Raw genomic sequence first — 111,911 nt, 5'->3', positions numbered from 1 at the left:
CTCCCCCGGCCGCCGGGACGGCTCGCACCGCCCGGCACACTGGTACCGGCGGTTCCGGGTCCGGTTCGCGCCCGACAACCGCCGTGGGAGACGCGATGGCGCTACAGATCAGCGCGACCAATCCGGAGCAGCCCGCCGTGCTCCTCGACCTGCCCTGGAACACCCCGCTCGACGAGTGGCCCCCGGAGTGCCTCGTCGCGCTCCCGCGCGGCATCTCGCGCCACGTCGTGCGCTTCGCGTCGGCGGGACCCGACGTGGTGGCGGTCAAGGAGATCACCGAACGGGCGGCGGTACGGGAGTTCGGCCTGCTGCGGGACCTGCACCGGCTCGGCATTCCCGCCGTGGACCCGCTGGCGGTGGTGACCGGGCGCGTGGACGCGGACGGTGAGCCACTGGAGTCGGCGCTGATCACCCGCCACCTCAAGGGATCGCTGCCGTACCGCTCGATGTTCGAGTCGACGATGCGCCCGTCCACCGTGAAGCGGCTCATGGACGCGCTGGCCGTGCTGCTCGTACGGCTGCACCTGGCCGGTTTCGCGTGGGGCGACTGCTCGCTGTCCAACGCGCTGTTCCGGCGGGACGCGGGCGCGTACGCCGCGTATCTGGTGGACGCCGAGACCGGGCAGATCCAGCAGAACCTCAGCCGGGGCCAGCGCGAGTACGACATAGAGCTGGCCCGGATGAACATCGCCGGGGAGCTGATGGACCTGGAGGCGTCGGGGGCGCTGCACCCGTCCGTCGACCCGATCCCGTTCGGCGCGGCGATCGTCCAGCGGTACGAGGACCTCTGGCACGAGCTGACCCGCGAGTCGGTCTACCCGGTGGGCAAGCGGCACTACATCGACCGGCGCATACGGCGGCTCAACGACCTGGGCTTCGACGTGGCCGAGATGCAGATCGAGCGCTCACCCGTGGGGGACACGGTGACGTTCCTGCCGAAGGTCGTGGACGCCGGGCACCACCAGCGGCAGTTGCTGCGGCTGACCGGTCTGGACGCCGAGGAGAACCAGGCGCGGCGGCTGCTCAACGACCTGGAGAGCTGGATGGCCGGGGAGGACGACTACGTACCGGGGGATCCGCTGGGGGCCCGGCCGGAGGTGCTCGCGCACCGCTGGGTCCGTGACGTGTTCCGGCCGACCGTGCGGGCCGTTCCCCTGGAGCTGCGCGGGGAGATGGACGCGGCGCAGATCTATCACGAGGTGCTGGAGCACCGCTGGTACCTGTCGGAGAGCGCCGGGCGGGACGTGGGGCTGGAGGCGACCATCGAGGACTATGTCGCGCAGGTCCTGCCGCACGTGGTGAGCGCGCTGACCGTCCAGGCGGCGGACGAGTCGGCGGGTCTGTCGCCCTGACCGGGGCGCGGGGGCGGGCGTCCTGTCACGCGCGTACGGCCCCCCTCACTGCAACGCCCGCACCGCCGCCGCGAAGACCGACGGCAGGCGGGCCGCCGCCGGGACGATCAGCCGGGCGCCCGCCGGGCGCCCGGCGACCCGTACCAGACCCTCCGTCAGCAGCCGGTGGCGCCGGGAGAGCCTGCGCCACTCGCGCTCGTACCGCTCGGGGTGTCCCGCCCGCAGGCACCGTACGGCCGCCTCCGCCGAGGCGAGCGCGAGCGCGACCCCCTCGCCGGTGAGCGCGTCGACGTAGCCCGCCGCGTCCCCGACGAGCAGCACCCGCCCCGCCGTGCGCCGGCGTACCCGCTGCCGCAGCGGGCCCGCCCCGCGCACGGAGGTCGCGGGCGGCCCGTCGAGCCGGGCGAGCAGATCGGGGAAGCCGGCCAGATGCTCGTCGTAGCCGCGCCGCCGGGTGCTGAGGACCGCGACCCCCACCACGTCCTCGCCGACGGGGGTCACGTACGCCTCCCCCGCCGCCGACCAGTGCACCTCCACGAAGTCCGTCCAGGGCTTCACGTGGTAGTGCCGCCGCAGGCCGTACCGCCGGGGCCTGCGGTCGGGCAGGTCCAGGCCGAGCCCGCGCCGTACCGGTGAGTGCAGCCCGTCCGCCGCCACCAGCCAGCGGGCCCGCAGCCCCGCGGCCGTGACGGAGTCCGCGCTCTGCCCGATCGCGCCGACGCGGTCCGTCACGATCTTGACGCCGGCCTCCTCGGCGCGCCGGGTGAGAGCCGCGTGCAGTTCCGTACGGCGCACCCCGAGGCCCGTCCCGTCGCCGAACGGCGCCTCGGCGTGGTGGGGGCCGCGTACATAACGAATCCCGCGCAGCGGGTGGCCGGGCGGGAGTTCCAGGCCCAGGGCGCGCAACGCCCGTACACCGCTGGGCATCACACCCTCGCCGCAGGCCTTGTCGACCGGGGAGGGGCGCGGTTCGACCACCACCGCCTCCATCCCGGCGAGGGTGGCGTGCACCGCGGTCGCCAGTCCCGCGGGTCCGCCCCCGACGACGAGGAGGTCGATCACGTGGTGACGCCGACGGCAACCGTGTCGAGCGCGCGGTTCTCGCACCTTATGCGGACGGTCAGCAGCCAGGCGTTGAGCACGGTGAACACGAGCGCCGTCGTCAAGGCGGTGTGCACGAGGGGCAGCGCGATCCCTTCGGCCACCACCGCCACGTAGTTGGGGTGGCGGAACCACCGGTACGGTCCGCCCGTCACCAGCGGCAGCCCCGGGACGACCACCACCTTGGTGTTCCAGCGCGGGCCCAGCGTGCGGATGCACCACCAGCGCAGTCCTTGCGCGGCCACCGCGACGGCGAGCATCGACCAGCCGAGGACGGCGTCGAACGGCCGGTCGGCCAGCCACACTTCGGCGAGGCAGCCGAGCAGCAGACCGGTGTGCAGCACCACCATCGGCGGATAGTGCCCCTGCCCCCGCTCGACGCCGCCGCGCTCCAGGCTCCAGCGCGAGTTGCGCTTGGCGACGACCAGTTCGGCGAGGCGCTCGGCGCCGACCGCCAGGATCAGCGCGGTGTACCAGATCATCTCGTCCTTCCCTCTACCAGCGCAGCAGGACCATCTCGGAGCAGAAACCGGGCCCCATGGCGATCAGGAGCCCCGCGCTGCCGGCCGGCGGCCGGCGCTCGGCCAGCGTGTCACGCAGGACGTGCAGCACGGAGGACGACGAGAGATTCCCCGCCGCCGCCAGCGAACGCCACGTCAGATCCAGCGCCCCGTCGGGCAGTTCGAGGACATCCTCCATCGCCTCCAGCACCTTCGGCCCGCCCGGGTGGCACACCCAGGCGGTGATGTCGTCGCGGGTGAGGCCGTGGTCGGCGAGGAAGGAGTCCACCTCCGGCGCCAGGTTCTTCCGCACGAGGTCGGGGACGACCGCGTCCAGCACGATCCGGAAGCCGGAGCCCGTGATGTCCCAGCCCATGACCTCCTGGGTGTCCGGGTACATGTGGCTGCGGGTGTCGACGACGACCGGCCCCGCGCCCCGGCGCCTGGCGCCGGTGGCGACCAGCGCCGAGGCGCCGTCCCCGAAGAGCGCGGAGGCGACCAGGTTGGCGCCCGACATGTCGTCCCGCTGCAAGGTCAGCGAGCACAGCTCGACCGAGAGCAGCACCGCCACGTCGTCGGGGCGTCCCCGCAGGTAGTCGTCGAGCCGCGAGATGCCCGCCGCTCCGGCGACGCACCCGAGTCCGAAGACGGGGACCCTCCTGACGTCGGGCCGCATCCCGAGCAGTCCCACCAGCCGGGCGTCCACCGAAGGGGCCGCGATGCCCGTGACCGAGGTGAACATCAGCAGGTCGACGTCGCGGGGGGACAGTCCCGCCTCGTCCAGCGCCGCGCCGACGACCTCGGCGCCCAGCGGCACGGCCGCGGCGATGAAGGCGTCGTTGCTGGCCCCGAAGTCCTTGAGATCCCCGTACGCCTCCAGGGGCAGTGCCGTGTGGCGGGTGTCCACCCGTGCGCCGCGGTGCACCCGGTCCAGGACCCGGCGGTCGGCTCCCGCCGGCAGACACGTCTTCGCGACCATGTCGGTGAGCTCTTGTTGGCTGTGCTGATGCGGAGCCAGGGCTCCATGGACGGCTGCGATGCGAGTCATCTGCGGTCCGAGGCTGGGGGATGTGGGACGTGCCATTCCTGCCCCCGCTCCGCGCCGCCACACCCGAAGTCGCCTGTACGGCCCCGCGAAAGCCCCTGGGCGGCCGTCTGCGGGGCCGGGACACCCGTCACCCGTACAGCCCTCCGGTGACGCACCTCCAACCCGCCTGCGGGCGGCCTACGATGAGGATGTGGACGCCATCGAGCGAGCAGAGGCACAGGTCGGGGCCGCGACGGGGGCAGGGGCGCGCGGGCCGCTCGGCGAGGTGCCCGGCGACGCGCCCGGCCGGTCGTCGCGCGGCGCGGTGGCCGGGCTGCTGAGGGCCTGTCACCCCGTCCCCACCGTGGCGGTCACCCTCCTCGTCACCGGGCTCGCGGTGGCCGCGGGGCAGGACGCCGCCGGCAGCGCGCTGGCAGCCGCCGCCGTGCTGGCCGGGCAGTTGTCGGTCGGCTGGAGCAACGACGCGGTCGACGCGGCACGCGACACCGCGGCACACCGCGGCGACAAGCCGGTGGCGGACGGGACGGTCGGCGCGCGGACCGTAGGGGCCGCGGCCTGTGCCGCCCTGATCCTGTGCGTCCCGCTGTCCCTGGCGTACGGGCTGCTCGCCGGGGCGGTCCATCTGGCCGGAGTGGGCGCGGCCTGGGCGTACAACCTCCGCCTCAAGCGGACCGTCCTCTCGTGGCTGCCGTACGCGGTCGGGTTCGCGTCCCTGCCCGCCTTCGTGACACTGGGCCTGCCGGGCACCCCGGCGCCCGCCTGGTGGGTCGTGACCGCGTCCGCGCTGGTGGGGGTCGGCGCGCACCTGGCCAACGTCCTGCCGGACATCGACGACGACCTGGCCACGGGTGTACGGGGCTGGCCGCAGCGGCTGGGTCCCTCGGGGGTACGGCTCCTGCTGCCCGCCCCGCTGGTGGCGGCCACGGTCCTGCTGGCGGCCGGCCGGCCGGGACCGGTCGGGATCGCCGCCGTCGCCGGGGCGCTCGTGGCCGCGACGGGCGGGTCGGTGCTGGGGCGCCGGTGGCCCAAAGTGCCGTTCCTGGCGGCGATCCTGGTCGCGGGGGTCGACGTGGCGCTGCTGCTGTGGCAGGGCGCCGGCCCGTCCTGACCGGCTCTCCTGACGCCACGTCAGGTTTTGGTACACGCCGGAGGAGTGAACCGCCCGGCCGGGGGCACCCGGGTGCCACGGCACGACCACGGCGTTCCGCCGCGGCCGGCCTTCGGAACACCGGGAGAACACAGATGCTCGGCTTCATAGCGGCGGCGCTCTTCGCGATCGCCTTCATCATCAACGGCACCGAGACCTCGGTGGATCACGCCATCTTCACCCCGACGAGCCTGTCGCTCCTCGGCCTGACGCTGCTCGCGCTGCATGTCGCGGGACTCGGTACGGGCTGGGCGCCGCGCCGCCGTCGCCGCTGAGCCGGACGGCGTCGAGCCGAGCCGGCCGCCGTCGACCCGACTCCACGCGCCCCGGACCCCGCACCCCGCGAAGATCCTGAAAAATTCCACCTGGTTTTCTGTTGTCCGGCACCGCGCCGCGCCGTCTCCTGAATGACGGACGAGAACAAGGTGGAGCGTCGTGTACCGAAGTGACCGCAATGGACCCGATCGTGCCACGGTGCTCGCCGCCCGTGGAGGTGATCCGCAGGCGCTGGACGCCCTGGTGGCGGCCGGCATGCCGCTGATCTACAACATCGTGGGGCGGGCGCTCGACGGCCACAGCGATGTGGACGACGTGGTCCAGGAGACGCTGGTCAGGATCGTGCGGGGGCTGCCGGGGCTGCGCGACCCCGACGCGTTCCGCTCCTGGGCGGTGGCCATCGCGGTACGGCAGGTGCGCGACCGTGAGCAGCACCGCGCGGCGGCCCGGGACCGTACCGCGTCCTTGGAGGCGGCCGACCAGGTCGCCGACCCGTCCTCGGACTTCGCCTCCGTCACCATCCTGCGCCTGGGCCTCACCGACCAGCGGCGGGAGGTCGCGGAGGCGACGCGCTGGCTGGACGAGGACGACCGCACCCTGCTGTCCCTGTGGTGGCTGGAGACGACCGGCGAGGTCAGCCGTACCGAACTGGCCGAGGCTCTCGGGCTGTCAGGACGGCACGCGGCCGTACGGGTGCAGCGCCTCCGGGAGCAGATAGAGGTGTGCCGGGGCATCGTGCGCGCGCTGGCCGCCGACGCGGGCAAGGAGCGGTGCCACGGTCTGGACTCCCTGACCGAGCGCTGGCCCGGCGAGCCGGGTCCGCTGTGGCGCAAGCGGTTCGCCCGGCACCTGCGCGCGTGTGCGGTCTGCGGCGCGGGGGACGACCAGCGGGTGCCGTTGGAGCGGCTGTTGGGCGGGCTTCCCCTGCTGCCCCTGCCCGCCGACGCGGTCTCCTGGAGCGCCTCCGCCTCCGCCGGCCTGGACACGGACGCGGCGTCGGCACACGACATCACGGTCGTCGGGAGCGAGGGCAGGGGAACCGGCCCCGGCGGTACGGGCGGGCGCGCCGGGCGCCGCCGCGCCGCCCGCAGGACCGTACAGCGTAAGCGCGGTCTGACCGTGGGCCTCGCGGCGGGGGCGGTGGCCGCGGCGGCCCTGCTCGTCGTCGCGTTCCTGCCCGGCGAGTCACCGGCCAAGGACACCGCCGTGACCACCGCGGACGCGCCCGCCGCCGCTCCCGCCGCGTCGTCGGCGTCCCCCCGGCGGTCGTCCTCGCCCTCGCCCTCGGCGTCCCACTCCCCCAAGGCCAAGCCCAAGGCGAAGCCGAAGGCCAAGGCGTCCGCGAAGCCCACCCGGCGCGCGGCCGCGCCGCCGCCCCGGACCGCACCGGTCGCGTCGGCCCGCAAGGGAGTGGGGGTGTGGAACTGGAACGGCGGTGCGACCAAGGCGCTGAGTGATTCGGGGGCCGGGTGGTACTACACCTGGGGCACCGACCACTCCTTCGTCGGCTCCGGTTCCGCCGAGTACGTCCCGATGATCTGGGGCAAGGACTCCGTCGACGCGGCGAATCTGGCGCGGGCGCGTGCGGCGGGACCGTACCTCCTCGGCTTCAACGAGCCGGACATGGGCGCCCAGTCGAACATGACGGTCGATCAGGCACTCGCGCTGTGGCCCAAGTTGCAGGACAACGGCAAGATCCTCGGCAGCCCCGCGGTCGCCTTCGGCGGGGACACCGCCGGGGGATGGCTGGACCGTTTCATGAGCGGCGCCACGTCCCGTGGCTACCGGGTCGACTTCATCACCCTGCACTGGTACGGGGGTGACTTCCGTACGGACGCGGCCGTCGGCCAGCTGCGCTCGTACATCGAGGCGGTCCACGCGCGCTACGGGAAGCCCATCTGGCTGACCGAGTTCGCGCTCACCGACTTCTCGCAGGCGACGCCGCGCTTCCCCACGGAGGACCAGCAGGCGGCGTTCCTCGCCTCGGCGGCCAAGATGCTTGCGGGCCTGCCGTACGTCGAGCGCTGGGCGTGGTTCGGCCTGCCCGCGTCCGACACCGGTCCCAGTACCGGCCTGTACCGCAGCGGGCCGGCCATCACCCCTGCGGGGCGGGCGTTTCGCGACGCCCGGTGACGGCCGGCCCGCTGCTCCGGCGGTGACCTCGCGGGCCGCTCCCGCGAGGTCGGAACACCGGGGTCGGAACACCGTCGTCAGACCGCCGGATTGAGCCGGTCGCGCAGGAAGTCGAGCGTGCGCGTCCAGGCCAGTTCGGCGGCCTCGGCGTGGTACGCCTCGGGGCGGCCGTCGTTGAAGAAGGCGTGGCCGGCCCCGGCGTAGACGTGGAACGTCGGGACGATGGCGGACCCTTCCTCGATGGCCGCCTCGACCGCTCCGAGGGAGGACGGCGGGACACCCTGGTCCAACTCCCCGTAGTGGCCCAGGATCTCCGCCTTGAGGTGCGAGAAGTCCGGGACGCCGTCGCGGTTGAGACCGTAGAACGGGACAGCGGCGGAGACCCGTCGGTCCGCGGCGGCGAGGCTGAGGACAAATCCGCCGCCCATGCAGAAGCCGACGGCCCCGACCGTGTCGCCCTCCGTCTCCTCCAGGGAGAGCAGGTGGCCGACCGCGCCTTCGAGCAGCTCGACGCCCCTGGCCGTGGGCAGTTCGTTCATCAGGCGCAGCGCCTCGGCGGAGTCGTGGGCCACCGTCCGTCCGTAGAGGTCCGGCGCCAGCGCGACGAAGCCCTCGCGCGCGAAGCGGTCGGCGATGTCCTTGATGTGGTCGGTCAGGCCCCACCACTCCTGGATGACGATGATCCCCGGGCCGTGTCCGGCGGGCGGCAGGGCGAGATAGCCGTAGGCCGTGCCGCCGGCGCTCGGGAACTCGACGTGGTGCGGGGCGGGATCTGTGGGCATGGAAGGCTCCAGGTGCAGGGGATGACAGTGCTCACGAAGGCCGGTTGCCCGCCTCCGCCAGGAAAGTATGGATGTCGTTCAGTTCGCCTTCGCCGATGGCGTGGCCGAGGGCCGGGTAGACCCGTTCCGCCAGGTCGGCGCCGGACTTCTCGCGCAGCCACTCCCCCGTACGGGCCACCAGGTCCGCCGGGATCACGGTGTCGGCGTCGTCGCGCCCCCACAGGATCCGTACCCCGGCCAGCCGGCCGGGCTCGGTGGGCAGTCCGGCGTCCCAGGGCAGGGTGCCGGAGAGCAGCACGGCGGAGGAGAAACGTTCCGGCCGGGCGAGCAGGAGCCCGCCCGCCATCGCCATGCCGCCGGAGAAACCGAGCACGCTCACCGAGGTGTGCCGGGCGGCCACCGTGTCGAGCCAGTCGAGAACCTGTCTGGTGGAGTCGGCGATCGACTGGGCGACGGGCCGTCCGATCCCCCGGTTGGTGAACCACGCGTAGCCACCGCCTTCCGCGATGGGGCCGCGGACGAAGGCGACGGTGAGGTCGTCGGGGAGGTACGGGGCGATCCCGGAGAAGGCCCGCTCGTCGGAGCCCCGGCCGTGCAGCGCCAGGAGCAGCGGCGTATCGTCCCGGTCACCCTCCGCGCGCGACCAGCGGACGACCAGGGGGGACACCGGGGACTGTTCTGCGTGGGACATGGCGGCGGCTCTTCTCGTCCTTGTACGGGGCGGCCCGGCGCGCACGGGCGTGCGCGGGCTCCGGCCGGACGCACGAGGCGGTCCCGCACCCCCCAGCACACTACGCCTCGTCATTGAAGCTTCAAGCAGTGCCCTCCGTCGCACAACGTCACCCGTTCGGCGGGCACGCCCCAGGCACCCCGGACGTTGACCGGACAGGTGTAGACGACACACGAGGAGAGATGGCGCCATGGCTCTGTGGGACCGCTTCAAGGAATCCGCCGCGACGATGCAGACGCAGCTCACGGCGAAGAAGAACGACCTCAAGAGCGGTGCGTTCCGCGATGCCAGCATGGCGATGTGTGCCCTGGTCGCCGCGGCGGACGGCTCCGTCGACCCGTCCGAGCGCCAGCGGGTCGCGTCGCTGATCGCGAGCAACGAGGTGCTTCAGAACTTCCCGGCGGCGGATCTCCAGCGCCGCTTCGACGCCGCCCTGGACAAGCTCGCGGCGGACTTCGCGTTCGGCAAGGTCGGCATTCTCCAGGAGATCGGCAAGGCGAAGAAGAAGCCGGCCGAGGCGCGCGCGGTCATCCAGATCGGCATCGTCATCGGGGGCGCCGACGGGGACTTCGACAAGGACGAGCAGGCGGTCGTGCGTGAGGCCTGCTTCGCGCTGGACCTGGCGCCGCACGAGTTCGACCTCTGAGCCGACCGGCACCGACCTCGGCGGGGCGGCGGCGCGCCGCCCCGCGAGGTGCGTCGGACCGTCGCTCAGCCCTGGGCCGTCGGCCTGATGACCATTTCGCTGACGTCGACGTCGGCGGGCTGGCCGACGGCGTAGGCGATCGCCTCGCCCACGGCCGAGGCGGGGATCGCGATCTCCATCATCCCCTCGACCGCCCCCCGTACGCCGGTGTCGGTGATGCCGTCGGTCAGTTCGCTGCTGATCAGGCCGGGCGTGATCACCGTGACACGCACGTCACGGCTCTCCTGCCGCAGCCCCTCCGAGACCGCCCGGACCGCGAATTTGGTGGCGCTGTAGACGGCCGCGGTGGGATCGACGCGGTGGCCGGAGACCGAGGCGACGTTCACGATGTGCCCCGAGCACTGTTCTCGCATGAGGGGTAGCACGGCCGCGATGCCGTACAGCACCCCGCGCAGATTGACGTCGATCATGCGGTCCCACTCGTCGACCTTCAGCGCCTCCAGCATCGACAGCGGCATCACACCCGCGTTGTTGACGAGGACGTCGACCCGCCCGTACCGCTCCCGTGCCGCCCGTACGAAGGCGCCCATGCTCTCGCGGTCGGTCACGTCCAGAGCGTGGTGGCCCGCGACGCCCCCGGCGGCCTCGATGTCCTTGGCGACGGTGGCGACGAGCCCGGTCCGCCGGGCGCCGAGGAACACCCGGTGGCCCGCGGCGGCCAGCCGCCGGGCCGCGGCCTCGCCGATTCCGCTGCTCGCTCCGGTGATCAGGACGACCTTGCTGGTGGGGGTGGTGGACGCGACAGTCATGAGAACCCGTTCGGTGAGGGTGGGGCGGGGAGGCGGGAGGGGGCGGCGGTGGACCGCCACCACCAGCGTGCGCCGGACCGGGCCGGAAAGGCAGGGCGGGACTTCCTGGGTGTGCCACTCCCTGACTGGGCGGCGGGACCGGGCGGCGAACCGGATCACGGGACCCGGGCGGCGGAACCCCGCCGACGTAGAATTTGTGGATGAGCGGCTATGAGCTGGGCGAGTTCCTGCGGGCACGGCGGGCCCGGCTGACCCCGGAGGACGTGGGCATGGCCCGTTCCGGGTCCCGGCGCGTCGCCGGGCTGCGCCGCGAGGAGGTCGCCGTCCTGGCGGGCGTCAGCGCCGACTACTACGCCCGCCTGGAGCAGGGCCGGGAGAGAAGCCCGTCCGGCCCGGTGATCGACGCCCTCGCCCAGGCCCTGCGCCTCGACACGGACGCACGCTGGCACGCCTACCGGCTCGCGGGCCTCGTACCGAAACCGGAGGCGCCCGGCAGCCCCGACGAGGTGGACCCCGCGCTGCTGGGGCTCATGGACAACTTCCCCACCGCTGTGGCGTACGTCATCGACCGCCGCCTGGACGTCCTCGCCTCGAACGCCCTCGCCGACGCGCTGCTCTCCCCGCTCGCGGACCCCCGCCGCATGGTCCGCTCCCTGTTCCGCGACCCCGCCGCCCGGGAGCTGTTCGCCGACTGGGACACCGTGGCGCGGGACACGGTCGAGGCGCTGCGGCTGGGCGCGGGACACCACAGGAGCGATCCGGGGATCGCCGAGACGGTCGAGGAACTCCTCGCGGGCAGCGAGGAGTTCGCCGCACTGTGGCGCGATCACCGCGTCAGCGCCCTCGGCCGCAAGTCCAAGGTGTTCAACCATCCGGACGTCGGCAGGATCGAGTTGACGTACCAGACCTTCGACGTCCAGGGCGCGCCGGGACAGTACCTCCTGGTCGGCACCGCCGAGCCGGGCACCGCGGACGCCGACTCACTCGCCCTGCTCGGCTCCCTGCACGCCGTCGGCCACGCGCGCGGGCCGGGACCGCGTCACGCCTGACGTACCCGGCACGGCGCGGCTGACGTAGCAGCCGAGCCCGCAGCCCGCGCCCGCCCTCAGGCCTCCACCAGCCGCGCCGCCAGCTCCTCGATCCGGGTCTGCCAGGCCGCCGAGGCCGCGGTCGTGTCGAAGTCCTCCGGGCCCGTCTGGGTGAGCACGAGGCGGGCGCCGTGGCCCGTCCCCTCGGTCAGCTCCCAGTCGACCGTCCCGTCCGCCTGCCAGGTGTACGTGAGCGACCTGGGCGCCCGCACCTCGGTGACCGGTCCCGCCGGGACCTTCTCCGCCGTGAAGCCCTCCGGCACGGGCAGCCCCGCCACCGGCTCGATGCCCGCCGACAGGATCTCCCATACGGTCTCGGCCGGCCGTACCAACTGCCGCTCGAATCGCACCCGCCGGCCGCCCGGCACGGCCTCGGCGACCCCGCGCTCCAGGTCGAACTGACGCACGTACGACTCGTGCAGCTCGCCCGTGTCACGGCCCACCGCGCCCGGCTCACCGTCGAGCAGCCGGCCCAGCGCGGTGACGCACAACTGCCAGCCCGAGGCGAAACTCGCCGCGCCCGCCCGGTCGTCGAAGGTGTGCACCAGCGTCAGCGACGACCCGTCCCCGTCCGGGGTGACGGTCCAGCTCAGGTGTTCGCTCCCCCACGTGTACGCGAAGACGCGGGGCGCGTCGAAGCCGGTGACCTCGCCGGTCATCCGCGGCCCCTCGGCACCGGGACCGGGGCCCGGGAAGCGGAACGTCATCGCACCGCCCAGGCGCGGCTCCACCGAGACCTCGGCGGGGAACCACTGCCCGAGGCTCGCCGGTTCGGTGATCGCCGCCCAGACGCGCTCCGGGGGGTGCGGGAGCCGGCGCTCCATCCGCAGGACGGACCTGCCGTCGTCGGTCGTGGTGAGGGAGTCGGGCCACGGGGTCGTGTTCATGGGGAGGTGTCCTCTGTCGCGTCGAGATGCCGTTCGAGCGCGCCGAGCGCGCCGGACCACAGGTGCCGGTACTGGTGGAGCCAGGAGTCGAGTTCCGCGAGGGGTTCGTACCGGAGTGCGTACCACCGCCGCTGGGCGTCCTGCCTGACCCGGACGAGCCCGGCCTCCCGCAGCACCCGCAGGTGCTTGGAGGTGCCCGGCTGGCTCAGCCCGAGCCGCTCGGTCAACTCGCCCACCAGGTGCGGGCGCTCCAGCAGGAGATCGAGAATCCTCCGGCGGCTCGGGTCCGCGAGAACGTCGAACGGTATGGGCATTCGGCGAACATAGCCCATCGGCTATATAACCCGCGGGCGATCGGCTGAGAATTTCGGCCATCACGTCGGGGAATTCACCCGAACTCTGGCCAGAACAACGTGGTGACTGCACATCAGAAATGAACATAATGGCAAGTTGGGCGACCACGGATCAATGACAGGCTCTCCCGGGAATCGCCCTGCGAGACACCGTACAGCGTCACTGCGAAACACCAACGACCAGGCCTCCGGCCTCCACAGAACGGCGCGAGGAGAGCGGCCGTGCATGACGAATTCCTGTGCCATGTCACCGCATACGGGGTCTGCGGCGGCGAGCGTGTCGGCGTACCCCTAGGCACCTATCGCGCACCCACTCTGACTCTTGCACTGTGGTGGTTGCGGGACCGGGCCACCTGGATCGCCGAGCGGCTCGACCCGAGTCCCGAGAGCGATCATTTCCCCGCCTCCGCGCTCACTCCGGTCGGACCGAGCGTGCCGGACGTACCGCATACACTGCGCGCCTGGCGGGACGATGTGACCCATCAGAATATCGTCGGTGAACATTTGGCCGCGGGGCGGCTCATTCGAGTCGCCACGCACGACGACACCACCGAATACGAACTGCTCGCGGAATCGGTGGACGCCATGAGAATGGACCGCGCGATTCCGGTTCTCATCAACCCGGGGGCAATGCCGGGGCCCGCCCGCCGGGAGGGTGTCGGGAAAAGCGCGGCGGGCGTGTGGTGGAATGCGGGCGAACCCGCCGCGGACACCGTGCGGTTGGGCGGACCGCTCGGCGGAGGTGGTTGAACGGGGGTGCGGGACCACACGATTGACGGTACGAACGGCCGCGCGGCGGCGGGGGCGGGGGCGGCGGGATCAGCCGGCTTCCCCGTCGTCGAGCAGCGCGCGCAGCAGCCGCTCGTCCTCGTCGTTGAGCTGGGAGACGAAGCGGGCGAGGACCGCGCCGCGGTCCTCGTCCTTCGCCAGCTCGGAGTGCATCCTGCGGGCGGTCAGCCCGGGAGCGTCCTCGGTCGGGGCGTACGCGTAGCCACGCCCCGACCGGGTCCTGCCGACGGTGCCCTTCTCATGGAGCCGGGAGAGGATCGTGGTGACCGTGGTGCGGGCCAGCGGTACCCCGAGGGCCTTCCGGACCCCGCCAGGCGTGAGCGGCTCCCCCGCCGCCCACAGGGCGGCCAGCACCTCGGCCTCCAGCTCACCGGCCGGCCGGCGTTCCGCGCTCTCGTCGCCCATGGGGACGCTCCTCCCGGTTCCTCGCCCACCCGCGACAGCAGACGGTCTACGACACTGTAGTCAATCAGTGCGAGCCCATCAGTGCGCCGGACCGGGAGGGACAAGCGCACGCGACCGGTGGACGCCGGCTCCGGCCGGTCAGCCCTGGGGCCCCGGCGCCGCGGCCGCCGCCCGCAGGGGCGCTCCCGCGTCGTGCAGGCTCTTGAGCGCCTGCCGGTAGGAGTTGATCAGCCCGGTCTCCAGATAGCCGATGTTGTGCTCCTGGCAGAAGCGGGCGACGATCGGCTGCGCCTTGCGCAGGTGCGGGCTGGGCATGCTCGGGAACAGGTGGTGCTCGATCTGGTAGTTCAGCCCGCCCAGCACGAGGTCGGTGAACCAGCCGCCGCGCACGTTGCGCGAGGTGAGGACCTGGCGCCGCAGGAAGTCGGGGCGGTCCTCACCGGTCAGCGTGGGCATGCCCTTGTGGTTGGGCGCGAAGATGGAGCCCAGGTAGAGGCCGAACAGGCACTGGTGCACGACGAGGAACAGCACGGCCTTGCCGGGGGGCAGGACGACGAACAGCGCGCCCAGGTAGAGGGCGAAGTGCGCGAAGAGCAGGAAGCCTTCCTTCCTGCGCTGCTTGAGCGTGCGGTCGGCGAGCGCCCGTACCCCCGCGACATGCAGGTTGAAGCCTTCGAGCGTCAGCAGGGGGAAGAACAGGTACGCCTGGAGGCGGCCGATGAACTTGGGCAGCCCGGTCGCCTCGCGCGCCTGCGCCTGGGACCACACGAAGATGTCGGGGTTGACGTCCGGGTCCAGTTCTTCGTGGTTCGGGTTGGCGTGGTGCCGGGAGTGCTTGTCCTGCCACCAGCCGTAGCCCATGCCGATGCCCAGGTTGCCGGCGATCCGGCCGGTGCGCTCGCTCGCCTTGCGCAGCCGGAACACCTGGCGGTGCCCGACGTCGTGGGCGACGAGCGCGACCTGGCCGAAGACGACCGCGAGGAGCGCGGCCACGGCCAGCGTCCACCAGCTGTTCCCGACGACGGCGAAGACGGCCCAGGCCGCGCCGTACGACAGGGCGACGAGCGACATCCTCACCGCGTAGTACCAGGGCCTGCGACGCATCAGGCCGGCCGCCGTGATCGCCTTGGAGAGCCGGGAGAAGTCACTGCCGGCGGTGCCGCTCTCCCCCCGCTGTTGCACGACGGTGGGTTCACCAGTGGTGTGGACGGACATTCAGCCACGCCTTTCGGGTCGTTCACGACCGCCTTGTGCCGACGTGATGACCGCAGGCAGGGTGGCTCGGTGGATGCACGGGGACGTACAGCCGCGGATGTTCCACGGGAGATCGCAGGGACGTGCTTCTGCTGCCGACCGGGAACAGGTGAGCAGCGGGATCACACAGCGCGCTGTCTGCTGGGTGCGGTCCAAGGTCCACTGCGGTGACGCGACGAGTACTGCTGCCCGGGTCCGGGGACAGCGGGAAGCCGGGGTCTGAGGCGTCTTGGGGCCAGTGTAACCGGCCGGCCGGCGGGCAGGCGGGTACAGACCCGATCGGGCGGTCCGGGGTCGCGGCCGGGTGCGGGCCCGCGAATAGCGGGTATTCGGTACAGGAACGACCTTTGCGGCACCACTGGACGAGCGCTGGACGAGAAGGCGGATCACTCGTGTTCGAGGCTGATGACATCCGGGAATGGCGGGGCCACGACGTGGTCGACGCGGACAAGAAGAAGATCGGCACGCTCGAAGCGGTGTACGTCGACACGGCGACCGACGCCCCGTCGTTCGCGACCGTGACCATCGGCATGCCCATGAAGCGCCGGCTGGTCTTCGTGCCGCTGGCCGACGCCACGGTCGGCCCCGGCTATCTGAAGGTCCCCTGGGACAAGAAGCTGGCCAGGGAGACGCCGTGGATCGACGCCGACGGCGAACTGCTGGCCGAGGACGAGCCGCGGGTCTTCTCGCACTACGGGCTGCCGTACAAGACGGGCGCGGGCGGCGAGCGCCGCCTGGGCCGTCGCTGACGGTCCCCGCCGGGGATGATCGCGGTTCATACGGTGATCTGAGTGGCGGCCCCCGGCGAGAGCCAGGTCAGGGACGTACGGACCTCGGGCGGCGCGTGGGAGAACTCCCGCGCCACCGCGATCCTGCCCTGCCGGAAGTGCGACCAGCCCTCGTAGTGCACGGGCACGGTGGTGTGCGGGCGCAGCAGCCCGCACAGTTGTACGGCGTCCGCGGCGGTCATGGAGTGGCGTGCGGGACCGGTCGCGGGGTGCCGGGCACCGCCCAGGTGGAGAAGTGCCGTACCGACGTCGAGGCGCCGCGCGATCTCCCGTACCCCCCGGTAGAGCACGGTGTCGCCGGAGATCCACAGCTCGCCGTGGCGCTGACCGGTCCAGCGCAGGGAGAAGCCGGTCACCTCGCCGGACAGCCGTCCCGACAGCGGGGGGCCGTGGCGGCAGGGCGTGGCGGTGATCTCGATCGGCGGGCGCCCCGGGCCTTCCAGCGTCGTGGTGCCCCAAGGACGCAGTCCGTGCACGGTTCTGCGCAGTCGCCGGGCGCAGGAGCGGGTGGTGACGACCACACCGGCGGACGCGAGCACCCCCCGTCCGGTGGTGTCGAGGTTGTCGGGGTGCTGGTCGTGGCTGAGCAGCACGGCGTCGATGGGCGGCAGGTCGGCGACGCCGATCGACGGCCCGGTCGTCTTGCGCGCCGACATCCCCCGGCCGAAGGGGTACTTGTGGCCGGGGGCGTCGAACGCGGGGTCGGTCAGGAGCCGCCAGCCGTCGAACTCGATCAGCGCCGTGGGACCGCCGACGTGGGTGATGCGTACGTTCGTCATCTCGCGTCGATCCTCTGCACCACTCGTCGGCGGGGCGGGTGAACGGGTATGGGGGCCCGTCGAACGCTCCTCGTCCGCTGTCCTCGCCGGTCCGGGTGCGACCGGCGCGGGCCCCCGGGGGCCTCCGTGGATGCTCGCAGCGGTACACACGTCCGGATCTGCTCAGCGTGCTGACTTCTCGTCCTGGTGTGCACGGTGTCGCGCGCGCCGCACGACCGGGCCCCGGGAGGCGTACTGCCTTCCGGGGCCCGGTGGTTCGGTGGTTCGGTGGTTCCGCTGTGGTGCGGTGTGGGATCAGGCCGGGAGGATGTGGTACGTCTGCCCGGCGGTCGTCTGGACGGAGATCACCCCGTTCGCCGTGGTGAACGGCACCGCGGCGCCGCTCGTGTTGGTCACGGTGAACGTGCCGCTCCCCCACGGGTTCTTCAGCTTGAGCGTGCCGCCGGCCTTGGCCTGCACGTCGACGTAGCCGACGCGGTCGGCCTGCTTCGCGCTCGACACGACAAACGCGCCCTTCTGGCGCAGCTGCCAGAAGCTCGCGTTCTTGCCCGCGGGCCAGACCGGGAAGAGGCTGATGATCCCCTGGTCGCTCTGGACCAGCATGCTGTTGACCGCTTCGGTCGCCCCGGACTTCTCGATGCCGTGGGAGGGGTCGGCGATCCGCAGGTTGGGTGCGATGCGGGAGGTGATGACCTGCTTGAACTTGTCGATGAGCGACTGCGCCGGGTAACCGACCCTGGCCGCCTGGGCGAACACCTTGGGGAAGCTGTTGTCCTGGCCCCAGGAGTTCATCGCGTCGACGGTGTCGACGCCGGTCCGCAGCTTCGCGGGGTCGGAGTTGACGCCGAGCTGGTCGGCGGGCTGGATGAATTCGAGGTTGATCGTGTTGTCGCCGGGGTGGATGTCACGGGTGTCGGACCCCTGCATGGTGCCGGGGCTGACCAGGGAGTACACCGTCTTCCCGTTGAACACCGTGGTCGGCTGCGCCGGGAGGTTGTCGAGGATGGTCTGCCAGGTGGCGCGGCGCCCGGCGTCGACGTTCAGCTTCTGGCTGGCCGCGATCAGGGTGGACAGGGTCTGCTTCAACAGTCCCAGGTCCGCGGAGGAGTTCTGGCCCCACGTGCCCTCGTGCGGTCCGCTCCACAGGGAGTAGCGCCCCGCGGAGTCGCGCTCCAGGTAGCTCTCGAAGAACGACGCGACCTGGCTGAGGAAGGGGTACGCCTTGTTCCTGAGGAAGTCGGTGTCCTGGGTGTACTCGTAGTACGCGACGAACTGCGAGGCGGAGAAGAGGGAGTTGGACACCTGCTGGTGGTACTGGTCGTCGGTGGTCGTACCGTACGGGCCGATGCCCACGGGGAAGAGCACCCCGGCCGGCACGCCGCCGCTGGGGAAGCGACGGCTGATGTAGTCGGGCTTCACCCGGTTCAGGTCCTGCTTGGCCCGGCGCTGCGCCTCGGGCACGTACGCGAGGATCGTCTCGTGGAACGGCAGTGACAGCTCCGGCCGGTTGCTGGAGTAGACGCCGTAGATCGGCCCCTGCGCGTTGTAGTTCAGGTGGTAGTCGCCGTTGAACTGCGGGTTGTCGGTGGTGGTCCAGATCCCGTAGAGGGCGGGGGCCGTTTTCCCGGCCCGGCTGGCGGCCCCGATGAAGTACTGGGCGGCGTAGTAGTACTTCTCCAGGACGGCGTCGCCCAGTTCGACACCGGACTGCATCCAGTAGGTCTTCCACCACTCGGCGCGCTGGGTGTCCAGCGTCGCCAGTGAGGCGGCGGTGTGGGTACGGACCTGTGTCACCGCGTCGTTGTGCGGGGCGGCCGGGTTCTGTCCGCCGCCGCCGATCTGGGTGACCAGCCGGACCGTCGCGCCGGCCGGGAGGGTGAAGACGGTCCTGGCCGTCGCGCCCGAGACGGTCGGGGGCTGGACGGCGCTCGCGCCGAGGACGGTGGTGGCCAGCGCGCCCCGCGAGACCCAGCGGCTGCCGGACGCGGTGGCGCGTTCGGCCCACATGACCTGGCCGTCGACGCCCGCGGAGTTGCTGTAGGCGGAGTTGGGGGTGGTCGCCCCGGCGTAGGTGGACGCCTGGAGCTGCACCGGCTGGGTGCCGGTCGAGGTGACCGAGGTGACCAGGACGTTACGGTCGGCGGCGAGCCAGGTCTTCATCGACACCGGGGTGTTGCCCAGCGACATCGACGTGGTGACCGTGCCGTCCACGATGTTCTGTTCCTCGCGGAACGGCGCGGTGGGCGGAGGTGTGGTGCCGCCCTGCGCGTACAGCTCGATCTGGCCGATCCTGGCGCGCGGGTTCTGTGTCGAGTCGGGTGTGGTGCTCTGGGTGGGCTCGGTGATGTTCAGCCGGACGTAGCGGGTCGAGACGGCGGAGACCGTACGGTCGATCACGTCGGCGGTGTTGTTGGTGACCGTGTCGACGCTGTTCCAGGTGGTGCCGTCGGAACTGGTCTGGAAGGCCACGTTCTTGGTGTTGAAGGCGGCGTTGCCCGGGCGTGCCGCGTTGTCGTTGCGTACGACGTAGCGGGCGACGCTCTTGACGGCGCCGAGGTCGAGAGTGATCCACTGCGGCTTGCCGACCTGGGACACCCAGCCCTCGTAGCCGTTGGTCCACTGGCCGTTGACGGCGCGGTCGGGGGTGAAGGACCCCTCGGTGCTGCTCGCGGTGGCGCGGGCGCCGAGGGCGAGGTTCCCGGTGGGCTGCGCGGCGGTGCCGGTGAGGGTCACGCCGCCGATGGGGGCGGGCCTGGGTGTGGGGTTGGCGTTCCAGAAGTCCCCCTTGGAGACGAGGAACGTTTTGACGCCCGTGCTGCCCGCCGAGGTCACACCGACATCGCCGTTGCCCAACAGGGCCGTGTTCGGCATGGTGTTGGACACGGCGCCCGCGTAGCTCTGGTCGGTCCAGACGCCTTTGATGCCGGTCAGTTTGGCCTTCAGTGTGTCCCACTGCTGTGCGGCCGTGGGCGGTCCCGCCGCCACCGCCGTACCGGGGACGACCAGCGGTGCGGCGACGGCGAGCGCCGCCACCACCGCGTATCCGCGTATCCGTCGCAGTGCGCGGATCGCCCTCCGTGTTGTTCTCTTCTGCCCCATCGCGGCTCTCCTTTGAGTCGGGGGTGCTGGGTGCTGGACAATCGGGGGGTGCTGAACTGCCGGGGGCCCACAACCGGTCCGGGGCTCTGACAACGATGTCATCAGGGGCCGTGCCGAGGCGCGGCCCGTCCGTCCCGGCGGGCTCCCGCTACTGGGCGGCCTTGTCCCAGCTCTCGTCGAACGAGGCGAGCTGCCCCTTGACATCGGAGCTGGTGAAGAGCTTCTGGGACAGGGCGTTGAACTGCTCGACGACACCGGGCGGCAGCGCGTCGTCGTTGTTGACCTGGCCGAACGCGCTGACCTTCGCGTTGTCCTCGGTCACGAGCTTGAAGCCCTCGGTGTAGACGGGGGTCACCTTCGCGCCGAAGTCCTCGAAGGGGACGTTCTTCAGCATGGGGAAGGCGCCGTCGGTCTCGATGAGTGTCTTGAGGTTGGGCTTGGACAGCGACCACGCCTCGGCGAACTTGGTCGCTTCGGCGACATGGGCGGACTTCGCGCTGATCGCCGTCGTCCCGCCGGTGTTGAAGGGGACGATGGTCCTGCCCGTGCTGCTCGGCAGCAGGAACGTACCGAAGTCGGCGGCGTCCGCGGCCGGGATCTGGCCGATGAACCAGCTGCCCATCGGGTACATGGCGCTGCCGCCGTCGAGGAACTGCTTGTTGGCGTCGGCGTAACTGACGCTCAGCGCGCCCTTGTCGAAGGCCCCGGCCTCGACGAGCTGCCGGTACTTGCCGACGGCCCCGGTCATCGCGGGGTCGGTGAACTTCACCTCGCCCTTGTAGCGCTTCTGGATCCACTGCGGGTCGGCGCCGAGCACGTCGGCGCTGATGAGGCCGGCCAGCGGCAGGGCCGCCGACCAGGGCTCGCCGCCCGCCATCTCGACGGGGGTGACACCGGCCTTCTTGAGGGTCTTGACGACGTTCAGGTACGCCTCCCACGTCGTGGGGACGTCGAGGTGGTGCGCGGCGAAGATCTTCTTGTTGTAGAAGACCATCGGGATGATCTGGGAGTTGGTCGGCGGGATGTACGACTTGCCGTCGATCCGGTTGCCGTCGGGGTCCGTGAAGTTGGCGTCCAGCCACTTCTGGTCGAGCGGCTGGAGGAGCCCGGCCGCCGTGAAGTCCTTCGGGTTGACGGACGAGAGGATGTCGGGGAACTGACCCGACGCCTGCAACTGCTTGGCGTACGCGGTCCGGTCCGCGTCCGGCGACACGATCTTCTTGACGCTGACCTCGGGAACGGCCTTCTGCGCCTCCTTGATGGAGGTGTCCCAGAACGTCGCGGTGAGCGCCGGCGTCTCGAACGTCATGAAGGTCAGGCTGCCACCGCCGCCACCTCCGGACGTGCCACTGGTGGAGCAGCCCGTGACCGCCAGGGCGCTCACCAGACCGGTGGCCGCCGCCGTGAGGGCAGTTCTGCGCTTCATGTCGTCCTCCTTGATGCTTCACGTGATACGGCCGGCTCCGGCCGCCGTGCGCCGCCCTGCGGACCCCGGCAGGCCCGCTCCGGTCCGATCCGAGACAACGTTATTTCGTATACTTTTCAGAAGAGTAGCCAGCATCGGAAAACAGTCAATACTCGTACCGACCTTTACCGAAGTGGGACCGTCGCACGGACAGGAACGCACAGGAGCGCACGAAAAAATACAATCGGTGGGCGAGGAACCACCGGCGAGGCACCACAGGCGACACCCAGGAGCAGCACGATGGCAGTCACCCCCACTCCGCGGCGGCAGGCGCTCGCGGAGACCGCCTACGACACGATCCGCCGACGGCTCGTCGACCACGACATCGAGCCGGGGTCGAAGCTCAACATCAACACGCTCGCCCAGGAGCTGGAGATCTCACCGACCCCGCTGCGGGAGGCGCTCGCGCGGCTGGAGGCGGACGGCCTGGTGGTGAAGCGGTCGCTGGCGGGGTACACCGCCGCGGCGCTGCTCAGCGGGCGCGGTCTGCGGGAGCTGTTCGAGGTACGGCTGCTGCTCGAACCGGCGGCGGCCTCCGCCGCGGCCTCCCGGGTGACCCCGGCCGATCTGCTCCACCTCGCGGACCAGCTGGCGGAGATGCGGGGCGCGGCGGGCGATTTCGCGAGCCGGTCGACCCTGCTGCTGTATCTGCACCACGACGCCGTGTTCCACGACCGGATCGCGCGCCTGAGCGGGAACGTGTTCCTCCGCTCGACCCTGGAGCGGTTGCACGCGCACACACATCAGTACCGGCTGTCGTTCCGCGAGGGGTGGGCGGAGGAGACCTGCCGGGAGCACGAGCGGATCCTGGAGGCGATGGGCGAGAACGACGACGAGACGGCCGCCGCGCGCATGCGGACCCATCTGCGCAGGGCGCAGGCGCGGTTGACGGAGGCGGCGCGGCAGTAGCCGTGCATGGGCCCGGTCCGGGCGCCGGGACATCCGGATCTCGGGCCCGATCGTGAAGGGCCCCTCATCGTGAAGGGCCCCTCAGAGCCAGCCGTTGCGCCGGAACTGGCGGTGGACGCCGAAGCAGACGGCGGCGATCACGCCGACGACGAGGGGGTAGCCGTACGTCCACCGCAACTCGGGCATGTGCTCGAAGTTCATGCCGTAGACCCCGCAGACCATGGTCGGTACGGCGATGATCGCGGCCCACGCCGTGATCTTGCGCATGTCCTCGTTCTGGGCGACGGTCACCTGCGCGAGGTGGGCCTGGAGGATGGAGTCGAGCAGACCGTCGAAGGCGGCTATCTGCTCGGTGACCCGCGCCAGGTGGTCCGAGACGTCCCTGAAGTACTTCTGGATCTCCGTACCCACCAGCCGGCCCGGCTCCGTGGCGAGCTTGCGCAGCGGGCGGTCCAGCGGTGCCACCGCGCGCTTCAGCTCCAGCAGTTCCCGCTTGAGCTGGTAGATCCGGCCCGCCTCACCGCGGGCCGCCTGCCCGGAGAAGACGCCGGTCTCGACGGCGTCGATGTCGTCCTGGATGGCGTCCGCGACGCCGAGGTACTCGTCGACCATGTGGTCCGCTATCGCGTGCAGGACGGCGGCGGGGCCCTTGGCGAGCTGCTCGGGGGACGCCTCCAGGTGCTCCCGGAGCGGGCCCAGCGAGCCGTGGCGGCCGTGTCGTACGGTGATCACGAAGTCGGCCCCCGCGAAGACCATCAGCTCACCGGTGTCGACCACCTCGCTGGTGGCCGTCAGCTCCTCGTGCTCGATGTAGCTGACGGTCTTGAAGACCGCGAACAGCGTCTCGTCGTACAGCTCCGCCTTGGGCCGGTGGTGCGCGGTGACCGCGTCCTCGACGGCGAGCCGGTGGAGGCCGAACAGCTCGGCGACGCCGGTGAACTCCTCCCGGTCCGGCTCGTGCAGCCCGATCCAGACGAAGCCGGTACCGGCCCTGCGGACGCGCCGCAGCGCCTCCTCCGCCGCGCAGTGGTCGAGCTGCCGCTCGCCGTCGCGGTAGACCACGCAGTTCACCACCGCGCTGCCGAGCGGGGAGCGGGCCGGGTGGCTCAGGTCCACGGTGCGGCGATAGGCCCTGCGCACGGTTCTGCGGAGGTTGCGGATCATCGACACGGTGGGCTCCTTCGGCGGATCGGCCGTCAGTGTGCCACGAACGGGCGAACGCCCAGGTCCGGGTCCGCCCCCGGGTCCGGATCCGCGTCCGGTCGGGCATGATGCGACGCATGCTCATCGAACATGACGGGGTGTCGCCCACCGTGCATCCGTCCGCGTACGTCGCCCCGAACGCCACGCTGAGCGGGGACGTCCGGGTCGGCGCCGGGTGCCGGATCCTCTTCGGTGCCGTACTGACCGCCGAGGGCGGCCCCGTGGAGCTGGGCGAGGGCTGCGTGGTGATGGAGAACGCGGTCCTGCGGGGCGTCCGCCGCGATCCGCTGCGGCTGGGGCGTGCCGTGCTCGTCGGCCCCACCTCGTACCTGACCGGCTGCGCCGTCGAGGACGAGGTCTTCCTCGCGACGGGCACCCGGGTCTTCAACGGCGCCCGGATCGGGGCGCGTTCCGAGGTGCGGATCAACGGGATCGTGCATCTGCGCACGGTGCTGCCCGCCGGCTCCACGGTCCCGATCGGGTGGGTGGCCGTCGGCGATCCCGCGCGGGTGCTGCCGCCCGGGGAGCACGAGGCGATCTGGGAGGTCCAGAAGGAGCTGGACTTCCCGGGGTACGTCTTCGGCCTGCCGCGCCCCGCGGAGGGCGAGAGCATCCTGCCGGCCCTCTCGGAGCGGTTCGGACGGGCGCTCGGCCGCCATCACGACGACCGGATCCTGTGACCGTACGGTCCACGGATCCTGTGACCGTACGGTCCCCCGGGCCGGTGGCGGTCGTACGGTAGCTGTGGGCGGGGTGGCCGAACCGTGGCCGGTCGTCGGCACCCATCCGGGGGCCCCGGACGCGACACGGCCCGCTCCGGGGTAGTAGACGACATATGACCCGAAAGCGTTTCGGTGTGGAGAGGCACGCGCACCGGCTCCGGGACCTGTACCGCAGGATCATGGACTCTCCTGTCGCGCTCACGGTGAGCCGCAGCAGCGAGACGGAACTGATGCACCGGGCCATGTCCTTCGCCGCGCTCGGTTTCCTCACGCTCGTTCCCCTGCTGATCCTCGTCGCGGCGGCCGACCCGGCCAGCGGTCAGAGCTTCGCCCGCTGGCTCGCGCAGGGCGTCGGCGTCTCCGCGTCGTCACAGGGCGAGATCGAGCAGCTGTTCGGCAAGCCGGGCGAGGCGCTCCAGCGGACGACGGCGTTCGGTCTCGCCGCGCTCGCGGTGTTCGGTCTGACCTTCGGGTCGGCGGTGCAGACGGGGTACGAGAAGGTCTGGGAGCTGTCCACGGCGCGCTGGCACCAGGTGTGGCGGCACGTGGTGTGGCTGGCGGTCCTGGTCGGGTTCCTCGTGGCCTTCGTCAACACGCAGGTCCGCGCCCAGTCCGTGCTCGACACGATCCTGGTGACCTCCGCCGACGTCGTCGTCACGTTCCTGTTCTTCTGGTGGTCCCAGCGGCTGCTCCTCGCGGGGCGGGTCCGCTGGCGTGCGCTGATCCCCGGGTCCGTCGCGACCTCGCTCGGGCTGCTCGGCCTGCGGGGCTTCTCCCGGCTGGTGTTCTCGCCGCTGATCGCGTCGAACGCCGTCACGTACGGCCCGTTCGGCACGGTCCTCGTCCTCCAGTCGTGGCTGGTCGGTGTGGGGTTTGTCGTCTACGGCGGGGCGCTGGTGGGGCGGATCTACCACGAGTACGTCTTCGTGCGGCGGATGGCGCGGGAGCCGGACGGTCTGCGAGAGGAACACGACGGTTCCGGCGGAGGGGACGGACCGGTACGGTGATCGTCCCCGTGTGAGCCGCCGCTGTCTCCGCGCCCCCCGTCCGCTGGAGACCCGCCCCCGTGACCTCGTCGATCGCCGCCCCCGCCCTCGCCCCCCGCAGGGCATGGGCGACCGATCTGCCCGTCCTGCTGATCGCGGTCGTGTGGGGTGCCAGCTACCTGGCGGCCAAGGGCGTCACGACCCCGGCGACCGTCGTCGCGGTCCTGGTCCTGCGTTTCGCGGTGGTCCTGCCCGTCCTGGCGGTCGCCGGGTGGCGGCGGCTGCGGGCGCTGACGGCGGCGCAGTGGCGCGGCGCGGGGCTGCTGGGGCTGGTCCTGAGCGGGATCTTCCTGCTGGAGACGTACGGCGTCGTGCACACCTCGGCGACCAACGCCGGGCTCATCATCAGCCTCACCATGATCTTCACGCCGCTCGCGGAGTCCGTGGTGACCAGGACCCGCCCGCCGGGGTCCTTCGTGGCCGCCGCCGGGCTCTCGGTCGCCGGAGTGGTGCTGCTGACCCAGGGGGGCGGCTTCACGGCGCCCTCGGCGGGCGATCTGCTGATGCTGCTGGCGGCTCTCGCCCGTACCGTCCATGTGCTGGCCATGGCGCGGATCAAGGCGGTGCGTACCGCCGACGCGCTGTCGCTCACCACCGTTCAGCTCGGGGGCGCGGTCGCGGTCTTCGCGGTCCTGGCCTCGGTGCCGGGCACGGGCCCTTCGCCCTGGTCGGTGGCCACCGGTTTTGACGCGGGCGACTGGGCGGCGCTGCTGTTCCTGTCGGTGTTCTGCACCCTTGCCGCGTTCTTCGTGCAGATGTGGGCGGTACGGCGCACCTCGCCGTCGCGGGTGAGCCTGCTGCTCGGTACGGAACCGCTGTGGGCCGCCGCCACCGGGATCGCCCTGGGCGGTGAGCATCTGGGCGCGCTCGGGGTACTGGGCGCCGGGCTGGTCCTGGCGGGCACGACCTGGGGGCGCCGGGCCGCCGATCGCGGATAGGCGCACGCCCCTCTACGTCCCGGTCTGTACGTCCCGGTCTCTACGTCCCGCTGCGGCGCGCCTGGTGGCGGCGGGCCTTGAGGCGGTTGCCGCACGTGGCCATGGAGCACCACCGGGCGGTGTTGGACCGGCTGCGGTCGAGCAGGAAGAGGTCGCACTCGTCGTTGGCGCACGGGCGCAGCCGCCCCGGCATCCGCTCCGACAACCCGGCCCAGGCCAGCACGATCCGGGCGGGGAGCGCGCGCTCCGGGGGCGCGTACAGGTCCCACCGCAGCCCTCCGGCGTCGATCACCGGGCGCCGGCCGACGTCCGCGAGCACCGTGTTGAGGATCTCCGCGGGCTGCTGACCCCGTACCACCGCCTGGAGGTCCCGGCGCACCGCGCGCAGCGCGGCGAGTTCCTCCTCGCCGCCGGTCCCGCCGCCGTGCGCCGCCAGCCACGCGCCCGCCGCGGAGTCCTCCGCGAGCAGGTCCACCGTGCTGCCGTCGACGAGGGGTGTCGTGTTGAGCAGTTCGACTATGACGCTCTCCTCCATACCGCCCCTCTCCTCCTCCCCGGTCTCGCCGGCTCCGCCGACGTCTCGCTAACCACCTTACAAGCTTGACACGGTTAGTATGCCCTGCTTGGCTGAACTAACCAGCTTGAAGCACATAGGAGGTTAGTCATGTCCCCCGTGCATCACCGCACCCTCGACGTCGACGGCCGGACGGTCTTCTACCGCGAGGCGGGCGACCCCACCGCGCCCACCGTCCTGCTCCTGCACGGCTGTCCGGCGAGTTCCTTCATGTACCGCGACCTCATCCCGCTGCTGGCCGACCGCTATCACGTCGTGGCGCCCGACCTGCTGGGCTTCGGCCACAGCGACGCTCCGCCGGTGGAGGAGTTCGACTACACCTTCGACGCCCTGACCGACGCGGTCGAGGGCCTTCTGCGCGCGACCGGCGTCGAGCGGTTCGCGATGTACGTCCAGGACTACGGCGCACCGGTCGGATGGCGGCTCGCGCTGCGCGACCCGTCCCGGATCGCCGGGATCGTCACGCAGAACGGCAACGCCTACGCGGAAGGCTTCGTGGAGCCGTTCTGGAAGCCGCTCTGGGAGTACGCCGCCGACCCCACCGAGGAGAAGGCCGCCCCGCTGCGCGAGGGACTGGCCCTGGAGCGGATCCGGTGGCAGTACACCCACGGCGTACCGGACCTGAGCCTGGTGAACCCCGACGCGTGGGCCCACGACCACGCCATGGTCAACCGCCCCGGCAATCCCGAGGTGCAGCTCAAGCTCTTCCGGGAGTACCCGACCAACGTGGAGCTGTACGAGGACGTGCACGCGTACTTCCGCTCCTCGCAGGTCCCGCTGCTCGCCGTGTGGGGCCGCAACGACGAGATCTTCGGCCCGGACGGGGCACGGGCCTTCGGCCGCGACCTGCCGGACGCGGAGATCCACCTCCTGGACGGCGGCCACTTCCTGCTGGAGAGCGAACTCACCGCCGTCGCCGCGCTGATGACGCCGTTCCTGGAGCGGGCGTTCGGCTGAGAACCGCCGCGTACTCCCCCGGCGGCGGACGGGTGGCGGAGCCGGGCACGAATCTACAACACTGTAGAAGTGTGCCGTCGTACCCCGGGCCGCGCCCCGGTGACCCTGGTTAGGATGCCCCGGCACCAGGTCGCCTGGCGCGGCAGCGTGGGAGGAGGCCAATTTTCGTGGCCGGAAATGTCGGCAGGGCCGTGAACGCCGGGAACACCGGCGGACGGGGGCAGGAGTCCCGCACCCGCAGGCGGGGCCAGGGGCAGCTCGAAGCACAGGTGCTCGCCGTCCTCGGATCCGCGGCCGGCCCGGTGGCGGCCACCTGGGTGCAGGAGCGGCTCGACGGCGACCTCGCGTACACGACCGTGATCACAATCCTCACCCGCCTCCTCGACAAGCAGGCCGTCACCCGCACCCGGTCGGGCAGATCCTTCCTCTGGACCCCGGTCGCCGACGGCGCCGGGCTCACCGCGTTGCGGATGCGAAGGCTCCTCGACGAGCGGGACGACCGGGACGCGGTGCTCTCCCGCTTCGTCTCCGGCCTCTCCCCCCACGACGCGCGGGTGCTGCGCGCCCTCCTCACGGACGGCGCACCGGAATCCGGCGGCACTCCTGTGGACGACACGGAAAGCTGACGGGCGGCTTCTACACGCCTGTAGAGTCGGTCCGTCGCCAGAGGGCGGCGGCCGGCCCGGAGAGCGGACCGGACGGGGAGCGGGGCACGGAGGACCAGGTGGGGACGGAAACCAGGAGACGGCGGCCCGGCGCCGCGAGCAGTGGCCGTCGCAGAGGCGCCCCGGCGGGCCGGACCCGCCTCACCCGGCGCGGCCGTGTGGCGGTCTGGATCTGCGGCGCGCTGGCCGTCGGGGCCCTCGGGGCGGGCGGCGCGGGCACCTGGATCTACCAGCGCCTCGACGGCAACATCCACGGCGCGGACATCGACGGCAAGATCGGCGGCGGCCGGCCGGTCAATTCCAGTCCCGGCTCGCAGAACATCCTGGTCGTGGGCTCCGACTCGCGTACGGGCGCCAACGCGAAGTACGGCAGCGACCTCACCACCATGCAGTCCGACACGCTGATGGTGCTGCACATCGCCGCGAACCGGGACTGGGCCACCGTCGTCTCCCTGCCGCGCGACTCCTGGGTCACCATCCCCGCCTGCGACCGCGGGAACGGCAGCGAGTCCGGCCTCCACCACTTCAAGATCAACGAGGCGTTCGCCATCGGCGGGACGAGCGGTGACGTGGCCGGGGCAGCCGCCTGCACCATCAGGACCGTCGAGCGCAACACCGGGCTGCGCATCGACCACTTCATGTCGGTCGACTTCCAGGGCTTCAAGGGCATGGTCAACGCGCTGGACGGCATCGAGGTCTGTCCGGAGACCGCGATCCACGACAAGAAGGCCCACCTCGACCTGGAGGCCGGCTGCCAGACCGTGCGCGACGAGAAGGCGCTCGGGTACGTCCGTACGCGCTACAGCGTCGGGGACGGCTCCGACCTCGGCCGGATCGGCAGGCAGCAGGAGTTCATGGAGGCCGTGGCCGCCAAGGCGCAGAAGAAGCTGACCAGCCCGAAGGCGCTGTACGGGTTCCTGGACTCGGCCACCAAGTCGCTGACGACCGACGAACCGCTGGCCGGGATCAAGCCGCTGTACGCCCTCGCCTCCGAGATCAAGGGCATCCCCGAGGACCGGCTGGCCTTCCTGACCGTACCGAACTACCCGCGCGAGGCGGACGTGCCGGCCGACCGGGCCAACGTGGTGTGGCAGTACCCGCAGGCGTCCGACCTGTTCACGTCCCTGGCCCGGGACAAGGAGGTCAGCAAGAAGAACCTGGAGGCGGCCGCCAAGGTCCCGGTCTACGCCCACACGGTCCGCGTCCAGGTCCTCAACGGCACGGGCACGGCGGGGCGGGCCGCCGCGGTCGCCGAGACCCTCCGCACGGCCGGCTTCACCGTCGCCTCCATCGGCAACGCGCCGGACACCACGGGCAGGACGTCGGTGGAGTACCCCGGCGGCCTCGGCGCCCAGGCCCGGGTCCTCGCCTCGCGTCTGCCGGACGTCACCGCGCGGGAGTCCGCACAGGCCTCGCCGGGTGTCGTGACCCTCACCGTGGGGACGGATTTCACCGACGTCCGTTAGAGCGCGCCGGTCCGAACGGTCCGTGCCGGACGCCACATTGCATTCTTTTGCGACTCCTTTACTATTGAGCGACGTGGGACGGCGAGGCCGTCCCGCCCCGCGTCGTTGATCAGCGTAAGGAGCTGCGGTCCCCCCATGGGTGAACCTCCCAGTACGAGCCGTGCCCTCCCCGTCCCGCCGCACCAGGGGCCGGAGGTGGCACGGTGACCGAAGTGCTTCTGCTGCTGCTCGCTCTCGCGCTGACGTTCGCCTGCGCGGTGTTCGTCGCCGCCGAGTTCTCCCTCACCACCGTCGAGCGCGGTGAACTGGAGCGCGCCACCGCGGCCGGCGAGCGCGGGGCCGCGAGCGCCCTGGCCGCCGCCAAGCGCCTGACGTTCCAGCTCTCCGGCGCCCAGCTGGGCATCACGGTGACCTCTCTCGTCATCGGCATGCTCGCCGAGCCGTCGCTGGCCGTGCTGCTGCACGGCCCCCTGGAGGCCGTGGGGCTGCCCGGGGGCGCGGTGTCCACCGTGGCGACCCTGCTCGGTGTCGTGGTGTCCACGGTGGTGCTGATGGTGATCGGTGAGCTGGTCCCGAAGAACTGGGCCATCTCCCGTCCGCTGGCCGTCGCGAAGGTCGTGGCGGGACCGCAGCGCGCGTTCACCGCCGCCTTCGGCCCGCTGATCCGCCACCTCAACAACACCGCCAACCGGCTGGTACGGCGCTTCGGCCTGGAGCCCGCCGAGGAACTGGCCTCCGCGCGGACACCCGAGGAACTGGTCGCCCTGGCCCGCCACTCGGCGCGCGAGGGGGCCATCGAGGCGGACTCCGCCGAGCTGTTCGTACGGACCCTGCACCTCGCCGACCTGTCGGCGGAGAACGTGATGACGCCCCGCGTGGACGTCCGGGCGCTGGAGGCGCACGCCACCGCGTCGGACGCGGCCCGGCTCACCCTGGCCACCGGCCTCTCCCGCTTCCCCGTCTACCGGGACAGCCTGGACGAGGTGATCGGCACGGTCCACATCCGTGACGTCCTCGCCCTGGACGAGAGCCTGCGCGACCGCACCCCGGTCACCGCGCTGGCGACGAAGCCGCTGCTCGTCCCCGACTCCCTGCCGGTCGACCGGCTGCTGCGGCGGCTGCGCCAGGCGCGGACGATGGCCGTCGTCATAGACGAGTACGGCGGGACCGCCGGGGTCGCCACCGTCGAGGACATCGTGGAGGAGGTCGTCGGGGAGGTCCGGGACGAACACGACCCGGACGAGACCCCGGGCCTGGTGCCCGTCGCCGCGGGCCCCGGGGGCCGCAGCGTGTGGGAGGCCGACGGCAGCCTCCGGCTCGACCAGCTCGACGAGATCGGCTTCACCGCCCCCGAGGGACCGTACGAGACACTCGCGGGCCTGCTCGCGACCCGGCTGGAGCGGCTGCCCGTAGCGGCCGACCGGCTGGACGTGGACGGCTGGCGGTTCGCCGTCCTGCGGGTCGAGCACCACCGGGCCGACCGGGTACGGATCACCTCCCCGCTGCCCGCCGCGCTGACGGAGGACGCCCGATGACCGGCCTGCAACTGGCCATCGGCGCGCTGACCCTCCTGACGAACGCGTTCTTCGTCGGGGCGGAGTTCGCCCTGATCTCGGTACGGCGCAGCCAGATCGAACCGGCGGCGCTCAAGGGCGGCCGGCGCGCGAAGACGACGCTGTGGGGCTTGCAGCACCTCTCCGCGGCCATGGCCACCGCCCAGCTCGGCATCACGATCTCCTCGCTGGTGCTGGGCGCGGTCGCCGAGCCGGCCATCGCGCACCTGCTGGAGCCGCCGTTCGAGGCGGCCGGGGTGCCCGAGGCGCTGATCCACCCGATCGCGTTCGTGGTCGCGCTGACCCTCGCGACGTATCTGCACATGCTCATCGGCGAGATGGTGCCGAAGAACATCGCGCTGGCGGCGCCCGCGCCGACCGCGCTGCTGCTCGCGCCGCCGCTGATCGCCCTCACCCGGGCGCTGCGGCCGGTGATCTTCGGGATCAACGCGTTCGCGAACCTGCTGCTGCGGCTGCTCAGGGTCGAGGCCAAGGACGAGGTGACGGCCGTCTTCACGGACGACGAACTCGCCCGGCTGGTCAAGGACTCCAGCGAGGCGGGGCTGCTCGACCCGGCGGACGGTGAGCGCCTGCGGGACGCCCTGGAGCTGGGCACCCGGCCCGCCGGCGAGGTGATGGTCCCGCTGGGCAGGACCGTCATGGTGGACCACGGGATCACCCCGCAGCAGCTGGAGCGTACGGCCGCGTCGTCCGGCTTCTCACGGCTGCCGGTGACCGGCCCCGACCGTACCGTCCTCGGCTACCTGCACATCAAGGACGCCCTCGGCGCGGCCGACCGGACGCGGCCCTTCCCGCGCTCCGCCCTGCACACCATGGTCAGGGTCGAGATCGACACCCCGCTCGACGACACGATGACGGCGATGCGCGCCGCGGGCACCCATCTGGCCGCCGTCACCGGCGACCGGGGAACCGTCATCGGCTTTGTCACCATGGAAGATGTCCTGGACGAACTGGTCGGTCCCGCCGCCGGTGTCCAGGCAGCCGCCGGCTGACCGGGAGAACCGGACACGGCGGCAGAGGAGCGACCGGTGCCCCGCCCCGGGCACCGGCCGCTCCTCGTCCGCGTCCGTCATGGGTATCGCATTCGCGCCGGGAAGGGAACACGTCGGCCCGGAGCCGAAGGCGACGACTCGGTAACGGAGCGGAGCCGTCCCGCGCGCCGGACGCGTCGCGCGGGGCCTGTCGCGAACGCCGCGCCCCAGGTCAGGGCTTGCGGGCCACGCCCACGTAGCAGGCGGCTTCCTTGTCGGTGGACCCGTCCTGGCCGTCGCCGGGGTCGGGACGCCACCGGTGGGACGCGACGATCCCCGGGTCCAGCAGCTCCCAGCCGTCGAAGAAGCGGGCTATCTCCTCGCGCGTACGCGCCTGCCCCGGCGTACCGGAGGCGCGGTAGGCCTCCGTGAGGCGCGCGATGCCCTCGGGGTCGAACTCCGTCGTCACATGGGCGATCGCGAGCGTGCTGCCGGAGGGCAGCGCGGCCTTGAGGTGGTCCACCAGGTCGTGGGCGCCGTGGTCGTCGGTCACGAAGTGCAGCAGCGCGTTGAGGCTGAGGGCGACGGGCCGGGTGAGGTCCAGTGTCGTACGGATCTCGTCGGCGGCCAGGAGCGCCTCGGGCTCGGTGACGTCCGCTTCCACGTACGCGGTACGTCCGGCCGGATGGCTGTGCAGGAGTGCGCGGGCGTGCGCCAGCACGATCGGGTCGTTGTCCGTGTAGACGACACGCGCGTGCGGCACCTCCGCCTGCGCCACCTCGTGCAGGTTGGGTGACGTGGGGATACCGGTGCCTATGTCGAGGAACTGGTCCATCCCCGAGCGTGCGAGGAACCGCACGGAACGGTGCATGAAACGCCGGTTGATCCGCGCCGTCGCCAGGATCGAGGGGAAAGCGCTCATCGCGCGCGCCGCCCCCTCCCGATCGGCCGGGAAATTGGTCGTCCCGCCCAGGTAGTAGTCGTACATCCGGGCTGAATGCGCCCTGTCCAGCTCCAGGTCCACCGTGCTGCCGTCGGCCACCGCACGCCCCGCTTCCCACGTCCGCCCACTAGGAGGGACCACGGTACGAGACGCGTCAACTCCCCCTGCGCGGAGGGTGACGCGCAGAAAGTTTTTCGTCGAACCACTCCACCGCCACCACAGACATCCGGTTGACTGACCCCGGGAAGGAAATCCCTTCCTGACGGGGAAGAACCGAAAGGGCGGCACCTGATGGCCCGTGACAGCGACGGGGCCCTGGGCGTGGAGGTACGCGACCCGGCTCGTCCGGATCCGCGCGACCCGGTGGGACCGGATCCGACCGCGCCCGGCGTACGCCGGCACACGGACCGTTCCAGCCGCCGACTGGCCCTGACGTTCGACGCCTTCGCCGCCCACCACCATCGCCTGTGGCTGCGGTACGCCCACACCCAGGTCGGTTCCCGGCCCGTCGCCGAGAGCGTGGTCGAGTCGGCCTGCGCCCGCCTGCTGGAGCACTGGCCGCACGTCCTGCTCCAGGAGTCCGTGTCGCAGTACGCCTGGGCGGTCCTCAAGGAGGAGGTCGCCCGGCGGCAGGACGCGCACGACGGACCGCCGGCCCTCGTCGACACCGCGGCGTTCGACGCGGCCGCCCGCAAGCTCCTCCAGCACGGGACGCCCGATCAGTTCACGGTCCTGGAGAACGAGATCGGTCTGTACGGCGCCATCTCGCGGCTGCCCGAGCGGCAGTACGACGTCGTCGTGCTGCGCTACGTGCTCCGCGTGCCGGACGAGGTGGTCGCCGAGTACCTGGGCATCGAGGTGCCGACCGTCCGCTCGCACGTACGACACGCACGGCGACGGCTGGCCAGGGAGTTGGGACCCGCCAGGTGAGGGGAACGGAAGGCGCCCGGGTCCAGGTGCTGCTGGACGACGCGGAAGTCCTCGCGGGCGCGTACGACACCTACGACACCGACAGCGCCCTGCGGCGCGCCGCCGCGCGGGCCGGGGAGCGGGCCCAGGAGCGGGCGGAGGGGGCCGTGCGGGCCCCCGGCGGCTGTGCCACCGCGCACGAACAGGCGGCCCGTGACCTGGACCTGGCCGTCGCGCTCGTCCTGAACGCCCCCGAGGCGGCCGGCTGCTTGGCCCAGCTGGTCGACCACGACCGGATAGACCCGCAGGGCGCCGTGGTCTTCGCCGCGCTGCTGCATCTGACGGGGCACCGGGACGCGGCCCAGTTCTGGTGGCAGTTCGCGGCGGGCGGCGGCAACCGGACGGCGGCGTTCTGTCTCTTCCTCGCCCACCAGCAGCGTGCCGAGTTCCGGGACGCGGCCCACTGGCGCGCCGAGTCCCGCAGGCTGGCCGGCTCCGGCCGTACCTCTTCGGACACCGTGCCGTCCCCGGTCCCCTCTCTTTCCTCGCTGCTGCCCGAGGCCGTCCGCCACGACCTCATCGGGCAGTGTCACCGGGGCAGGCATCCCACGCTGCCCGCCGCGCTGGAGGCCGTCGTCAACCGGCTGCGCGTCGACAGCGCGGACGAGGACTACGGCGAGGTGCCGCAGCCCGACGAGACGCTGGTCACCTGGCCGGTCACCCGGCCGATCACCCGGCCGGGAACGGAGGGCGCACGGCCGCGCTGACCATGCGCGGTACGGCGAGAACCCCTCGTATGCCGGTCCCGGATGGCGCAATCTCCGCACCAGGGCATTTCATGTAACAAAGCGTGCGCCGTATGTGGCCGCACGGTGACCACCAGGGTGTGTGCCCGCCCGTGGAGTTCGGCAGAGGGAGCCGCGCCATGTCTCTTGACCCCCACCTCGATCACGCCGCCGAGGATCGCGACGGGAGCCGTCCGCGTCCGCCGGACGATGCCGCTCTCGCCGCCCTCACCGGCCTCACCGACACCGGGACCCTGTCCATGGAGCCCGGTCAGGAGCCGATACGGACCCTGCTCTGGACGGCCGCGACCGAACGGCCGCTGGAGGAGGTCGCCGCGCTGGTCAGTCTGCTGCGGCGGACCGGTGAGGTGCCCAGCCCCGGTGACGAGGCGCTGCGCGCCGCCGCGGTGGCCCGTCCCCTGGAGGAGGTCATGCAGCTGGTCGCCCTGCTGCACGAGCCTCCCCACGAGTTCGACGAGGCCGACACGACGCTGCGCGCCGCGGCCGTGGGCAGGCCGATCGAGGACGTGGCCGAGCTGGTGAACATCTTCGGCGGCGACGAGGGCGAGAGCGCCCGGTCCATGGCGCGGCCCGGGGTCACCGCCGACGCCGCGGCGGCGGACGCCGTGGAGACGGACACCACGGAGGCCGGTGACGACAGGGACGGGGATGCCAGGGCGGACGCTCCGGCGCGGGCGATACGCCGGGCGGGGATCGCGGCGGCGTTCAGCCGCCCTGCCCCGGCCTCCGCGTCGGCCCCGGCCCCGGCCCCGGCAGCGGCAGCGGCAGCGGCAGCGGCAGCGGCGGGTGTCCGGCCTCAGCGCCGGGCCGGCAAGACGGCTGTCCCCGCCCCCGCCTCCGCGCTGCGGTCGGTGCTGCGCTGGCCGACCGTGGCGCTGCTGGTCGTGTGCGCGGTGCTCCACCTGCCCACGGACTACACACGTCTGGGGTCCGGCAGCGTCGCCGACGTGCTGTCCCTCGCGCTCACCGTGGTGTGCCTGGTGAGCGCCGTGTGGCTGGCGGTACGGGACTCCGTGCGCCTCTGGGTGGCGGGCGCCTCGGCGGCCCTGGCGGTGGTGGTCGCGCAGGCCGTCTCGGCCGTCGTCGGCATGGACCTGCTGTCGAGCAGTCTGGGCACGTTCCCGGGGGCGTCCGTGGTGGCGGTGGTCTGTGCCGTCGCCGCCGTGGGTCTCGCCGGTACGGCCCTGACGCTCCGCCGGCAGGCGGCCGTGGCCGCACGCGCGTAGCGAGAAGTTCCGCACGGGCCGCGCCCGTCCACGTACCGGATCCCCCGGCCCGTGGGCGGGCGCGGCCGTGGTGGTCCGTACACCTGCGGGGGTGGCCCGTACACCCGGGTCCGCTCGCCCCTACGAGCCCGCCGCCGCGTTCTTCTTCCGGTGCCCCACGATCACGTCGGTCACCGCCACGACGAGGGCCGCCAGCGCGAAGGCCACCGACACGACCAGGCCGTGCTCGTACGCCGACGCCCAGCCGTCCCGGGAGACCTGCGCGAAGAAGACGGAGCCGATGGCGGCGATACCGATCGAGGAGCCCACCCGCTGTCCCGTCTGGAGCGTCCCGCCCGCGCTGCCCGCGCCGGCGACCGGCACCTCGGCGAGGGTGAGGGTCTGGTTCGGCGAGATGACCAGGCCGCTGCCGAGACCGGCGAGCAGCAGGGGCCCGGCCATCGCCCAGCCGGCGTGGTGGCCGGGGACCAGATGGACGGCGAGCACGGTGAGGGCCAGTCCGGCCACCACCATGGTCAGCCCGACGACGATCAGCGGCCGGCCGAAGCGGCCGACCAGCCGTCCGCCGATGCCCGCGGACACCCCGGAGCCCAGGGCGAAGGGGGTGATGGTCAGCCCGGCCAGGAGCGCCGAGTAGTGCAGTCCGCTCTGCAGGAAGAGCGTGGTGATGAAGAAGATCGAGGTGAAGCCGCCGAAGTAGAACAGGATCATCAGACAGCCCAGCCAGAACGAATGGATACGGAAGAGGGCCAGGTTCAGGACCGGTTGGGTGCCACCCTTCCTGCTGTGGGCCTCCCACCGTACGAAGGCCGTCAGCAGCGCGGCGGCGACCACCACCAGCAGCCACTTGGTGTTCCCGTGCCACTCGCGTGACTCCACGAAGGGCAGGAGCAGAGCCACCACTCCCGAACCGAGCAGCAGCACGCCGACCGGGTCGAGGTCGCGGATCCGGACGTGGCCCGCCGCCGGGGTGTCGGGCAGCAGACGGTGGGCCAGCAGGAGGCAGACGGCCCCCAGCGGCAGGTTGACGTAGAACACCCACCGCCAGCCGTCGTGCGCGCCGGCCGCCTGGATGATCAGCCCGCCGAGCAGGGGGCCGACGGCGGTGGAGATCCCGACGACGGTGCCGAACATGCCGAAGGCCCGGCCGCGTTCCCGGCCGGAGAACATCTGCTGGATGAGGGCGGACACCTGCGGGGCGACCACACCGCCCGCCGCTCCCTGGATCAGCCGGGCGGTCACCAGCCACCCGCTGGACTGCGCGGCGCCGCAGGCCGCCGACGCGAGGACGAAGAGGGTGAGGCCCACCATGAACACCGGACGCCTGCCACGGGCGTCGCCGAGGCGGCCTGCGGGGATCAGGAAGAGGCCGTAGACCAGGGCGTATCCGGAGACGACCCACTGCAGGTCGGACTCGGGGGCGCCGAGCCCCTCCCGGATCGACGGCAGCGCGACGTTGACGATGGACACGTCGAGCAGGGTCATGAAGGCCGCGACAAGACAGACGGCGAGCGCCTTCCAGCGCCGGGGGTCGGGGGGCTGCGAGGACACGGAGCCGTCTTCCTCTCTCTGGGCGTCCCCCCACGGGCCGGTGCGCCCATCATGCGGCCGGGCGGCGTCCCGGCACACGGCACCTCGCCGTGGGGGCGCGTGACGAACCCTCACCGCCCCGGCCGCCCGGCCGTCCCGGCGAAAACGGCCGGGCACGGGTCCCTCGCGTCGCGAACGCGAGGGACCCGTGCCCGGGGGTACCGCCTACCGCTGGGTGCTACGCCGGATCAGGCGACGTTGACGGCGCTCCACGCGGCGCCGACGGCCTTGTACTCGGCGCTGGTCGTGCCGTACAGGGCGCCGGCCGCGCTGAGCGTCGCGGTGCGCGCCTTCGCGTAGTTGGTGCTCGACGTCATGTACGTGGTGAGCGCCTTGTACCAGATCTGGATGGCCTTGTCCCGGCCGATGCCGGTGACCGTCGACCCGTTGGACGTGGGGCTGTTGTAGCTCACGCCGTTGATGGTCTTCGCGCCGCTGCCCTCGGACAGCAGGTAGAAGAAGTGGTTGGCGGGGCCCGAGGAGTAGTGGACGTCGAGGTTCTTCAGCGTCGACGACCAGGCGTCCTTGGAGGCGCCGTCCTTGCTCGGCTTGTCCTGGTAGCGCAGCGGCGTGCCGTTGCCGTTGATGTTGATCTTCTCACCGATGAGGTAGTCACCCGGGTCGGTGGAGGTGTTGGAGTAGAACTCGACCGCGGTGCCGAAGATGTCGGAGGTGGCCTCGTTGAGACCGCCGGACTCCGCCGAGTACGTCAGCTTCGCCGTGGCCGCGGTGAGGCCGTGGCTCATCTCGTGGGCGGCGACGTCGATCGACGTCAGCGGGTTGGCGTTGCCCGAGCCGTCGCCGTACGTCATGCAGAAGCAGCTGTCGTCCCAGAACGCGTTCACGTAGCTGTTGCCGTAGTGGGCGCGGGAGTAGGACGCGACACCGTTGTTCTTGATGCCGTTGCGGCCGAGGACGTTCTTGTAGAAGTCCCAGGTCTCGGCCGCGCCGTAGGCGACGTCCACGGCGGCGGTCTGGCGGCCGCCGCTCCAGACGTCGTCGGCGTCGGTGAAGAGGGTGCCGGTGCCCGACGTCTTCTGGTTGAGGTCGTACGTCTTGTGACCGCCGCGCGCGCCGTCGGTCAGGTTGTACGTGGTGCCGCTCTTGGTGGTCGTGAGCGGGACGGTGCCGTTGTACTTGCCGGTGCCGGTGCCGGTCTCGATGGCCTCGTCCCGGAACAGCTCCTTGCCGGTGGCCGCGTCGGTGACGACGTGCAGTTCGCTCGGGGTGCCGTCGGGCTGGAAGCCCTTGACGACGGTCTCCCAGGCGAGGACGGGCTTGCTGCCGGCCGCCCAGACGACCTTGCGGGGCGCGGTGCCCGTCTCGGCCTTGGCGGTCTTCTCCGCCGAAGCGGCCTTGAGCGCGGTCGACTTGGCGCCGGAGGCGGTGACCGCCGCGTCGGTGGTGGCCACGGCTATCTTCGCCGGGGTCGCCTTGGTGACGGTCTGCTTGCCGGCCGGGCTCTCGTGGACGACGAGGTCGCCGCCGAGGACGGGCAGGCCCGCGAAGGTACGCTCGTACCGGGTGTGCACGGTGCCGTCGGCGTCCTTGACGACGTCCCTGACGACCAGCTTCTCCTGCGCGCCGAGACCGAGGGTCTTGGCCTCGCTCGCCGTGTCCGCCTGCGCGGACTGGATGGCGGTCACACGCTGGGCGGCGGTGAACGCCACGGCGACGGCGCCGCTGTCACGGGCGGCGTCGGGCTGGGCGACGGCCGGGCCGCTCTGGAAGGCGACGGCCACCATCGCGGCCGAGGCGACGAGCGCGGCGACGCGGACGGCGTTCTTGCGGGGGGTGGAAGCTACGAGTCTCACTCAGTCTCCAAGAGTGTCGGGCCACCGGTCGGCGGCCCTTGTGGGGGTACGGCGGCGGCCGTGGGGTGGGCCGCCTTCCTGGCGCTGGAGCTACACGTGGGTGCCACGCGGACCCACCGCACGGTCTACGCGCGGTGAGCCGTCCAGAGAGTGACATCGAAGAGCCTCGTTCGGACAGATCCGAAACGAGGATTTGACCTTGTGTTGTCAGTTACATGCCACATACGGCGATCAAACGGACGTCCTGACACGCGAATTGGGCGGCTCCCCGGAGTGGGGAACCGCCCAACAGGTCGTACGGAGATCAGTGGGCGATGCTGTCGATCAGCTCGCGCGCGCCCTGCCGCAGGAGCGCCACCGCCACGGATGTACCGAGAGTGGCCGGATCCAACCGGCCTGCCCACTCATGGGCGTTGAGGACCGTTTTGCCGTCGGGGGTGAACACGCAGGCCCGGAGCGAGAGTTCGCCGCCGCGCCCGGCCTTCGCGTATCCGGCGATCGGGCTGTTGCAGTGCCCCTGGAGGACGTGGAGGAACATCCGCTCGGCGGTGGCCTCCCGGTAGGTGTCCGGGTCGCCGAGGTCGCTGACCGTGTCGATGAGTTCCGCGTCTCCCTCCCGGCACTGGAGGGCGAGAATGCCCGCGCCGATCGGGGGGCACATCGCCTCGGGCGACAGGATCTCGGTGATGACGTCCTCGCGGCCGATACGGCGGAGGCCGGCGGCGGCGAGAAGGAGCGCGTCGGCCTCGCCCGCGGCGAGCTTCTCCAGCCGGCGGTTGGCGTTGCCGCGGAACGGGACGCACTCCAGGTCCGGGTGGGACGCGGCGAGTTGGGCGACACGGCGGACCGAGGACGTACCGATCCTGGTGCCCGCGGGCAGCTCGTCGAGCGTGAGGCCGCCGGGGTGGACGAGCGCGTCACGGATGTCGTCCCGGCGCAGGAACGCGGCGAAGACAGTGCCGGCGGGCAGCGGCCGGTCCGCGGGCACGTCCTTCACGCAGTGCACGGCCAGGTCCGCCTCGCCGTTCAGCAGGGCCGCGTCGACCTCCTTGGTGAACGCCCCCTTGCCCTCCACCTGGGACAGATCGCCCATCCACTTGTCGCCGGTGGTCTTGACCGGGACGACCTCGGTGGCGATACCGGGGTGCAGCAGGCCCAGTTCGGCACGGACTCGCTCCACCTGGGCGAGGGCCATGGGCGAGTCGCGGGAGACGATACGGATCAGCGCGGGAGCGGACATGGGACCACGATAGGCCGTCGGCGACACACTTCGTAACCGAACTTCTGTACCCACCGCCCCAGGCGCCCAAACAACAAGGACCGCCACGGCGGCTCCGCAGGTCACGCGCGTGACGGCGCCCGCGCCGGGTCAGACGACCTTCCTGCGGACCAGATGGCCCAGCACCAGTGCGCCGGGCACCAGGGGCAGCCAGACCGTGATGATGCGGAAGCCGAGCACGGCCGAGGTGGCCACGGCGACCGACGCGCCCGCCGTCACCAGCGCGATGACCAGCGCGGCGTCCACCGAGCCGATGCCGCCCGGCGTCGGTACGGCCGCCGCCGCCACGCTCGCCGCGAGGTAGGCGATGGCCACATGGACCGCCGGTACGGGCACGTGGAGCGCCAGCGCCACCGTGACCAGCCCGGCCGCCTGGAGGGCGGGGAAGGCGAGCGAGCCGCCCCACAGGGCCAGCGCGCGGGCCGGCCTGGTGTGCAGGCCGCGCGCCTCGGTCAGCGCGACGCGCAGGAAGTCGCGGACGAGGCGGCGCAGCGGCCGTACGGCGAAGAGCGCGAGGGCCACCGCGGCGAGCACCGCGCCCGCCGTCAGGGCCAGGGCGGGCCCCGTCCCGTCCGGGACGAGGCCGTCCAGGCGCAGCGCCCGGGGGAAGGCCGTCAGCAGGACGACGAGGAGGACGACACGCCCGACGGACTCGGCCAGCAGGTACAGCGCGAGCGAGGCGGAGGAGCGGGACAGCGGGAGACCGCAGCGGCGCAGGAAGCGCAGGTTGACGGCGCCCGCGCCGAGCCCGGCGGGCAGCAGGTGGTTGGCCGCGCCCGCGGCGAACTGCGTGGCGAGGAGCCGTCCGGCGGGCAGTCTCTCCAGGACCGTCCCCTGCCGGGTGAAGGACACGGCCACCCAGCCGAGCCCGGTCGCCGCCACGGCGGCGAGCAGCCAGGAGCGGTCGGCCGTGAGCAGTTGCCGGCCGCCGGAGACGATCAGCGGCCAGTGGAGGCCGACCCAGACGCCGACCGCCACGACCGGGAGGACCATGAGGATCTGGCGCAGCGGCAGCCGCCGCAGGAGTCCGCCGGGCGGGACGGACGGGTGAAGTAGGGCCATCGGCTCGGTCGTCCCTGGTCCGTGGTGCGCGGGCACCTGCCGGGAAGTGCTCTCGCCGTGACTGTCTCAGGTGAGCGCGACGTCCGGGCGTCCTGGGGCGGGCCAACAGGCGACGGACAGGCGCTGTCCCGGTGCGGGACAGCGCCTGGGCCGCCGGCCGGAGGACCGGCTCAGGAAGTGATCCGGATCAAGGACCGACCCCGGTCAGGGAGTGATCCCGGTCAAGGAGTGATCCTCAGCGCGTCGATCATCCCGACCGCTGTGCTCCTGTTGATGACCTTGAACGTGTGCGTGCCCGAGGAGAGTCCGGACTTCTGCCAGACCACCTGTTGGACCTGCCGCGCTCCCGACACGTTCAGATTCACCGTGGCCTGGAGGACGTTGTCCAGATAGACGTCCACCGTCCCCATGTCCCCGTTGCGTTCGGACAGGTACTGGATGCCGGTCCCGGTGAAGGTGTACTGCGCGACCGCGCCCACCGTGTTGCTGTGGTGGGTGTCGTCGTTGTAGTCGCCGTATCCCCGGGGGCTGGTGAGGTGCCAGTTGCTGTCGTAGGTCAGCGCGGTGTTGTTGACCATGGGGTTCGCCGTGCCGGAGATGCCCAGCGTGGAGGACGTGCCGCTCAGTGCCTTGGAGCCCTGGTTGGCCGTTCCGGTGAGCCGCGTGGTGGTGTAGTTGGACAGCGGCTTGGCGGTCCGCTCGACGACGTAGACCGTGTTGGCGGCCGTCGCGAACGTGATCTCGGCGCTGGTGGCGGTCGTGATGATCGCGTTGTCGGAGACCCGGCGGACCCTGACCTGCTGGGTGCCCCAGGGGTTCACGACGCGGGCGCTGTTGCCGAACTGGCTCTTGACGCCGACGTACTTGACCTCGCCGCCCTCACGCTCGGAGCTGACCGTGAAGCCGCCCTTCGCCTGGAGGCTGAACTTGCCGACGAACGTCGAGTCCGTGGGCACGGCGGGGAAGACCCGGATCTTGTCGTTGTACGACTGGAGGAGGGACTCGTTCATCGCGGTCAGGTGCACCCCGAGGTACTCGAAGACACCGTTGGTGTTGGTCGTCATGCCGTTCGGGTAGTTCTGGTACTGCCGCAGCATGGTCTTCATGCCCTGGTAGGTCTGGTCCCCCAGGCCCAGCCGGGCCGCCTGCACGGCGTCGGGCGCCCAGACGTTCCCGTACGGGAAGGGCCGCGCGTTCCAGGTGTTGATCGCCTTCTGCTGGTCGGGGTAGCCGATGCCCGTGAGGTCGTACGGCCAGATCAGCTCGGAGGCGACGTTCTCGTTGTTGCGGGTCTGGGCGATCGGCGGGGTGTGCGGCAGATAGGTGTTGGCGTCCGCCGGGTACGGGATCAGGTTGTCGAGGATCGACTGCCACTGCGGGCGCAGGGTGGCGTCGAGGCCCAGCTGCGATCCCGTCTGGATGGCGAGCGGGAAGAGCATGCGGACGGCCGCGAGGTCGGTGATGGCGTTGGGCACGTTCCAGTACGTCTCGTGCGAGTTGGACGTCGCCACGTAGTACTGGCCGGTGGTCGCGTTGCGGGAGAGCTTCGCCTGGTAGAACTTGACGACCTCGCGCATGAACGGATACGCCGTGTTCCGCAGGTAGTTGGCGTCGTTGGTGTACTTGTACTGGAGGAACATGTTGTACGCGGCCTCGGCGCCGGTCGACCAGATGTTCTTCGTGTAGTCGCTGTTGACCGTGCCGCGCGCGTTGCCGTCCCAGCCCATCGTCTCCGGGACCCAGATGCCGTCCACGCCGTATCTGGTCTGGGTCGCGGACTTCAGCGCGTTGAAGTTGTCGCTGTACAACCGGTTGAACCCGTTGAGCAGATCACTGTGGTTGGACGCCAGGAACGAGTTGTAGACGTCGCGTTGGTTCCAGTACCAGTACGCGTTGCTCCACTTCGTCGCGTCCCCGGTGGCCCGGAAGACACCGTTGATGAAGTGCAGGGGCTTGGTGCCGTACCCGCCCGCCGCGATCATGTACGTGCTCAGGTAGTAGATGTTCTCCATGTAGTCCGCGTCCTTGGACCCGTTGGAGTACTGGACGAACGACTTCTGCCAGAACGCGTGCCACCAGTTGCGGTAGTTGTTGTACGTGGTGGTGTATCCCGTGCCCTTGACCGAGTTGAGCACGTTCTTGGCCTGGGCGACCGAGTTGTGCGACGGCGCGTTGAGCCGGCTGCTGGCGGTGAACCAGATGGTGTAGCTGGACGACGGGGTGATGGTGAGCCGCACCTTGCGGCCGTCCACGACCTGCGCGGTGTACGGCGCGCCCTCCACGGTCGCCGCGAGGGTGTAGCCGAAGTTCTGCGGGTCGGCCTGGCCCCGGCTCAGCCCGGCGCCGGTGGAGTCCGCGTAGGTCGACACCGTCTTCCAGGTGTCGAGGTTGGGCACGTCGCCGCTGTTGCCCAGCGAGGAGACGTCCCAGAGGCTCAGGTCGAGGGAGATGTTGGAGATCCCGCCCCGGGTGTCCTCGACGTGGACGCCCATGACCTCGGAGTTCGGCGAACCCATCACGGTGACGGTGCGGTTGTTGTCGTACTTGGTGGTGAGCGTCCCGTCGTACAGCGAGAGGCGCTGCTGGTACGTGGAGTAGCCCGAGTCCATCGCGGGGGTGGTCCGCAGGTTGAGCAGGCCGGCCCCGAACGCGGTCTGCTGCGAGGTGTCGACCCCGGAGACCTGCATGGTCAGGCCGTTCTCCTGCCAGGCCATCGCGCCGGTCTTGCCGTTGCCGACCGTCAGGCCCTGCACGGGGCTGGTGTTGGGCCGGTTGTAGACGATGTCGTGCTTGGAGAGATAGCTCGCGTAGTCCACGTCCAGGGCACCGGTCGAGGAGTTGAACGCGGCGTCGGTGGTCGACGCGGAGGCCGGCGCACCGGCGAGGCCGCCGAACAGACAGGCGAGGGCAAGGAGGAAAACGGGTAGTCGGGTGGCTCTCATGGTGTGTCACTCCCACGGGCGGCGAGGGGGAGGTGCGGGGGAACGTGCGGAAAAACGGCGGACGAAGGCGGAACCGGGCGGGGATGGAGGAGCAGCGCGAAGCAGCGACGTGACATGCGCGCAACACGCAGTGAACATCGGAGGTTTCCGGCCGTCAAGAGGTTGCGCACCAGTATTTCCGACCTTCTCGCCCTGGCTGGAGTTCCATTGATCGGACCTCCTCCGACGACTCCCCCGTCGGCGTCACACCCCCGCCCAGGCTGGAAGTTCTCGTACGTGAACTTCCGGCCCGGACGTGAACTCCGTCCGCCCGGCGGAAAACCCGTACTCGCCATGGACACGCAAAGGTCCGGACCTGAAGATGGGGGTCCCCACATATCGAGGAGTCGTTCACATGGATAGACGACACCTGCTCGCCGGCGGCGCCGCGCTCGCGGCGGCCGCGACCGTCCTGCCCGCCCCGGCCGCGTCGGCCGCCCCCGCACCCGCCGCGCCTTCTCCCCAACTGCCGTCCAGGGCCGCCATCATCGGCGTGCTGCGACGGGTCGCCGACCAGTGGATCGGCGCGCACGGCAACTCCGGCGACAACGGCTGGGCCAACGCCACCTTCTTCAGCGGTCTGCTCGCCGTGTACCGGCTGACCGGTGAGGCCCGCTACCTCACGTACGCGCGGCGCTGGGCGGAGAAACACGCCTACGGGCTGAACGGCGGGGTCAACACCCGCCACGCCGACAACCACAACGCGGGACAGGCCTACCTCGACCTGTACGAGATCGAGCCCTCGGCGCAGAAGCTCACGGCCATCGAGGCGTCCCTGCGCCGCATGGTCCACACCGACCAGCCCGCCAAGAACGACGACTGGTGGTGGGACGACGCCCTGCACATGGCGATGCCGCCCTTCGCCCGCCTCGGCAGGCTGCGCGACGACACCCAGTACTGGGAGAAGCTCTACAGCCTCTACGACCACACCAAACGCGTCCAGGGAGGACCTGGTCTGTACGACGCGGCCACCGGCCTCTGGTACCGCGACGACCGGTTCCTCCCCGGCAAGATCGTCTCACCGGGCGGCAAACCGGTGGTGTGGTCGCGGGGCAACGGCTGGGTGGCCGGCGGCCACGTCAAGACGCTCAAGGCCCTGCCCTCCTCGGAACGCCACGTCGCCGAATACCGCACCGCCCTCACGCAGTTGGTCACGGCGGTGGCCAAGGTGCAGCGCACGGACGGCTTCTGGAACGTCAACCTCGCCGACCCCGCGCACCTGCCCGGACCCGAGACCAGCGGTACGTCCTTCTTCGTGTACGGCACCGCGTACGCGGTCGCCGCCGGGCTGGTCGCCCGCGCGTCCTACCTGCCGGTCGCCGCCCGCGCCTGGAACGGGCTGGTGGCCACCGCCGTACACCCGGACGGTTTCCTCGGCTACGTGCAGAAGGTCGGTGACCGGCCGGAGTCGAGCCAGCCGGTGACGTACGACAGCACCGCCGACTTCGGGGTGGGCGCGTTCCTGCTCGCCGGGTCGGAGCTGGCGGGGCTCGCCACCTGACCCTCGCCGTCCGGCAGGACGGTGCGGTCGCGCGGGCCACTGCCGCACCCGCGCGACCGCAGTAGCGTGGAGGACATGACCTTTCACGAGGAGGCGCGCGACGCGTTCCGGCGGGGTGACACCGCCGTCGTGGAGCGGCTGAGCCGGCGCGAACTGGACCGGGCGCGCGAGGCGGGCGACCCCGCGGCCGAGGTGGACGCGCTCTGCATGCTGGCCCGGGTCCAGGTGCGCGGCGGCGATCTCGCCGAGGCCGGGCGGTGGGCCGCGCAGGCCCGCGAGGTGGCGGACGGAAGCGGCGAGAAGCGGCTAGGCTCGGGCCCCGCGCACATCCTCGCCGGAGTGGCCACGATGTCCGGCGACCTGGCATCGGCCCGGGTCCTGATCGGGGAGAGCGTCACCCTCCACGAGGAGATCGGCGACACCCGCATGGTCGCGGTCGAGCACCACAACCTGGGCTACGTGGAGCTGCGCCTGGGCCACCAGGACCGGGCCAGGGACCTGTTCGCCGAGGTGCGCGCGCAGGCGCTGGCGGCGGACTGGCCCGACATGCTGCCGTACGTGACCGCCGACGCGGCCGTCATCGCCGACGCGGACGGGGACCACGCCCGGTCGGCCCGGCTGCTGGGCGCGGCGGTGGGCGCGTACCGGGCGGCCGGGCAGATCCCGGACCCGGACGACGCCGTCGAGCAGGACGCGCTGCGGGAGCGGTTGATCGCCGCGCTCGGCCCGGACGTGTTCGACGTCGAGTACACGGCGGGCGCGGCGCAGGACGCCCGCCGGGCGCTCGCGCTGCTGGCGGTCTGAGAGGGAGCCCCGGGGGCCGGGGTCCTGGGGCCGGGGTCCTGGCGACCCCGCGGCCGGGCCTTGACGGGAACGATCATCGTGCGTTCTCCTCGGGAAGAAGCCGGACCGCGCACGTTCCGGACACCCGTTGTGGAAGGAACGACATGCCGGCTGCGTTCTTCTCGGCCCTGGACCGTCTCGAATGCTCCAGGACCGGAGTGGTGAGCGACCCCGACGTGGTCCAGGGGACCTCGGCGGTGGGCGCCCCGCTCCTGGCGCGCTACGACCTGGAGCGGGTACGGGCCACCGTGACCCGCGAGGAGATCGCGGGCCGCGCCCCCGACCTCTGGCGCTACCACGAGCTGCTGCCCGTCCGCGACGCGCGCCACGTGGTCTCCCTCGGCGAGGGCATGACCCCGATGCTCGATCTGCCGCGCTACGGCGCGAGTGTGGGCGTGCCCGGGCTGCGCATGAAGGACGAGGGGCTCGTCCCGACGGGGAGTTTCAAGGCGCGCGGGGCGGCCGTCGGTGTCTCGCGCGCGGCCGAGCTGGGCGTGACCGGGATCGCGATGCCGACCAACGGGAACGCGGGAGCCGCGTGGTCGGTCTACGCCGCCCGCGCCGGGATGCGCAGTCTGATCGCGATGCCGGTCGACGCCCCGGAGATCACCCGTACCGAATGTGTGGTGTCCGGCGCGGAGCTGTACCTGGTGGACGGCCTGATCGGGGACGCGGGCAAGCTGGTGGCTGCGGCGGTCGCCGAGCGCGAGGGCTTCCAGGAGGTCTCCACGCTCAAGGAGCCGTACCGCCTCGAAGGCAAGAAGACGATGGGGTACGAGATCGCCGAGCAGCTGGGCTGGCGGGCGCCGGACGTGATCCTCTATCCGACCGGCGGCGGGGTCGGCATCATCGGCATCTACAAGGCCCTGCTGGAGATGCGGGAGCTGGGCTGGCTGACCGGGGACCTGCCGCGGCTGGTCGCGGTGCAGGCGACGGGGTGCGCCCCGATCGTGGACGCGTTCGCGCGCGGTGACCGGGAGAGTGTGGCCGCCGTGGACGCCCGTACGGTCGCCTTCGGCATCACCGTGCCCAAGGCGCTGGGTGACTTCCTGGTCCTGGACGCCGTACGGGAGACGGAGGGCACCGCGATCGCGGTGACCGACGAGGAGCTGCTGGCCGCGCAGTCGGCGGTGGCCCGCGCGGAGGGCGCGTTCGTCTGCCCCGAGGGCGCCGCCTGCTTCGCCGCCGTGGAGCAGTTGCGCGCCTCCGGCTGGCTGGGCGGCGACGAGAACGTGGTGGTGCTGAACACCGGCAGCGGGCTCAAGTACCCGGAGACCGTCCCGGTGGACGTGCCGACCCTGCCGGTGCACGGGCGGATCCCGGCGCGGCGGGCGTGAGGCACGGCGCGCGTGACGAGCGGGTGCGTCAGGGTGTGATCGTACGGACGGGCGCGCCGGCCCGGTAGGCGGCGATGTCCTCCACCGCGCCTCCGTAGAAGACGCGGTACGTCTCCTCGGTGACGTACCCGAGGTGCGGGGTCAGCACCGTGCGCGGCGCGCTACGGAGCGGGTCGTCGGCGGGCAGGGGCTCCACGTCGTAGACGTCGAGCCCGGCCCCGGCGATCCGGCCCTCGCGCAGGGCCTCGACGAGGGCGTCCGTGTCGACGAGCGGGCCGCGTGAGGTGTTGACGAAGTAGGCGCCGGGCTTCATGAGCGCCAGCTCGCGGCGGCCGACGAGGCCGGTGCTGCGGGCGCTGAGCTTGTAGTGCAGGGTCACCACGTCGGCCGTCGAGAACAGCGTGTCCTTGCCGACCGGTTCGGCGCCGCACGCGCGGGCGTGCGCGGGATCGAGGTGGGTGCTCCAGGCGATCACCCGCATGCCGAAGGCGTTGCCGACGGCGGCGACCCGCGCGCCCAGCCGTCCCAGGCCGACCACGCCGAGCGTACGTCCGTGCAGGTCACCGCCGAGGGTGTGCTGCCACTCCCCCCGGCGCATCCCGGCGGCCTCCTCGGGGAGGTGCCGTATCAGGGAGAGGATGAGGCCCCAGGTCAGCTCGGGGGTGGCGTACGGCTTGCTCTCCGTGCCGCAGACCGTGACGCCGTGGCGGTGCGCGGCCGCGACGTCGATCGACGCGTTGGCGGCGCCGGTGGTGACGAGCAGCCTCAGGTCGGGCAGGCGGGCGAAGCGCTCTTCCGTGAACGGGGTGCGTTCGCGCATCGCGACGACGACGTCGTGGCCGCGCAGGGCGTCGGCGAGTGTGTCGGTGTCGGCGAGGTGTTCGTGCAGGAAGGTGACCTCGGCGTCGAGGCTGTGCCAGTCACCGAAGCGGTGAGCGGCCTTCTGGTAGTCGTCCAACACGGCGACGCGCACGGTCGTTCCTCCCTGCCTGGCTGCTGACGACCGAAGCCTACGTGGGCGGCTCCGGCGCACCACTCCCGGGCATGACACCGCGCCCGGGGAGTGGTGCTGATCCCCCGGGCGCGGCCGGTGCGCGGTGCTGGTCCTCCCGCCGTGTCCGGCGCCTACTTGAGCAGGTAGGCCTTCACGACGGTCACGTCGTACGTGTAGCCCTTCGTGTCCGTGAGTTTCGCCTTGAAGGAGACCGAGGTGGCCTTCTTCGGGTGGCTGAGCGTCAGGCTCCGCTTCCCGTCCTTCGCGGTGGTGACCGGAGCCTTGGCCCACTTCGTCCCACCGTCGTACGAGACCTGTACGGACAGGGACTTGAAGCCCTTGCCCGCCGCCGTGCCGTCGATCGCCAGCGGGACGGTGAGCTTCTTGCCGGCGGCCGCGGTGCTGGCCAGGTCGAGCTTCGGGAGGAAGCGGACCGTGGACAGCGGGAGCTTCGCGCCTGTGGTCGGCGGCCGCTTCGAGACGAACGACCAGGAGGCGACGAGCCGGGTGGTGACGCCGGCCAGCGCGGTGGAGCGGGTCGCGTCGGTGCTGACGACGTAACGCGCCGACGTGGCGGGCAGGTTCTCGACGATCTGGCAGAGGTCCTCGCGCCGGTCGAGGATCTTGTTGCCGTCGGCGGTGATCACCGTGCGCTGCTTGGTCGCCGAGGACTGGCCCCAGTGCCCGGCCCCGTCGGTGAATTCGTCGACGCAGACGAGCATGGCGTCGCCCTGCCGCTCGCCGCTGTACGGGCCCACCCGGGGGCTGAACACGCCCACGTTGTAGGTCTTCGTGTACGTCTTCTTCGCCTGGTACGTCTTCGCGCCGTCGGAGCCGAGGTACACGCCGTCCTCGTCCCCGCTCTGCTGCTGGCCCACGCCGAACTCCCACGTGAAGCCCTTGGGGGCCGTGACGTAGGTCTTCGCCGTGGCGGGCAGGGCGAACAGCTGGGTCCCGGTGCCTATCCCGTCGTCGTTCACGCTCCAGAACGAACTGACGTAGCCCGTGCGCTTCTTGGCGGAGGCGCCGATCCTGACGTTCACCAGGGCGAGTTCACCGGTCGTCGCCTTGTGGCTGAACCCGGTGTAGGCCGAACCGGCGCGGTTGTAGAGCAGGTGGTAGTTCGTGCTGCCCTGCTGCCAGAGGGAGCCCACCTGGGCGTTGAACTGCCCGGCGGGGAGCGCCGCGCCGATCTGGGCCGTGGAGACGCCCTTGAAGCTGTCCAGGAACCAGGTGGAGCCGAACGTGTGGCCCGTGTCCAGCAGGTAGTTCGTGTAGGCGGTGATCTCCTTCGCCTTGCCCGGTGGTGTGATGCTCACCGGCTTCGCCTTGCGGGCGTCGAACGTGAGTGTGGCGTTCTTCGAGACGTCGTACTTCGGCCGCACCAGCAGCGCGAGGGCCGGAGCCCCGCCGGTCTTCGGGCCCTCCACCGCCACGTCGAAGAGGTACGTGCCCTTGGGGACCCTGACCTTCACGGTCCCGTCGCCGTCCGCGTCGTACGGGGACTCCCATACGCCGTTGTGGTGCCCGACGACCTCCGCCGCGCTGCCCGTGGGCTTGCCCTTGGCGTCGATGAACTTGAGCGTGAGGTCGTACGACTCCTCCTCACGGATGACGCCGAAGGACGTGAGCGCCCGCTGTCCGCCCTCGGTGGCCGTGGCGACGACGGAGCCGGTGTAGGCGCCGTCCGGTCCGGCGACACGGGTGTCCGAGGTGAGGACGGCGTCCGCGGTGCCGCCCGCCGGCACGGTCAGCCGGCCGGTGTCGAGGACGAAGGCGCCGGCCGGGGCCGCTTTGCCGTCGGGACCCGTGGCGGCGATGGAGAGGTCGAGGGTGACCGGGGTGTCGCCGTTGTTGCGGTACGTGACCGTCTGCGATCCGGGCTTGTCGTCCGCGTGCGGCCACTGCTGCACACCGAAGCTCACGGAGGTCTGGTCGCTCACGACCGACTGCGTGACGGCCCGGGCCACGTCCACCCGGCCGGTGCCCTGCTGGTACGCGGAGAGTCCGGCGCCGGGCGCGGTGGAGGCGGTGAGCGCCTGCTTGATCCGCGCGCCGGTCCAGTCCGGGTGCTCCTGGGACAGGATCGCCGCGGCTCCCGCCACGTGCGGGGTGGCCATGGACGTACCGGACAGGGCCACGTATCCGTCGGCCGCCGGGTCGCCGATCTGGCCCTGGGCCGCCTTGGCGGCCACGATGTCCACGCCGGGCGCGGTGAGGTCCGGCTTCAGCGTTCCGTCGGACGCCGGTCCGGTGCTGGAGAACTCGGCGAGCTTGTCGGCGTGGTCGACGGCGCCGACGGTGAGGGCCGCCGCCGCGCTGCCCGGGGAACCGACGGTGCGCGCGCCGGGTCCTTCGTTGCCCGCCGCGACGACGAAGAGGATGCCCTTCTCGGCGGAGAGCTTGTTCACCGCCGCCTCGATCGGGTCCACCTCCGGGGAGTCGTACCCGCCGAGGCTGAGGTTGGCCACCTTGGCGCCCTGGTCGGCGGCCCACTGCATGCCGGCGACGATCCCGGACTCGTCACCCGAGCCGGAGTCGTCCAGGACCTTGCCGTCGAGGATCTTCGCACCGGGCGCGACCCCCTTGTACTTCCCGCCGGACCTGGCCCCGGAGCCCGCCGCGATGGACGCGACGTGGGTGCCGTGGCCCACGTGGTCGACGGTGTTGCCCGCCCCGGAGAAGTCCTTCTGCGCGATCTCGCTGCCCTGGAGATCGGGGTGCGTCTCGTCGACCCCGGTGTCCAGTACGGCGATCTTCACGCCCTCGCCGTCGTACCCGGCCTGCCAGGCGGCCGGCGCGCCGATCTGCGCGACGCTCCGGTCCAGGCTCGCCTCACGTTTGCCGTCGAGCCAGACGCGCCCGATGCCTGCCCCGGCGACCCGCGCCGCACTCCCCCGCGTGTCCGGGGCGGTGAGCGCCTGCCACACCTCCGAGGAGGCCGCCTTCGGCGCGGTCACCGCCTCCGCGGAGAGCACCGGCAGGCTGCGGCGGACCGACACGTCGGCCGCCGCGAAGGCGGACTTCGCCCGCGCCTTCTGCGGGGTGTACGACACGATGAGCGGCAGCGTCGTACGGTGCGCGTCGTCGTACCCGTCCGCGAGCAGTCCGGTGATGTCGAAGAGCCGGCGGTCCAGCTTCCCCTGGGACACCAGTTTCGCCGCGTCGGCCGGCAGGACGTACGTCCGGCCCTCGAAGCGGCGTACCGCCATGGCGATGTGGCCGCGGCCCTCGGCGGGCCGCACCCGGCTGACCCGGCCCTTCGCGTCCGCGTAGACCCGGTCGCCGGTGATCAGGGTGAGGACGGAGGACGCACCGCCGGTCCGCGGCGCCTCCCCCGCCGGAGTCCCGCCGGTATGCGGTGCCGCCGCGGTCACGCCCGTCGTGAGGCCCGCCGTGAGCAGGGCGGCGACCATGGCCGCGCCCGCCCTCGTTCTCTTGCTTCTGAGCAAGTCTCCCCCAACGCTGAAGTGAGTTCGGACCTCAACTGTGCTTATTTGAGTCTCAGTTGAGGTCCACGCGATCAGTTGAGATCACGTTTGAACAGAAGAGGTGATTTCCGCGCGACGGGTTCCTTCGGGGTCGACATTCGCCGGGAAGGCATCGGAAACACGCCAGGAACACGTCCGAGAATCACACCCGGACTTGATGTGGACATGGCATACTTGCCGCCGACGCTGGTCACGTCACTCGCAAGAGATCCGCTCCATCACGTTCCGACACCTCCGAACGAGAGAGATGCGCGCATGCGTCACAGACGAGAGCGACTCCGCTGGGTGACCGGACTCCTGTCGGCACTCGCCCTGCTGGGGCCGGCGGTGACCGCGTCACCGGCCGTGGCGGCCGACACCCAAAAATCCACGCGCGTAGCGCAGGGTCCGGTCACCTGGTCCGCCGACCTGTCGCGGGTCGACGCCGACGACGTCAACGTCAGCTTCGCGCATGGTGCGTTGGGCCTCCGCCGTACGGACACCCGCGTGACCGCCACCACGGCCGGCGAGCGGGGGTACGGCACGCAGGTCCTCGCGCCGAGGACGCTCGACCGTCCCGTCAACCGGGTCAGGGCCGAGCTGTCCGCCCGTACCCCCTCCGGCGCGCGGGTCACCGTCGAGGTCCGGGGACGGTCCGCCGAGGGCACCTGGACCGAGTGGCGCGAGGTGGAAGGCACCACCGCGGTGGCCCTGCCCCGTACGGTCGCCGCCGTCCAGGCCCGCCTCACGCTGTGGGACGAGGACGGGCGCGCACGGGTCGACGGACTGCGGCTGACCGCCGACCGCGGCCCCGGGCCGCGGGCCGCCGGGGCCGCTGCCGCCGCCGTCAGCGCCCGGGTCTTCGCGACCCGCGAGGGGCTCGTCGGCCGGACGACGGCCAACGGCCATGTCATCCAGCCGAACGACCACTTCGTCGCCCTGCCCTCCCGGCGCGGCCTGTCGCCGAACGGCAGCGGCCAGTACTCCGTACGGGTCTGCGGCCCCGCCCGCTGCGAGACCGCGCCGGTCTGGGACGTCGGCCCGTGGAACACCCGGGACGACTACTGGAATCCGTCGTCGGTCCGGGAGAGCTTCAAGGACCTGCCGCAGGGCAGGCCCGAGGCGCAGGCGGCGTACGAGAGCGGGTACAACGGCGGCCGCGACGGCTCGGGCCGGCTGGTGGCGAACCCGGCCGGCATCGATCTCGCGGACGGCACCTTCGCCGACATCGGCCTGGCGGACAACGGCTGGGTGACCGTCACCTACCTCTGGACCGGCGGCTCGGCGGGCACGTCCTTCCCCACCTGGGGCACGGACGTACGGGTCCGGGAGCAGCCGACCACCCGGTCCCGCGAGGTGTCACGGCTGCCGGGGCCCACCCGGGTCACCGTCTCGTGCCAGGTGCACGGCGAGCGGATCACGGTGGAGGGCATCACCAACGACGGCTGGGCCTATCTGCCGGACCACGGCGGCTATGTCTCGAACATCTTCATCGATGTGCCCGAGGCCTGGCTTCCCGGAGTCCCGACATGCTGACCGTCCCCGTCCCTGCCCGGCGAAGGAGCACTCCCGTGCGACACGAGCGCCTCTCCCCGCACCGGCGGCTGTGGTCCGTCCTCGTCACCGTGCTGCTCGCGGCGGTCGGCCTCACGGCCGCTCCCGCCCAGGCGCGTACCCCGGCCGAGGACGGCCCCCGTACCGCCCTGCTGGCACCGAACTTCAAAGCGCCCTTCCCCTGCGGCCAGCGATGGACCCTGAGCCATCATTCGGCCGAGGTGCGCCGCGCCCTGGACTTCGTGCGCGCCGACGGCGGCGCCACCGCGGGCACCCCGGTCCTGGCCTCCGCCGCCGGCACGGCGACCCGGATGTCACAGCCCGGTGGCGCGGGCAACTACATCGTGATCGACCACGGCGGCGGCTGGCAGACCTACTACTTCCACCTGGCCTCCTACTCGGTGGCGAGCGGCGCCTCCGTGGGTCAGGGGCAGCAGATCGGCGTCACCGGCTCCACCGGCAACTCCTCGGGCGCGCACATCCATTACGAGCAGCTGCTCAACGGCTCCGGCCAGAACATCGTCATCAACGGCGGCGCGCTGCCCTACCCGTCCCAGTACAACCAGTCCTACCTGACCAGCGACAACGGCTGCGGGGGCGGGGGCACCAACTTCCGTACGTGGGGCACGGACATCCGGGTCAGGGCCGACGCCTTCCTCACCTCGCCCGTGGTGACGGTCCTGCCGGGTCCGACCGACGTGTTCGTGGTCTGCCAGAAGCAGGGGGACACCGTCAACGCCGAGGGCTACAGCAACCGTTGGTGGAGCAAGCTGCGCGACCAGGGCGGTTTTGTCTCCAACATCTACATCGACCATCCCGCGGCCCAGCTCCCCGGCGTTCCCCTCTGCTGACCGCCCTCACACCGCCTGGCCCACCCCCACCCACCGCCCCGGCGCCGCCTCAGCGCGCCGGGGCGGCCGGGGTCTCCGGCGGGCGCAGCGACGCCCAGAGGAGTGCGGAGGCGTAGGAGCGGTACGGCGACCAGGCGGCGGTGCGCCGTTCGACGTCCCGTGGGGTGGGGAGGGCGTCCAGGCCCCAGCCGCGCTCGACGGCCCGGCGGATCCCGACGTCGCCCACGGGGAGGACGTCGGAGCGCCTGAGCTGGTGCAGGAGGAACATCTCCGCCGTCCACCGGCCCAGTCCGCGGACGGCGGTGAGGGCCGCCACGGCCTCGGCGTCGGTGAGCCCGTCCAGCCCGTCCACGTCGATCAGACCGCCCAGCTGGCTCTCGGCGAGGGCGAGCAGGTACGACGCCTTGGCGTGCGAGAGCCCGCAGGCGCGGAGCCGTTCGGGGCCGAGCGCGACGATGCCCGCTGGATCGGGCAGGGCGCCGGTCGCGGCCCGGATCCGGTCGAAGAGCACGAACGCCACCGCCGTCGAGATCTGCTGGCCGGCGATGTGCAGCACCAGGGCCGCGAACCGGTCGTCCTCCGTCCGCCCGCCGTCGTCCCAGCGGAACGGGTCGGGACGGCCGTACGAGGCGGTCAGGCGCCCCAGGACCGGGTCCAGGCGGGCCAGTTCGCCGTACGGGTCGCCGGTGGCCGCGTCGGGTCCTGTGCTCACGGTGTCTCCTGGCCGGGGGTGTCGGTGAGGGGCGGGTTGCGCGGGTACGGGGCGACCGCTTCGCCGAGCACCGGGACCGTGGTCGTGACGACGTGGCGCGGGGTGAAGCGCACCCGCCGTCCCGTGCCGCCGTCGTCACCGGGGACACCCGGCGCGGTCCAGTCGACGGCCGCCGTGCCGGACAGCTGGAGGGTCGTGCCGGTGGTGAAGTCCAGGAAGAGGAGGGCGGCGGTGCTGTCGGCGGCCAGATTGCCCAGGCTGTTGAACATGTTGTTGCCCGGATAGTCGGGCCACCACAGGCCGTCGCTGTCGGCCCGTACGAAGCCGGGGGTGCCGCCCCGGTGGGAGGCGTCGGCGCCCCGGGTCGGGTGGGCCGTCCCCAGGAAGAAGGTGTCGGCCGCCCGGATCAGCCGGACGTCGTCGGCGTGCAGTGAGCCGCCCGACCGCACCTCGGGGACCCGGGTGCCCGCGCGGCCCGGCGGGCGGTGGAGGTGGCGCCGCTGGATGTACTGGGGGCAGTTTCCGTACGCCTGGTCGACCGCGACCGTGAGCCCGGTCGGGCCGACCCCGGCCAGGAAGCCGTTGATCCGCAGCCGGCGGCGGGTGGCGAAGTCGATGGCGATCATGCCGGCCGGCTGGTCCGTGGCCAGGTCCGCGAGCGGGTCTCCGGGGGCGGGCAGGGCACGGACCTCCAGGGACCGGTCCCGCGCGACGAGGAAGCCGGGGGCGCCCGGCAGGGGTGAGGTCCAGAGCAGGCCGTCGTGGTCACGGGCGGTGAGGACGGCCAGGTCACGGTCGCGGAGGAAGATCGCCGCGCCCCCGCTCAGGTCGGGCGGGGCCAGCATCCCCGCCAGGCGGGCGGCCGGTCCGCCGACCCCGGCGCGCCGCTGCACCGCCAGCTCCCCCTCGTGGAAACCGGTCGGAACACCCATTCCCCTCACCCCTAACGCTTGGCGTGCACCTTAACCATTAGGTACGCGTCAAGACAATCACGTGCGGACCGGCTCGTCAAATGGATGGAACAATCGACAGCCATTAGGGGCCCGGTTAGGCTTGAGGACATGGAGAGCATTGATCCACCGGCCGCCGCTCCGCCGGGCGCCCCGCCGGCACCCCTCGGCGAACCCCTCCCGGTCGAGCTCATGAACACCGTCTGGGCGGACCGGGAGGGCGTGTACGACGCGCTGGTGGACGCGGGTGACCTGGCCAGGTGGCTGCGGGCCGTGGAGACGCGCTTCTCGCCGCGCCTGGAGCTGGACGGACTTGAGGCAGGGGCCGCGTCCGCCTCGGACCGGCCGCCCGTGGAGCGGTTCCGGGAGCTGCGAGACGCGCTGCGGCGGCTGGCCGCCGTGGCGACCGAGGACACCCGTCCGACGGCCGTCTCCCCGGTCGCCGACCTGGGCGTGGCCGTCGCCGCCGTGAACCGCGCCTGCGCGTACGCGCCCACCTGGTCCCAGCTGGCCTGGAACGCGGGCGAGCCGCCGGCACGCGCCGACGGCTCGTCGTACAGCCCGGAGGACCGGGCCCTGTCACGGATCGCCGAGGAGTCCGTACAGCTGTTCACCGGGCCGGACGCGGCCGAGCTGCGCGCCTGCCACGCCCCGGGCTGTGTGCGGTACTTCGTCCGGGCGCACCCGCGCCGGGAGTGGTGCTCGGCGGGCTGCGGCAACCGCGCCCGCGTCGCACGCCACTATCGCCGCCACCACCCGGGCGGGGTGTCCTGACCGGCCGGTCAGGACACCCCGCCCGACCCGGTCGGTCAGGCCGGGCCCGCCGACGTGCGCCGGGCGCACTCCGCGACCATTTCGCGCAAGCTCCCGGTCCGCTCGAACAGTTCGCGTTGTACGCGGGCGCCGTTGCCGGTCTTGAGCAGGTGGGCCACCGCGTCCTGCGCGGCGATCAGGTCCCCGCTGTCGTCCAGCGCGTCACGGACATGGGCGAGCAGCGCCCCCACGACGGACTCCGCGCGGTCCGGCTTCATGGTCTCGGGGTTGATCAGCTCGTCGTCCAGCCCGGACCGGCCGGCCCGCCACGCCGCCAGCCTCAGCAGCCCGACCCCCGGGTCGACCACCGGCTTGCCCGCCCGCCAGTCCCGGGCCGCCGTCTCCACCAACGCCCGGACCAGCGTGGCGATCAGCACCGTGGTGGAGGCGTCCAGGCAGACGTCCGCCACCCGGATCTCCACCGTCGGCCAGGCCGCCGAGAGCCGGGCGTCGAAGTAGATCATCCCGGTGTCGCGCAGGGCGCCGGTGCCGACCATGGCGTCGACCTGGGCGTGGTAGCGCTCGGCGGAGCCGAAGACCTCCACGGGCCCCGCCGACGGCCACCGGCCCCAGACACGGCTGCGGTAACTGCTGTACCGGGTGTCGTTGGTCTGCCAGAAGGGGGAGTTCGCGCTCATCGCGAGCAGGACCGACAGCCACGGCCGGATCCGGTCGAGCACCGCCACACCCTCGTCGTCCGACTCCACGGCCACATGGACGTGGCAGCCGCAGGTGATCTGCTCCTGCGCGGTCAGCCCGAACTGTTCCTTGAGCCAGTCGAAGCGCTCGCCCGGGTTGATGGACGGCCCCACCGTCAGCGGCGAGGTCGCCAGCGCGGCCACCGCGGCCCCGGCGTTCGCCGCGTGATCGGCCGCCTCCGCCCGCCACCTCATGATCTCCCGCGACAGTTCCCCCATGTCCGTCTGCGGATGGGTGGCGAACTCCAGCTGGGAACCGTGCAGTTCCAGCTCGAACACGTCCGCGTCACTGCTGCCCCGGGAGGCGAAGGCCAGGACCGCCGCGGACAGTGCCCGGGGCTCGCCCGTCGAGGCGTCCACGAGCAACAGTTCTTCTTCCACACCCACACTGCGCACAACGACCGCCTTTCTTGGATACGGCACGTTCGCGCCGGGTGCTGCGTGTGCCCCGGTTCCGCGTCACCGAACGTGGCGAAGGCGGTGGGGTTCGCCGTACCGCGCCGGTATCGTGCGCAGCCCGGCGGGTCACCCGTCGTTATCCACGGTAACCCGGGATGATGAACCGATCGTCTGATCGCAGGGACCGATGTGGAGGAGTGGGCACATGCCACACGAACGAGCGGGACAGCCGGCGCGCCCGGAGGAGCTCACCGATGTCGCCCGCCTGGTGACCGCGTACTACGCCCTCCATCCCGACCTGGACGAACCGGGTCAGCGAGTGGCGTTCGGCACCTCGGGACACCGCGGGTCGTCGCTCGACACGGCGTTCAACGAGGACCACATCGCCGCGACCAGCCAGGCGATCTGTGAGTACCGCGCCGGCCAGGGCACCGACGGGCCCCTCTTCCTCGGCATCGACACCCACGCGCTCTCCGAGCCGGCCCGGGTGACCGCCGTCGAGGTGTTCGCCGCCAACGGTGTGACCCTGCTGCTCGACACGGCCGACGGCTACACCCCCACCCCGGCGGTGTCGCACGCGATCGTCACGTACAACCGGGGCCGCGCCTCCCACCTCGCCGACGGTGTGGTGGTCACCCCGTCGCACAATCCCCCCCGGGACGGCGGGTTCAAGTACAACCCGCCCAGCGGCGGTCCCGCCGGGTCGGACGCGACCGGCTGGATCCAGGACCGGGCCAACGCGATCATCGCGGCCGGCCTCAAGGATGTACGGCGCCTGCCGTACACCCGCGCCCTCGCCGCCGAAACGACGGGCCGTTACGATTTCCTCGGCGGTTACGTGGCCGACCTGCCCGCCGTACTGGACCTGGACGCGGTCCGCGCGGCGGGGGTACGGATCGGCGCCGACCCGCTCGGCGGAGCGTCGGTCGGCTACTGGGGCCGGATCGCCGAACAGCACCGGATCGACCTGACCGTGATCAATCCCCTGGCCGACCCCACCTGGCGGTTCATGACGCTGGACTGGGACGGCAGAATCCGGATGGACTGCTCGTCGCCGTACGCGATGGCCTCGCTCATCGAGGGGCGCGACCGGTTCGCGATCACCACCGGCAACGACGCCGACGCCGACCGGCACGGCATCGTCACCCCGGACGCCGGGCTGATGAACCCCAACCACTACCTGGCCGCCGCCATCGGCTATCTGTACGCGCACCGCGACCGGTGGCCGGCCGGCGCGGGCATCGGCAAGACCCTGGTGTCCTCCGGGATGATCGACCGGGTCGCCGCCGATCTCGGCCGCCGGCTGGTGGAAGTCCCGGTCGGGTTCAAGTGGTTCGTGGACGGGCTGTCCGACGGATCGATCGGCTTCGGCGGGGAGGAGTCGGCGGGCGCGTCGTTCCTGCGGCGCGACGGTTCGGTGTGGACCACCGACAAGGACGGCATCATCCTCGCGCTGCTCGCCTCCGAGATCCTCGCGGTCACCGGCAAGACCCCCTCCGAGCACTACGGCGCGCTGACGGCCCGCTTCGGCGAGCCCGCCTACGCGCGCATCGACGCCGCCGCCACCCGCGAGGAGAAGGCGATCCTGGGGCGGCTCTCGCCCGACCAGGTCACGGCCGACACCCTCGCGGGGGAGCCGGTGACGGCCGTGCTCACCGAGGCGCCCGGCAACGGCGCGGCCATCGGCGGCATCAAGGTGACCACGGAGAGCGCGTGGTTCGCCGCGCGCCCGTCGGGCACGGAGGACGTCTACAAGATCTACGCGGAGTCCTTCCAGGGCCCTGACCACCTCGCGCGGGTGCAGGAGGAGGCGAAGGCCGTCGTCGCGGCCGCCCTCGCGGGCTGAGACACCGCACAGGACTGCGCCGGGCCCGCCCCCGACCGGGGCGGCCCGGCGCTGTCCGTCGTGGACCCCTCACGTCCCTCTCCCGGGTGAAAGTTGCCGTGGTCCGCGACCGCCGGACACCGGGGCAACTCGCCGCCCCCGCAAGGCGGGCGGGACATACCGATACGCGATATGCGACGCGCCGGGAACGAGGCGGTGTCACCCGCCCGGTGAATCCGCCGCCATGCTGCTTGCCGAGTCCACCCGCGACCGTCGAGCCGGAGGAGAGCGTCGCAGTGACGACGATGGGCACGGAAGGGTCGGCCGAGGCCGACGAGAGCTATCAGAACAAAAAGCCGGTCGTGCGCAAGCGGCCCGGTTATATCATCGTGGGCTGGCTCACCACCACCGACCATAAGACGATCGGTTCGTTGTATCTCATCACCTCATTCGCCTTTTTCATCATCGGCGGGGTGCTGGCGCTCTTCATGCGCGCCGAACTGGCCCGCCCCGGCATCCAGATCATCTCGCACGAGCAGTTCAACCAGGCGTTCACGCTGCACGGCACGATCATGCTGCTGATGTTCGCGACCCCGCTGTTCGCCGGGTTCACCAACTGGATCATGCCGCTCCAGATCGGCGCGCCCGACGTGGCGTTCCCCCGGCTCAACGGACTCGCCTACTGGCTGTACCTCTTCGGGTCGCTCATCGTCGTCAGCGGTCTCCTGACGCCCAACGGCGCCGCCGACTTCGGCTGGTTCGCCTACTCCCCGCTCACCGACATCGTCCGCTCGCCGGGCATCGGCGGAGACCTGTGGGTCATGGGTCTGGCGCTGTCGGGCTTCGGCACCATTCTCGGTTCCGTCAACTTCATCACCACGATCATCTGCATGCGCGCGCCCGGCATGACGATGTTCCGCATGCCGATCTTCACCTGGAACGTGCTGCTCACAGCCCTGTTGGTGCTGTTCGCCTTCCCCGTCCTGGCGGCGGCGCTGCTCGCCCTGGAGGCGGACCGCAAGTTCGGCGCGCACGTCTTCGACCCGGCCAACGGGGGCGCGCTGTTGTGGCAGCACCTCTTCTGGTTCTTCGGTCATCCCGAGGTGTACATCATCGCCCTGCCCTTCTTCGGGATCGTGACCGAGATCCTGCCCGTCTTCAGCCGCAAGCCGGTCTTCGGCTACATCGGGCTGGTGGCGGCGACCATCTCGATCGCGGGCCTCTCGATCACGGTGTGGGCCCACCACATGTTCGTCACGGGCGGGGTGCTGCTGCCGTTCTTCTCGTTCATGACCTTCCTGATCGCCGTACCGACCGGGGTGAAGTTCTTCAACTGGATCGGCACGATCTGGAAGGGCTCACTGTCGATGGAGACACCGATGCTCTGGTCGGTCGGATTCCTGGTCACGTTCCTCTTCGGCGGACTGACCGGCATCATCCTGGCCTCGCCGCCGCTGGACTTCCACGTCTCCGACTCGTACTTCGTCGTCGCGCACTTCCATTACGTGGTGTTCGGCACCGTGGTGTTCGCGATGTTCGCCGGATTCCATTTCTGGTGGCCCAAGTTCACCGGGAAGATGCTGGACGAACGGCTCGGCAAAATGACCTTCTGGACGCTGTTCTGCGGTTTCCACGGGACGTTCCTGGTGCAGCACTGGCTGGGCGCGGAAGGCATGCCCCGCCGGTACGCGGACTATCTCGCCGCCGACGGGTTCACCGCGCTCAACATGGTCTCCTCGATCAGCGCGTTTGTCCTCGGCCTGTCGATGCTGCCGTTCTTCTACAACGTCTGGAAGACCACCAGGTACGGCAAGAAGGTCGAGGAGGACGACCCGTGGGGCTACGGCCGCTCGCTGGAGTGGGCGACCTCCTGCCCGCCCCCGCGGCACAACTTCCTCACGCTGCCGAAGATCCGCTCCGAGTCCCCCGCCTTCGACCTCCACCATCCGGCCATCCGGGCCCTGGAGGAGGAGAGCAACCGGCCCGTCGACTCCACGACCGTCGCGCCCGGCGACAAGCAGCGATGAAGCCGGAGGAGGACAGCGTCCGGGGGCTGGTCCAGCTGGAGGGCTACCTCCTCTGGAGCGCCGAGATCGAGGAGATCAACCGGCGGGCGGCCCTGTTCACCGCGCAGTTGCCCTGGCTGACCACCGCCCAGCGCGAGGACGTGGAGCGGGTGTACACCGCCGACCGGATCGCGGTGTCCAAGGCGGTGCTCGTACGGATCGCGGAGCGCGCCCACGAGTTGCGCGGCGAGTACACGGAGCGCTACGAGCAGCTCAGGACGCGCTGTGTGGCCACCGCGCTGGTGGCCGTCGGCGCGGCGACGGGCACCTGCGCGGCGTTCACCCTCCTGGTCCGCTGACGCGTCAGCCGGCCGCCGCGCCGAGCAGGGCCACGTCGGCCGGGTCGAGGACGAGGTCGGACGCCGCCATGTTCTGCTCCAGATGGGAGAGCGAGGCGGTGCCGGGGATCTGGACGATGGACGGCGACCGCGCGAGGCCCCAGGCGAGCGCCACCTGGTGCGCGGTCGCGCCGTGGCGCTCGGCGACCGCGCGCAGGTGGTCGTCGGCGAGGGTGCCGTGGCTGCCGCCCAGGGCGAAGAACGGCATGTACGCGATGCCGGCGGCCGCACAGGTGTCGACCAGCGCCACGTCCTCCTGGTCGAGCACACCGAAGCGGTTCTGCACCGCGGCGACCGGTGCGACGGCCCTGGCCTCGGCGAGTTGCCCGGCGGACACGTTGCTGACGCCGAGGTGGCGGATCAGCCCTTCGTCCCGCAGCGCGGCCAGGACGGCGAAGCGCTCGCCGAGCGGCGGGCCGCCCTTCGCGGAGAGCCGGCCCACCCGCAGATACACCAGGTCGAGGACGTCGACGCCGAGTTCCCGCAGGTTCCGCTCCACCTCCGGACGCAGTTGCCCGGCGGTGGCCTCCCCGTACATCTCGCCGTCCGGGTTCCGCAGCGGGCCGACCTTGGTGGCGATCGTCAGATCGGCGGGGTACGGGTACAGCGCCTCGCGCAGCAGGTCGTTCGCGCGCACGTCGCCGGAGAAGTAGAAGGCGGCGGTGTCCAGGTGGCGGGCGCCCAGCTCGACTGCCCGGCGCGCGACCGCCAGCGCGGCGTTCCGGTCGTGGGCGGAGCCGTTCCGCGCGACCGGCAGCTGCATCGCGCCGAAGCCCAGCCGGGGAATCGTGGTGGTACCGCCGAGCGGGAAGTCGCGCCGGGGGGCGGGGCCGGGTGCGGAGGAGGGAGTCATGGGGGAAGCATGCTCACGCGCGCGCCGGATGATCAAGGCCGCCGCCCGCGCTACCGGGAACCACCCCCGGACCGCCCCGGAACCGCCCCGTACCCGCCCCGGGCCCGCCCCGGAAGAACTCGGCGTTTTCTCCCAACAAGCCGTGCTCAGCGGCCTGTTGCTGTGGCAGACTGCCCGGCGGCGCGTCCGCGAAGCTGGGGGGTGGAGTGTGAGCGAGCCACGGTCGGCACCGACGGTCGGTCAGCTCGTCCTCAGCAGGCGGCTGCGCGTACTGCGGGAGAAGGCCGGCCTCACCCGTGAACAGGCCGGTGCGTTGCTCCGGGTCACCGCCGCCACCGTCCGCCGGATGGAGGCGGCCGAGGTCGGGCTCAAGATCCCGTACGTCCAGATGCTGCTGCCCGCGTACGGCGTGCCGGAGCCGGAGATCGCGGTGTTCCTCCAGCTGGCGGACGAGGCGAGCCGGCCGGGCTGGTGGCAGCATTTCCACGACATCCTGCCGGACTGGTTCAGCGGTTACGTCAGCCTCGAAGAGGCCGCCAGGACCATCCGTACGTACGAGCCGCACTTCGTGCCCGGCCTGCTCCAGACCGAGGAGTACGCCCGGGCGATCCTCGCGCCGGGCGCGCTGGGCCTGGCGAGCAGCCCCGCGCGGATCGAGCGCCAGGTCGCGCTGCGGCTGGAGCGCCAGACGCTGCTCACCCGCTCCGACGCCCCGGTCGTCTGGGCCGTGCTGGACGAGACGGTGCTGCGCCGGCCCGTCGGCTCGCCCGCGCTGATGCGGGCGCAGATCGACCGGCTGCTGGAGGCCTCCGAACTGCCCCACGTGACCATCCAGATGGCGGAGTTCGCGTCCGGCCACCACCCGGGGACGTACAGCCCCTTCACCCTCTTCCGCTTCGACCTCCCCGAACTGCCCGACATGGTCTACATCGAGCACCTGACCGGGGCGCTGTACCTCGACGGGCACGCCGAGGTGACGGCGCACATGGAGGCGATGGACCGGATGGTCGCGCACGCGGAGTCCGCGCACCGCACCCGCCGGCTCATCGCCGGAATCCGCGCCGAGCTGTGAGCCCGGCCGTCCACGGAATTCGCGTGGGATATCAGAGCCGGGGCAGTTGGAACTGCCGGTAATACGCGACGGTTCGAAAACCCATGCGCGAATACAGCCGCTCGCCGTCCGTGCTGGCCTGGAGCGTGCCGATCCGCAGGCCCCGTTCACGGCCGGCCCGCAGGGCCACGAGCGTCAGGAACGCGCCGATGCCGCGCCCCCGGTACGCGGGTTCCGTACTCACGACATACACCCCCGCGACGCCGTGCCGGTCGAACAGCGCGGACGTGCCGACGACACGTCCGTCGAGCCGGGCGGCGAACCGGACCAGGCTGCCCGGTGCGTCCGCCCGGTGGGCCTCGTTGGCCTGGTTGCCGGTGACCTGTCCGGGCGTGAGACCGAAGGACGGGGAGTACGAGGCGACCCATGCGGCCAGCTCCCGCCGGCCGTTGACCTCCTCGACGCTCACGCCGGGCGGGGCGGTCGGCGGATCGAGCCGGTCGATCTCCGCGGCCATCAGCGGCAGCACGCCGACCTGCGCGGCGCCCCGGGCGAGGAGGTGGTCCGCGAGCCCGGCGGAGCTGTCCGCCCCGGCCCACCACAGCCACGGGACGGGGTCCAGCTCCGTGTGGGCCCGCGCGATCGCCGCGTCGAGTTCGCCCTCGCCACGGGTGTATCTGAGCACTCCGTTTCGTCGCGGTTTCATGAGATGACTGCGGTAGATCATGAATTCGGGGTCGTCGGAACGCTTTTTATCGCCGTATCCGACGTAGTAGTCCCGTGAATTCGCGAACTGGGGTGCGGAATCGTGGATCGATTCGACAACGCTCATGGGCGGATTGTAACCACGGGATTCCGATGGGCCCGGCAGGTGTGCGGGTGCGTACCGGCGCGGGGCGCGAAGGGCTCGTAAACTGAGAAAAGAGAAGCAGGGCGCCGTATGACCGAGAGGGGCCGCCCATGTCTCGCGCGTCCCGTGCGGCCGACGACGTGGTCGCACGGCACCACGCCTCCGGTCACACCTTCCGGGCCGGCGGGATCCGCGGCTTCACCCTGGACCAGGGCGAGGGCCCGCCGGTGGTGTGCCTGCACGGCGCGCCCACCAGCTCGTTCCTCTACCGCAAGCTCGTGCCGGAGCTGGCGGCGCGGGGGTTCCGTGGCGTCGCCCCCGACTTTCCCGGCGCCGGCCTGGGGGCCCGGCCGCTCGCGTTCGACTACACCTGGAGCGGTCTCGCCCGGTGGACCGACCGGGCGATGGACGCGCTCGGGATCGACCGGTGTCATCTGGTCGTCCACGACACCGGCGGGCCGGTCGGCTTCGAATGGGCGATCACCCGGCCCGAGCGTGTGCTGTCCCTGACTGCGCTCGACACCCTCGTCGACGTCGCCGCGTACCGGCCGCCCCCGTCGATGCGCCCCTTCACCGTGCCCGTCGCGGGCGAGGCCTGGCTCCCCATGCTGCGCCCGCCGGTCTCCCGGCGGCTCTTCCGGCGGGTGGGCCTCGCCGACGGCTCCTCGCTGACCGACGCGGAGGTGGACGCCCACTTCGCGCTGGTCACGCGCCAGGACGCGGGGCGCGCCTTCCTGAAGATCATGCGCGGTTTCGAGCTGACCGGCGCCAAGCAGGCCTTCTACTACGAGGGCCTCGCGTCCCGCCCGTATCCCGCCCAGGTGGTCTGGGCCCGCGACGACCCGATCCTGGGGCTGCCCCGGCTGCGGGCGGTGCTGGACGCGCTCGGGGTCGGTTCCCCGACCGTCCTCGCGGGCCGGCACTACCTCCAGGAGGAGCAGGCCCCGGCCATCGCCGCGGTGGTCGCGGAGCTGGCCGGGGCGTGAGCGGGGGCCGGTGCGCGGGTCCGCGCGCGGGCCCGCCGCGAAACTACTTCAGTGTGACGGCGTCGCCGGTGGAGACGACCTTCATCGTGGTGGTCGTACCGAGGAAGGCCCAGCGCCAACTGCCCGCGGCGTTCGCCTTCACCGTGGCCCGGAGGTGGCCCTTGCTGTCGGTGGTCGCCGTCCTGACGGTGCTGTAGGCGCCGCCGGGCTTCTTGTACTGCAACTTCACCACCTGCTTGGTGAACGCGTGGTACTTCAGGTCCGTCCAGTTGGCCCGCGACAACTTACCGGTGACGGTCAGCGTGCTCCCCTTCTTCACCGGCTCGGGAGTGGCGTCCGTGGTGAGGGTCGCGGCGCGCTTCACCTTGAACAGCGCGATGCGGTCCGAGATCCAGTAATCGCCGTCATTGGCCTTGACCGTGGCGTTGACCTGCCAGGTTCCCGCCACCGCGTTGGCGTCCCAGCCCGCGTTCCCGCTCCCGTAGGAGTCGATCCAGGCCGGGTCCATCTGCATCGTCGCGGTGCATACGGATGTCGTCGTGCCCGTCTTCCTGCACGTCGATCCCAGGTAGTCCACAGGCCCGTGACCATTGGCCGTGTTGAACGCGGACACGTCGGTGACCTTCTTCACCCCCGAGTTGTCCTTGACCGTCATCGAGATCGTGAACCGCTTGATGTCCTTGATCCCGACGATCACACTGTTCCCGCCGTTCACGACGGTCCTGGTGACCCGGATGTCACCGCGTCCTTCCGCGTGCGCGGCCGGCGCCACCACGATCCCGGCGACCACCGCCGCCACCACGGAGGCCACGGCGCTTCTTCTGTGCATGTCCCACCCCTGTTCACCCCGCCTCGTGGCAGGGGGGGAACACAGTAGCGACCGGCGCGGCCGGTCAGGCGATCGGGTGATCACCGGGACGGCGGGGTCCGGTGGTCAGCCGGTGATCTGCATCAGCGACACACCGTCGTCGGCCACGACGAAGGTGAAGTCGGACGGTCCGTTGAAGCCGTCCCCGCCCACCACCGCACTGACCGTGACCCGATCGCCCGATCGGTTGACGCCGGTCACGTCGAGGCGGACGTTCACGCCGATGAACTCCTTGTCGCTCCAGCCGCGGATCGCGTCCCGGCCCCCGAAGACACGGCCCCAGTCGTCGACGGCTCCGTCGAGGGTGAAGGCGTCGAGGAACGCCTCGGTGTCGGCGTTGTTCGCGGCGTCGAGGGCCCGCTGGACCGCTGCGGGAACGGACATGGTGCTCATGCTGGCCTCCAGGGGTGCGGGGGTGGGACGTGGAAGCTGTGCCGCCGGTCGGGCGCCGCGGGGGTCGGTGTCCGGTCCCGCGGTCGACCGGCCTCTGCTCATCCTGGCACGGCGTTCCGGCCCCGGCCGTCCCTGTCCTGGGCGCTCGTGGATCAGCCGAGTGTGCCGTCCGGGCCCAGTTCCCCGTTGAGGAGCGCGATGCCCAGCGGTGTGACATGGTGCCGGACGGATCCGCCCTCCCGGCGGGTGTCCAGCAGTCCCGCCTCCCGCAGCACGGACGTCTGGCGGCTGATGACCGGGAGCGCCACCCCGACCCGGACCGCCAGCTCGGTCGTCGTCCCGCCGGCCGCCGCGGCGTCCAGCACATGGGCGCGGGTCCGGCCGAGCAGGGCGACGACCGGGTCCAGGCCGTCCTGGTCGCCCTCCGCCGCGGCCGGCCGCAGCCAGCCCAGGCGCGGCGAGAGCGGGTACACCAGCACCGGCGGCCGGTCGGGGTCCATCAGGGTGATCGGCTGGATGCGGCAGAAGAAGGACGGGACGAGCACGAGGCCCCGGCCCTCCAGATAGACGTCCTGGTCCGCGTACACCGGGATCTGGAGCACCGGCGCCTCCCACCGGACGCGGGGGTGGAGTTCGGCGAGCAGCCGCTCCACCCCGCCGTTCAGCAGCGCGAGGCCGCGCCGGGCGCGGTCCGCCTCCGCGTGGGCCTGGATCCGTGCCTGGTACGGGGCGAGGGCGACCCGGTGGTACGCGGCCAGGGTGTCGCCCAGGCGGGCCATGACCTGGTGGTCCCCGCCGGCGAGTTCGCGGATCCACGGGGTGGGCCGGCTCTCCTCGGCCAGGATGGCCAGTTCGGCGGAGAGTTGGGTGCGCGGCGTGGACAGGACGTCCTCCAACTGGTGGGCGAAGTCCGCCTCTCCCCGGCCGGGCGTCAGGAAGTCGGGCGAGTAGCCCCAGGGGCGGGCCAGTTCGAGGAGCGGGCGCACGGCCGGCATCCGTAACGCCCGTGTCCTGCGCCGCCATTCGCTGAACGCGAGCGAACGGTCGGGCTCCTGGACCATGTGGAGGCTGAGCAGGACGTCCCACAGAGGATCCGAGCGGGTGGCGACCGTCACCCGGCTCAGGTCCTCGCCGGTGAAGTGAATGCGCAACACGCCGACCACCTTCCGCCGCGGACACGCTCTAGCACCCTAGGCAGCGCCGGCGAACGAGGACAGAGCACAACTCGCCTTATTGTGTCGGCCGTTGACGCATATCGTGCGTTCGCGATCCACTTCGGTCCATCACGCCCGCCGTACGCCGCCCCCGTATTCGACCGAAGTGCCGAATCGCCCGGCACCGCCCGCGTCCGGTGGTCCTCGATAAACTGGACGCCATGGTCGCCGCTCTTCCCCCCGCCCGCTCACCCCTGGGGCGGGGGCTGTTGACCGGCCTCCCGGTCCTGGTCGCGCTCCTCGTGCTGCTCGTGCCCCCCGTGACGGCGGGAGCGGCGCCCGCCCGGATCCCGGCGGCGTACGGCAGTACGACGGTCCCGGACGTCGGCGTGCCGATGAGCGACGGCACCACGCTGGTCGGCGACGTCATGTATCCGGCGGACCGCCTCACCGGGGAGCGTGCCGAGGGGGTGTTCCCCGTCCTGCTCTCGCAGAATCCGTACGCCTGCGACACCACGGCCGGGAACCTGCACGGACTGGGACAGGACGCCCTGGGCGACCCGGCGTATTTCGTGGAGCGCGGATACATCTACGCGTCGGTCTGCGTGCGCGGTACGGGCCGCTCCGGCGGCGCGTTCGACCTGTTCGGGCCCCGGGAGCGCCGTGACGGGGTCGAGCTGGTGGCGTGGGCGGCCGGCCGGCTGGCCGGGTCCGACGGCACGGTCGGCCTGACCGGCTGCTCGTACCTGGGCCTCAACCAGCTCCTCACCGCCTCGCTCCTCCCGCGCGGCTCCGCCGTGAAGGCCATGCTTCCGGCGTGCGCCGGGGCGGAGACGTACCGCGAGTCGATGAACTCCGGCGGAATGCCGACCCAGACCCGCAACTACTTCACCCACCTCGGTACGCAGATGGGCCCGCGCGCCGGCGCGTACGGCAGGGCCCTCGCCGCGAGCGTGCAGCACGGGGGCGACAGGGCGTACGCCGGGGCGTGGGTGACGTCCCGTACCCCCGGGGACCTGGCCGCCGCGATCGTACGGGCGGACATCCCGACGCTCCTGTGGAGCGGGAACCTGGACCTGTACGCGCAGGGCTCGCAGGAGATGTACACGTACCTCCAGAACGCGTACTTCCACCGGCCCGTCCACACGAGTCCGGCACCCGGGCAGCGGACGACCCCCCGCTACCAAGTGGTCGTCGGCCCGTGGGCGCACGGCGAGGGCGTGGACCGCGCCGTGGCGCTCGACTGGTTCGACACGTGGCTCAAGGGCAGGCACACCGGTTTCGGCACCACGACCACTCCGTTGCACCTCTACCGGCAGGGCGCGCGGACCTGGCTCCACACCACGGCCTTCCAGCAGGTCCGCGCCTACACCCCCTACTACCTCGGCCCCGGCGGCACCCTCGGCCCGACCCCGCCGCGCGGCGCGGGCGCGGACCGGATCGCGTACACCGAACCGTCCGCCGCCGGCGGGCGGCTGGCCTACACGACGGAGCCGTTCCGCCGGGGCGCGGTCCTGGCGGGGCCACTCAGCGCGCGTCTGTGGGCCGGTTCGAGCGGTACGAACCTCACCCTCATCGCCCAGCTGGACGACATCGCCCCCGGCGGAGCCGCCACGAAGATCACGTCGGGCTCCCTCGTCGCGAGCCTGCGCGCCCTGGACGCGGACCGGTCGTGGCGCGACTCGAAGGGGGTGGTCGTCCGTCCGTACGGCACGTTCGCCGCGGACCGGTTCCTGCGGCCTGGGCAGGTGTACGAGCTGACGATCGGTCTGTCCCCGCGGGTCGCGCGGCTCGCCCCCGGCCACGCGCTGCGGCTGACCCTCACCACCCGGACCCCGGAGGCGGACTGTTCGGCGCCGGTGGGCGTGGACCCGTGTTTCCCCACCGACCCACAGCTGCGGACCCTTCCGGGCACCTATACGGTCCACCGCTCCCCCACCGCGCTCTCGGCGGTCAACCTGCCGCTGCTCGGAGGGCCCGGTTAGGCTCCTGACATGGCGACACCCGACTTCATCCGTACGATCCGCGCCTCGGCGGGCCACCAGTTGCTCTTCCTGCCGGGGGTGAGCGCGGTGGTCCTGGACGACGACGGCAGGGTCCTGCTGGCCCGCCGCGCCGACACCGGCGGCTGGTCGCTGGTCGGGGGCATCCCCGAGCCGGGCGAGCAGCCCGCGGTGGCGGTCGTGCGCGAGGTGGAGGAGGAGACCGCCGTACGCTGCCGGGCGGAGCGGGTGGTGCTCGTCCAGGGTCTTGAGCCGGTCCAGTACCCCAACGAGGACCGCTGCCAGTTCATGGACATCACGTTCCTCTGCCGTGCGACGGGCGGCGAGGCCCGGGTCAACGACGACGAGTCGCTGGACGTGGGGTGGTTCTCGCTGGACGCGCTGCCCGATCTCTCCGAGTTCTCCCTGATGAGGATCAAGCAGGCGCTCGCCGACGAACCGACGTGGTTCGATCCCGGCACACCGGGCGGCCTCGACACCGGCCGGGGCGGGACCGCCCGGTAGCGGACCCTCACCTCACGGACGGTCGGCGGGCACGGGTCCGAGCGAGGGCCACCGGGCCAGCACGGTCCGGCGGAGGTCCGTGCTGACCGCGTGCAGACCGTGCAGGCCGGGACGGCCGGCCGTCGTCCCCGCGACCACGCCGAGCCGGTGGGCCAGCCGCTGCCGGGCCGTCGCCGTACCCCACGTCCAGTCGCGGTCGGGAATCCTGGCCAGGTGGTCGACCGTCTCGCGGCGGGCCCGCTCGACCAGCGCGTCCCCGCGCAGGAGCCAGCCGGCGCACGCGTCGGTCAGGTCGCCGCCGGGGTCGGTGCCGGTCAGCTCCGTCCAGGTGGTGCGGTAGGCGGTCTCGGCGCGGTCCAGCAGTGCCGTGGGCGCCGAGGTGACGCACCAGCAGGTGGGGAAGCCGACGCGCAGGTACGCCAGTTCCACCAGGCCGTTGCCCAGCGACGCCTGTTCGAAGTCGATGAACTTGACGCCGTCGCCCGTGTGCAGGTCGTTGCCGGGGCACGGATCGCCGTGGAGCAGCGCCTGTCCCCCGGCCCGGCCGAGCCGGTCCACGAGCGCGGTGAGTTCGGCCCGCGCCCCGGGCGGGACGGTGACGCCGAGCGTCTCCGCCAGGTGGACGAAGGAGTCGGCGTCGTCCTGGGTGGGTCCGCTCCAGGCGGGCAGGAGGCCGGCGTCCGCCGGGAGGGCGGTGGCGTGCAGCCGGGCCAGTGCCGTCGCGTACCCGACGATCCAGTCGCGGGGCGGCGGGCGGTGTTCCACGTGCTCCAGGACCAGGACGCGCTCGCCGGGGTCGGTGCCGAGGAGCGCGGGTACGACGGCCGGCTCGGCCCGCGCGGCGATCCGCAGCGCGGCCACCTCGCGGGCGTAGCGCTCCGCGGCCCCGGGGCCGTCGACGAGCTGTTTGACCACCGCCGGCGCACCACCCAGCTCGACGCACCACACCCGGGAGCGCGGGCTGCTCTCCAGCACGCGGGGTCGACTCGGCGCGCCCAGCCGGGCGCGCAGTCCCGCCCCGAACGGCACCCGTGGCCGGATCACCGGCGCCGGGCGCGTACCGCCAGGGTGGTCACCCAGGCCAGGCCGCCGAGGGCGACCGCCGCCAGCAGCCCTTCCGGGAGGGTGCCCAGGCGGGTGGCGGGGGTCAGCGAGGAGCGCAGCGGCACCGTGTCGACCAGGGTGTCCGGGGTGAACATCTTCGTCTGCCGGACGATCGTCCCGTCCGGCCTGATGATCGCGCTGACCCCGCTGGTGACGGGCACCACGACCGTCCTGCTGTGCTCGACGGCGCGCACCCGTGACATCGCCAGCTGCTGGTACGTCATCTGGCTGCGGTCGAAGGTCGCGTTGTTGCTCGGTACGGAGATGAGCTGGGCGCCGTCGGTGACGGTGTCCCGCACCGCCCAGTCGAAGGCCGCCTCGTAGCAGGTGGCGAGGCCGACCTTCGTCCCCGCCATGTCGAAGACCCCCGGCTTTGAACCACGGCCGAAGTCGCGGGCGACCATGTCGGCGTAGCCGGGGCTGATGGTCTTGACCAGGGAGCGCAGGGGGAGGAACTCCCCGAACGGCTGGATCTGGCGTTTGTCATAGGTGGCCGTCGGCCCCTTCGCGGGGTCCCAGAGGATCTGGGTGTTGCGCAGCGGCCCGGTGTCGGGGGTGAGCACGGCGCCCACCGAGATCGGCACCCCGATCGCCTTGGCCGCCTGGTCGATGACCTGGCGGGCGTCCTCGTTGCGGTACGGGTCGATGTCCGAGGAGTTCTCGGGCCACAGCACGAAGTCGGGCCGGGGCACCTTGCCCGCTTTGACGTCGGCGGCGAGCCGGAGGGTCTCGCGGACGTGGTTGTCGAGGACCGCGCGGCGCTGGGCGTTGAACTCCAGGCCGGCCCGGGGCACGTTGCCCTGGACGGCGGCGACGGTCGCGGTGCCGTCCTCGGCCGCGTCGGACACCAGCGGCAGGGCGGCGAGCGCCCCGAGCACCGGGACGAACACGGTGGCCGCCGCGACGGCGGCGGCCCGGCGCGGCAGCCGTCCGGTACGCCGGTACGCGAGGCCCTGGCGGACCGCCTCGTACAGGCCGAAGCCGCACAGGACGACGGCGAAGCCGAGCACCGGGGTGCCGCCGACCGCGGCCAGGGGCAGGAACACACTGTCCGCCTGGCCGAAGGCGATCTTGCCCCAGGGGAACCCGCCGAACGGCACCCGGGCGCGGACGGCCTCGCCGAGGATCCAGACGGCGGCGGCCCACACCGGCCAGGCGGGCAGCCGGGACACGGCCGCGATACCCATGCCCACCAGGGCGACGAAGACCGCTTCGACGGCCGCGAGGGCGAGCCAGGGGCCCGGGCCCACCTCGGCGCCGGTCCAGATCAGCAGCGGGAGCAGGAAGCCCAGTCCCGCGAGGTAGCCGAGGCCGAGGCCCGCGCGCAGGCGGCGGCCGTGCAGGCTCCAGGCCATCAGGGCGAAGCCCGGCAGGGCCAGCCACCACAGGGGGCGGGGCGGGAAGCTCGCGTAGAGCATCAGGCCGGACAGCGCGGCGGCGCCGGGCCTGACCAGTCGCCTCTCGCGCCGGGCGGAGGGGGCGGGCGGCGGGGTCTCGACGGGGGCGATGGTGGTGCTCACCGGGCGGAGTCTACGGTGGGTGTCTGTGTGGAGGGGAGTGCGTCCCCGCGTGCTGTCGGCCAGGGTGACGGTCACGCCGGCGGACGTGGGCCGGGGCGGGTGCGGCAGCGTTCCTTCGCAAGGTGTCCACAAATCCCCCTTCTTGCCGTTAACGTGTGCGCCAGCCTTTGCCACCTGGCCGGATCCGGCTGCTGTGGGACGGGGTTCGCACAGGTCGAAGGGGTCGACGGAATGGTCGACAGGATGGCTGTACCGGCAGAACGGCCCGCCGCCGTACGGGAGCGGGGCAACGCGCCCGACGTCGTGGGCGCCGTGGTGCTCGGCGCCTGTGCGGTGTGGGCGGTGATCAGCGCGGCGGCCGGCGGGGGCCGGCCCGAGGGGATACTGCTCGCCGTGCTCGCCGTCGCCGCGGGGTACGCCTGCGGCCGGATCAGCGGGGGCACGGTGCCGGTGGCCGCCGCCTCGGTGGTGGCGCTGGCCGCGCTCGCCGCGGCGCTCGCCTCGGGCCGGGACACCCCGGCGGGGGCGGTAGCCGTCGCCACCCCCCAGGGTGATTCCGGCGCGGTCGCGGCGCTGTTGGCGCTGGCGGCGGGGGCCGCGTGCTGCGCCGCCACGGCGGCGCGGCGCCCCCGGTGGCGGGTGGCGCTGCGGCTGCTGGCGGTGGGGATCGGCGTCGCCGCCCTGCTGCTGGGCTCCGTCGCGGGGCTGGTGGCGGTGCTCGGGGTGCTGCTCTGCTCCTTGGCGGCGGCCCGGATGCGGCGCAGGTCGGCGGCGCTGGCCGGGCTCGCGCTGGTCGCGGCGCTGGTGGTGGGCGGCTCGTGGGCGGTGGCGGAGGGCGGGCTGCCGGAGGGCCTGTCGGTGTCGCTGGAGGGGCAGCTGACCACGAACCGGGTGCAGCTGTGGCACGAGGCGGTCGACCTGGCGAAGGAGCATCCGCTGCTGGGGGTGGGGCCCGACCGGTTCGGCGACCTCAGCCCGACGGCGCTCCAGTCGCTGGACACGGACGGCAAACCGCACTCGGCGGCGTTGCAGGAGGTGTCCGAACAGGGGGTGGTGGGGCTGCTCCTGCTGGCGGCGGTGTTCGGCTGGCTGCTCTACGGACTGGTCCGCTCGCCCTGCTCCACTCCGGTGGTCCTGACGGCGGGGGCGACCCTGACGGCGCTGGCGACCCTGGCGAGCGTCGGGAACGCGCTGAGCTTCGCGCCGGTGACGGCGGGGGCGGGGCTGCTGGCGGGGCTGGCGACGGCCCGGCCGGCGGGGCGGCTCGTACCGCAGGCGCTTCCGGCGCTGGACCGGGCGCCGGGCTGACCAGGCGGTGCCACGCTGACCAGGTGGTGCCGGGCCTGATCAGGTACCGGCCGCGGCGCTTCCCGGGCGGCCGAGGACCAGACGGTTCCGGATGACCCGTACGGCGGCTTCCGCGTCGTCCACCGTCACAGTGAAGGTCCTGCCGTCGCCCAGGCGCAGGACAAGTCCCTCGCCTCTGCGCACGACCACGCCCGTGCCCATCTCGGGGCGCCAGCGGTAGCCCCAGCCGCCCCACTGGCGCGGGTTGACCTTGGGGGCGAAGTCGGCGTCCACGACGTGGGCGAGCAGGATCCGGCGGCGCGGCAGCCCCATGTGGCCGCAGCGCACCTCCAGGCAGTCGCCGTCGACCCGGACCGCCACATGGACGAAGGCCAGGGTGCCGAAGAGGATGAGCAGCCCGGCGGCGACACAGCCGATGACGGACATCAGGAGGGCGGCGAAGCCGGAGGTCCAGTTCGACTGGACGGCCAGCACGACGCCGAGCGCGATACAGGCGAGTCCCACCGCGGCGAGCAGCCATTGCGCACGGTTGGTGGCACGGCCGGTCCAGATCTCGGGCAGGGGTTCCACGGTGTCGCCCTCCTGCCGGGGGTGCTCCGTCATGCCAAGCAGACTACCCACGTTCCGCGCGTACGGAAGTCCTCCGCCGGATCCGTGACACCGGACACGCGGTCAGCCCGGTTGGGTGACGGCGGCGAGCAGCCGCCCCTCCGCGTAGCCGAGCGCGCGCACGGGAAGATCGCCCTCGCGGCCGCTGAGGAGCACGGTGAGCCGAGGATCGAAGGGGGCTGCCGGGGCTCCCGGGGCGGGTACGTCCCCGAGGCGGCGCAGCGCCTGGGCGGCGACCGCGTCGGCCGAGCCGTGCAGGACCAGCGGGGGCAGGTCCGGCTGCTGGACGGCCGTACGGATGCGTTCCGCGACCAGTTCGTAATGGGTGCAGCCCAGGACGACGGCCCTCACCCCGCGCGGGGTGAGCGCGGCGGCGGCGGCCACCGCGCGGTCGATCGCGTCCTCGTCCGCCGACTCGACGGCCTGCGCGAGTCCGGGGCAGGGCACCTCGGTGACCTCGGCGGAGCCGGCGAAGTCCCGGATCAGCCCGCGCTGGTAGGGGCTGCCGGTGGTCGCCGGGGTGGCCCAGATGGCAAAGGGGCCGCCGCCGGCCGCCGCCGGCTTGATCGCCGGGACGGTGCCGATGACGGGCAGGTCCGGCTCCAGCGCGGCGCGCAGCGCGGGCAGGGAGTGCACGGAGGCGGTGTTGCAGGCGACGATCAGGGCGTCGGGCCGGTGGGCGGCGGCGGCCCGTGCGACGGCGAGCGCCCGTTCGGTCACGTCGTGCGGAGCGCGGGGGCCCCAGGGCATGCCGTCGGGGTCCAGGGACACGACAAGATCGGCGTCGGGCCGCAGCCGGCGTACCGCGGCGGCGGCGGCGAGCAGGCCGATACCGGAATCCATGAGCGCGATCTTCACCCGGTCACCATAGTCGACCGCGCTCGCGGCACCGGAGTTGTGGTGCAGACTGCGGCGGATGAGCGCCATTGCCTGGATCGCGTTGAGTTCGCTGGCCGCGTGGGGCTGGCTGTCGCTGGGTCAGGGTTTCTTCTGGCGGACGGACCAGCGGCTGCCCGTGCCCGCGTCGCCCGGTCCGTCCGTGCTACCCGGTCCGTCCGTGCTGCCCGGTCCGTCCGCGTCGCCGACCGCGGCCGGTACGGCCGGCCCGGCCGGGGGCGACGGGGGCGTCTGGCCGTCCGTCGCCGTCGTCGTGCCCGCCAGGGACGAGGCGGACATGCTGCCGGAGAGCCTGCCGTCGCTGCTGGCGCAGGTCTATCCGGGCGCCGCCGAGATCTACCTGGTCGACGACGGCAGCACGGACGGCACCGGCGAGCTGGCCCGTGACCTCGCCGTCCGGTACGGCGGACTGCCGCTGACCGTGTCCTCACCCGGTGAGCCCGAGCCCGGCTGGACCGGCAAGCTCTGGGCGCTGCGGCACGGCATCGCGCTGGCCCGCGGCGGCCCGAAGGATCCCGAGTACCTGCTGCTGACGGACGCCGACATCGCCCACGAGCCGGACAGCCTGCGGGAACTGGTCGCCGCCGCCCTGGGCCACCGCCTGGACCTGGTCTCCCAGATGGCCCGGCTGCGGGTGGCGAGCGGGTGGGAGAAGCTCGTCGTCCCGGCCTTCGTCTACTTCTTCGCGCAGTTGTACCCGTTCCGCCGGATCAACCGTCCCGGCGCCAGGACGGCCGCCGCGGCGGGCGGTTGTGTCCTCCTCCGTACGGAGGCCGCCGTACACGCGGGGGTGCCGGAGTCGATCCGTCAGGCCGTCATCGACGACGTCTCGCTCGCGAAGGCGGTCCAGGGCAGCGGCGGGCGGATCTGGCTGGGGCTCGCGGAGCGCGTCGACAGCATCCGTCCGTATCCCCGGCTGGCCGACCTCTGGAGCATGGTGGCGCGCAGCGCGTACGCGCAGCTGCGGCACAATCCGCTGGTGCTCCTCGGTACGGTGGCCGGCCTGGCGGTGATCTATCTGGCGCCGCCCGTCGCGCTGTGCGCCGGGCTGTTCGGCGGGGACGTGGCGGCGGGGTGGCTCGGGTTCGCGGCCTGGGCGGTGATGGCGGGGACGTACCTCCCCATGCTGCGGTACTACCGGCAGTCGTCGTGGCTGGCTCCGCTCCTCCCCTTCACCGCGTTCCTGTACCTGTTGATGACCGTCGACTCGGCCGTGCGGCACTACCGGGGCCGGGGCGCGGCCTGGAAGGGGCGTACGTACGCCCGTCCCGAGAGCGAGCCCCGGCCGCAGTAGCCGGCCGGCCGTGCGTAGGTCACTTCCTGCCCGGTGTCCAGTTCATGCCCCAGCCATAGGCGTAATCGATGGTGCGCTGCGGGCTGACTCCGCGATCCGGTACGAGAAAGCGCGCTTCGCGCTGGACGACGAGGTCCGATCCCGTATTGGTGATCAGTGCCAGCGCGCAGACGGTCGAGGGCACGGTGCATTCACCGAGCGAGAAGTCGACGGGGGCGCCGTGCTGCGGCTGGAGAGTGACGGTCGCGTCGAGATCGGCGAAACTGCGGGCGCCTTCGTAGATGGTCACGAAGATGACGACGCGGCGGAGCTGATCCTTGTGGTCGAGGTTGATCGTGAGGTTCTCCCCGCTGGAGAGCGCGCCCGTACGGTCGTCGCCGTCGAGATGGATGTACGGCGGCCGGTCGAGTGAGCCGAAGGCATTGCCGAGTGCCTGGACGACGCCTTTGCGTCCGTCGGTCAGTTCGTAGAGTGCGCACAGGTCGAGATCGAGATCGCTGTGGGCGGCGACGGCGCGGCCGAGTTTGGCTCCCCAGCCCTTGAACTGTTTACGCACCTGCCAGTTGAGGTTGACGCGCATGGTGCCCGACGTGCCGCCCTGTTTGGTGAGCGAGACGGAGGGGGCCTCCTTCGTCAGGGTCACCTTGCTGAGCCGGACGGGGGTGGCGGCCGGGGGCGGTGCGGGCGCCGCCGGGGGCGCGGGCGGCGGGGAGGCGGTACGGAGCGGCGGGGCGGGCGCGGCGGCGGGCGCCGCCGCCCGCTGCGGTTCGTCGACCGAGATGCCGAAGTCGGTGGCCAGTCCGGCGAGTCCGCTGTCGTACCCCTGGCCCACCGCCCGGAATTTCCAGCTCCCCTGACGCCGGTACAGCTCGCCGAGGACAAACGCCGTCTCGACGGTGGCGTCCTGGCTGTCGTACCGGGCGATCTCGGCGCCGGAGGCGGCGTCCAGCACCCGTACGTACAGTCCGGGCACCCGGCCGAAGGTTCCGCCGTCGGACGACGCGGCCAGGACGATCCGTTCGACCTCCGGCTCCACCCGGGCGAGGTCCACCGCCAGGGTGTCCGTGACGGCGTCCCCGGCGGGCCTCTTGCCTTCGTGGCGTACGGCGCCCGAAGCGTGCGCGGGCTGGTTGTAGAAGACGAAGTCCGCGTCGGAGCGCACTTTCCCGGTCACCAGCAGCAACGCCGAGGCATCGACGTCCGGCGTTCCCGCCGCTGAACGCCATCCCAATTCGACGCGGACGGCGGACGCCGCCACCGGAAGATTGGCCCCTTTAAGCATGGACATGCTCGCCCCCATCACGAGTCGGGGTCCCGAAGATTCCCTCCCGTCAAACCTAATCCCCGCAAGGCCGTTCCGACCCCCCGGGACCCGCCGGTACCCACCGGAAACCCGCCGCCAACCTGCCCTTTACACGATCCGTACACAGCTGGGCGACCGTTTTTCCCAAGTTCGCTCGCATTGGGGATCCGAAGTAACCCACAGGTCCCGAAAGAACCATCTTTTCGGACTCCCCAACCGGCACACGGTGGGCTTAACTTTGTTCCATGACCTCCCCCCGCGCCACCTACGGCGGCGGTTACTACACCGCGCCGTCGTTCCCGGACACCCCGATCTACGACTCCTTGGTCGCGGAGCGGGGCACGCCTCAGATCGCCCCGATCCGAGTGCCTTCCGCCTACGACACGGGCAACAGTTACCTGCCGGCTCTGCCCTCCGCCCTGCCGGCCCTCCCCGCGGGTCCCTCCGCGCCTTCCCCGGCGTACGGCGGATATCCGCAGCAGATGCCGATGCAGCAGCCCGTACCGCTCCAGCACGCGCCGGCGCCGTACATCCCGCAGCAGGCGGGCGCGCCCCGCGGCTACCAGAGCGCGCCGCCCCAGCAACAGCAGCAGCGCCCGATGCCCGGCACCGGGTACGAGGCGATGCGTCCCGCGGCCCCGCGCCCCGCGCCTCCGCAGCCCAGTCCGTACGACGACCCGTACAACCGGCCGTACCAGAACCGGGGGTACTGACCGCCCCTGAGCCCCGTACCACGACGTACCAGGGTGGAGGTCCTACCCGTACTTCTCCGTGCCCCCGATTCCCCCTCCCGTTCCGCACCCGGGAGGCGGGGAGCCGGGGGCACACGTCCTCCCGCACGCAGGACCCTTCCGCCGGCCGTCGCGTGAACGCGCCCCGGCCGGGAACACCGGCCTGTGGCACGCACGTTGAGTGCATAGGACATCGAAGTGAGTTTGCTCTCTCTCCGCGTCCGCCGGGCGTCACGCGAGCCGTCCCGGGCTACAACGGACACGGAAGGGGGTGCGGGACTGTGCGATCGATCGTCGGACTCTGGCGCTGGCGCAAGAATCCCCTGCGCCGGGGCACCGATCTCATGGAGGCGTGGGTGGCGCTGGTCGCGGCGCTGCTGCTCGCCCTCGCCGCTCCGGCCACCGGCTGGATCTGCGGGTCACGTATCAATTCCTCGTTGCAGCACACGGTGCGTCTGCAACGCGAGGAGCGGCACCGGACGACCGTCGTGGTCACCGGCCAGCCGAAGGAGCACCACCACAACGCCTTCGACGCCGAGTCGGCCGCCGACCACGGCGGCGGCAGCCGGGTGCTCGCGACGTGGTCGGCGGCGGACGGTACGCGGCGCACGGGCACCCTCACCGCGCCGGGACGCCGGATCACCCCCGGAGCGACGTTCACCATCTGGACCGACCCCCTGGGCAAGCCGGTCAGAGGTCCGATGAACGGCGACTGGGCACGGCTCAACGCCGTGATGGCGGGGGCGGCCACGACCCTGGTGGCCGCGGTGCTGGTGGAGCTGCTGCGGCGGCTGGTCCTGTGGAGACTCGTACGACGGCGGTACAGCAGGCTCGACCGGGCCTGGGCGAAGGCCGGTCCCGACTGGGGCCGTACGGGAGCGGGCAGTTGAGACTCCGCCACCGCGCGTGAGCACCGGCGGGTCCCCTGGCCCGCGGGGCGGGACGAGACCCGCGCTTGCGTCAACTCAGCGCTGCCGCGCGCGCTACGGTGGTGCCTCCCGGTCCGCTGTCTCGGCCGGGGCGGGCCCGGGGCAGGGCCCCGGAACGGATCGTCACGCGCACACGCACGAGGTGGGGGCACAACAGCGCCATGGCACAGGGCACGGTCCAGGTGACTCACACCGGAACATCGCGTTGGCGGCGGCGCACGGGCGAATACGCCTCCCTCGCCGCAGCCCTGGAGGCCGCCGCCAACGGCGACATACTCACCATCGCCCCCGGCACCTACCGGGAGAACCTGATCGTCGCGCGGGCGGTGACCCTGCGCGGCCCCGAGGGCTCGCTCGGTTCGGTACGGATCGCGCCCGTCGACGGCGTACCGCTGACCGTCCGCGCCTCCGCCACGATCCAGGACCTCCATGTGGAGGGCCAGGACACGACGGCGCCCGCCCTGCTCGTCGAGGACGGCACCCCCGAGCTGCTGGACCTGCGGGTCGTGACCCGCTCCGCCGCCGGGATAGAGGTGCGGGGCGGCGCGGCCCGCCCCACCGTCCGCCGCTGCACCGTCGACAACCCCGCCGGGGTCGGCATCGGGATAATCGACGGGGCCGGCGGGGTGTTCGAGGAGTGCGAGGTCGTCGCCGCCGGCCAGTCCGGCATCTCGGTGCGCGGCGGCGCGCACCCCCGGCTGGAGCGCTGCCGTGTCCACCACACGTCGGGGTCGGGCCTGTCCGTCACCGGCGAGGGCAGCGGCCTGGAGGCGTTCGGCTGCGAGGTGTACGAGATCAAGGGCACCGGCGTCCAGATCGCGTCCCGCGCGACGGCCCATCTCACCGACTCGTCCGTGCACCGCACCTCGGCCGACGGCATCACGCTCGACACGGACGCCGTGCTGACGCTCTCCGACTGCGACATCCACGACATCCCCGAGAACGCGATCGATCTGCGGTCGCGTTCGGTGCTCACGCTGACCCGCTCGACCGTCCGGCGCTTCGGCCGCAACGGTCTCTCCGTGTGGGACCCGGGCACCCGGGTCGACGCCAACCAGTGCGAGATCCACGACAGTACGGGCGACTACCCGGCGGTCTGGATCAGCGACGGCGCCACCGCCGTGCTCGACTCGTGCCGCCTCCACGACGTCCCCGACGCGCTCTTCGTCCTCGACCGCGGCTCACGCGTCGACGTCGTCGACAGCGATCTCTCGCAGGTGCGGAACACGGCGGTGTCGGTGAGCGACGGCGCGACCGCGCAGCTCGACGACTGCCGCATCAGGGAGGCCTCCACCGGCGCGTGGTTCCGGGACCACGGCAGCGGCGGCACGCTGAACTCCTGCACGATCGACTCCGTACAGACGGGTGTCATCGTCACCAAGGGCGCCGACCCGACCATCGAGCGCTGCACGGTCACCTCGCCCGCGGAGGCCGGTTTCTACGTCTCCGCCGAGGGGCGGGGGACGTTCCACAACTGCCGGGTCACGGGCAGCGGGGGCTACGGCTTCCATGTGATGGACGGCTGCCGCTCGACGCTGACCCGCTGCCGTACGGAGCGATGCGCGCGCGGCGGTTACGAGTTCGCCGAGGACGGCCCCGTCGCGGAGGACTGCACCAGCGACGAGAGCGGGGTGCTCACCCCGCCGGTGGAGCCGCTGCCCGTCCTGACCGCCACGCACTCCGGCGGCGTGCTCGGCACCGTACCCCCGCAGCCGACCGCCGCCCCGGCGGCCGGTGAGCCGCCCGCGGCGCCGCCGCGCGCCTCCGAGGCGGTCCTCGGGGAGCTGGACACGCTGGTCGGACTGGAGAGCGTGAAGCGGGAGGTCCGGGCGCTCACCGACATGATCGAGGTCGGCCGGCGCCGCAAGGAGGCCGGGCTCAAGGCCGCGTCCGTACGCCGCCACCTGGTCTTCACCGGCTCCCCCGGCACCGGCAAGACGACGGTGGCGCGGCTGTACGGCGAGATCCTGCACTCGCTGGGGGTGCTGGAGCGCGGCCATCTGGTCGAGGTGTCCCGGGTGGACCTCGTCGGGGAGCACATCGGTTCCACGGCGATCCGTACGCAGGAGGCGTTCGACCGGGCGCGGGGCGGCGTGCTCTTCATCGACGAGGCGTACGCGCTGTCGCCCGAGGACTCCGGCCGGGACTTCGGCAAGGAGGCCATCGACACGCTGGTGAAGCTGATGGAGGACCACCGGGAGGCGGTCGTGGTGATCGTCGCCGGGTACACCGTCGAGATGGAGCGGTTCCTGACGGTCAACCCCGGTGTGGCGTCCCGTTTCTCACGGACCATCACCTTCAGCGACTACGTCCCCGAGGAGCTGCTGCGGATCGTGGAGCAGCAGTCCGAGGAGCAGGAGTACCGGCTCGGCGAGGGCACGGGCGAGGCGCTGCTCAAGTACTTCACCGCGCTGCCGAAGGGGCCCGCCTTCGGCAACGGCCGTACCGCGCGCCAGACGTTCGAGTCGATGGTGGAACGGCACGCGGGCCGGGTCGCCCAGCTGCCGCAGACCAGCACGGACGACCTGACGCTCCTCTATCCGGACGACCTGCCCGAACTGCCCTGAGGGCGCTGGGGTTTGTGACGCGGTGACGTCTCACGCCGGGGCGTCCGGCGCGGGGACGTCTGGCGCGGGAGCGGCGCGGGCGGCAACCGGTCGAGCAGCGCGTCCCGTTCCTCGGTGAAGACCGGGTCGGTCTGGTAGGCGGAGTGCCCCAGGATCGGCTCGGGCAGCGGATGGCGCGCCGAACGGCCGTACGCGAGCGGGTCCTTGAGCGGTCCGCGGTCCACCTCGGGCCTGTCCCCGTCCGCCGGGATCCTGACCGGGCCGCCGATCGGGTCCGTGGCGCGCCACAGGTTGCGCCAGCAGTGCACCTCCTTGCTCAGTCCCGCCAGGGGGCCCGCGCCGAAGTAGGCGGGGAACCAGCGGCCGTAGAGACGCTCCAGCGGTGAGCCGTACGTCAGCAGCGCCACGCGGCGGCGGGTGGCGGGCCGCAGCTGCCAGACGGCGGAGGCGGCGAGCACACTGCCCTGCGAATGCCCGCAGAGGACGAGCCGTCCGCCCGTGCGGGCCGTCCAGGAGGCGATCCGCCAGGTGAGGTCGGGCACGGCCCGCTCGGCGTAGCAGGGCGGCGCGAAGGGGTGGGCGGCGCGCGGCCAGAACGTACCGACGTCCCAGAGGATGCCGATCGTGCGCCGGGCCGAGGGGTCGCGGTACGCGCGGCGGCCCCAGGTGACGAACAGTATGAAGCCGAGCCCTATCAGCCAGGACCCCAGCGCCTGGGCCGTGTCGGCGACCGACTCCAGCAGGGAGTTGCTGCCCTCGGCGGCCTGTCCCGGCACCGCGCCGCTCAGCCAGGACCCGGCGACGGCGGCGGCGCCGAGCAGCAGGGCGGCCCCGGAGAGCGTGCCGACGAGCCAGGGGGCCGCGTCGGTGAGCGCGGCCCGCGCGCGGGCGCCCGCGATCTGGCGGGTACGGAGGGCGTCGACGGTCACGTCGCCGTACTCCGCCTCCACGACCGGGGCCAGCCGGCGCCCGGCACGGACCGTACGGACGGCGAGGACCGTCACGGGGACGAGGAGCAGCACCAGCAGCACGGGGATGGCGGCCGCCTGCCAGCTCAGCAGCACGGGCGGGCCGGCCATCGCGCCCTCGCCCATGCCGGGGGTGGCGCCGCGGTCGAGCCAGTCGGCGACGCGCTGGGCGATGCCGCCCGTCATCACCCCGGCCAGGCCGCAGGCGAGCATCGCGACGGCGGGGCCGCCGAGGCCCCACAGGGCGGTCCTGGCGTGCGGGGCCCCGCGGTGCAGGGCGCACGCGGTGACCAGAAGGGCGAGGATCAGGGCGACCTGGGCGAGGACGATCACGCGGAAGGTGAGATCGCTGGGGAGCGCGCCGGAGGAGACCCAGCCGGGGCGGGACCACCCGGCGTAGAGGATCGCGGCGGCCAGCAGCACGAGGGAGGTGGCGGGCAGCCAGGTGACCAGCGCCCGGTCGAGGGTGGCGTCGCGCCGGCGCTCGCTGCGGCCCCTGCCGCACACCACGTGGACGACCACGAACCCGCAGAGGAGCAGCGCCGCCTGGAGGAGCCGGCCGAGGAGGTCGGCGGGGGCACCGGCCGCCGTACGGTCGTGGTCAGCGGCGGCGCCGACGAGCGCGGCGGCGACGGTGAGGAAGCCGGCGGCGGTGTGGGCGGCCCGGAGGCGGGCGACTAGGCGGCGGCCGTACCAGAATCCGGGGCGGCCGAGGGCGGGGCGGACGGTGGGGATCTCCGACCCGGAGACGGACGCGGTGTCGGGTGTGATGTCCGTCGTGGTGTCGGCCTCGGTGTCGGTGGGGGTGTCGGCCGCCGTGTGGTGGTCGGCCTCTGCTTCCGGGAACCCGCCCGGGCGGGCGTCGGTGGGCGGGCGCTGGGACTCGTACGCGCTCCAGGTCCGGTTGGAGAGGTACCAGAGCAGCCCCACCAACGCGGTGGGCACCAGCGAGGCGAGGGCCAGCCGGCGGCCCGGCTGTGCCCACCAGCCGTGCCCCTCCGGGGAGAGGAATCCGAGCCAGGACCGGTCGGCGACGCAGTGCGCGGAACCGGCGCACTGCCAGGCCGTGAGGTCGAGGGCGACCTCGGAGGCGGCGGCGGTCAGCAGCACGGTGAGGGTGAGGGCGACCAGTCGTACCAGTACGCCGTACAGCCGTTGGGACTTCATCAGGCCCTTGGTCGCCGGGCGCATCCAGTGCGCGAGATTGACGACCATGAAGGGCAGGAGTAAGAGCCACAGGGCCCGTGAACCGTTTCCGGAGGTGAGGTTGCACCAGACGTACGCCTCCGGGACCGGGCGGTCGTAGGCCTTCGCGTCCCCCGCGTTCGCGTCCTCGGCGGTCCGGTCCTCGGCGTTCACGTCGTCCGCGCGGCGGAACACCGCCGCCGTGTCGTCGCCCGTGACCCGGACCGTACGCGGATCGCCGAGCATCTCCTGCGGTGTGGTGCCACCGACACCGTGCACGAACAGTTCGAGCGCGGGTCCGCCACGGTGCGGAACAGGAGTCTCAGGGGGCACTTCGGTCACTCACCCTCCGGATGCCAGGATCGGCCGGCCCATCGGCCGACACATCCGCCGATACGGGGAATCTCCCCGGACGCCACCGCCGCCAATCCCCGCCGCACGGGTCACAGACCCGTGGGAGGATGAAACAGGCATGCCGAAGCGGAAGGACAGCTCCCGTGGTGAGCGACAACCAGAACCTCCTCGCGGAGCAGCGTCGTGCCGTGATCCTGGACGAGGTGCGCCGGCGCGGCGGGGTCCGCGTCAACGAGCTGACGAGGAAGCTCAATGTCTCCGACATGACCGTGCGCAGGGACCTGGACGCGCTCGCCCGGCAGGGTGTGGTCGAGAAGGTGCACGGCGGCGCGGTCCCGGTGGTCGAGGCGAGCGCGCACGAGCCGGGATTTGAAGCCAAGTCGGCGCTGGAGCTGAGCGCCAAGGAGGACATCGCACGGGCGGCGGCGGCGCTGGCCGTGCCCGGCAGCGCGATCGCACTGTCAGGTGGTACGACGACCTATGCGCTGGCGCAGCAGCTGCTGGACGTTCCGGACCTGACGGTGGTGACCAACTCGGTGCGGGTGGCCGACGTGTTCCACGCCGCGCAGTCGGCCGGGGCGGTGGGCGGCCGGCGGCCCGGCGCCGCCACGGTGGTGCTGACGGGCGGGGTACGGACCCCGTCGGACTCGCTCGTGGGCCCGATCGCCGACCAGGCGATCCGCTCGCTGCACTTCGACGTGCTGTTCCTCGGGGTGCACGGCATCTCCGTGGAGGCGGGTCTTTCGACGCCGAATCTGGGGGAGGCGGAGACCAACCGCCGGTTCGTGCGGTCCGCCCGCCGGGTGGTGGTGGTCGCCGACCACACCAAGTGGGGGACGGTGGGGCTCAGTTCGTTCGCGACGCTGGATCAGGTCGACACGCTGGTGACGGATGCCGGGCTGTCGGCGGGGGCCCGCGAGGAGATCGCCGAGGTGCTGCCCGGCCTGGTGGTGGCGGGTGAGTCCGGAACGGGAAAGCCGTCCGCCTCGGGCGGGCCGGAGGAGGAGGGTTCCGGATGACCGCGTTCCGTATCGACCGCACCACACCGCTCGCCGCCGGGGAGGCCTGGCGGCGGCTCACCGACTGGCCGGCGCACGCGGATCAGGTGCCCCTGACGACGATCTCCGTCTCCACGCCCGGACCCACCCGGGTCGGTACGGTTTTTGTCGCCCGGAGCGCGCTGGGAGCCGTCGGATTCGACGATCCGATGGAGGTCGTCCTCTGGGAGCCGCCCGTCGCGGGCGCGCCGGGCCGCTGCCGGCTGGAGAAGCGGGGCACGGTGATGGTCGGGTGGGCCGAGATCCGCGTACGGGCGGAAGGCACCGGGTCGTCCGTGTCCTGGGAGGAGGACCTGAGCCCGCGCCGGCTGCCCCGGTCGTTCGGCCCGCTCACCGCGCGGACCGGACAGCTGGTGTTCGGCCGGGCGGTCGACCGCCTGCTGCGCGACTGACGGGTCCCCCCTCACTCAGGCCGGCCAGACTCCGCTGTCCAGGAACCGTTCGAGCGTGATCGTGTACGGGTCGATGTCCAGGCCCTGTCCGGCGAGCCAGGTGTCGGAGTAGTACTTGTCGAGATAGCGGTCACCGGGGTCGCAGAGCAGGGTGACCACGCTCCCCTGGTGTCCCTCGGCCACCATCTCCGCCACGATCCGCAGCGCGCTCCACAGTCCCGTACCGGTGGAGCCGCCGGCCTTGCGCCCGACGACCCGTTCCAGGGTGCGTACGGCGGCGATACTCGCCGCGTCCGGGACCTTCATCATCCGGTCGATGGCACCGGGCACGAAGCTCGGTTCCATGCGGGGGCGGCCGATGCCCTCGATCCGGGACCCGCGGTCGGCGCTCGCGGTGGCGTCCCCGCGGGTCCAGCCGTCGAAGAAACAGGAGTTCTCCGGGTCCGGCACACAGATCCGGGTGTCGTACTGCATGTAGTGCACGTAGCGGGCGATGGTCGCCGATGTGCCGCCCGTACCGGCCGTGGCGACGATCCAGGCGGGCTCGGGATGGCGTTCCAGCTTGAGCTGCTGGAACATCGATTCGGCGATGTTGTTGTTGCCCCGCCAGTCGGTGGCCCGCTCCGCGTAGGTGAACTGGTCCATGTAGTGGCCGCCGCTCTCGGCGGCGAGGCGCGCCGACTCCGCGTAGAGCGTCCGCGAGTCGTCGACGAAGTGGCAGCGCCCGCCGTGGAATTCGATGAGCCGGCACTTCTCGTGGCTGGTGGTGCGCGGCATGACGGCGATGAAGGGCACGCCGATCAGTTTCGCGAAGTACGCCTCCGAGACGGCGGTCGAGCCGCTGGAGGCCTCGATCACCGGTTTGCCAGGCCTGATCCAGCCGTTGCACAGTCCGTAGAGGAAGAGGGAGCGGGCCAGCCGGTGCTTTAGGCTGCCGGTCGGATGCGTCGACTCGTCCTTCAAGTAGAGGTCCACACCCCACGCTTCGGGCAGCGGGAAGCGCAACAGGTGGGTGTCCGCCGAGCGGTTGGCGTCGGCCTGGACCTTCCGTACGGCTTCCTTGAGCCAGGCGCGGTAGCGGGGGTCGGTACGGTCCACGTCGACGGTCACCACGCGTGTGTCCGGCCCGGCGCCGGGTGCCCCTGCCCGGGCTGCCGGGGCTCCGGCCGATCCGGCCCTGTCCTGTTCCGTCATGCGCGCCGTTCCTCAGCTTTTGTCGGCTCCGGTCCCCGGTCCGTCACGCTACCGCCACCACCTGGGCCAATGATGACTTTGGGTATCCATGGCACCAGCTTCTGGCACCGACCGGCATACTGGGTGAGGCCCACGCTCGGGTCAGTGGCACGGAGGGGGCTGAGAGGCCATGGCAGAGCCCGATTTCAGCGCGCGCGGGGTGCGGATAGAACGGTGGCCCCGCTCGCTCACCCGGGCCGGGCAGGTGCTGATCCAGGACGGCAGGCTGGCACTGCTGACCAGCTACGGCCGGGTGATCGACAGTGCTCCGCTCCGGGCGGTCCAGGCCGCGAGGCCGTGGTTCGCGGGCAAGGGCAGCACGGTCGCGACCGTCAACGGCACGCGCTACCGGCTGACCATGGGCCAGCGGAGCGGCGGGCGCAGGCCGGACGCGTCGGCGCTGGCGGGCCGGTTCCTGGAGGCCGTGAGCAGGGCGACCCGTACGAAGGGCTGAGACCGGGCCGCGGACCCGCCCCGGGGCGCCCGGGTCCCTCCCCTGCTGTCCGCGAGTTGCGGAGCCGTATCCCCTGGTTCACTCTGGTCTCACCCCTCACTCAGGGTGAACCGGCGGTGACGCTGCGATCCAGCCCCGCCGGGCGGGAACAGCAGCGAGCCAGTTGCTGGATCCGATCCTTCGTCGTCTTCCGGACCTCAATTCGGGGAGTCGCAGCCGTGATCAGCCAGCCAAGCAGGCACTGCACGGTGGAGCTCCAGGCCCTGCCGTCGCGGATCGGTCAGGTCCGCAGAATCATCTCCGCGCAATTGCGCTACTGGCATCTCGATCCCTTGATCGATCCCACGGCACTCGGAGTCACCGAGCTGCTGACCAACGTCCACCGGCACGCACAGCCGGACAAGATGTGCACGGTCGACATCGCGTTGCTGCTCGACCGGCTCACGGTCTCGGTCAGCGACCACGACCCACGGGTGCCGACGGTCAACGACGCGAAACTCCTCGACACCGGCGGCCGGGGTCTGGCCCTGATCGCGGCGGTCAGCGAGAGCTGGGGCATCCGCCCCGAGGGCGAGCTGGGCAAGAGCATCTGGTTCACCCTCCCGGCACCACCGGCCGCTCTGGCCCTGCCGCCGCGCCCTGTGTACGGCGCGACGACGGACGGCCCCTTCCGGGGGACGGAACTCAGCGCGGTGATCAGGGAACACGGGCACACCGAGGCCCGCTCGGCCGTGGTGGGCTGAACGGGCGTACGGGCCGGGGTGGACCGGGGCATACCGGGCCCCCGATCCACCCGAACGGTCCACCGCGACCTCACGGGGTGCGGCGAGGGGTGCGGTTCCGCTTCGCGGTCCGGGTGTGTGGCGAGCCGGCCGGGGTGTTCACAGGCCGGCACCCTTGACCGTACGGCCGAACTGCTCGTCCAGCACGGACAGTCGGCGCCAGTACTCGTCCTCGTCGATCTCGCCCGTGGCGAAGCGGCGGCCGAGCAGGGCGATCGGGGAGTGCGCGTCGTGCGCGGGTTCGCCGCCGGGGCCGACACGGCCGGCGCCTGCCGCCCGCCACGGGCCCCGGGGCCCGATGCCGCGCCCTCGCCACACCGTACGGCGCAGGACGGTGACGGCGGTGACGATCACGGCCGCCCAGACGACGGGGAGGAAGAGGATCCACGGGCCCGGCCCGCCGTGGAGAGCGAGGGTGTTCATGTCGGTCAGCTCCTTCGGCCTGCCTTCTCTGTCGCTTCCCAGCCTCGCTCCGGGAGGGGGCCGGGTCGTCGTACGGCCGGCGGCCGTGTGCGTACCACCCGGGGAGTACGGGGAAGGGTCCGTGCTGCTCCGGGGGCGGACTGCGGTGCCCCTCACTGGATTCTGTACCTACTAGTATGTACATTCGGGTCATGAACACTTCGGAGCGTCTGGTCGAGGCCACCCGGGAACTGCTGTGGGACCGGGGCTATGTGGGCACCAGCCCCAAGGCGATCCAGCAGCGCGCGGGCGCGGGGCAGGGCAGCATGTATCACCACTTCGCCGGCAAGCCCGAACTGGCGCTGGCGGCGATCGAGCGGACGGCGCACGCCATGCGGGCGGCGGCGGAAGCCGCGCTCTCGGGTGACGGCCCCGCGTACGACCGGATCTCCGCGTATCTCCTGCGCGAGCGGGACGTGTTGCGCGGCTGCCCGGTCGGGCGGCTGACGATGGACCCGGACATCATGGCCGCCGCGTCGCTGCGCGCGCCGGTCGACGCGACGATCGGCTGGCTGCGGGGGCGGCTCGCGGAGATCGTCGAAGAGGGCGTGGGGAGCGGGGAGTTCGCGGCCGGACTCGACCCGGTGGAGGTCGCATCGACGATCGTCGCGACGGTACAGGGGGGATATGTGCTGGCCCGCGCGTCGGGGTCGCCTGCGGCGTTCGACGCGGGGGTGCGGGGGCTGCTGGCGCTACTGAGGCCCCGTGGCGCGGTGGCCTGACAGCGACCAGGGCGCCCACGTCTACGCCCGCACAGCCGGATTCCAGCCCCCGCCACGGAGGACCCCCGCATGCACGCCATGCAGTACGAGATCACCCTGCCCGCCGACTACGACATGGGCGTCATCCGCACCCGCGTCGCGACGAAGGGCCATCTGCTCGACGCCTTCCCCGGGTTGGGCCTCAAGGCGTACCTGATGCGTGAGCGCGGCGAGCGGTCGGTGGTCAACCAGTACGCGCCGTTCCACCTCTGGGCCGCGCAGGACGGCATGAACGCCTTCCTGCTGGGCGCCGGATTCGACGGCATCGTCAGGGACTTCGGCAGACCCGAGGTCCAGCACTGGACCGGTCTCGCCTTCGAGGAGGGCCCGGCGAGCACGAGTGTCGCTCGCACGGCCGTACGCCGCCGTCACCGCATCCCCGAAGACGCCCCGCTGCCCGCCCTGTTGGCGGAGGCGGTCGAGGAGACCCGGAGGCTGTCCGGGGTCGGCGGGCTGGTGTGCGCGGCGCTCGCACTGGATCCGCGCCGCTGGGAGCTGGTCCACTTCACGTTGTGGGACCACGACACCCCCCGCGTGGTGGGCGACCGCTTCCAGGTACTCCACGTGTCCCAGCCGGAGCGCGCGGCGCTGACTTCGAACGCCCCGCGCTGAAGGGGACTTCCACGCTGACGACCGTCAACTCTCGCGATCAGTTGGAGACTTCAGGGCGCCAGGGCTGCCAGGGGGTCGTCCAGGATCGGTTGCCAGGCCACCTCCGCCGCGCCGACCAGGCTGTTGTGGTCCAGGGTGCAGGCCAGGATGGGGACTCCGCCGCTGCGGCCCCAGAGGCTGCGGTCCGCCACTACGGCGCGCAGGCGGTCCGGGTCCGCTTCGAGCAGTTCCTTGTGCAGGCCGCCGAGGATGATGCGGTCCGGGTTGAGGATGTTGACCAGGCCGGCGAGGCCGAGGCCGAGGCGGTCGATCAGTTCCTCCACGGCTCTTCGTACCGTCGGGTCCGTGCCGTCCGTGCGGAGCAGGTCGCGTGACTGCTGCAACAGCGAGACCTCCGGGCCCGGTTCACGACCCGCCGCCGTGAGGAAGGCCAGCGGGTCGGCCTCGACGTCCAGGCAGCCCTTGCCGCCGCAGTAGCAGGGGCGGCCCTCGGGGTTGACGGTCAGGTGGCCCACTTCGAGGGCGAGGCCCGAACTGCCCGTGTGCAGGCGGCCGTCGAGGACCAGCGCGCCGCCCACCCCCCGGTGGCCGGTGGCGACGCAGAGCAGGTGCTGGGCGCCGCGTCCGGCACCGTGGCGGTGTTCGGCGAGGGCGGCGAGGTTGACGTCGTTGCCCGTGAACGCGGGGCCCTCGATCCCCGCCGCGCCCACCCGCTCCGCGAAGATCTCGCGGACCGGGGCGCCGGCCGGCCACGCGAGGTGCAGCGGATTCAGGGCCGTACCCTCGGGCTCGGCGACGGCCGACGGTACGGCGAGTCCCGCGCCCACGCAGCGCCGCCCGGCGGCGCGCAACAGCCCGGCCCCCACCTCGACCACCTCGCCCAGCACTTGGGCCGGGTCGGCCGTGACCGTACCCCGGGCGGGGGCGGTGGCGACGATGCGGCCGCCGAGCCCGACCAGCGCGGCCCGGAACCCGTCGGCGTGGATCTGGGCGGCGAGCACGACCGGGCCCGTGTCGTCCACGGACAGCCGGTGCGAGGGACGGCCCTGGGAACCCGCCGCCGCCCCGGGGCGCGAATCGACCCGGATCAGCCCCAGCGCCTCCAGCTCCGCCGCGACCGCGCCGGCCGTGGCACGTGTCACACCCAGCTCGGCGGTGAGGACGGCGCGGGTGGGCGCCCGTCCCGTGTGGACCAGTTCCAGTGCCGGGCCGAGCGCGCCACGGCCCCTCTCCAGCTTCGCCCGGGTGGTCGCCTTGCCGTTCATGGGGGCGAGTCTCCCATGATCCGGAGGGGCGGCGAGCGCCTTGTAAGGAACGGGGCACCGCCCCTATCCTCCTTTTGTGCCGTTCCGAAACAAAGTAGGTCCCACCCCGCCCGTCGCCGCCGCGGCCTCGCTGTCCGCCCTCCGTACCGCCCTCACTCTCTTCTTCGCCCTGGACGGCTTTCTGTTCGCCGGCTGGGTGGTCCGCATCCCCGCGATCAAGGAACAGACCGGAGCCTCCGCGAGCCACCTCGGCCTCGCGCTCCTCGGGGTGTCCGCCGGCGCGGTCGTGACCATGACCCTCACCGGACGGCTCTGCCGCCGCTTCGGCAACCACCCGGTGACCGTCGCCAGCGTGACGCTGCTCTCGCTGAGCATCGTCCTGCCCCCGCTGACCCACTCGGCGCTCGCCCTCGGCCTCGTGCTGCTGCTCTTCGGTGCGGCCTACGGCTCCACCAACGTGGCGATGAACAGCGCGGCCGTCGACCTGGTCACGGCGCTGCGGCGGCCGGTGATATCGAGCTTCCACGCCGCGTACAGCCTGGGCGGCATGGCCGGCGCGGGGCTCGGCGGGCTGCTCGCGGGCGGCCTCTCCCCCACCGTCCACCTGCTCCTCCTGGCCGGGCTCGGCCTGGCCGTCACCGCCGTGGCGGGCCCCGCGCTGCTGCGCCACCCGGCACCGGTCCCGGCGCCCGCGGAGCGGGCCCGGCCGGCGGCGGATCTCCCGCGACGACCCGCACGCGCGGCCGGCCCGGCGAAGCCCGACCGCCGCACCCGTCGCGCGGTGGTCGTCTTCGGGGTCATCGCGCTCTGCACGGCGTACGGCGAAGGCGCGATGGCCGACTGGAGCGCGCTGCATCTCACGCAGGACCTCGACGCGTCCGCGGGCCTCGCGGCGGCCGGTTACTCGCTCTTCGCCCTCGCCATGACGGCCGGACGGCTCTCCGGCACGCTCCTCCAGGAGCGGCTCGGCCAGACCCGCGCGCTGGTGCTCGGCGGTGCCACCGCCGCGGCCGGGATGGTGGTCGGCGCCCTGGCGCCGTCCGTCTGGCTCGTCCTGCTGGGCTTCGCCGTCGCCGGTGTGGGCCTCGCCAACATCTTCCCCATGGCCATCGGCCGGGCCGGCGCGCTGGCGGGCCCCGGCGGGGTCGCGACGGCGTCCACGCTGGGCTACAGCGGCATGCTGGTGAGCCCGCCCGCGATCGGCTTCCTGGCCGACTGGTTCACGCTGCCGCTCGCCCTGACCACGGTGGCCGTGCTGGCCGCCGCCGCGTCCGTCATCGGCTACGCGGCGCGGGACGTCCCGGCCGCGCCCGACGCCGCGCCCGACGCCTCGCCCGGAGCCGCCGGCTCCGCGTCCCGGGCGCCGGGCGACGTACTCCCGGCACCTGAGTAGGCGTACTCAGGCACATCCGTTCGGTCCGCCGCATCCTGAAGGGGCATCACTTCACGCACGTCGCGTACCGACGGGGACCAGGGAGAACGACATGAATTCAGGACGGCTGACGGCGCTGGCACGGCTGACCTTCGGCACCCTCGCGTCGCGGGTCTACCTCGGCCTGGTGGCCGCGGTGACGGTATTCGTCGCGGTCGACACCCTCTTCGTCCGCCACCAGGACGCGTCGTTCGCCGGGGTCTGGCTCTTCTTCCTCGCCGCGCCGACCGTCTTCGTCTTCTTCATGGGCGGCGGAGTGCTCGGTGACGGGGTGAGCGGGTCGGCCCCGTTCGCCTACGCCGCGCTGGTCCTGTCGGTCCTGATCCAGTCGGCCGCGCTCGGCGCGTTCGTACGGCTGCTGCGCGACCGGCCGCGGCCCGTGCACCCCCGCGAGGCCTGACCCCGCCCGGAACCGCCGGGTGAACTCCCTTGCCCCGGAACGCACATGCGGTGAAACTCGGCGGATGGGGACACGGAGCCGAGCGCAACGGGACGCCGCAACCGTCGAGATCGGCTACGCGCTGGTGAGCGCCGGCTTTGTCGCCTGTCTCGTGTACTGCGGTCTGTACGGGCCCGTGTGGTTCTTCGACCTGCCGCGCGGTCTCGCCCGCGTCGCGAGGGTGGCCGCGGGCATCACGTTCGTGGTGCGCGTGGTCCATGTGCTCTGGCGCTTCCCGCGCGACCCGGCACTGGGCGACCGCACGCCGTACGATCCGACGCCGTACGACTCGGCGCCGTCCCGTCCCGCACCGCACGACCCGGCGCCGGGCGAGGATCCGCCGTACGGGGATCAGCCCAGCCAGCCCGGCCGTACGAGCCCCGACTCGTAGGCCAGCACGACCAGTTGGGCCCGGTCCCGCGCGCCCAGCTTCACCATCGTCCGGCTCACATGGGTCTTGGCGGTGAGCGGGCTGACGACCAGCCGCCGGGCGATCTCGTCGTTGGACAGGCCGATGCCCACCAGGGCCATCACCTCACGCTCCCGCTCGGTGAGTCCACCGAGGCCCGGGGCGTCCGCCGGGGCCTTCGAGCGGGACGCGAACTCGGCGATGAGCCGGCGTGTCACCCCCGGCGAGAGCAGCGCGTCCCCGCCGACCACCGCCCTGACAGCGCGCAGGAGTTCGTCCGGCTCGGTGTCCTTGACGAGGAATCCCGAGGCACCGGACCGGATGGCCTCGAAGACGTACTCGTCGAGTTCGAACGTGGTCAGCACGACCACCTTCACCCCGCCGAGCCGGTGGTCCCCGGTGATCCTGCGGGTGGCCGCGAGACCGTCCAGGCGTGGCATGCGGATGTCCATCAGCACGACGTCCGGGCGCAGTTCACGCACCCGGCTCACGGCCTGCTCGCCGTCCGCCGCCTCGTCCACGACCTCGATGTCCGGCTGGGCGTCGAGCAGCGCGCGGAATCCTGCCCGTACGAGGGACTGGTCGTCGGCGAGCAGGACGCGGATCACGGGGTCTCCTCGGTCGTCAGGGGAATCGTGGCGTGGACGCGGAAGCCGCCGTCCGGGCCCGGTCCTGCCTCGATCGTGCCACCGAGCGCGGCCGTCCGCTCCCGCATGCCGACCAGGCCGTTGCCACCGCCGCCCGCGTCGCCGTGGGTGGCGGGTCCCGCGTCGTCGATACGGAGACGGAGCAGGCGGGGCGCACGGCCGGCCATCGCGTCCGGGCCCGCTGCCGGGTCGGGCGGAGGCCCGGCCACCCCGTCCCGCCGACCGGACGTCCCGCGCTCGTAGCCGAGCGTGATCCGTGCCGTACGGGATCCCGAGTGCCGTACCACGTTGGTCAGCGCCTCCTGGATGATCCGGAAGGCCGCCAGATCCGCCCCGGGCGGCAGCGGCTCCGCCTCGCCCTCGCGCCGGACCTCCACGGCGAGACCGGCGCCCGCGGCCTGTTCGACCAGCTCGGGCAGGCGGTCGAGACCGGGGGCGGGGGCACGCGGGGCGTCGCCGGGTGTTCTGAGGGTGTCGAGGACCTGGCGCACCTCGCCGAGGGCCTCCTTGCTCGCCGCCTTGATGGTGGTGAGCGCCGAGCGGGCCTGTTCGGGGTCGGCGTCGAGCAGGGCGAGCCCGACGCCCGCCTGGACGTTGATGACCGAGATGGAGTGGGCCAGTACGTCGTGCAGTTCGCGGGCGATGCGCATCCGCTCCTCGTCCGTCCTGCGCCGCTCGGCGGCGTCGCGCTCGGCGTCCTCCTTGGCCCACTGCTCCCTGCGCACCCGGAGCAGTTCGGCGGCGGCGCAGACGGCCGCCACCCAGGCGGCGATCACCACTTCCTGTCCCCAGGGCGCGGCGTGGTCGCCGGACGGCGGGAGCCACCGGTACAGCCAGTGCGTGAGCAGGACGTGGCCCGCCCAGAGCAGGCCGACGGCCCACCAGGCCGCGTACCGGTGGCCCGCCGCGATGGCGGCGAACGCGGCCACGACGACGGTGACGAAGACCGGTCCGTACGGATAGCCCGCGCCGAGGTACACCAGCGTCGTGGCCACCACCCCGTACACCGCGACGACGGGGTGCGGCCGCCGGAACAGCAGCAGGGCGGGACCGGCGAGCAGCAGCAGGAAGGCGTAGACGTCGAGGCCGGCCCGGTGCTGGTGCCGCCCGGCGAAGACCGTTCCGACGACGACGAGGACCGTCAGCAGCAGGGTGGAGGGCCAGGGGACGCGCCGCTCCCGCCCGCCGGCCCGCCGGGCGCGGAGGAACGCCGGGCGGCCGCTGCCCTGGTCACGACGGGTGCGCTGGTCTTCCATACCGGCCACGCTAGACCCGGCGGCGCGGTCCGGGCGTCAGCCGGGCGAGGTGACCCTCCGTACTCCCCGGGGAGTACGCCCGGCGGGGCGGAGCGGTGGGGGCGGACCGGTGGGGGGACCGTCACGAGAGGGGCGGCGGGATACGCTCGGGACATGACGGACGGAATACGCGTGGCGGGCATACGGTTCGAACTGCTCGGCCCGCTGAGGGCCTTGCGGCCGGACGGCGAAGTACCGCTGGGGCCGCCGCTGCAACGGTCCGTGCTCGCCGTCCTGTTGCACCAGGACGGCGGGGCGATGCCCTACGACGCGCTCGTCGACGCCGTCTGGGGCACCGGACCGCCGTCGCGGGCACGGGCCTTGGTCCAGAGGTACGTCTCCGGCCTGCGCCACGCCCTGGCGTTCGGACCGGGCGCCGGAAAGCCGGGAGCCGCCCCGGAACTGGCGTGGACCGGCCGGGGTTATCGCCTCGCCGGCGCGGCCATCGACGATCTCCGCGAGCGGCACACCCTGCTGCGCACGGCCGGGGAGGCGCGCGAGTCGGGGGACCTGCGGAGCGCCGGTGAACTGGCCGTGCGGGCCGAGTCGCTGTGGCGCGGCGCGTACGCGGAGGGGCTGGCGGGGCCGTATCTGGAAGCGGAACGCCGGCGCTGGGCGGAGGAGCGGGTGCTCGAACGGGAGGCCCGGCTGGCGGGTGAGATCGAGCGGGGGCGCTCGCGGGAGTGTGTGGACGAACTGACCCGGCTGGTGGCCGCGCATCCGCTCCGTGAGCCGCTGGCCGGGCTGCTGGTGCTGGCGCTCCACCGCGACGGGCGCCCGGCGGAGGCGCTGGTGGCGTACGACGAGGCACGGGCCAGGATCACGGAGGCGACGGCGGCGGAACCGGGGCCGGCGCTGCGCGCCCTGTACGAGGACGTCCTGCGCGGGGCTCCGGCCCCGCTGCCGGGATCGATACCGACGGCCTGACACCGGCGCGGGCACGGCCGCCGCGCCGGGACGGCCCCCGCCGGACGCGCGACGCGGACCGTCGGAGCAGTCCGACGTCGTGGCCGAGGCGTCGCGCGGCGTGGGCGAAAAACGCGGCGCGGTCGTCCACCACGCCGTGGAACCGGCCGAACAGCTCGAAGGAGATCAGCCCGAAGACCTGCGCCCGGGCCGCGACCAGGGCCGCCGCCACCCCGGGCGGGATGTCCGGCGCGAACCGCTCGACCATCTGCCGGGCCTCGGGGCGCGGCCGCTCGGTGAGCGGCGGGAGCGCGACGCCGTTCTCGCGGTGGGCGTCGCGGGCGACGGAGATCAGCGCCGGGCCGACGCGTGAGGCGGGGGCGATGGTCAGCTCGGGCGCCGCGTGGCCGGGCACGGGTGAGCCGTAGATCAGCGCGTACTCGTGGGGGTGGGCCAGGGCCCAGTCCCCGTACCGCCACGCAGCCGGCGGTCCGGCGCCCCGGGTGGCCGGTGGGACCGGCTGCGGCGAGAGCCTTTTCCGCGGCGGCGCCGACCGCGTCGTACGCGTCGACGATGAGGGCGGTCAGCAGGTCGTCGTGGCTGGGTACGTGCGCGGAGGACACCATGCCCAGCTCGCGGGCGGCGGCGCGCAGCGAGAGCTTCGCGGCGCCCTCGGCGGCGAGTTGCTCGCGGGCCTCGTCCTTGATCGCCACGGTAGCCGGTTCACCGTCCGGATGAACAGCGTCATCGGCCGGCTCGCCCGGCACGGCGTGGGCGCGCTCGGCACGGCCGAGCCGTCCGTGCGGGCCGCAAGAGCGGCAAGATGCAGCGCGTCCCCGTCAACGCGCACCCCTTCGAGGGGGGCGAGCTGCGCGTCGGCCGCAAGGCCCGTATCTTCGCCGCCACCGAGACCTGCGTGCCTGCCTGGAGCGCTGGGGCCGGGAGGTCGACCAGTACTTCCGGGGCGTCACCGCGAAGTCCTCCGACGCGGAGATCGGCGCGGCGGCCCCGGACCACCCCGTCTTCCTGATCACGACGGACTGACCGCCCCCGGACCCCGCGGACCCGCAGAACGGGCGGGGCGGCCGGGAGCGCGTCAGCGTCCTAAGGAGCGCCCACCTCCGGTGCCTTGGCCTCCGTGGCCCCGGCCTCCGACGCGCCCGCCTCGGCCTCTGCGGCGGCCGCCGCGGCAGCCGCCTGCCTGCGGTCCAGGACGTCCAGCGCGCGCCGGGCCAGCGGATGGGTCCGTACGAGCCCGGCCAGCGACGTCGAGCCCCGGGCGATGTCCGCGAACGCGTTCCACGCCGGGCGCAGGCCCGTGATCGCCGCGTGCAGCAGCCCGGGACGGCGCTCGAAGATGCCGAGCATCCGGCGGCCGACCCCCATCTCCACGCCGAGACCGGCCTTGATGGCGAACGCGTAGTTCAGCGCCTGCCTGCGGGCGTCCACGGCGTCGTGCGACTCCGAGATCCTGACCGCCCACTCCCCCGCGAGCCGCCCCGACCGCAGGGCGAAGGAGATCCCCTCCCTGGTCCACGGCTCCAGCAGCCCCGCCGCGTCCCCGCACACCAGCACCCGGCCGCGCGACAGCGGCGAGTCCTCGCTGCGGCAGCGCGTCAGATGCCCGGACGAGACGGACGGCTCGAATCCGGCGAGACCGAGCCGGGCGATGAAGTCCTCCAGATACCGCTTGGTCGCCGCGCCCTCGCCCCGCGCCGAGATCACCCCGACGGTGAGCGTGTCCCCCTTGGGGAACACCCAGCCGTAACTCCCCGGCAGCGGGCCCCAGTCGATGAGGACCCGTCCCGCCCAGTCCTCCGCGACCGTCTCCGGCACGGGGATCTCCGCCTCCAGGCCGAGGTCGACCTGGTCCATCTTCACCCCGACGTGCGCGCCTATCCGGCTGGCACTGCCGTCGGCGCCGACCACGGCCCGCGCCAGCACCGTCCCGCCGTCCGAGAGGACCACCGCGACCGTACGGCGGTCGGGCACGGCCGGGCCGTGCTGCTCGACCCGGGAGACCGTCGCTCCCGTACGGAGCACCGCGCCCGCCTTCTGCGCGTGTTCGACCAGACTCGCGTCGAACTCGGGGCGGTTGATGAGCCCGAAGAGCATCCGCTTCGACCGGCGTGTCCTGGCCAGCTTGCCGTTGAGGGAGAAGGTGACCGCGTGCACCCGGTCCCTGAGCGGAAGCTCGAAGCCCGGAGGCAGCGCGTCGCGCGAGGGACCGATGATGCCTCCCCCGCAGGTCTTGTAGCGGGGCAACTCGGCTTTCTCCAGCAGCAGCACCTGACGGCCCGCGACCGCCGCGGCATAGGCCGCCGACGCTCCCGCCGGCCCTGCTCCGACCACGACGACATCCCACACCGGCTCGTCGTGCTCGCTTCCGGCGTCTGCGTTCTCGCTGCTCACGATGTGCTTCTGCTCCTGATCCGACCGGTGGCCCCTGTTGTCGAACGGCATCCTACGGCGCGTGGGCCCCGGAACCGCTGTGGGAGGATCTGTGGTGCCTTCGCCGTACCACTCACGTCCTCCTACCCGGAGAACGTCGCACCCACGAGGAGCGTGCCCATGACCGCCGATCCGATTGCCGAAACCGTCGCGTCGCTGATGCCCCGCGCCCGCGCGGAGCTCGCGGAACTGGTGGCCTTCCGGTCGGTGGCGGACCCGGCGGTGTTCCCGAAGAGCGAGTGCGAGGCGGCGGCCGGGTGGGTCGCCGGCGCGCTGCGTACCGAAGGATTCCAGGATGTCGCGGTCCTCGACACCCCCGACGGCAGCCAGTCCGTCTACGGTTTGCTGCCCGGCCCCGAGGGCGCCCCGACGGTGCTGCTCTACGCCCACTACGACGTACAGCCGCCGCTGGACGAGGCGGCGTGGCTGTCCCCGCCGTTCGAACTGACCGAGCGCGACGGCCGCTGGTACGGGCGCGGGGCGGCCGACTGCAAGGGCGGCTTCCTGATGCACCTGCTGGCCCTGCGCGCCCTCAAGGCGAACGGCGGGGTGCCCGTGACCGTCAAGGTGATCGCCGAGGGCTCGGAGGAGCAGGGTACGGGTGGCCTGGAGCGGTACGCGGAGGCGCACCCGGAGCTGCTGACGGCCGACACGATCGTGATCGGCGACACGGGGAACTTCCGGGTGGGCCTGCCGACCGTCACGGCCACCCTGCGCGGGATGACCCTCCTGCGCGTCCGGGTCGACACCCTCGAAGGGAACCTGCACTCGGGGCAGTTCGGCGGCGCGGCCCCCGACGCGCTCGCGGCGCTGATCCGGGTGCTGGACTCGCTGCGCGCCGAGGACGGTTCGACCCGGGTGGAGGGGCTCGCGGCGGACGCCGTGTGGGAGGGCCTCGACTACCCGGAGGCCGATTTCCGTACGGACGCGAAGGTGCTCGACGGGGTGGGGCTGATCGGCGACGGGACGGTCTCCGACCGGATCTGGGCACGCCCGTCCGTCACGGTCATCGGGATCGACGCCCCGCCGGTCGTGGGCGCCACGCCCTCGATCCAGGCGGGCGCGCGGGCCACGGTCAGCCTGCGGGTTCCCCCGGGCCAGGACACCGCCGAGGCGACGAAGCTGCTGACCGCGCACCTGGAGAAGCACACCCCGTGGGGCGCGCGGGTCGCGGTGGAGCAGATCGGGCAGGGAGCGGCGTTCCGCGCGGACACCTCCAGCCCCGCGTACGCCGCGATGGCGGAGGCGATGCGGGCCGGGTATCCGGGCCAGGACATGCAGACCGCGGGCCAGGGCGGGTCCATCCCGCTCTGCAACACACTGGCCGCGCTGTATCCGAGCGCCGAGATCCTGCTGATCGGGCTGAGCGAGCCGGCGGCGCAGATCCACGCGGTGAACGAGAGTGTCTCGCCGGAGGAGTTGGAGCGCCTGTCCGTCACCGAGGCGCACTTCCTGGTCAACTACGCGGAGTCGAAGCGGGGTTGAGCCGTACGGGCCGTACGGGCCGGATCGGCCGTCCTGCGGCCCCTCGGGGCGCGTGGGGCGGCAGGGCGGTGCGGTTTCGGAGGCGGCGCGCGGTTTCAGCGGACAGCGAAGATCGCCCGGAGCGTAGAGGGGCGCGCGAGCGGCCCGCGTCTGCCTACGGTCGTCGTATGGACCTCATCGACGTCGTCGAAATACGCCCGCGGCTCCACCTGTTGCGCTTCCCGGTCGGCCAGGCCTACCTGTGGCGCGACGGTACGGAACTGACCCTGGTCGACGCCGGGCACAGCGGTGCCGCGACGGAGGTCGAGGAGGCGGTCACCCGCCTGGGTCAGGACCCGCGCGCGCTGCGCCGTATCGTCCTCACCCACTGCCATCGCGACCACGTGGGCTCCGCCGGGGAGTTGGCGCGGCGGCACGGCGCGGAGGTGGTCGCGCACCGGCTGGACGCCCCGGTGGTCCGGGGTGATCTGCCGGTGCCGGAACCGGTGTTGCCCGACTGGGAGATCCCGCTGTACGAGCACGGCCTGACCGTGCCGCCCGCGCCGCCCACCCGCGTGGACCGGGAGGTGGAGGACGGCGACGAGCTGGGCTTCGGCGACGGGGCCCGGGTGGTGCACACGCCGGGGCACACCGCGGGCTCGATCGCGGTCCATCTGCCGCACCACGGTGTGCTGTTCGTCGGGGACACCCTGGCGTCGGTGAACGGGATCACCCTCGGTGTCTTCCACGTGGACCGCGAGCGCGCGCAGGAGTCGATGGACCAGTTGCTGACCCTGGAGCCTTCCACGGTCTGCTACGGGCACGGGGACCCCACTCCGGGCTTCGGGGAGCCGGTCACCGGGCCGGTGCTGCCGCCCCGGTGACCGGCCGGGTCAGCCGACGGGGACGCCGTCCTCCAGGTTGAGCACGACCCCCCGCTCACGGGCCCGCAGGGCCCAGCGCAGCCGCTCGAAGCGGGCGGGCGGCAGCAGGCCGGCCGCCTCCTCCTCCCCGACGAAGCGCCAGTCCCGCAACTCGGGCCCCGGCAGGCGTACTTGCCCGGCCAGCCCGGCGGGCAGCAGTCCACCGTCGAACAGCAGGCGCAGTCCGCCGTAGCCCGGCGGCCGGGGTGGTTCCCAGTCCATGACCAACAGCCTCGGCACGTCGGTGAGTCGGATGCCTATCTCCTCCTCCACCTCGCGGATGCCGGCCCGCGCGGGCGCCTCGCCCTGCTCCACCACACCGCCGGGGAACTCCCAACCGGGCTTGTACGTGGGGTCCACGAGCAGCACCCGGCCCCGCTCGTCGAAGAGCAGCACCCCGGCGGCGAGGGTCTCGGCGGTGGGTTCGGGGGTCTGTACGATCGCGCAGGCGCGCGCCCTGCCGGTCCGTACCGCGTCGGCGAGGCACTCGGCGCTCTCGTGGGCCGTCCTGGCGTTGCTGTCGACGACGTGGGCGTCGGCGGTGAGCCAGTGCAGCGCGGTACGGTACTGCTCGATGTGTTCGTAACACCACCGACGGTCACGTTCGGCGGCCTCCCGGTCGCCGTCCGGGGCTTCCCTGGCCGCTATGCGCCCACGCAGGATCGTTTCATCAGTTGCCAGCAGCACATGCCGGACCGGGATGCGCCGGGCGGCCAGTCCACCGAAGATCTCGTCGCGGTACTCCTGCCGCAGGAGCGTCATGGGGATGACGAGCACACCGCCCAGCTCCGCCAGCAGGGCCGCCGCGGTGTCCACCACCAGGCGGCGCCAGATCGGCAGGTCCTGGAAGTCGGTGACGTCGGCGAGCCGCTTCTGCGGGAGCAGCCGTGCCAGTTCCGCACCGGTGAGCCCAGGGTCGTAGAGCGTGCAGTTGGGGATCAGGTCGACCAGTTCGCGTGCGGTGCTGGTCTTCCCCGCTCCGAACGCCCCATTGACCCAAACAATCACGGCCATCCCCCTCTTCCGTAGCCCCCAGTGGATTGCCCGCAACACCCTGCCACGGAAACCCCGGAGGGGGTCGGAGCGGCCGTCCGGACCGGCTCCCGGAGATCCGGATGTGTCCCAGCCGTTGCCGGTCTGTTTCCGTTCTGCTTCCGTTTCGGCAGGACAGCGGCCTACTGTACGAACCGATGTCCGTGCCGGGCGTAACACAATCCCGAGGAACATCGTTGGAACTCGATGTGACAAGGGGGTACACGATGCGCCGTACGGTGCTGGAGAAATTTCCCGCGGGTGGGCCGCGTGGCAGTTGGCCCGCGGAGGAGTTCGCACGGGCCCGGAGGGACGAGGGCACACCGGCCGAGGTGATCATGGATCTCGACTCGGACTTCTTCCTGGTGGTCGTCCCACAGCAGGCGACGGCGGCGGAAGCGGCGACGTAGCGCGCGTCCGGACCGGCGACGTAGCGCGCGTCCGCGCGGGGCGCCCGGCGGGTGCGGTGCGGACGTGCGCCCGGTGGCGGGCCGTGGGTGCCTCGTACAGGATCCGGTGGCATGCGGGAGCACCAGGAGCGCGGACCGGTCCCGCAGGCGCCCGTGTGCCCGCCCACCCGCCGTACGACTCGGAGAGCCGACATGCCGCCCGTTCCGCCCACGCCTTCGACACCGCCCACACCCTTCGCCCCGCGTTCCCACGCCCGGCGGTCCGCCCTGACGCTCGCCCTGGCGGGGGTGGCGGTCTCGCTGACAGCGACGCCCGCGGCGGCCGACAGCAGCGCGTGCACCCATCACTTCTCCGGTCCGCAGATCTGCGTCCGGCTGGACGGCCGGGGCGCCACCAACGCGGTCACCGGCATCTGGACCAATCCGCCGGCGGACGTCGGTTCGCGTGAGGTGTCGCTGTACCGGAACGGGCGGCTCGCGGACACGGCGAGGGCCACACGCTCGGGCAAGGCGCTGATGTACACCTGGCCGACGCACCACACCGGCAGGGACACGGAGCTGTGCGTGAAGTTCCGCGGCAGCCGACGCACGGCGTGCCAGACGACGCGCTAGGGCGTGTCGTCCGGAGGCACGCGGGAACGTCAGCCGCTGACCGTCGCCGTCTCCTCGTCGCGGGTGCCCAGTGCGGCCGCCGCCGCCGCGCCCACCAGGCCCGCGTCCGTCCCCATGAGGGCCGGGGCCACCTTGATCTGCCGGACGAAGGAGAGGGTGGCGTAGTCGCCGAGGGAGCGGCGCAGTGGGGCGAAGAGAACCTCTCCCGCGTTCGCGACACCCCCGCCGACCACCGCGATGCCGATCTCCACCAGCGTGGCCGTCGCGGCGATGCCGGCGGCCAGCGCCTGCGCGGCGCGTTCGAAGGACGCGATCGCGACGGGATGGCCGGCGCGGGCGGCGGCGGCGACCGCCGCCGCGGACGTGTCCCCGTCGGGCCCCGGCTGCCAGCCGCCCTCCAGCGCCCGGCGCGCGATGTTGGGACCGCTGGCGATCCGCTCCACGCACCCGCGCCCGCCGCACGGGCAGAGGTCGCCGTCCAGGTCCACGCTGATGTGGCCGATGTGCCCGGAGTTGCCGGTGGGCCCCGGGTGGAGCGTGCCGCCGAGGACGAGCCCGCCGCCCACACCCGTCGAGACCACCATGCACAGCGCGTTGTCGTAGCCGCGCGCCGCGCCCTGCCAGTGCTCCGCCGCGGTCATGGCGACCCCGTCGCCGACCAGCGTCACCGGGAGGCCGCCGGTCGCTTCCCGTACCCGCTCCACCAGCGGGAACCCGCGCCAGCCCGGCACGTTGACCGGGCTGACCGTACCGGCGGAGGCGTCCACCGGGCCCGCGCTGCCGATGCCGATCGCCGTGGCCCCCGCCCAGAGCGGCGAGGCCGCGACCTCCGCCAGGACCTCCTCGACGGCGCGCATCACACTCTCGCCGTCCTCCCGCGCGGGGGTCGGCCGCTGTGCCCGTACGAGAATCCTGCCGTTGCCGTCGACCAACGCGCCGGCGATCTTGGTGCCGCCGATGTCGAGTGCGGCAACGCGGTCGATATGCATCGGTGTCGGATCTCCAGGGGACGAGGTATCCCCGCCCGTGCGGGGAATGACCGGACCTGCGCTTCGATGAACAGTCTCTATTCACCTGACAACGTTGTCCAGGGCCTATGCTCGTCGCCACAGCCTTGAATGGCAAACCGGCGGCAATATCCGCAGCGAACCCGGATCCGCCCCGGCGTACGCGGAGATGTGTATACGCGTACACACACGCACCCGGACGACGACAGGACAGCGCACTGTGGCCGACACCTCCCGCCGCCCCGAGAACCGCTACGGCAATCGGCCCACCATGAAAGACGTCGCCGCGCGCGCCGGGGTGGGACTCAAGACGGTGTCCCGGGTGGTGAACGGCGAGCCGGGGGTGACCCCGGACACCGAAAGGCGGGTGCAGGAATCCATCGACGCGCTGGGATTCCGGCGCAACGATTCGGCTCGTGTCCTGCGTAAAGGGCGTACGGCGAGTATCGGTCTGGTCCTGGAGGATTTGGCCGACCCGTTCTACGGTCCGCTGAACCGCGCCGTGGAAGAGGTGGCCCGCGCGCACGGCGCGCTGCTCATCAACGGGTCCAGCGCCGAGGATCCGGACCGTGAGCAGGAGTTGGTGCTGGCGCTGTGCGCGCGCCGGGTGGACGGGCTGATCGTGATCCCCGCCGGTGACGACCACCGCTATCTGGAGCCGGAGATCAAGGCCGGGGTCGCGACGGTCTTCGTGGACCGGCCCGCCGGGCGCATCGACGCGGACGTGATCCTCTCCGACAGCTTCGGCGGCGCCCGCTCGGGCGCCGCGCACCTGATCGGGCACGGTCACCGCCGGATCGGCTTCATCGGCGACCAGCCGCGCATCCACACGGCGATCGAGCGGCTGCGCGGGTACCGCACCGCCATGGCGGACGCGGGGCTGGCCATCCACGACGACTGGGTGGCGCTCGGCACGACCGCGCCCGACCGGGTACGGGACGCGGTGGCCGCGATGCTCGGCGGGCCCGAGCCGGTCACGGCGATCCTCACGGGCAACAACCGGGTGACGGTGACGGCGGTACGGGTCCTGGCCGCGCACCACCGGCCGGTCGCGCTCGTCGGCTTCGACGACATCGAGCTGGCGGACCTGCTGGAGCCGGGGGTCACGGTCATCGCGCAGGACGCGGCGACCCTGGGCCGTACGGCCGCCGAGCGGCTCTTCCAGCGCCTCGACGGGGCGGCCGACGCCCCGTCGAGAGTGGTGCTGCCGACCCGGCTGATCGCCCGGGGCTCGGGCGAGATCCCGCCGCCGGCGGACCGGTAGTCAGGACGGTCAGGACTCAGGCGCCCACGGTTCGGAGGGCGTCGGCCGCGCGGCGCGGGACGGCCAGGGCCTCCAGGTCCTGACGGGTCAGGCCGGTGAGGAGGGTGACCTCGTCGTCGTCCACGGCGCCGCAGTCCAGGCCGCGCAGGAGGTAGCCGCTGAGCGCCTTGGCCGTGGCCGGTTCGTCGAGCACGGCGCCGCCCGCCTTGGTGACGTACGCGACCAGCCGGGCGGCGGCCGCCGCCATGCCCTCGCGGTAGAAGGCGTAGACGGCGGCGTAGCGGGTCGGCAGCTGGGCCGGGTGCATGTCCCAGCCCTGGTAGTAGGCGCGGGCGAGGGCCCGCCGGGTGAGGCCGTAGTGCAGCCGCCAGGCGTCGTGGACCTGGGGGGTGGGACCGACCGGGAGCACGTTGGTCGAGCCGTCGCACACCCGTACGCCCGTGCCGGCCGCCGCGACCTGCATCACGGCCTTGGCGTGGTCGGCGGCGGGGTGGTCGCTCGACTGGTAGGCGGCGCTGACGCCGACACAGGCGCTGTAGTCGAAGGTGCCGTAGTGCAGGCCGGTGGCGCGACCGCCGGCGGCGCCGATCATCCGGGCCACGGTCGCGGTGCCGTCGGCGGCGAGGATGGCCTGGCTGGTCTCGATCTGGATCTCGAAGCCGAGCCGCCCCGGGGGCAGGCCGCGGGCCGTCTCGAACGCCTCGGCGATCCGTACCATCGCCTCGATCTGCTCCGGATAGGTGACCTTGGGCAGGGTCAGCACCAGCCCCCCGGGCAGGCCGCCCGCCTCCATCAGCCCGCTGAGGAAGATGTCGAGGGTACGGATCCCCCGGTCGCGTACGGCCTCCTCCAGGCACTTCATCCGGATGCCCGTGTACGGGGCCGCGGTGCCGTCCGCGTAGGCCGCGGCGACCAACCGGGCGGCGCGGGCCGCGTGTTCGTCCTCGTCGGCGTCCGGGTGCGGGCCGTAGCCGTCCTCGAAGTCGATCCGCAGGTCTTCCACCGGTTCACGCGTCAGCTTGGCCCGTACCCGCTCGTGCACCGGCCCCGCCAGCTCGTCGGGCAGGCCGAGGACGGCGGCCAGCGCGGCGGCGTCCGGGGCGTGTTCGTCGAGCGCGGCGAGGGCCTGGCCGCCCCAGGAGCGGACGGTGCCGGCGGTGAAGGCGTCGGCGGGGACGTAGACGGTGTGGACGGGCTGCCTGGTCCCGGGGTCGCCGGGGTAGCGGCGGGCGAGGTCCGCGTCGACCGGGGCGAGCCGTGCGGCGATGTCCTCGCCGACCGCGCTCGCCAGGCTGGTGGTCACCGTCTCCTGCTGCGCCATCCGCGTACCTTCCTCGTGCCCGTCCCGTACGGGTCGCCCGTACAGCCAACTTTTCCGCTCTGCGGAATCAACATTCCGCAGAAAGGAAGTGAATCGAAGTTAATCGGCGCGGTCGAGCCCCGTCAACGGTGTCCCGTCAGCCACACGAATGGCGCAGGGCCACACGGTGGCGCGACCGCGTGGCCCTGGATCGAAGACGTCCGGCGGGTGTCAGCCCTTGCGGGCCTCGACCTCCTCGGTCAGCTTCGGCACGACGTCGAACAGGTCGCCGACGATGCCGTAGTCCACCAGGTCGAAGATCGGCGCCTCGGCGTCCTTGTTGATGGCGACGATGGTCTTGGAGGTCTGCATGCCCGCGCGGTGCTGGATGGCACCGGAGATACCCGAGGCGATGTAGAGCTGCGGGGAGACCGACTTGCCGGTCTGGCCGACCTGGTTGGCGTGCGGGTACCAGCCCGCGTCCACGGCGGCGCGGGAGGCGCCGACCGCCGCGCCCAGGGAGTCGGCGAGGGCCTCGATGACGGCGAAGTTCTCGGCGCCGTTCACGCCGCGCCCGCCGGAGACCACGATCGCGGCCTCGGTCAGCTCCGGGCGGCCCGTCGACTCCCGGGGGGAGCGGGAGACGATCTTCGTGCCGGTGGACCTCTCGCCGAAGGTGACGGCCAGCGTCTCGACGGCGCCCGCGGCCGGGGCGGCCTCGACGGGGGCGGAGTTCGGCTTGACGGTGATGACCGGGGTGCCCCGCGAGACGCGCGTCTTCGTCGTGAAGGAGGCGGCGAAGACCGACTGGGTGGCGACGGGGCCGTCCGCGCCCGCCTCCAGGTCGACGGCGTCGGTGAGCAGACCGGAGCCGATACGGACCGCCAGGCGGGCGGCGATCTCCTTGGCCTCCGCCGACGACGGCAGGAGCACCGCGGCGGGCGAGACGGCGTCGTAGGCGGCCTGGAGGGCGTCGACCTTGGGGACGACGAGGTAGTCGGCGAACTCGGGCGCGTCGGCCGTCAGCACCTTCACCGCGCCGTGCTCGGCCAGGACGGCCGCGGTGGCCCCGGCGCCCGCGCCGAGGGCGACGGCGACGGGCTCGCCCAGGCGGCGGGCCAGGGTCAGCAGTTCCAGGGTGGGCTTGCGGACGGCGCCGTCCACGTGGTCGACATAGACGAGAACTTCAGCCATGGTGCGGGTCTCCTGCGCATGCGAAGTAGCGGGAATGATGGGGTGGGTGACCGGGGCCCGGCCGGCTTCCGGCACGGCCCGCGGCCCCTGGGGCGGGTCAGATGAACTTGCGCTCCGCGAGGAACGCGGCCAGCTGCTTGCCGCCCTCGCCCTCGTCCTTGACGACCGTGCCCGCCGTACGGGCCGGGCGCTGGGTGGCCCCGTCGACCGCGGTCCAGGCACCCGCCAGGCCGACGTCGCCGGGCTCGATGTCCAGGTCCTCCAGGTCGAAGGACTGCACCGGCTTCTTCTTCGCCGCCATGATCCCCTTGAAGGACGGGTAGCGGGCCTCGCCCGACTGGTCCGTCACCGACACGACGGCCGGCAGGGACGCCTCCAGCAGCTCGCTCGCGGTGTCGCCGTCCCGGCGGCCCTTGACCTGGCCGCCACCCACGGACACCTCGGAGAGCAGCGTGACCTGCGGGACCCCGAGCCGCTCCGCGAGGATCGCGGGCAGCACGCCCATCGTGCCGTCCGTCGACGCCATCCCGCAGATGACCAGGTCGTAACCGGTCTTCTCGATGGCCTTGGCGAGGACCAGCGACGTACCGAGGACGTCCGTGCCGTGCAGCGCGTCGTCCTCGACGTGGACGGCCTTGTCGGCGCCCATCGACAGCGCCTTGCGCAGCGCGTCCTTGGCGTCCTCGGGACCGACGGTCAGGACCGTGATCTCCGCGTCGTCCGCCTCGCCGGCGATCTGGAGCGCCTGCTCCACCGCGTACTCGTCGAGCTCCGACAGCAGGCCGTCCACGTCGTCCCGGTCCAGAGTCAGGTCATCGGCGAAATGCCGGTCTCCGGTGGCGTCGGGCACGTACTTCACACAGACAACGATCCTCAGGCTCACGCCGGCTCTCCTACCGCATCGTCATTTCTGGGCTGCCTTGTTGCACGCAGCATAGGCGCCTTATGGGACGGTTTCCGGTCCGGAGACCGGCGCACCGGAGTAAATATTACTCGCCAGTACATCCAGAGCCTGCCCGCTGAGCAAGCGCTTCGCACTGTGACCTTCCCGACGCACGCCGGAAGATGCCCGGGGACACGCCCCGGGAGAAGGCTCAGTCGCGCAGAGTGTTGAAGCGGCCCTGGTGGTGGACGAGCGGCCGGCCGGCGCCCGCCGGGTCGCCGACGACGGCCTGGGCCACCACGATGCGGTGGTCGCCGGCCGGGACGCGGGCCACGACACGGCAGACCAGCCAGGCCAGTACGCCGTCCAGCACGGG

General features: G+C 72.3%; 101 protein-coding genes and 3 pseudogenes (1 of these 104 only partly in view). 54 read left to right on the top strand and 50 right to left on the bottom strand.

What is annotated here, in order from left to right; all coding sequences use genetic code 11:
* The first annotated feature begins 95 nt into the window (after window positions 1-95).
* A complete protein-coding gene (locus tag OG349_RS33050) occupies window positions 96-1,352 on the top strand; it encodes a DUF4032 domain-containing protein (RefSeq protein ID WP_327238089.1) in 1,257 nt (418 codons plus the stop codon).
* Between the two features lie 45 nt (window positions 1,353-1,397).
* Here OG349_RS33050 and OG349_RS33045 read toward each other — a convergent pair whose 3' ends face one another.
* Genes OG349_RS33045 through OG349_RS33035 form a run of 3 tightly spaced genes read right to left on the bottom strand, consistent with a single transcriptional unit; the run spans window position 1,398 to window position 4,001 of the window.
* Entirely contained in the window at window positions 1,398-2,414 is a 1,017-nt protein-coding gene (locus OG349_RS33045; protein WP_327238088.1) for an NAD(P)/FAD-dependent oxidoreductase, read from the bottom strand.
* Entirely contained in the window at window positions 2,411-2,935 is a 525-nt protein-coding gene (locus tag OG349_RS33040; RefSeq protein ID WP_327238087.1) for an isoprenylcysteine carboxyl methyltransferase family protein, read from the bottom strand. The genes OG349_RS33045 and OG349_RS33040 overlap by 4 nt, the downstream gene beginning before the upstream one ends.
* 13 nt (window positions 2,936-2,948) lie before the next feature.
* Window positions 2,949-4,001 carry a type III polyketide synthase gene (locus OG349_RS33035; protein ID WP_327238086.1) on the bottom strand — a complete coding sequence of 351 codons (1,053 nt, stop codon included), beginning with the start codon at window positions 3,999-4,001 and terminating at the stop codon, window positions 2,949-2,951.
* A gap of 190 nt (window positions 4,002-4,191) precedes the next feature.
* Here OG349_RS33035 and OG349_RS33030 point away from each other — a divergent pair, with 190 nt between their 5' ends.
* The 3 genes from OG349_RS33030 to OG349_RS33020 all read left to right on the top strand — a co-directional run bounded on the left by OG349_RS33030 (window position 4,192) and on the right by OG349_RS33020 (window position 7,557).
* Entirely contained in the window at window positions 4,192-5,109 is a 918-nt protein-coding gene (locus tag OG349_RS33030; RefSeq protein ID WP_442806345.1) for a UbiA family prenyltransferase, read from the top strand.
* A 134-nt stretch (window positions 5,110-5,243) separates the two neighbouring features.
* Entirely contained in the window at window positions 5,244-5,423 is a 180-nt protein-coding gene (locus OG349_RS33025; protein WP_327238085.1) for a hypothetical protein, read from the top strand.
* Between the two features lie 199 nt (window positions 5,424-5,622).
* Window positions 5,623-7,557, top strand: a complete 1,935-nt coding sequence (locus tag OG349_RS33020) for a sigma-70 family RNA polymerase sigma factor (protein WP_327238084.1) — start codon at window positions 5,623-5,625, stop codon at window positions 7,555-7,557.
* A 77-nt stretch (window positions 7,558-7,634) separates the two neighbouring features.
* Here the strand turns inward: OG349_RS33020 and OG349_RS33015 are convergent, their stop codons facing one another.
* Both OG349_RS33015 and OG349_RS33010 read right to left on the bottom strand, forming a co-directional pair.
* Window positions 7,635-8,339 (bottom strand): dienelactone hydrolase family protein, encoded by a 705-nt coding sequence (locus OG349_RS33015; RefSeq protein WP_327238083.1) that lies wholly within the window; start codon window positions 8,337-8,339, stop codon window positions 7,635-7,637.
* 31 nt (window positions 8,340-8,370) lie between these two features.
* Window positions 8,371-9,030 carry an alpha/beta hydrolase gene (locus OG349_RS33010; RefSeq protein ID WP_327238082.1) on the bottom strand — a complete coding sequence of 220 codons (660 nt, stop codon included), beginning with the start codon at window positions 9,028-9,030 and terminating at the stop codon, window positions 8,371-8,373.
* Between the two features lie 229 nt (window positions 9,031-9,259).
* Here OG349_RS33010 and OG349_RS33005 point away from each other — a divergent pair, with 229 nt between their 5' ends.
* On the top strand, window positions 9,260-9,715 hold the full coding sequence (locus tag OG349_RS33005) for a tellurite resistance TerB family protein (protein WP_327238081.1): 456 nt from the start codon (window positions 9,260-9,262) through the stop codon (window positions 9,713-9,715).
* A gap of 65 nt (window positions 9,716-9,780) precedes the next feature.
* Here the strand turns inward: OG349_RS33005 and OG349_RS33000 are convergent, their stop codons facing one another.
* On the bottom strand, window positions 9,781-10,524 hold the full coding sequence (locus tag OG349_RS33000) for an SDR family oxidoreductase (RefSeq protein ID WP_327238080.1): 744 nt from the start codon (window positions 10,522-10,524) through the stop codon (window positions 9,781-9,783).
* Window positions 10,525-10,724: 200 nt separating this feature from the next.
* On the opposite strand from OG349_RS33000, the gene OG349_RS32995 reads away from it, so the two are divergent.
* On the top strand, window positions 10,725-11,573 hold the full coding sequence (locus OG349_RS32995; RefSeq protein WP_327238079.1) for a helix-turn-helix transcriptional regulator: 849 nt from the start codon (window positions 10,725-10,727) through the stop codon (window positions 11,571-11,573).
* A 56-nt stretch (window positions 11,574-11,629) separates the two neighbouring features.
* On the opposite strand, the gene OG349_RS32990 is transcribed toward OG349_RS32995, so the two are convergent.
* Both OG349_RS32990 and OG349_RS32985 read right to left on the bottom strand, forming a co-directional pair.
* Complete coding sequence (locus OG349_RS32990) at window positions 11,630-12,499, bottom strand: SRPBCC family protein (RefSeq protein WP_327238078.1); 870 nt, start codon at window positions 12,497-12,499, stop codon at window positions 11,630-11,632.
* Window positions 12,496-12,813 (bottom strand): ArsR/SmtB family transcription factor, encoded by a 318-nt coding sequence (locus OG349_RS32985; RefSeq protein WP_327238077.1) that lies wholly within the window; start codon window positions 12,811-12,813, stop codon window positions 12,496-12,498. Before OG349_RS32985 ends, OG349_RS32990 begins: the two co-directional genes overlap by 4 nt.
* A 261-nt stretch (window positions 12,814-13,074) precedes the next feature.
* Between OG349_RS32985 and OG349_RS32980 the strand changes: the two are divergent.
* Window positions 13,075-13,482 (top strand): annotated as a pseudogene (locus tag OG349_RS32980) (hypothetical protein); the annotation flags it as partial.
* Between the two features lie 189 nt (window positions 13,483-13,671).
* Here the strand turns inward: OG349_RS32980 and OG349_RS32975 are convergent.
* Window positions 13,672-14,046, bottom strand: a complete 375-nt coding sequence (locus tag OG349_RS32975; protein ID WP_327238076.1) for a BlaI/MecI/CopY family transcriptional regulator — start codon at window positions 14,044-14,046, stop codon at window positions 13,672-13,674.
* Window positions 14,047-14,184: 138 nt separating this feature from the next.
* Window positions 14,185-15,261 carry a fatty acid desaturase family protein gene (locus OG349_RS32970; protein WP_327238075.1) on the bottom strand — a complete coding sequence of 359 codons (1,077 nt, stop codon included), beginning with the start codon at window positions 15,259-15,261 and terminating at the stop codon, window positions 14,185-14,187.
* A gap of 431 nt (window positions 15,262-15,692) precedes the next feature.
* Between OG349_RS32970 and OG349_RS32965 the strand changes: the two genes are divergently transcribed.
* The gene (locus OG349_RS32965; protein WP_327238074.1) at window positions 15,693-16,049 is read left to right on the top strand and encodes a PRC-barrel domain-containing protein; all 357 of its coding nucleotides are present in this window, start codon (window positions 15,693-15,695) and stop codon (window positions 16,047-16,049) included.
* A gap of 26 nt (window positions 16,050-16,075) precedes the next feature.
* Here OG349_RS32965 and OG349_RS32960 read toward each other — a convergent pair whose 3' ends face one another.
* The 3 genes from OG349_RS32960 to OG349_RS32950 form a co-directional block, all read right to left on the bottom strand.
* Window positions 16,076-16,867, bottom strand: a complete 792-nt coding sequence (locus tag OG349_RS32960) for an MBL fold metallo-hydrolase (protein ID WP_327238073.1) — start codon at window positions 16,865-16,867, stop codon at window positions 16,076-16,078.
* A gap of 294 nt (window positions 16,868-17,161) precedes the next feature.
* On the bottom strand, window positions 17,162-19,966 hold the full coding sequence (locus OG349_RS32955) for a discoidin domain-containing protein (RefSeq protein ID WP_327238072.1): 2,805 nt from the start codon (window positions 19,964-19,966) through the stop codon (window positions 17,162-17,164).
* A 148-nt stretch (window positions 19,967-20,114) separates the two neighbouring features.
* Window positions 20,115-21,392, bottom strand: coding sequence for an ABC transporter substrate-binding protein (locus OG349_RS32950; protein ID WP_327238071.1), 1,278 nt, complete (start codon window positions 21,390-21,392; stop codon window positions 20,115-20,117).
* A 279-nt stretch (window positions 21,393-21,671) separates the two neighbouring features.
* On the opposite strand from OG349_RS32950, the gene OG349_RS32945 reads away from it, so the two are divergent.
* On the top strand, window positions 21,672-22,340 hold the full coding sequence (locus tag OG349_RS32945; RefSeq protein ID WP_327238070.1) for a GntR family transcriptional regulator: 669 nt from the start codon (window positions 21,672-21,674) through the stop codon (window positions 22,338-22,340).
* 81 nt (window positions 22,341-22,421) lie between these two features.
* Here the strand turns inward: OG349_RS32945 and OG349_RS32940 are convergent, their stop codons facing one another.
* A complete protein-coding gene (locus tag OG349_RS32940; protein WP_327238822.1) occupies window positions 22,422-23,504 on the bottom strand; it encodes a magnesium and cobalt transport protein CorA in 1,083 nt (360 codons plus the stop codon).
* A gap of 116 nt (window positions 23,505-23,620) precedes the next feature.
* Here OG349_RS32940 and OG349_RS32935 point away from each other — a divergent pair, with 116 nt between their 5' ends.
* The 3 genes from OG349_RS32935 (at window position 23,621) to OG349_RS32925 (ending at window position 26,249) form a co-directional block, all read left to right on the top strand.
* Entirely contained in the window at window positions 23,621-24,223 is a 603-nt protein-coding gene (locus OG349_RS32935; RefSeq protein ID WP_327238069.1) for a gamma carbonic anhydrase family protein, read from the top strand.
* Window positions 24,224-24,378: 155 nt separating this feature from the next.
* Window positions 24,379-25,272 carry a YhjD/YihY/BrkB family envelope integrity protein gene (locus tag OG349_RS32930; protein ID WP_327238068.1) on the top strand — a complete coding sequence of 298 codons (894 nt, stop codon included), beginning with the start codon at window positions 24,379-24,381 and terminating at the stop codon, window positions 25,270-25,272.
* Between the two features lie 59 nt (window positions 25,273-25,331).
* Window positions 25,332-26,249 (top strand): DMT family transporter, encoded by a 918-nt coding sequence (locus OG349_RS32925; RefSeq protein ID WP_327238067.1) that lies wholly within the window; start codon window positions 25,332-25,334, stop codon window positions 26,247-26,249.
* A gap of 40 nt (window positions 26,250-26,289) precedes the next feature.
* On the opposite strand, the gene OG349_RS32920 is transcribed toward OG349_RS32925, so the two are convergent.
* Entirely contained in the window at window positions 26,290-26,784 is a 495-nt protein-coding gene (locus tag OG349_RS32920; RefSeq protein ID WP_327238066.1) for a CGNR zinc finger domain-containing protein, read from the bottom strand.
* 129 nt (window positions 26,785-26,913) lie between these two features.
* Between OG349_RS32920 and OG349_RS32915 the strand changes: the two genes are divergently transcribed.
* The 5 genes from OG349_RS32915 to OG349_RS32895 all read left to right on the top strand — a co-directional run bounded on the left by OG349_RS32915 (window position 26,914) and on the right by OG349_RS32895 (window position 32,477).
* Window positions 26,914-27,780, top strand: a complete 867-nt coding sequence (locus OG349_RS32915; RefSeq protein WP_327238065.1) for an alpha/beta fold hydrolase — start codon at window positions 26,914-26,916, stop codon at window positions 27,778-27,780.
* Between the two features lie 191 nt (window positions 27,781-27,971).
* On the top strand, window positions 27,972-28,406 hold the full coding sequence (locus OG349_RS32910) for a BlaI/MecI/CopY family transcriptional regulator (RefSeq protein ID WP_327238821.1): 435 nt from the start codon (window positions 27,972-27,974) through the stop codon (window positions 28,404-28,406).
* 98 nt (window positions 28,407-28,504) lie between these two features.
* Window positions 28,505-29,911 (top strand): LCP family protein, encoded by a 1,407-nt coding sequence (locus OG349_RS32905; protein WP_442806344.1) that lies wholly within the window; start codon window positions 28,505-28,507, stop codon window positions 29,909-29,911.
* 203 nt (window positions 29,912-30,114) lie between these two features.
* The gene (locus OG349_RS32900) at window positions 30,115-31,446 is read left to right on the top strand and encodes a hemolysin family protein (protein ID WP_327238064.1); all 1,332 of its coding nucleotides are present in this window, start codon (window positions 30,115-30,117) and stop codon (window positions 31,444-31,446) included.
* Window positions 31,443-32,477, top strand: coding sequence for a hemolysin family protein (locus OG349_RS32895; protein WP_327238063.1), 1,035 nt, complete (start codon window positions 31,443-31,445; stop codon window positions 32,475-32,477). Before OG349_RS32900 ends, OG349_RS32895 begins: the two co-directional genes overlap by 4 nt.
* Window positions 32,478-32,688: 211 nt before the next feature.
* Here OG349_RS32895 and OG349_RS32890 read toward each other — a convergent pair whose 3' ends face one another.
* Window positions 32,689-33,498 carry an SAM-dependent methyltransferase gene (locus OG349_RS32890; protein ID WP_327238062.1) on the bottom strand — a complete coding sequence of 270 codons (810 nt, stop codon included), beginning with the start codon at window positions 33,496-33,498 and terminating at the stop codon, window positions 32,689-32,691.
* Between the two features lie 192 nt (window positions 33,499-33,690).
* Here OG349_RS32890 and OG349_RS32885 point away from each other — a divergent pair, with 192 nt between their 5' ends.
* The 3 genes from OG349_RS32885 (at window position 33,691) to OG349_RS32875 (ending at window position 36,340) form a co-directional block, all read left to right on the top strand.
* Window positions 33,691-34,329 (top strand): sigma-70 family RNA polymerase sigma factor, encoded by a 639-nt coding sequence (locus tag OG349_RS32885; RefSeq protein WP_327238061.1) that lies wholly within the window; start codon window positions 33,691-33,693, stop codon window positions 34,327-34,329.
* The gene (locus tag OG349_RS32880; protein WP_327238060.1) at window positions 34,326-35,075 is read left to right on the top strand and encodes a hypothetical protein; all 750 of its coding nucleotides are present in this window, start codon (window positions 34,326-34,328) and stop codon (window positions 35,073-35,075) included. Before OG349_RS32885 ends, OG349_RS32880 begins: the two co-directional genes overlap by 4 nt.
* Window positions 35,076-35,233: 158 nt before the next feature.
* Complete coding sequence (locus tag OG349_RS32875; RefSeq protein WP_327238059.1) at window positions 35,234-36,340, top strand: hypothetical protein; 1,107 nt, start codon at window positions 35,234-35,236, stop codon at window positions 36,338-36,340.
* A gap of 120 nt (window positions 36,341-36,460) precedes the next feature.
* Here the strand turns inward: OG349_RS32875 and OG349_RS32870 are convergent, their stop codons facing one another.
* The 5 genes from OG349_RS32870 to OG349_RS32850 all read right to left on the bottom strand — a co-directional run bounded on the left by OG349_RS32870 (window position 36,461) and on the right by OG349_RS32850 (window position 45,027).
* Complete coding sequence (locus OG349_RS32870; protein ID WP_327238058.1) at window positions 36,461-37,891, bottom strand: MFS transporter; 1,431 nt, start codon at window positions 37,889-37,891, stop codon at window positions 36,461-36,463.
* Between the two features lie 227 nt (window positions 37,892-38,118).
* Window positions 38,119-39,744, bottom strand: a complete 1,626-nt coding sequence (locus tag OG349_RS32865) for a M4 family metallopeptidase (protein WP_327238057.1) — start codon at window positions 39,742-39,744, stop codon at window positions 38,119-38,121.
* A gap of 304 nt (window positions 39,745-40,048) precedes the next feature.
* A complete protein-coding gene (gene hemC, locus OG349_RS32860; protein WP_327238056.1) occupies window positions 40,049-40,984 on the bottom strand; it encodes a hydroxymethylbilane synthase in 936 nt (311 codons plus the stop codon).
* A gap of 129 nt (window positions 40,985-41,113) precedes the next feature.
* Window positions 41,114-42,085, bottom strand: coding sequence for a lysylphosphatidylglycerol synthase transmembrane domain-containing protein (locus OG349_RS32855; protein WP_327238055.1), 972 nt, complete (start codon window positions 42,083-42,085; stop codon window positions 41,114-41,116).
* 221 nt (window positions 42,086-42,306) lie between these two features.
* Window positions 42,307-45,027 carry a glycosyl hydrolase family 95 catalytic domain-containing protein gene (locus OG349_RS32850; RefSeq protein WP_327238054.1) on the bottom strand — a complete coding sequence of 907 codons (2,721 nt, stop codon included), beginning with the start codon at window positions 45,025-45,027 and terminating at the stop codon, window positions 42,307-42,309.
* A 394-nt stretch (window positions 45,028-45,421) separates the two neighbouring features.
* Between OG349_RS32850 and OG349_RS32845 the strand changes: the two genes are divergently transcribed.
* The 3 genes from OG349_RS32845 to OG349_RS32835 all read left to right on the top strand — a co-directional run bounded on the left by OG349_RS32845 (window position 45,422) and on the right by OG349_RS32835 (window position 48,747).
* A complete protein-coding gene (locus OG349_RS32845; protein ID WP_327238053.1) occupies window positions 45,422-46,567 on the top strand; it encodes a glycoside hydrolase family 88/105 protein in 1,146 nt (381 codons plus the stop codon).
* A gap of 75 nt (window positions 46,568-46,642) precedes the next feature.
* A complete protein-coding gene (locus OG349_RS32840; RefSeq protein ID WP_327238051.1) occupies window positions 46,643-47,371 on the top strand; it encodes a hypothetical protein in 729 nt (242 codons plus the stop codon).
* Between the two features lie 143 nt (window positions 47,372-47,514).
* Complete coding sequence (locus tag OG349_RS32835; RefSeq protein ID WP_327238050.1) at window positions 47,515-48,747, top strand: threonine synthase; 1,233 nt, start codon at window positions 47,515-47,517, stop codon at window positions 48,745-48,747.
* Window positions 48,748-48,775: 28 nt separating this feature from the next.
* Here OG349_RS32835 and OG349_RS32830 read toward each other — a convergent pair whose 3' ends face one another.
* Together OG349_RS32830 and OG349_RS32825 are read right to left on the bottom strand one after the other, a co-directional pair.
* A complete protein-coding gene (locus tag OG349_RS32830; RefSeq protein WP_327238049.1) occupies window positions 48,776-49,720 on the bottom strand; it encodes a D-2-hydroxyacid dehydrogenase family protein in 945 nt (314 codons plus the stop codon).
* Between the two features lie 152 nt (window positions 49,721-49,872).
* The gene (locus OG349_RS32825) at window positions 49,873-53,193 is read right to left on the bottom strand and encodes a S8 family peptidase (protein ID WP_327238048.1); all 3,321 of its coding nucleotides are present in this window, start codon (window positions 53,191-53,193) and stop codon (window positions 49,873-49,875) included.
* Between the two features lie 294 nt (window positions 53,194-53,487).
* On the opposite strand from OG349_RS32825, the gene OG349_RS32820 reads away from it, so the two are divergent.
* The gene (locus tag OG349_RS32820; protein WP_327238047.1) at window positions 53,488-54,747 is read left to right on the top strand and encodes a hypothetical protein; all 1,260 of its coding nucleotides are present in this window, start codon (window positions 53,488-53,490) and stop codon (window positions 54,745-54,747) included.
* A gap of 35 nt (window positions 54,748-54,782) precedes the next feature.
* On the top strand, window positions 54,783-55,616 hold the full coding sequence (locus OG349_RS32815; RefSeq protein ID WP_327238046.1) for a M23 family metallopeptidase: 834 nt from the start codon (window positions 54,783-54,785) through the stop codon (window positions 55,614-55,616).
* A 49-nt stretch (window positions 55,617-55,665) separates the two neighbouring features.
* Here OG349_RS32815 and OG349_RS32810 read toward each other — a convergent pair whose 3' ends face one another.
* On the bottom strand, window positions 55,666-56,328 hold the full coding sequence (locus tag OG349_RS32810; protein WP_327238045.1) for a DNA-3-methyladenine glycosylase family protein: 663 nt from the start codon (window positions 56,326-56,328) through the stop codon (window positions 55,666-55,668).
* Window positions 56,325-57,260 carry a pyridoxamine 5'-phosphate oxidase family protein gene (locus OG349_RS32805; RefSeq protein WP_327238044.1) on the bottom strand — a complete coding sequence of 312 codons (936 nt, stop codon included), beginning with the start codon at window positions 57,258-57,260 and terminating at the stop codon, window positions 56,325-56,327. The genes OG349_RS32810 and OG349_RS32805 overlap by 4 nt, the downstream gene beginning before the upstream one ends.
* A gap of 129 nt (window positions 57,261-57,389) precedes the next feature.
* Between OG349_RS32805 and OG349_RS32800 the strand changes: the two genes are divergently transcribed.
* Window positions 57,390-58,052, top strand: coding sequence for a CGNR zinc finger domain-containing protein (locus tag OG349_RS32800; protein WP_327238043.1), 663 nt, complete (start codon window positions 57,390-57,392; stop codon window positions 58,050-58,052).
* 35 nt (window positions 58,053-58,087) lie between these two features.
* Here OG349_RS32800 and OG349_RS32795 read toward each other — a convergent pair whose 3' ends face one another.
* Window positions 58,088-59,185: a glutamate--cysteine ligase gene (locus OG349_RS32795; RefSeq protein WP_327238042.1), complete on the bottom strand. Its 1,098-nt coding sequence runs from the start codon at window positions 59,183-59,185 to the stop codon at window positions 58,088-58,090.
* Between the two features lie 208 nt (window positions 59,186-59,393).
* Here OG349_RS32795 and pgm point away from each other — a divergent pair, with 208 nt between their 5' ends.
* From pgm to OG349_RS32780, 3 genes are all read left to right on the top strand, one after another.
* The gene (pgm, locus tag OG349_RS32790; protein WP_327238041.1) at window positions 59,394-61,034 is read left to right on the top strand and encodes a phosphoglucomutase (alpha-D-glucose-1,6-bisphosphate-dependent); all 1,641 of its coding nucleotides are present in this window, start codon (window positions 59,394-59,396) and stop codon (window positions 61,032-61,034) included.
* Window positions 61,035-61,318: 284 nt separating this feature from the next.
* On the top strand, window positions 61,319-63,040 hold the full coding sequence (ctaD, locus tag OG349_RS32785; RefSeq protein ID WP_442806441.1) for an aa3-type cytochrome oxidase subunit I: 1,722 nt from the start codon (window positions 61,319-61,321) through the stop codon (window positions 63,038-63,040).
* On the top strand, window positions 63,037-63,378 hold the full coding sequence (locus tag OG349_RS32780; RefSeq protein ID WP_327238039.1) for a hypothetical protein: 342 nt from the start codon (window positions 63,037-63,039) through the stop codon (window positions 63,376-63,378). Before ctaD ends, OG349_RS32780 begins: the two co-directional genes overlap by 4 nt.
* A gap of 4 nt (window positions 63,379-63,382) precedes the next feature.
* Here the strand turns inward: OG349_RS32780 and OG349_RS32775 are convergent, their stop codons facing one another.
* Window positions 63,383-64,270 (bottom strand): aldo/keto reductase, encoded by an 888-nt coding sequence (locus OG349_RS32775; protein WP_327238038.1) that lies wholly within the window; start codon window positions 64,268-64,270, stop codon window positions 63,383-63,385.
* A 208-nt stretch (window positions 64,271-64,478) separates the two neighbouring features.
* Here OG349_RS32775 and OG349_RS32770 point away from each other — a divergent pair, with 208 nt between their 5' ends.
* Window positions 64,479-65,342 carry a helix-turn-helix domain-containing protein gene (locus OG349_RS32770; RefSeq protein ID WP_327238037.1) on the top strand — a complete coding sequence of 288 codons (864 nt, stop codon included), beginning with the start codon at window positions 64,479-64,481 and terminating at the stop codon, window positions 65,340-65,342.
* A 31-nt stretch (window positions 65,343-65,373) separates the two neighbouring features.
* On the opposite strand, the gene OG349_RS32765 is transcribed toward OG349_RS32770, so the two are convergent.
* Window positions 65,374-66,153: a GNAT family N-acetyltransferase gene (locus tag OG349_RS32765; RefSeq protein ID WP_327238036.1), complete on the bottom strand. Its 780-nt coding sequence runs from the start codon at window positions 66,151-66,153 to the stop codon at window positions 65,374-65,376.
* Between the two features lie 128 nt (window positions 66,154-66,281).
* On the opposite strand from OG349_RS32765, the gene OG349_RS32760 reads away from it, so the two are divergent.
* Entirely contained in the window at window positions 66,282-67,157 is an 876-nt protein-coding gene (locus OG349_RS32760) for an alpha/beta fold hydrolase (protein WP_327238035.1), read from the top strand.
* Window positions 67,158-67,200: 43 nt separating this feature from the next.
* On the opposite strand, the gene OG349_RS32755 is transcribed toward OG349_RS32760, so the two are convergent.
* The 3 genes from OG349_RS32755 to OG349_RS32745 all read right to left on the bottom strand — a co-directional run bounded on the left by OG349_RS32755 (window position 67,201) and on the right by OG349_RS32745 (window position 69,572).
* Entirely contained in the window at window positions 67,201-67,986 is a 786-nt protein-coding gene (locus tag OG349_RS32755; protein WP_327238034.1) for a hypothetical protein, read from the bottom strand.
* 105 nt (window positions 67,987-68,091) lie between these two features.
* The gene (locus OG349_RS32750; protein ID WP_327238033.1) at window positions 68,092-68,418 is read right to left on the bottom strand and encodes a nuclear transport factor 2 family protein; all 327 of its coding nucleotides are present in this window, start codon (window positions 68,416-68,418) and stop codon (window positions 68,092-68,094) included.
* Window positions 68,419-68,570: 152 nt separating this feature from the next.
* Complete coding sequence (locus OG349_RS32745) at window positions 68,571-69,572, bottom strand: ArsR/SmtB family transcription factor (protein WP_327238032.1); 1,002 nt, start codon at window positions 69,570-69,572, stop codon at window positions 68,571-68,573.
* 221 nt (window positions 69,573-69,793) lie between these two features.
* Here OG349_RS32745 and OG349_RS32740 point away from each other — a divergent pair, with 221 nt between their 5' ends.
* Both OG349_RS32740 and OG349_RS32735 read left to right on the top strand, forming a co-directional pair.
* Window positions 69,794-71,557 carry a CocE/NonD family hydrolase gene (locus tag OG349_RS32740; protein WP_327238031.1) on the top strand — a complete coding sequence of 588 codons (1,764 nt, stop codon included), beginning with the start codon at window positions 69,794-69,796 and terminating at the stop codon, window positions 71,555-71,557.
* Between the two features lie 9 nt (window positions 71,558-71,566).
* A complete protein-coding gene (locus OG349_RS32735; protein WP_327238030.1) occupies window positions 71,567-72,079 on the top strand; it encodes an NUDIX hydrolase in 513 nt (170 codons plus the stop codon).
* 12 nt (window positions 72,080-72,091) lie between these two features.
* Here the strand turns inward: OG349_RS32735 and OG349_RS32730 are convergent, their stop codons facing one another.
* Together OG349_RS32730 and lnt are read right to left on the bottom strand one after the other, a co-directional pair.
* Complete coding sequence (locus OG349_RS32730; protein WP_327238819.1) at window positions 72,092-73,120, bottom strand: phosphotransferase family protein; 1,029 nt, start codon at window positions 73,118-73,120, stop codon at window positions 72,092-72,094.
* Complete coding sequence (lnt, locus tag OG349_RS32725; protein WP_327238029.1) at window positions 73,120-74,703, bottom strand: apolipoprotein N-acyltransferase; 1,584 nt, start codon at window positions 74,701-74,703, stop codon at window positions 73,120-73,122. The genes OG349_RS32730 and lnt overlap by 1 nt, the downstream gene beginning before the upstream one ends.
* A 243-nt stretch (window positions 74,704-74,946) precedes the next feature.
* Here lnt and OG349_RS32720 point away from each other — a divergent pair, with 243 nt between their 5' ends.
* On the top strand, window positions 74,947-76,011 hold the full coding sequence (locus tag OG349_RS32720) for an O-antigen ligase family protein (protein WP_327238028.1): 1,065 nt from the start codon (window positions 74,947-74,949) through the stop codon (window positions 76,009-76,011).
* A gap of 39 nt (window positions 76,012-76,050) precedes the next feature.
* On the opposite strand, the gene OG349_RS32715 is transcribed toward OG349_RS32720, so the two are convergent.
* Entirely contained in the window at window positions 76,051-76,614 is a 564-nt protein-coding gene (locus OG349_RS32715; protein ID WP_327238027.1) for a hypothetical protein, read from the bottom strand.
* A 69-nt stretch (window positions 76,615-76,683) separates the two neighbouring features.
* Window positions 76,684-77,478, bottom strand: coding sequence for a glutamate racemase (locus OG349_RS32710; RefSeq protein ID WP_327238818.1), 795 nt, complete (start codon window positions 77,476-77,478; stop codon window positions 76,684-76,686).
* Window positions 77,479-77,536: 58 nt separating this feature from the next.
* Here OG349_RS32710 and OG349_RS32705 point away from each other — a divergent pair, with 58 nt between their 5' ends.
* Window positions 77,537-78,811: a glycosyltransferase gene (locus OG349_RS32705; RefSeq protein WP_327238026.1), complete on the top strand. Its 1,275-nt coding sequence runs from the start codon at window positions 77,537-77,539 to the stop codon at window positions 78,809-78,811.
* Window positions 78,812-78,830: 19 nt separating this feature from the next.
* Here the strand turns inward: OG349_RS32705 and OG349_RS32700 are convergent, their stop codons facing one another.
* Window positions 78,831-80,099, bottom strand: coding sequence for a TerD family protein (locus OG349_RS32700; protein WP_327238025.1), 1,269 nt, complete (start codon window positions 80,097-80,099; stop codon window positions 78,831-78,833).
* 260 nt (window positions 80,100-80,359) lie between these two features.
* On the opposite strand from OG349_RS32700, the gene OG349_RS32695 reads away from it, so the two are divergent.
* From OG349_RS32695 to OG349_RS32685, 3 genes are all read left to right on the top strand, one after another.
* Complete coding sequence (locus OG349_RS32695) at window positions 80,360-80,827, top strand: DUF6643 family protein (protein ID WP_327238024.1); 468 nt, start codon at window positions 80,360-80,362, stop codon at window positions 80,825-80,827.
* Between the two features lie 299 nt (window positions 80,828-81,126).
* Entirely contained in the window at window positions 81,127-81,735 is a 609-nt protein-coding gene (locus tag OG349_RS32690) for an Rv1733c family protein (RefSeq protein WP_327238023.1), read from the top strand.
* 200 nt (window positions 81,736-81,935) lie between these two features.
* On the top strand, window positions 81,936-84,341 hold the full coding sequence (locus OG349_RS32685) for a right-handed parallel beta-helix repeat-containing protein (RefSeq protein ID WP_327238022.1): 2,406 nt from the start codon (window positions 81,936-81,938) through the stop codon (window positions 84,339-84,341).
* Here OG349_RS32685 and OG349_RS32680 read toward each other — a convergent pair.
* Window positions 84,311-86,827: a hypothetical protein gene (locus OG349_RS32680; protein ID WP_327238817.1), complete on the bottom strand. Its 2,517-nt coding sequence runs from the start codon at window positions 86,825-86,827 to the stop codon at window positions 84,311-84,313. The genes OG349_RS32685 and OG349_RS32680 overlap by 31 nt on opposite strands.
* A gap of 167 nt (window positions 86,828-86,994) precedes the next feature.
* Here OG349_RS32680 and OG349_RS32675 point away from each other — a divergent pair, with 167 nt between their 5' ends.
* On the top strand, window positions 86,995-87,867 hold the full coding sequence (locus OG349_RS32675) for a DeoR/GlpR family DNA-binding transcription regulator (RefSeq protein ID WP_327238021.1): 873 nt from the start codon (window positions 86,995-86,997) through the stop codon (window positions 87,865-87,867).
* On the top strand, window positions 87,864-88,298 hold the full coding sequence (locus OG349_RS32670) for an SRPBCC family protein (RefSeq protein WP_327238020.1): 435 nt from the start codon (window positions 87,864-87,866) through the stop codon (window positions 88,296-88,298). Before OG349_RS32675 ends, OG349_RS32670 begins: the two co-directional genes overlap by 4 nt.
* A 15-nt stretch (window positions 88,299-88,313) precedes the next feature.
* Here the strand turns inward: OG349_RS32670 and OG349_RS32665 are convergent, their stop codons facing one another.
* A complete protein-coding gene (locus OG349_RS32665) occupies window positions 88,314-89,492 on the bottom strand; it encodes a PLP-dependent cysteine synthase family protein (RefSeq protein ID WP_327238019.1) in 1,179 nt (392 codons plus the stop codon).
* Window positions 89,493-89,661: 169 nt separating this feature from the next.
* Here OG349_RS32665 and OG349_RS32660 point away from each other — a divergent pair, with 169 nt between their 5' ends.
* Together OG349_RS32660 and OG349_RS32655 are read left to right on the top strand one after the other, a co-directional pair.
* Window positions 89,662-89,985: a hypothetical protein gene (locus tag OG349_RS32660; protein WP_327238018.1), complete on the top strand. Its 324-nt coding sequence runs from the start codon at window positions 89,662-89,664 to the stop codon at window positions 89,983-89,985.
* Between the two features lie 218 nt (window positions 89,986-90,203).
* Entirely contained in the window at window positions 90,204-90,728 is a 525-nt protein-coding gene (locus tag OG349_RS32655) for an ATP-binding protein (protein ID WP_327238017.1), read from the top strand.
* 138 nt (window positions 90,729-90,866) lie between these two features.
* On the opposite strand, the gene OG349_RS32650 is transcribed toward OG349_RS32655, so the two are convergent.
* Window positions 90,867-91,190 carry an SHOCT domain-containing protein gene (locus OG349_RS32650; protein ID WP_327238016.1) on the bottom strand — a complete coding sequence of 108 codons (324 nt, stop codon included), beginning with the start codon at window positions 91,188-91,190 and terminating at the stop codon, window positions 90,867-90,869.
* Window positions 91,191-91,381: 191 nt separating this feature from the next.
* Here OG349_RS32650 and OG349_RS32645 point away from each other — a divergent pair, with 191 nt between their 5' ends.
* Together OG349_RS32645 and OG349_RS32640 are read left to right on the top strand one after the other, a co-directional pair.
* Window positions 91,382-91,951: a TetR/AcrR family transcriptional regulator gene (locus OG349_RS32645; RefSeq protein ID WP_327238015.1), complete on the top strand. Its 570-nt coding sequence runs from the start codon at window positions 91,382-91,384 to the stop codon at window positions 91,949-91,951.
* 69 nt (window positions 91,952-92,020) lie between these two features.
* A complete protein-coding gene (locus OG349_RS32640; RefSeq protein ID WP_327238014.1) occupies window positions 92,021-92,602 on the top strand; it encodes a DUF4865 family protein in 582 nt (193 codons plus the stop codon).
* 50 nt (window positions 92,603-92,652) lie between these two features.
* On the opposite strand, the gene OG349_RS32635 is transcribed toward OG349_RS32640, so the two are convergent.
* Window positions 92,653-93,867, bottom strand: coding sequence for an ROK family protein (locus OG349_RS32635; protein WP_327238013.1), 1,215 nt, complete (start codon window positions 93,865-93,867; stop codon window positions 92,653-92,655).
* Window positions 93,868-93,943: 76 nt separating this feature from the next.
* On the opposite strand from OG349_RS32635, the gene OG349_RS32630 reads away from it, so the two are divergent.
* From OG349_RS32630 to OG349_RS32620, 3 genes are all read left to right on the top strand, one after another.
* A complete protein-coding gene (locus tag OG349_RS32630; protein ID WP_327238012.1) occupies window positions 93,944-95,260 on the top strand; it encodes an MFS transporter in 1,317 nt (438 codons plus the stop codon).
* A 91-nt stretch (window positions 95,261-95,351) separates the two neighbouring features.
* A complete protein-coding gene (locus tag OG349_RS32625) occupies window positions 95,352-95,699 on the top strand; it encodes an SCO4225 family membrane protein (protein ID WP_327238011.1) in 348 nt (115 codons plus the stop codon).
* A gap of 64 nt (window positions 95,700-95,763) precedes the next feature.
* Window positions 95,764-96,129, top strand: coding sequence for a DUF6332 family protein (locus OG349_RS32620; protein WP_327238010.1), 366 nt, complete (start codon window positions 95,764-95,766; stop codon window positions 96,127-96,129).
* Here OG349_RS32620 and OG349_RS32615 read toward each other — a convergent pair.
* Complete coding sequence (locus tag OG349_RS32615) at window positions 96,090-96,755, bottom strand: response regulator transcription factor (RefSeq protein ID WP_327238009.1); 666 nt, start codon at window positions 96,753-96,755, stop codon at window positions 96,090-96,092. The two genes, OG349_RS32620 and OG349_RS32615, sit on opposite strands and share 40 nt — an antisense overlap.
* A complete protein-coding gene (locus OG349_RS32610; protein WP_327238008.1) occupies window positions 96,752-98,050 on the bottom strand; it encodes a sensor histidine kinase in 1,299 nt (432 codons plus the stop codon). Before OG349_RS32610 ends, OG349_RS32615 begins: the two co-directional genes overlap by 4 nt.
* A 153-nt stretch (window positions 98,051-98,203) precedes the next feature.
* Here OG349_RS32610 and OG349_RS32605 point away from each other — a divergent pair, with 153 nt between their 5' ends.
* On the top strand, window positions 98,204-99,016 hold the full coding sequence (locus OG349_RS32605) for an AfsR/SARP family transcriptional regulator (RefSeq protein WP_327238007.1): 813 nt from the start codon (window positions 98,204-98,206) through the stop codon (window positions 99,014-99,016).
* 61 nt (window positions 99,017-99,077) lie between these two features.
* Here the strand turns inward: OG349_RS32605 and OG349_RS32600 are convergent.
* A pseudogene (locus tag OG349_RS32600) lies at window positions 99,078-99,762 on the bottom strand (WHG domain-containing protein); the annotation flags it as partial.
* On the opposite strand from OG349_RS32600, the pseudogene OG349_RS32595 reads away from it, so the two are divergent.
* Window positions 99,730-100,039: pseudogene (locus tag OG349_RS32595) on the top strand (hypothetical protein). The pseudogenes OG349_RS32600 and OG349_RS32595 overlap by 33 nt on opposite strands.
* Window positions 100,040-100,099: 60 nt before the next feature.
* Here OG349_RS32595 and OG349_RS32590 read toward each other — a convergent pair.
* On the bottom strand, window positions 100,100-101,407 hold the full coding sequence (locus OG349_RS32590; protein ID WP_327238006.1) for a geranylgeranyl reductase family protein: 1,308 nt from the start codon (window positions 101,405-101,407) through the stop codon (window positions 100,100-100,102).
* 159 nt (window positions 101,408-101,566) lie between these two features.
* On the opposite strand from OG349_RS32590, the gene OG349_RS32585 reads away from it, so the two are divergent.
* Window positions 101,567-102,931 (top strand): dipeptidase, encoded by a 1,365-nt coding sequence (locus OG349_RS32585; RefSeq protein ID WP_327238005.1) that lies wholly within the window; start codon window positions 101,567-101,569, stop codon window positions 102,929-102,931.
* Window positions 102,932-103,107: 176 nt separating this feature from the next.
* On the top strand, window positions 103,108-103,794 hold the full coding sequence (locus OG349_RS32580) for an MBL fold metallo-hydrolase (RefSeq protein WP_327238816.1): 687 nt from the start codon (window positions 103,108-103,110) through the stop codon (window positions 103,792-103,794).
* A 9-nt stretch (window positions 103,795-103,803) separates the two neighbouring features.
* On the opposite strand, the gene OG349_RS32575 is transcribed toward OG349_RS32580, so the two are convergent.
* Complete coding sequence (locus OG349_RS32575) at window positions 103,804-104,841, bottom strand: NUDIX hydrolase (RefSeq protein WP_327238815.1); 1,038 nt, start codon at window positions 104,839-104,841, stop codon at window positions 103,804-103,806.
* Window positions 104,842-105,092: 251 nt separating this feature from the next.
* Here OG349_RS32575 and OG349_RS32570 point away from each other — a divergent pair, with 251 nt between their 5' ends.
* Window positions 105,093-105,275, top strand: a complete 183-nt coding sequence (locus tag OG349_RS32570) for a hypothetical protein (RefSeq protein ID WP_327238004.1) — start codon at window positions 105,093-105,095, stop codon at window positions 105,273-105,275.
* Between the two features lie 111 nt (window positions 105,276-105,386).
* Window positions 105,387-105,887: a hypothetical protein gene (locus OG349_RS32565; RefSeq protein WP_327238003.1), complete on the top strand. Its 501-nt coding sequence runs from the start codon at window positions 105,387-105,389 to the stop codon at window positions 105,885-105,887.
* Window positions 105,888-105,916: 29 nt separating this feature from the next.
* On the opposite strand, the gene OG349_RS32560 is transcribed toward OG349_RS32565, so the two are convergent.
* The gene (locus tag OG349_RS32560) at window positions 105,917-106,876 is read right to left on the bottom strand and encodes an ROK family protein (protein ID WP_327238002.1); all 960 of its coding nucleotides are present in this window, start codon (window positions 106,874-106,876) and stop codon (window positions 105,917-105,919) included.
* A gap of 238 nt (window positions 106,877-107,114) precedes the next feature.
* Between OG349_RS32560 and OG349_RS32555 the strand changes: the two genes are divergently transcribed.
* Entirely contained in the window at window positions 107,115-108,158 is a 1,044-nt protein-coding gene (locus tag OG349_RS32555) for a LacI family DNA-binding transcriptional regulator (protein ID WP_161313151.1), read from the top strand.
* 16 nt (window positions 108,159-108,174) lie between these two features.
* On the opposite strand, the gene OG349_RS32550 is transcribed toward OG349_RS32555, so the two are convergent.
* The 4 genes from OG349_RS32550 to OG349_RS32535 all read right to left on the bottom strand — a co-directional run.
* Window positions 108,175-109,479, bottom strand: a complete 1,305-nt coding sequence (locus tag OG349_RS32550; protein ID WP_327238001.1) for a DUF6986 family protein — start codon at window positions 109,477-109,479, stop codon at window positions 108,175-108,177.
* A 210-nt stretch (window positions 109,480-109,689) separates the two neighbouring features.
* Window positions 109,690-110,652: an electron transfer flavoprotein subunit alpha/FixB family protein gene (locus OG349_RS32545; protein WP_327238000.1), complete on the bottom strand. Its 963-nt coding sequence runs from the start codon at window positions 110,650-110,652 to the stop codon at window positions 109,690-109,692.
* A gap of 97 nt (window positions 110,653-110,749) precedes the next feature.
* On the bottom strand, window positions 110,750-111,535 hold the full coding sequence (locus OG349_RS32540; RefSeq protein WP_327237999.1) for an electron transfer flavoprotein subunit beta/FixA family protein: 786 nt from the start codon (window positions 111,533-111,535) through the stop codon (window positions 110,750-110,752).
* 211 nt (window positions 111,536-111,746) lie between these two features.
* A protein-coding gene (locus tag OG349_RS32535; protein ID WP_327237998.1) for a flavin reductase family protein crosses the window boundary here: on the bottom strand, window positions 111,747-111,911 show its 3' portion. The gene runs 357 nt beyond the window's last position; only the last 165 of its 522 coding nucleotides appear in the window; its start codon lies beyond the right edge, outside the window — the gene reads right to left on this strand; its stop codon occupies window positions 111,747-111,749.

This window comes from Streptomyces sp. NBC_01317, assembly GCF_035961655.1.
GTDB lineage: Bacteria > Actinomycetota > Actinomycetes > Streptomycetales > Streptomycetaceae > Streptomyces.
The sequence above is the reverse complement of the archived record's forward strand: the minus strand, read 5'-3'. Positions and strand labels throughout refer to the sequence as shown.

What these genes read in the sequence shown, in the direction of transcription:
- OG349_RS32850 (WP_327238054.1), bottom strand. Translation starts at nt 45,027, where the DNA reads ATGAGAGCCACCCGACTACCCGTTTTCCTCCTTGCCCTCGCCTGTCTG.
- OG349_RS32605 (WP_327238007.1), top strand. Translation starts at nt 98,204, where the DNA reads ATGACGGACGGAATACGCGTGGCGGGCATACGGTTCGAACTGCTCGGC.
- OG349_RS32945 (WP_327238070.1), top strand. Translation starts at nt 21,672, where the DNA reads ATGGCAGTCACCCCCACTCCGCGGCGGCAGGCGCTCGCGGAGACCGCC.
- OG349_RS32840 (WP_327238051.1), top strand. Translation starts at nt 46,643, where the DNA reads ATGACCTTTCACGAGGAGGCGCGCGACGCGTTCCGGCGGGGTGACACC.
- OG349_RS33040 (WP_327238087.1), bottom strand. Translation starts at nt 2,935, where the DNA reads ATGATCTGGTACACCGCGCTGATCCTGGCGGTCGGCGCCGAGCGCCTC.
- OG349_RS32985 (WP_327238077.1), bottom strand. Translation starts at nt 12,813, where the DNA reads ATGCCCATACCGTTCGACGTTCTCGCGGACCCGAGCCGCCGGAGGATT.
- OG349_RS32970 (WP_327238075.1), bottom strand. Translation starts at nt 15,261, where the DNA reads ATGTCCGTCCACACCACTGGTGAACCCACCGTCGTGCAACAGCGGGGG.
- OG349_RS32625 (WP_327238011.1), top strand. Translation starts at nt 95,352, where the DNA reads ATGAATTCAGGACGGCTGACGGCGCTGGCACGGCTGACCTTCGGCACC.
- OG349_RS32955 (WP_327238072.1), bottom strand. Translation starts at nt 19,966, where the DNA reads ATGGGGCAGAAGAGAACAACACGGAGGGCGATCCGCGCACTGCGACGG.
- OG349_RS33015 (WP_327238083.1), bottom strand. Translation starts at nt 8,339, where the DNA reads ATGCCCACAGATCCCGCCCCGCACCACGTCGAGTTCCCGAGCGCCGGC.
- OG349_RS33050 (WP_327238089.1), top strand. Translation starts at nt 96, where the DNA reads ATGGCGCTACAGATCAGCGCGACCAATCCGGAGCAGCCCGCCGTGCTC.
- OG349_RS32740 (WP_327238031.1), top strand. Translation starts at nt 69,794, where the DNA reads ATGGTCGCCGCTCTTCCCCCCGCCCGCTCACCCCTGGGGCGGGGGCTG.
- OG349_RS32545 (WP_327238000.1), bottom strand. Translation starts at nt 110,652, where the DNA reads ATGGCTGAAGTTCTCGTCTATGTCGACCACGTGGACGGCGCCGTCCGC.
- OG349_RS32930 (WP_327238068.1), top strand. Translation starts at nt 24,379, where the DNA reads ATGACCCGAAAGCGTTTCGGTGTGGAGAGGCACGCGCACCGGCTCCGG.
- OG349_RS32705 (WP_327238026.1), top strand. Translation starts at nt 77,537, where the DNA reads ATGAGCGCCATTGCCTGGATCGCGTTGAGTTCGCTGGCCGCGTGGGGC.
- OG349_RS32565 (WP_327238003.1), top strand. Translation starts at nt 105,387, where the DNA reads ATGCGGGAGCACCAGGAGCGCGGACCGGTCCCGCAGGCGCCCGTGTGC.
- OG349_RS32960 (WP_327238073.1), bottom strand. Translation starts at nt 16,867, where the DNA reads ATGACGAACGTACGCATCACCCACGTCGGCGGTCCCACGGCGCTGATC.
- OG349_RS32765 (WP_327238036.1), bottom strand. Translation starts at nt 66,153, where the DNA reads ATGAGCGTTGTCGAATCGATCCACGATTCCGCACCCCAGTTCGCGAAT.
- OG349_RS32950 (WP_327238071.1), bottom strand. Translation starts at nt 21,392, where the DNA reads ATGAAGCGCAGAACTGCCCTCACGGCGGCGGCCACCGGTCTGGTGAGC.
- OG349_RS32715 (WP_327238027.1), bottom strand. Translation starts at nt 76,614, where the DNA reads ATGACGGAGCACCCCCGGCAGGAGGGCGACACCGTGGAACCCCTGCCC.
- OG349_RS32760 (WP_327238035.1), top strand. Translation starts at nt 66,282, where the DNA reads ATGTCTCGCGCGTCCCGTGCGGCCGACGACGTGGTCGCACGGCACCAC.
- OG349_RS32665 (WP_327238019.1), bottom strand. Translation starts at nt 89,492, where the DNA reads ATGACGGAACAGGACAGGGCCGGATCGGCCGGAGCCCCGGCAGCCCGG.
- OG349_RS32845 (WP_327238053.1), top strand. Translation starts at nt 45,422, where the DNA reads ATGGATAGACGACACCTGCTCGCCGGCGGCGCCGCGCTCGCGGCGGCC.
- OG349_RS32820 (WP_327238047.1), top strand. Translation starts at nt 53,488, where the DNA reads ATGCGTCACAGACGAGAGCGACTCCGCTGGGTGACCGGACTCCTGTCG.
- OG349_RS32975 (WP_327238076.1), bottom strand. Translation starts at nt 14,046, where the DNA reads ATGGGCGACGAGAGCGCGGAACGCCGGCCGGCCGGTGAGCTGGAGGCC.
- OG349_RS32620 (WP_327238010.1), top strand. Translation starts at nt 95,764, where the DNA reads ATGGGGACACGGAGCCGAGCGCAACGGGACGCCGCAACCGTCGAGATC.
- OG349_RS32895 (WP_327238063.1), top strand. Translation starts at nt 31,443, where the DNA reads ATGACCGGCCTGCAACTGGCCATCGGCGCGCTGACCCTCCTGACGAAC.
- OG349_RS32735 (WP_327238030.1), top strand. Translation starts at nt 71,567, where the DNA reads ATGGCGACACCCGACTTCATCCGTACGATCCGCGCCTCGGCGGGCCAC.
- OG349_RS33005 (WP_327238081.1), top strand. Translation starts at nt 9,260, where the DNA reads ATGGCTCTGTGGGACCGCTTCAAGGAATCCGCCGCGACGATGCAGACG.
- OG349_RS32750 (WP_327238033.1), bottom strand. Translation starts at nt 68,418, where the DNA reads ATGAGCACCATGTCCGTTCCCGCAGCGGTCCAGCGGGCCCTCGACGCC.
- OG349_RS32560 (WP_327238002.1), bottom strand. Translation starts at nt 106,876, where the DNA reads ATGCATATCGACCGCGTTGCCGCACTCGACATCGGCGGCACCAAGATC.
- OG349_RS32645 (WP_327238015.1), top strand. Translation starts at nt 91,382, where the DNA reads ATGAACACTTCGGAGCGTCTGGTCGAGGCCACCCGGGAACTGCTGTGG.
- OG349_RS32990 (WP_327238078.1), bottom strand. Translation starts at nt 12,499, where the DNA reads ATGAACACGACCCCGTGGCCCGACTCCCTCACCACGACCGACGACGGC.
- OG349_RS32660 (WP_327238018.1), top strand. Translation starts at nt 89,662, where the DNA reads ATGGCAGAGCCCGATTTCAGCGCGCGCGGGGTGCGGATAGAACGGTGG.
- OG349_RS32940 (WP_327238822.1), bottom strand. Translation starts at nt 23,504, where the DNA reads ATGATCCGCAACCTCCGCAGAACCGTGCGCAGGGCCTATCGCCGCACC.
- OG349_RS32800 (WP_327238043.1), top strand. Translation starts at nt 57,390, where the DNA reads ATGGAGAGCATTGATCCACCGGCCGCCGCTCCGCCGGGCGCCCCGCCG.
- OG349_RS32855 (WP_327238055.1), bottom strand. Translation starts at nt 42,085, where the DNA reads ATGGCCCTACTTCACCCGTCCGTCCCGCCCGGCGGACTCCTGCGGCGG.
- OG349_RS32685 (WP_327238022.1), top strand. Translation starts at nt 81,936, where the DNA reads ATGGCACAGGGCACGGTCCAGGTGACTCACACCGGAACATCGCGTTGG.
- OG349_RS32915 (WP_327238065.1), top strand. Translation starts at nt 26,914, where the DNA reads ATGTCCCCCGTGCATCACCGCACCCTCGACGTCGACGGCCGGACGGTC.
- OG349_RS33035 (WP_327238086.1), bottom strand. Translation starts at nt 4,001, where the DNA reads ATGACTCGCATCGCAGCCGTCCATGGAGCCCTGGCTCCGCATCAGCAC.
- OG349_RS32585 (WP_327238005.1), top strand. Translation starts at nt 101,567, where the DNA reads ATGACCGCCGATCCGATTGCCGAAACCGTCGCGTCGCTGATGCCCCGC.
- OG349_RS32695 (WP_327238024.1), top strand. Translation starts at nt 80,360, where the DNA reads ATGACCTCCCCCCGCGCCACCTACGGCGGCGGTTACTACACCGCGCCG.
- OG349_RS32875 (WP_327238059.1), top strand. Translation starts at nt 35,234, where the DNA reads ATGTCTCTTGACCCCCACCTCGATCACGCCGCCGAGGATCGCGACGGG.
- OG349_RS32720 (WP_327238028.1), top strand. Translation starts at nt 74,947, where the DNA reads ATGGCTGTACCGGCAGAACGGCCCGCCGCCGTACGGGAGCGGGGCAAC.
- OG349_RS32550 (WP_327238001.1), bottom strand. Translation starts at nt 109,479, where the DNA reads ATGGCGCAGCAGGAGACGGTGACCACCAGCCTGGCGAGCGCGGTCGGC.
- OG349_RS32650 (WP_327238016.1), bottom strand. Translation starts at nt 91,190, where the DNA reads ATGAACACCCTCGCTCTCCACGGCGGGCCGGGCCCGTGGATCCTCTTC.
- OG349_RS32835 (WP_327238050.1), top strand. Translation starts at nt 47,515, where the DNA reads ATGCCGGCTGCGTTCTTCTCGGCCCTGGACCGTCTCGAATGCTCCAGG.
- OG349_RS33010 (WP_327238082.1), bottom strand. Translation starts at nt 9,030, where the DNA reads ATGTCCCACGCAGAACAGTCCCCGGTGTCCCCCCTGGTCGTCCGCTGG.
- OG349_RS32635 (WP_327238013.1), bottom strand. Translation starts at nt 93,867, where the DNA reads ATGAACGGCAAGGCGACCACCCGGGCGAAGCTGGAGAGGGGCCGTGGC.
- OG349_RS32775 (WP_327238038.1), bottom strand. Translation starts at nt 64,270, where the DNA reads ATGACTCCCTCCTCCGCACCCGGCCCCGCCCCCCGGCGCGACTTCCCG.
- ctaD (WP_442806441.1), top strand. Translation starts at nt 61,319, where the DNA reads ATGGGCACGGAAGGGTCGGCCGAGGCCGACGAGAGCTATCAGAACAAA.
- OG349_RS32670 (WP_327238020.1), top strand. Translation starts at nt 87,864, where the DNA reads ATGACCGCGTTCCGTATCGACCGCACCACACCGCTCGCCGCCGGGGAG.
- OG349_RS32935 (WP_327238069.1), top strand. Translation starts at nt 23,621, where the DNA reads ATGCTCATCGAACATGACGGGGTGTCGCCCACCGTGCATCCGTCCGCG.
- hemC (WP_327238056.1), bottom strand. Translation starts at nt 40,984, where the DNA reads ATGTCCGCTCCCGCGCTGATCCGTATCGTCTCCCGCGACTCGCCCATG.
- OG349_RS32755 (WP_327238034.1), bottom strand. Translation starts at nt 67,986, where the DNA reads ATGCACAGAAGAAGCGCCGTGGCCTCCGTGGTGGCGGCGGTGGTCGCC.
- OG349_RS32610 (WP_327238008.1), bottom strand. Translation starts at nt 98,050, where the DNA reads ATGGAAGACCAGCGCACCCGTCGTGACCAGGGCAGCGGCCGCCCGGCG.
- OG349_RS32805 (WP_327238044.1), bottom strand. Translation starts at nt 57,260, where the DNA reads ATGGGTGTTCCGACCGGTTTCCACGAGGGGGAGCTGGCGGTGCAGCGG.
- OG349_RS32570 (WP_327238004.1), top strand. Translation starts at nt 105,093, where the DNA reads ATGCGCCGTACGGTGCTGGAGAAATTTCCCGCGGGTGGGCCGCGTGGC.
- OG349_RS32920 (WP_327238066.1), bottom strand. Translation starts at nt 26,784, where the DNA reads ATGGAGGAGAGCGTCATAGTCGAACTGCTCAACACGACACCCCTCGTC.
- OG349_RS32780 (WP_327238039.1), top strand. Translation starts at nt 63,037, where the DNA reads ATGAAGCCGGAGGAGGACAGCGTCCGGGGGCTGGTCCAGCTGGAGGGC.
- OG349_RS33000 (WP_327238080.1), bottom strand. Translation starts at nt 10,524, where the DNA reads ATGACTGTCGCGTCCACCACCCCCACCAGCAAGGTCGTCCTGATCACC.
- OG349_RS32885 (WP_327238061.1), top strand. Translation starts at nt 33,691, where the DNA reads ATGGCCCGTGACAGCGACGGGGCCCTGGGCGTGGAGGTACGCGACCCG.
- pgm (WP_327238041.1), top strand. Translation starts at nt 59,394, where the DNA reads ATGCCACACGAACGAGCGGGACAGCCGGCGCGCCCGGAGGAGCTCACC.
- OG349_RS32640 (WP_327238014.1), top strand. Translation starts at nt 92,021, where the DNA reads ATGCACGCCATGCAGTACGAGATCACCCTGCCCGCCGACTACGACATG.
- OG349_RS32700 (WP_327238025.1), bottom strand. Translation starts at nt 80,099, where the DNA reads ATGTCCATGCTTAAAGGGGCCAATCTTCCGGTGGCGGCGTCCGCCGTC.
- OG349_RS33025 (WP_327238085.1), top strand. Translation starts at nt 5,244, where the DNA reads ATGCTCGGCTTCATAGCGGCGGCGCTCTTCGCGATCGCCTTCATCATC.
- OG349_RS32995 (WP_327238079.1), top strand. Translation starts at nt 10,725, where the DNA reads ATGAGCGGCTATGAGCTGGGCGAGTTCCTGCGGGCACGGCGGGCCCGG.